The sequence below is a fragment of the Lentibacillus populi genome (genome assembly GCA_014642895.1).
Lineage (GTDB): Bacteria > Bacillota > Bacilli > Bacillales > Amphibacillaceae > Lentibacillus_C > Lentibacillus_C populi.
Window position 1 is genome coordinate 1 of record BMJD01000013.1, and the last position, 86,867, is coordinate 86,867.

At 39.5% G+C, this 86,867-nt stretch carries 89 protein-coding genes, 1 tRNA gene, 8 pseudogenes and 2 riboswitches; of the genes and pseudogenes, 34 read left to right on the forward strand and 64 right to left on the reverse strand.

Annotated features, from left to right (window positions below; genetic code table 11):
* The first annotated feature begins 189 nt into the window (after nt 1-189).
* Nucleotides 190-2,148, forward strand: a complete 1,959-nt coding sequence (gene ltaS / locus IEX12_RS09810; protein ID WP_088051218.1) for a lipoteichoic acid synthase — start codon at nt 190-192, stop codon at nt 2,146-2,148.
* 95 nt (nt 2,149-2,243) lie between these two features.
* Here ltaS and IEX12_RS09815 read toward each other — a convergent pair whose 3' ends face one another.
* From IEX12_RS09815 to IEX12_RS09825, 3 genes are all read right to left on the reverse strand, one after another.
* Nucleotides 2,244-2,420, reverse strand: a complete 177-nt coding sequence (locus IEX12_RS09815; RefSeq protein WP_155554271.1) for a hypothetical protein — start codon at nt 2,418-2,420, stop codon at nt 2,244-2,246.
* An 18-nt stretch (nt 2,421-2,438) separates the two neighbouring features.
* Nucleotides 2,439-4,391, reverse strand: a complete 1,953-nt coding sequence (locus IEX12_RS09820) for an aconitate hydratase (protein WP_188725068.1) — start codon at nt 4,389-4,391, stop codon at nt 2,439-2,441.
* Between the two features lie 269 nt (nt 4,392-4,660).
* A complete protein-coding gene (locus tag IEX12_RS09825; protein WP_088051220.1) occupies nt 4,661-5,530 on the reverse strand; it encodes a YitT family protein in 870 nt (289 codons plus the stop codon).
* A 246-nt stretch (nt 5,531-5,776) separates the two neighbouring features.
* Here IEX12_RS09825 and IEX12_RS09830 point away from each other — a divergent pair, with 246 nt between their 5' ends.
* The 4 genes from IEX12_RS09830 (at nt 5,777) to IEX12_RS09845 (ending at nt 9,072) form a co-directional block, all read left to right on the forward strand.
* Complete coding sequence (locus IEX12_RS09830; protein ID WP_088051221.1) at nt 5,777-5,950, forward strand: YfhD family protein; 174 nt, start codon at nt 5,777-5,779, stop codon at nt 5,948-5,950.
* Nucleotides 5,951-6,011: 61 nt separating this feature from the next.
* Nucleotides 6,012-6,257 (forward strand): DNA alkylation repair protein, encoded by a 246-nt coding sequence (locus IEX12_RS09835; RefSeq protein WP_188725069.1) that lies wholly within the window; start codon nt 6,012-6,014, stop codon nt 6,255-6,257.
* A 167-nt stretch (nt 6,258-6,424) separates the two neighbouring features.
* A complete protein-coding gene (locus IEX12_RS09840; protein ID WP_088051223.1) occupies nt 6,425-6,871 on the forward strand; it encodes a YueI family protein in 447 nt (148 codons plus the stop codon).
* 206 nt (nt 6,872-7,077) lie between these two features.
* Entirely contained in the window at nt 7,078-9,072 is a 1,995-nt protein-coding gene (locus IEX12_RS09845) for an acetoacetate--CoA ligase (RefSeq protein WP_188725070.1), read from the forward strand.
* A 163-nt stretch (nt 9,073-9,235) separates the two neighbouring features.
* Here IEX12_RS09845 and IEX12_RS09850 read toward each other — a convergent pair whose 3' ends face one another.
* A complete protein-coding gene (locus IEX12_RS09850) occupies nt 9,236-10,141 on the reverse strand; it encodes a LysR family transcriptional regulator (protein WP_102416012.1) in 906 nt (301 codons plus the stop codon).
* Between the two features lie 125 nt (nt 10,142-10,266).
* Here IEX12_RS09850 and IEX12_RS09855 point away from each other — a divergent pair, with 125 nt between their 5' ends.
* Nucleotides 10,267-11,301 (forward strand): YeiH family protein, encoded by a 1,035-nt coding sequence (locus tag IEX12_RS09855; protein WP_188725071.1) that lies wholly within the window; start codon nt 10,267-10,269, stop codon nt 11,299-11,301.
* A gap of 30 nt (nt 11,302-11,331) precedes the next feature.
* On the forward strand, nt 11,332-11,754 hold the full coding sequence (locus IEX12_RS09860; RefSeq protein ID WP_088051227.1) for a universal stress protein: 423 nt from the start codon (nt 11,332-11,334) through the stop codon (nt 11,752-11,754).
* Nucleotides 11,755-11,869: 115 nt separating this feature from the next.
* Here IEX12_RS09860 and panF read toward each other — a convergent pair whose 3' ends face one another.
* The 9 genes from panF to IEX12_RS09905 all read right to left on the reverse strand — a co-directional run bounded on the left by panF (nt 11,870) and on the right by IEX12_RS09905 (nt 21,462).
* A complete protein-coding gene (panF, locus tag IEX12_RS09865; RefSeq protein WP_102416014.1) occupies nt 11,870-13,342 on the reverse strand; it encodes a sodium/pantothenate symporter in 1,473 nt (490 codons plus the stop codon).
* On the reverse strand, nt 13,339-13,623 hold the full coding sequence (locus IEX12_RS09870; protein WP_088051229.1) for a YhdT family protein: 285 nt from the start codon (nt 13,621-13,623) through the stop codon (nt 13,339-13,341). The genes panF and IEX12_RS09870 overlap by 4 nt, the downstream gene beginning before the upstream one ends.
* Nucleotides 13,624-13,711: 88 nt before the next feature.
* Entirely contained in the window at nt 13,712-14,023 is a 312-nt protein-coding gene (locus IEX12_RS09875; RefSeq protein WP_102416015.1) for an MGMT family protein, read from the reverse strand.
* Nucleotides 14,024-14,394: 371 nt separating this feature from the next.
* A complete protein-coding gene (locus IEX12_RS09880) occupies nt 14,395-15,879 on the reverse strand; it encodes an aldehyde dehydrogenase family protein (protein WP_088051231.1) in 1,485 nt (494 codons plus the stop codon).
* 33 nt (nt 15,880-15,912) lie between these two features.
* Nucleotides 15,913-16,806 carry a 4-hydroxy-tetrahydrodipicolinate synthase gene (gene dapA / locus IEX12_RS09885; protein ID WP_188725072.1) on the reverse strand — a complete coding sequence of 298 codons (894 nt, stop codon included), beginning with the start codon at nt 16,804-16,806 and terminating at the stop codon, nt 15,913-15,915.
* Nucleotides 16,807-16,830: 24 nt separating this feature from the next.
* Nucleotides 16,831-18,249: a Na+/H+ antiporter NhaC gene (nhaC, locus tag IEX12_RS09890; protein WP_088051233.1), complete on the reverse strand. Its 1,419-nt coding sequence runs from the start codon at nt 18,247-18,249 to the stop codon at nt 16,831-16,833.
* Between the two features lie 71 nt (nt 18,250-18,320).
* On the reverse strand, nt 18,321-19,241 hold the full coding sequence (locus IEX12_RS09895) for a proline racemase family protein (RefSeq protein WP_088051234.1): 921 nt from the start codon (nt 19,239-19,241) through the stop codon (nt 18,321-18,323).
* 16 nt (nt 19,242-19,257) lie between these two features.
* Nucleotides 19,258-20,280 (reverse strand): proline racemase family protein, encoded by a 1,023-nt coding sequence (locus IEX12_RS09900; protein ID WP_088051235.1) that lies wholly within the window; start codon nt 20,278-20,280, stop codon nt 19,258-19,260.
* Nucleotides 20,281-21,462 carry an NAD(P)/FAD-dependent oxidoreductase gene (locus tag IEX12_RS09905; RefSeq protein ID WP_088051236.1) on the reverse strand — a complete coding sequence of 394 codons (1,182 nt, stop codon included), beginning with the start codon at nt 21,460-21,462 and terminating at the stop codon, nt 20,281-20,283.
* Nucleotides 21,463-21,690: 228 nt separating this feature from the next.
* Here IEX12_RS09905 and IEX12_RS09910 point away from each other — a divergent pair, with 228 nt between their 5' ends.
* From IEX12_RS09910 to IEX12_RS23810, 5 genes are all read left to right on the forward strand, one after another.
* Nucleotides 21,691-23,343: a sigma-54 interaction domain-containing protein gene (locus IEX12_RS09910; RefSeq protein WP_088053440.1), complete on the forward strand. Its 1,653-nt coding sequence runs from the start codon at nt 21,691-21,693 to the stop codon at nt 23,341-23,343.
* Between the two features lie 58 nt (nt 23,344-23,401).
* The gene (locus tag IEX12_RS09915; protein WP_088051237.1) at nt 23,402-23,671 is read left to right on the forward strand and encodes a (2Fe-2S)-binding protein; all 270 of its coding nucleotides are present in this window, start codon (nt 23,402-23,404) and stop codon (nt 23,669-23,671) included.
* Complete coding sequence (locus IEX12_RS09920; protein WP_088051238.1) at nt 23,668-24,006, forward strand: (2Fe-2S)-binding protein; 339 nt, start codon at nt 23,668-23,670, stop codon at nt 24,004-24,006. Before IEX12_RS09915 ends, IEX12_RS09920 begins: the two co-directional genes overlap by 4 nt.
* Nucleotides 23,999-25,234 (forward strand): NAD(P)/FAD-dependent oxidoreductase, encoded by a 1,236-nt coding sequence (locus IEX12_RS09925; RefSeq protein ID WP_088051239.1) that lies wholly within the window; start codon nt 23,999-24,001, stop codon nt 25,232-25,234. The genes IEX12_RS09920 and IEX12_RS09925 overlap by 8 nt, the downstream gene beginning before the upstream one ends.
* Before the next feature lie 270 nt (nt 25,235-25,504).
* Nucleotides 25,505-25,876, forward strand: a complete 372-nt coding sequence (locus IEX12_RS23810) for a DUF3899 domain-containing protein (RefSeq protein ID WP_159457789.1) — start codon at nt 25,505-25,507, stop codon at nt 25,874-25,876.
* An 88-nt stretch (nt 25,877-25,964) separates the two neighbouring features.
* On the opposite strand, the gene IEX12_RS09935 is transcribed toward IEX12_RS23810, so the two are convergent.
* The 5 genes and pseudogenes from IEX12_RS09935 to IEX12_RS23375 form a co-directional block, all read right to left on the reverse strand.
* Nucleotides 25,965-27,023, reverse strand: coding sequence for a M24 family metallopeptidase (locus tag IEX12_RS09935; protein ID WP_088051241.1), 1,059 nt, complete (start codon nt 27,021-27,023; stop codon nt 25,965-25,967).
* A gap of 45 nt (nt 27,024-27,068) precedes the next feature.
* Nucleotides 27,069-27,377, reverse strand: coding sequence for an oligopeptide/dipeptide ABC transporter ATP-binding protein (locus IEX12_RS23815; protein WP_088051242.1), 309 nt, complete (start codon nt 27,375-27,377; stop codon nt 27,069-27,071).
* Nucleotides 27,378-27,407: 30 nt separating this feature from the next.
* Nucleotides 27,408-28,484 (reverse strand): RNA-guided endonuclease TnpB family protein, encoded by a 1,077-nt coding sequence (locus tag IEX12_RS09945; RefSeq protein ID WP_088051243.1) that lies wholly within the window; start codon nt 28,482-28,484, stop codon nt 27,408-27,410.
* Between the two features lie 4 nt (nt 28,485-28,488).
* Nucleotides 28,489-28,851: pseudogene (tnpA, locus tag IEX12_RS09950) on the reverse strand (IS200/IS605 family transposase).
* 147 nt (nt 28,852-28,998) lie between these two features.
* The gene (locus IEX12_RS23375) at nt 28,999-29,136 is read right to left on the reverse strand and encodes an ABC transporter ATP-binding protein (protein WP_371871295.1); all 138 of its coding nucleotides are present in this window, start codon (nt 29,134-29,136) and stop codon (nt 28,999-29,001) included.
* A 702-nt stretch (nt 29,137-29,838) separates the two neighbouring features.
* On the opposite strand from IEX12_RS23375, the gene IEX12_RS09955 reads away from it, so the two are divergent.
* The 4 genes and pseudogenes from IEX12_RS09955 to IEX12_RS09970 all read left to right on the forward strand — a co-directional run bounded on the left by IEX12_RS09955 (nt 29,839) and on the right by IEX12_RS09970 (nt 35,395).
* Nucleotides 29,839-31,878 (forward strand): hydantoinase/oxoprolinase family protein, encoded by a 2,040-nt coding sequence (locus IEX12_RS09955; protein WP_188725073.1) that lies wholly within the window; start codon nt 29,839-29,841, stop codon nt 31,876-31,878.
* Nucleotides 31,875-33,590, forward strand: coding sequence for a hydantoinase B/oxoprolinase family protein (locus IEX12_RS09960; protein ID WP_188725074.1), 1,716 nt, complete (start codon nt 31,875-31,877; stop codon nt 33,588-33,590). Before IEX12_RS09955 ends, IEX12_RS09960 begins: the two co-directional genes overlap by 4 nt.
* Nucleotides 33,591-33,681: 91 nt before the next feature.
* Nucleotides 33,682-33,726, forward strand: a pseudogene (locus IEX12_RS23380) (hypothetical protein); the annotation flags it as partial.
* A gap of 352 nt (nt 33,727-34,078) precedes the next feature.
* Nucleotides 34,079-35,395, forward strand: a complete 1,317-nt coding sequence (locus IEX12_RS09970) for a purine-cytosine permease family protein (protein WP_088051246.1) — start codon at nt 34,079-34,081, stop codon at nt 35,393-35,395.
* A gap of 144 nt (nt 35,396-35,539) precedes the next feature.
* Here the strand turns inward: IEX12_RS09970 and IEX12_RS09975 are convergent.
* Nucleotides 35,540-36,161, reverse strand: a pseudogene (locus IEX12_RS09975) (proline racemase family protein); the annotation flags it as partial.
* Nucleotides 36,162-36,304: 143 nt separating this feature from the next.
* On the opposite strand from IEX12_RS09975, the gene IEX12_RS09980 reads away from it, so the two are divergent.
* Complete coding sequence (locus tag IEX12_RS09980) at nt 36,305-37,411, forward strand: M24 family metallopeptidase (protein ID WP_188725075.1); 1,107 nt, start codon at nt 36,305-36,307, stop codon at nt 37,409-37,411.
* Nucleotides 37,412-37,544: 133 nt separating this feature from the next.
* Here the strand turns inward: IEX12_RS09980 and IEX12_RS09985 are convergent, their stop codons facing one another.
* From IEX12_RS09985 to IEX12_RS10010, 6 genes are all read right to left on the reverse strand, one after another.
* Nucleotides 37,545-38,888 carry a purine-cytosine permease family protein gene (locus IEX12_RS09985; protein ID WP_088051248.1) on the reverse strand — a complete coding sequence of 448 codons (1,344 nt, stop codon included), beginning with the start codon at nt 38,886-38,888 and terminating at the stop codon, nt 37,545-37,547.
* Nucleotides 38,889-39,051: 163 nt separating this feature from the next.
* Nucleotides 39,052-39,369, reverse strand: a complete 318-nt coding sequence (locus IEX12_RS09990; RefSeq protein ID WP_088051249.1) for a cupin domain-containing protein — start codon at nt 39,367-39,369, stop codon at nt 39,052-39,054.
* A gap of 24 nt (nt 39,370-39,393) precedes the next feature.
* Complete coding sequence (locus IEX12_RS09995; RefSeq protein WP_371871296.1) at nt 39,394-41,127, reverse strand: hydantoinase B/oxoprolinase family protein; 1,734 nt, start codon at nt 41,125-41,127, stop codon at nt 39,394-39,396.
* Nucleotides 41,128-43,173, reverse strand: a complete 2,046-nt coding sequence (locus IEX12_RS10000; protein ID WP_088051250.1) for a hydantoinase/oxoprolinase family protein — start codon at nt 43,171-43,173, stop codon at nt 41,128-41,130.
* 42 nt (nt 43,174-43,215) lie between these two features.
* A complete protein-coding gene (locus tag IEX12_RS10005) occupies nt 43,216-43,758 on the reverse strand; it encodes a helix-turn-helix domain-containing protein (protein ID WP_088051251.1) in 543 nt (180 codons plus the stop codon).
* A gap of 434 nt (nt 43,759-44,192) precedes the next feature.
* Entirely contained in the window at nt 44,193-45,479 is a 1,287-nt protein-coding gene (locus IEX12_RS10010) for a S8 family peptidase (protein WP_088051252.1), read from the reverse strand.
* Nucleotides 45,480-45,759: 280 nt separating this feature from the next.
* Here IEX12_RS10010 and IEX12_RS10015 point away from each other — a divergent pair.
* Nucleotides 45,760-45,832: transfer RNA gene (locus IEX12_RS10015), tRNA-Ala, on the forward strand.
* A gap of 538 nt (nt 45,833-46,370) precedes the next feature.
* Here IEX12_RS10015 and IEX12_RS10020 read toward each other — a convergent pair.
* The 15 genes from IEX12_RS10020 to IEX12_RS10090 form a co-directional block, all read right to left on the reverse strand.
* Nucleotides 46,371-46,553 (reverse strand): hypothetical protein, encoded by a 183-nt coding sequence (locus tag IEX12_RS10020; RefSeq protein ID WP_188725076.1) that lies wholly within the window; start codon nt 46,551-46,553, stop codon nt 46,371-46,373.
* Complete coding sequence (locus tag IEX12_RS10025; RefSeq protein WP_188725077.1) at nt 46,550-46,714, reverse strand: hypothetical protein; 165 nt, start codon at nt 46,712-46,714, stop codon at nt 46,550-46,552. Before IEX12_RS10025 ends, IEX12_RS10020 begins: the two co-directional genes overlap by 4 nt.
* Nucleotides 46,711-46,920 (reverse strand): hypothetical protein, encoded by a 210-nt coding sequence (locus IEX12_RS10030; RefSeq protein ID WP_188725078.1) that lies wholly within the window; start codon nt 46,918-46,920, stop codon nt 46,711-46,713. The genes IEX12_RS10025 and IEX12_RS10030 overlap by 4 nt, the downstream gene beginning before the upstream one ends.
* Before the next feature lie 101 nt (nt 46,921-47,021).
* Entirely contained in the window at nt 47,022-47,195 is a 174-nt protein-coding gene (locus IEX12_RS10035) for a hypothetical protein (protein WP_188725079.1), read from the reverse strand.
* 38 nt (nt 47,196-47,233) lie between these two features.
* Nucleotides 47,234-47,833: a hypothetical protein gene (locus IEX12_RS10040; protein WP_188725080.1), complete on the reverse strand. Its 600-nt coding sequence runs from the start codon at nt 47,831-47,833 to the stop codon at nt 47,234-47,236.
* A gap of 5 nt (nt 47,834-47,838) precedes the next feature.
* Entirely contained in the window at nt 47,839-47,982 is a 144-nt protein-coding gene (locus IEX12_RS10045) for a hypothetical protein (RefSeq protein ID WP_188725081.1), read from the reverse strand.
* Nucleotides 47,975-48,244, reverse strand: coding sequence for a hypothetical protein (locus tag IEX12_RS10050; protein WP_188725082.1), 270 nt, complete (start codon nt 48,242-48,244; stop codon nt 47,975-47,977). The genes IEX12_RS10045 and IEX12_RS10050 overlap by 8 nt, the downstream gene beginning before the upstream one ends.
* 2 nt (nt 48,245-48,246) lie before the next feature.
* Nucleotides 48,247-48,426: a hypothetical protein gene (locus IEX12_RS10055; protein ID WP_188725083.1), complete on the reverse strand. Its 180-nt coding sequence runs from the start codon at nt 48,424-48,426 to the stop codon at nt 48,247-48,249.
* A 286-nt stretch (nt 48,427-48,712) separates the two neighbouring features.
* Complete coding sequence (locus tag IEX12_RS10060; RefSeq protein ID WP_188725084.1) at nt 48,713-49,984, reverse strand: virulence-associated E family protein; 1,272 nt, start codon at nt 49,982-49,984, stop codon at nt 48,713-48,715.
* Between the two features lie 4 nt (nt 49,985-49,988).
* The gene (locus tag IEX12_RS10065) at nt 49,989-50,885 is read right to left on the reverse strand and encodes a bifunctional DNA primase/polymerase (protein WP_188725085.1); all 897 of its coding nucleotides are present in this window, start codon (nt 50,883-50,885) and stop codon (nt 49,989-49,991) included.
* 21 nt (nt 50,886-50,906) lie between these two features.
* The gene (locus IEX12_RS10070; RefSeq protein WP_371871297.1) at nt 50,907-51,131 is read right to left on the reverse strand and encodes a helix-turn-helix domain-containing protein; all 225 of its coding nucleotides are present in this window, start codon (nt 51,129-51,131) and stop codon (nt 50,907-50,909) included.
* A gap of 3 nt (nt 51,132-51,134) precedes the next feature.
* Nucleotides 51,135-51,506, reverse strand: coding sequence for a helix-turn-helix domain-containing protein (locus tag IEX12_RS10075; protein WP_188725086.1), 372 nt, complete (start codon nt 51,504-51,506; stop codon nt 51,135-51,137).
* Nucleotides 51,507-51,510: 4 nt separating this feature from the next.
* Nucleotides 51,511-51,744, reverse strand: coding sequence for a hypothetical protein (locus IEX12_RS10080; protein WP_188725087.1), 234 nt, complete (start codon nt 51,742-51,744; stop codon nt 51,511-51,513).
* Between the two features lie 98 nt (nt 51,745-51,842).
* Nucleotides 51,843-52,040 (reverse strand): hypothetical protein, encoded by a 198-nt coding sequence (locus tag IEX12_RS10085; protein ID WP_188725088.1) that lies wholly within the window; start codon nt 52,038-52,040, stop codon nt 51,843-51,845.
* Nucleotides 52,040-52,291 carry a helix-turn-helix transcriptional regulator gene (locus IEX12_RS10090; protein ID WP_188725089.1) on the reverse strand — a complete coding sequence of 84 codons (252 nt, stop codon included), beginning with the start codon at nt 52,289-52,291 and terminating at the stop codon, nt 52,040-52,042. Before IEX12_RS10090 ends, IEX12_RS10085 begins: the two co-directional genes overlap by 1 nt.
* A 125-nt stretch (nt 52,292-52,416) precedes the next feature.
* On the opposite strand from IEX12_RS10090, the gene IEX12_RS10095 reads away from it, so the two are divergent.
* Both IEX12_RS10095 and IEX12_RS10100 read left to right on the forward strand, forming a co-directional pair.
* Entirely contained in the window at nt 52,417-52,833 is a 417-nt protein-coding gene (locus tag IEX12_RS10095) for a helix-turn-helix domain-containing protein (RefSeq protein WP_188725090.1), read from the forward strand.
* 2 nt (nt 52,834-52,835) lie between these two features.
* Nucleotides 52,836-53,999, forward strand: coding sequence for a tyrosine-type recombinase/integrase (locus IEX12_RS10100; protein WP_188725091.1), 1,164 nt, complete (start codon nt 52,836-52,838; stop codon nt 53,997-53,999).
* A 383-nt stretch (nt 54,000-54,382) separates the two neighbouring features.
* Here IEX12_RS10100 and IEX12_RS10105 read toward each other — a convergent pair whose 3' ends face one another.
* The 12 genes and pseudogenes from IEX12_RS10105 to IEX12_RS10155 form a co-directional block, all read right to left on the reverse strand.
* Entirely contained in the window at nt 54,383-55,177 is a 795-nt protein-coding gene (locus tag IEX12_RS10105; RefSeq protein WP_088051253.1) for a hypothetical protein, read from the reverse strand.
* Nucleotides 55,178-55,181: 4 nt separating this feature from the next.
* A complete protein-coding gene (locus IEX12_RS10110; RefSeq protein ID WP_088051254.1) occupies nt 55,182-56,540 on the reverse strand; it encodes a sensor histidine kinase in 1,359 nt (452 codons plus the stop codon).
* Nucleotides 56,537-57,211: a response regulator transcription factor gene (locus IEX12_RS10115; RefSeq protein ID WP_088051255.1), complete on the reverse strand. Its 675-nt coding sequence runs from the start codon at nt 57,209-57,211 to the stop codon at nt 56,537-56,539. Before IEX12_RS10115 ends, IEX12_RS10110 begins: the two co-directional genes overlap by 4 nt.
* A gap of 15 nt (nt 57,212-57,226) precedes the next feature.
* Nucleotides 57,227-58,672, reverse strand: a complete 1,446-nt coding sequence (locus IEX12_RS10120; protein WP_188725092.1) for an SLC13 family permease — start codon at nt 58,670-58,672, stop codon at nt 57,227-57,229.
* Nucleotides 58,647-59,846 (reverse strand): glycerate kinase family protein, encoded by a 1,200-nt coding sequence (locus tag IEX12_RS10125; RefSeq protein WP_088051257.1) that lies wholly within the window; start codon nt 59,844-59,846, stop codon nt 58,647-58,649. Before IEX12_RS10125 ends, IEX12_RS10120 begins: the two co-directional genes overlap by 26 nt.
* Nucleotides 59,847-60,086: 240 nt before the next feature.
* The gene (locus IEX12_RS10130) at nt 60,087-60,464 is read right to left on the reverse strand and encodes a phosphotransferase (RefSeq protein ID WP_371871298.1); all 378 of its coding nucleotides are present in this window, start codon (nt 60,462-60,464) and stop codon (nt 60,087-60,089) included.
* Nucleotides 60,450-60,721 (reverse strand): annotated as a pseudogene (locus tag IEX12_RS23385) (transposase); the annotation flags it as partial. The gene IEX12_RS10130 and the pseudogene IEX12_RS23385, both read right to left, overlap by 15 nt.
* Nucleotides 60,722-61,243: 522 nt before the next feature.
* Complete coding sequence (locus tag IEX12_RS10135) at nt 61,244-61,630, reverse strand: DoxX family protein (protein ID WP_088053442.1); 387 nt, start codon at nt 61,628-61,630, stop codon at nt 61,244-61,246.
* Nucleotides 61,631-61,659: 29 nt separating this feature from the next.
* On the reverse strand, nt 61,660-62,085 hold the full coding sequence (locus IEX12_RS10140) for a MarR family winged helix-turn-helix transcriptional regulator (protein ID WP_088051259.1): 426 nt from the start codon (nt 62,083-62,085) through the stop codon (nt 61,660-61,662).
* A 157-nt stretch (nt 62,086-62,242) separates the two neighbouring features.
* Nucleotides 62,243-63,160 (reverse strand): phosphotransferase family protein, encoded by a 918-nt coding sequence (locus IEX12_RS10145; protein ID WP_188725093.1) that lies wholly within the window; start codon nt 63,158-63,160, stop codon nt 62,243-62,245.
* Between the two features lie 23 nt (nt 63,161-63,183).
* A complete protein-coding gene (locus IEX12_RS10150; protein WP_088051261.1) occupies nt 63,184-63,567 on the reverse strand; it encodes an HAAS domain-containing protein in 384 nt (127 codons plus the stop codon).
* Nucleotides 63,564-63,950, reverse strand: a complete 387-nt coding sequence (locus tag IEX12_RS10155) for a PadR family transcriptional regulator (RefSeq protein ID WP_088051262.1) — start codon at nt 63,948-63,950, stop codon at nt 63,564-63,566. Before IEX12_RS10155 ends, IEX12_RS10150 begins: the two co-directional genes overlap by 4 nt.
* Nucleotides 63,951-64,192: 242 nt before the next feature.
* On the opposite strand from IEX12_RS10155, the gene IEX12_RS10160 reads away from it, so the two are divergent.
* A complete protein-coding gene (locus IEX12_RS10160) occupies nt 64,193-65,545 on the forward strand; it encodes an MFS transporter (RefSeq protein WP_088051263.1) in 1,353 nt (450 codons plus the stop codon).
* 316 nt (nt 65,546-65,861) lie between these two features.
* On the opposite strand, the gene IEX12_RS10165 is transcribed toward IEX12_RS10160, so the two are convergent.
* Nucleotides 65,862-67,346, reverse strand: coding sequence for a DHA2 family efflux MFS transporter permease subunit (locus IEX12_RS10165; RefSeq protein WP_088051264.1), 1,485 nt, complete (start codon nt 67,344-67,346; stop codon nt 65,862-65,864).
* A 30-nt stretch (nt 67,347-67,376) separates the two neighbouring features.
* Nucleotides 67,377-67,817, reverse strand: a complete 441-nt coding sequence (locus IEX12_RS10170) for a MarR family winged helix-turn-helix transcriptional regulator (RefSeq protein WP_088051265.1) — start codon at nt 67,815-67,817, stop codon at nt 67,377-67,379.
* Nucleotides 67,818-68,120: 303 nt separating this feature from the next.
* On the opposite strand from IEX12_RS10170, the gene IEX12_RS10175 reads away from it, so the two are divergent.
* The 6 genes from IEX12_RS10175 (at nt 68,121) to thiE (ending at nt 73,440) form a co-directional block, all read left to right on the forward strand.
* On the forward strand, nt 68,121-69,608 hold the full coding sequence (locus IEX12_RS10175; protein WP_102416035.1) for a peptide MFS transporter: 1,488 nt from the start codon (nt 68,121-68,123) through the stop codon (nt 69,606-69,608).
* Nucleotides 69,609-69,690: 82 nt separating this feature from the next.
* Nucleotides 69,691-69,806: riboswitch (TPP riboswitch) on the forward strand.
* An 84-nt stretch (nt 69,807-69,890) separates the two neighbouring features.
* On the forward strand, nt 69,891-70,379 hold the full coding sequence (gene thiW / locus IEX12_RS10180; RefSeq protein ID WP_102416036.1) for an energy coupling factor transporter S component ThiW: 489 nt from the start codon (nt 69,891-69,893) through the stop codon (nt 70,377-70,379).
* A gap of 5 nt (nt 70,380-70,384) precedes the next feature.
* A riboswitch (TPP riboswitch) is annotated at nt 70,385-70,489 on the forward strand.
* A gap of 65 nt (nt 70,490-70,554) precedes the next feature.
* On the forward strand, nt 70,555-71,244 hold the full coding sequence (tenA, locus tag IEX12_RS10185; RefSeq protein WP_102416037.1) for a thiaminase II: 690 nt from the start codon (nt 70,555-70,557) through the stop codon (nt 71,242-71,244).
* Entirely contained in the window at nt 71,241-72,047 is an 807-nt protein-coding gene (gene thiD, locus IEX12_RS10190) for a bifunctional hydroxymethylpyrimidine kinase/phosphomethylpyrimidine kinase (protein WP_102416038.1), read from the forward strand. Before tenA ends, thiD begins: the two co-directional genes overlap by 4 nt.
* Nucleotides 72,044-72,817 (forward strand): hydroxyethylthiazole kinase, encoded by a 774-nt coding sequence (gene thiM, locus IEX12_RS10195; protein WP_088051270.1) that lies wholly within the window; start codon nt 72,044-72,046, stop codon nt 72,815-72,817. Before thiD ends, thiM begins: the two co-directional genes overlap by 4 nt.
* Complete coding sequence (thiE, locus tag IEX12_RS10200; RefSeq protein WP_088051271.1) at nt 72,814-73,440, forward strand: thiamine phosphate synthase; 627 nt, start codon at nt 72,814-72,816, stop codon at nt 73,438-73,440. Before thiM ends, thiE begins: the two co-directional genes overlap by 4 nt.
* A 135-nt stretch (nt 73,441-73,575) precedes the next feature.
* On the opposite strand, the gene IEX12_RS10205 is transcribed toward thiE, so the two are convergent.
* Both IEX12_RS10205 and IEX12_RS10210 read right to left on the reverse strand, forming a co-directional pair.
* Nucleotides 73,576-74,313: a MerR family transcriptional regulator gene (locus tag IEX12_RS10205; RefSeq protein ID WP_088051272.1), complete on the reverse strand. Its 738-nt coding sequence runs from the start codon at nt 74,311-74,313 to the stop codon at nt 73,576-73,578.
* A 119-nt stretch (nt 74,314-74,432) separates the two neighbouring features.
* Nucleotides 74,433-74,783: pseudogene (locus IEX12_RS10210) on the reverse strand (type I restriction-modification enzyme R subunit C-terminal domain-containing protein); the annotation flags it as partial.
* 3 nt (nt 74,784-74,786) lie between these two features.
* Between IEX12_RS10210 and IEX12_RS23390 the strand changes: the two are divergent.
* A pseudogene (locus IEX12_RS23390) lies at nt 74,787-74,909 on the forward strand (dihydropteridine reductase); the annotation flags it as partial.
* A pseudogene (locus IEX12_RS23395) lies at nt 74,903-75,070 on the forward strand (SAM-dependent methyltransferase); the annotation flags it as partial. The pseudogenes IEX12_RS23390 and IEX12_RS23395, both read left to right, overlap by 7 nt.
* Before the next feature lie 548 nt (nt 75,071-75,618).
* Here the strand turns inward: IEX12_RS23395 and IEX12_RS10215 are convergent.
* On the reverse strand, nt 75,619-75,903 hold the full coding sequence (locus tag IEX12_RS10215; protein WP_188725100.1) for a hypothetical protein: 285 nt from the start codon (nt 75,901-75,903) through the stop codon (nt 75,619-75,621).
* A gap of 225 nt (nt 75,904-76,128) precedes the next feature.
* Here IEX12_RS10215 and IEX12_RS10220 point away from each other — a divergent pair, with 225 nt between their 5' ends.
* On the forward strand, nt 76,129-76,524 hold the full coding sequence (locus tag IEX12_RS10220; RefSeq protein WP_088051275.1) for a GyrI-like domain-containing protein: 396 nt from the start codon (nt 76,129-76,131) through the stop codon (nt 76,522-76,524).
* A gap of 766 nt (nt 76,525-77,290) precedes the next feature.
* On the opposite strand, the gene IEX12_RS23820 is transcribed toward IEX12_RS10220, so the two are convergent.
* From IEX12_RS23820 to IEX12_RS23690, 3 genes are all read right to left on the reverse strand, one after another.
* Nucleotides 77,291-77,377 carry a putative holin-like toxin gene (locus IEX12_RS23820; RefSeq protein ID WP_371871299.1) on the reverse strand — a complete coding sequence of 29 codons (87 nt, stop codon included), beginning with the start codon at nt 77,375-77,377 and terminating at the stop codon, nt 77,291-77,293.
* A gap of 275 nt (nt 77,378-77,652) precedes the next feature.
* Nucleotides 77,653-79,125 carry an MDR family MFS transporter gene (locus IEX12_RS10225; RefSeq protein ID WP_102416041.1) on the reverse strand — a complete coding sequence of 491 codons (1,473 nt, stop codon included), beginning with the start codon at nt 79,123-79,125 and terminating at the stop codon, nt 77,653-77,655.
* Between the two features lie 358 nt (nt 79,126-79,483).
* Nucleotides 79,484-79,834, reverse strand: coding sequence for a hypothetical protein (locus IEX12_RS23690; protein WP_188725094.1), 351 nt, complete (start codon nt 79,832-79,834; stop codon nt 79,484-79,486).
* 358 nt (nt 79,835-80,192) lie between these two features.
* On the opposite strand from IEX12_RS23690, the gene IEX12_RS10235 reads away from it, so the two are divergent.
* Nucleotides 80,193-80,384 carry a hypothetical protein gene (locus IEX12_RS10235; protein WP_088051278.1) on the forward strand — a complete coding sequence of 64 codons (192 nt, stop codon included), beginning with the start codon at nt 80,193-80,195 and terminating at the stop codon, nt 80,382-80,384.
* Between the two features lie 119 nt (nt 80,385-80,503).
* On the opposite strand, the gene IEX12_RS10240 is transcribed toward IEX12_RS10235, so the two are convergent.
* On the reverse strand, nt 80,504-81,325 hold the full coding sequence (locus IEX12_RS10240) for a squalene/phytoene synthase family protein (RefSeq protein ID WP_088051279.1): 822 nt from the start codon (nt 81,323-81,325) through the stop codon (nt 80,504-80,506).
* Between the two features lie 179 nt (nt 81,326-81,504).
* On the opposite strand from IEX12_RS10240, the gene IEX12_RS10245 reads away from it, so the two are divergent.
* The 3 genes from IEX12_RS10245 to IEX12_RS10255 all read left to right on the forward strand — a co-directional run bounded on the left by IEX12_RS10245 (nt 81,505) and on the right by IEX12_RS10255 (nt 84,678).
* On the forward strand, nt 81,505-82,275 hold the full coding sequence (locus IEX12_RS10245; protein ID WP_286171071.1) for a polyphosphate polymerase domain-containing protein: 771 nt from the start codon (nt 81,505-81,507) through the stop codon (nt 82,273-82,275).
* 1 nt (nt 82,276) lies between these two features.
* Complete coding sequence (locus IEX12_RS10250) at nt 82,277-82,957, forward strand: DUF4956 domain-containing protein (protein WP_155555625.1); 681 nt, start codon at nt 82,277-82,279, stop codon at nt 82,955-82,957.
* A 545-nt stretch (nt 82,958-83,502) separates the two neighbouring features.
* On the forward strand, nt 83,503-84,678 hold the full coding sequence (locus tag IEX12_RS10255) for an AI-2E family transporter (RefSeq protein WP_088051283.1): 1,176 nt from the start codon (nt 83,503-83,505) through the stop codon (nt 84,676-84,678).
* Nucleotides 84,679-84,716: 38 nt separating this feature from the next.
* On the opposite strand, the gene IEX12_RS10260 is transcribed toward IEX12_RS10255, so the two are convergent.
* The 3 genes and pseudogenes from IEX12_RS10260 to IEX12_RS10270 all read right to left on the reverse strand — a co-directional run.
* A complete protein-coding gene (locus IEX12_RS10260) occupies nt 84,717-85,946 on the reverse strand; it encodes an alpha/beta hydrolase (RefSeq protein WP_286171072.1) in 1,230 nt (409 codons plus the stop codon).
* A gap of 144 nt (nt 85,947-86,090) precedes the next feature.
* Nucleotides 86,091-86,540 carry an RNA-guided endonuclease InsQ/TnpB family protein gene (locus IEX12_RS10265; RefSeq protein ID WP_286171073.1) on the reverse strand — a complete coding sequence of 150 codons (450 nt, stop codon included), beginning with the start codon at nt 86,538-86,540 and terminating at the stop codon, nt 86,091-86,093.
* 15 nt (nt 86,541-86,555) lie between these two features.
* Nucleotides 86,556-86,867: pseudogene (locus IEX12_RS10270) on the reverse strand (RNA-guided endonuclease TnpB family protein); the annotation flags it as partial.

The following is an 86,867-nucleotide window of genomic DNA, read 5'->3' on the forward strand; positions in this document are numbered from 1 at the left end:
AAATTTGCTTCCTTCAATAAAAACGAAAAAAAACCTTCTAAAGGACTCTTAAGGTGAAATAATTCCGTTTTATGCGGCGAAAAAAGGTAAACTTAAATTGTATAGCCCTTGCATTTATTTATATTTTGGTTTAGAATACGATGATTGAGGTTACTATTATAAAAACCAAAATAGTTGAGGTGAAAAACAATGAAGAATATACCTTCATCCAAAATGGGGTTCTTTTTTGTTGCAGTTGTTTTACTCTGGATAAAAACGTATATGATATATGTATTTGAATTTAATTTGGATATCGATAATGGTCTACAACAATTTCTATTATTTATTAACCCGTTAAGCGCAATATTGGTTTTTCTGGGTATTGCCTTATTTGCTAAAGGAAGAAAAGCAGGATCATGGATTATCATTATTGATTTTCTGATGAGCTTTCTTGTGTACGCCAATGTTGTATACTATCGTTTCAACAATGATTATATAACATTGCCAACACTGACACAAACTAGTAATTTTGGCAGCCTTGGCGGAAGTATTGCTAGTTTAGCAGAGTGGTATGATGTCTTTTATTTTGCAGATATTGTTATCCTGATTGTTTTATTTATGTGGAGTAAAGCCAACTGGTCTGTTAGCCGTTTACAGGTCAGAAAGCCATTAATCATCATGGCTGTAGGTGTTATTGCCTTTACGGTAAACCTGGGATTGGCTGAGATTGATCGTCCGCAATTGCTGAAAAGGACATTTGATCGTAACTACATTGTGAAATATTTGGGATCGTATAATTTTGCGCTGTACGATGCGTTACAGAGCATCCATTCATCATCCCAACGTGTATTGGCAGATAGCAGTGACGTTACAGAGGTAGAAAATTATACGAAAAATAAATATGCGGAACCAAATTCCAAATTATTCGGTGTTGCCAAAGAAAAAAATATTATTAAGATCCATTTGGAATCTTTCCAGTCATTTTTAATCGACTATAAATTACACGGGGAAGAAGTAACACCGTTCTTAAACTCGCTGGTTCACGACCAAAGTAAAAATTTTACGTATTTCGATAATTTCTTTCACCAAACAGAACAAGGAAAAACGGCAGATGCTGAATTAATCCTTGATAACTCGATATACGGGTTGCCACAGGGTGCAGCGTTTGTAACAAAAGGCAAGAACACGTATCAGGCATTGCCGGCAATTCTGGATCAGCAGCAAGGTTACACGTCAGCAGTTTTACACGGTGATAAAAGATCATTCTGGAATCGTGATGAAATTTATAAGCAATTTGGTATTGACAAATTTTTCGATTCTAGTTACTACGACATGAGTGAAGACCAAGTAATTAATTACGGTTTGAAGGACAAACCTTTCTTTAAAGAGTCCATTCCACTGCTTGAGTCAATGGAACAACCTTTTTATTCGCATTTAATTACACTGACGAATCATCATCCGTATTTAATTGATGAAGAAGATGCAACCATTGAGCCTGCTGAAACGGGTGATCCTTCTGTCGATCGCTATTTCCAGACAGCTCGATATTTGGACGAATCATTAGAGCAATTCTTTAATGACTTAAAAGAGGCCGGATTATATGATGACTCCGTTATTATGATTTACGGTGACCATTATGGTATTTCGGAAAATCATAATAATGCAATGGAACAGCTTTTGGGTGAGGAGATTACTCCATTCAAAAATGCTCAACTTCAGCGTGTACCATTTATGATTAAAATACCTGGAGTTGAAGGACAGGGTATTAACCATGAATATTCCGGAGAAATTGATGTAATGCCGACATTACTTCACCTGATGGGAATTGACGCGCAGAATTATATCCAATTTGGAACAGACATGTTCTCTAAAGACCACAAAGACTTTGTAATATTCCGTAATGGAGACTTTGTTACACCAAAATATACAAGTTTAGGTGGAACCTATTATGACAATAGTACTGGTGAAGAAATAGAAGAAACGGAACAAATGAAGGAACTGAAAGAAACGGTGCGCCACGAGCTGGAACTTTCCGATAAACTCCTTTTTGGTGATTTATTACGTTTCTATACGCCAACCGATGATTGGAAACCGGTGGATGCTTCGGACTATATGTATGGAAAAGATGCAACCGAAACAGAAGATCCTCAAAATGTAAATGAAGAATAAACTTAAAAAGAAGTAATCGATAGTATCTCTGTTGATTACTTCTTTTATTGTGCTTAAAAACGCAGGAAATAGCTATACCCACTTATCCGTGCGTATTAATCCAGAAGCCGGTTATTCTCGTCTACTGACATGACCCTTGCCTCTCTGGATTCACCCTCCTGAGGAAGTACTCCGCTACCATTACAAACACTGCAGTTGTATTGCCATCCTTCATCATCTGCAAGCATACCTGTACCTTCACAAGCTCTGCATGTCTTTTCTCGATCAATCATTTTTGAGTTCCCTCCCTTCTATGCTAATTGCTGGCGGTCTTTTACCCAATTAATGATCCCGCCTTTCAGCATGATTTCAACCTGACGTTCCGATAAAGCATGTTTTACACCTATTTGCTGGTTTTTTCCTTTTACATTAATGGTAAACTCATTACCCTGTTTTATTTTATTTTTTAGTCCGGAAATTTCCAGAACATCTCCCTGATTTAGGGTGTCATAATCTTCCTCATTTGCGAAAGTCAGCGGCAGTACACCAAAGTTAACAAGGTTTTGCCAATGAATGCGGGCAAAGTCTTTGACTAAAGCGACACGTAGGCCAATATACCTTGGTGCTAATGCGGCATGTTCCCTGCTTGATCCCTGCCCATAATTGAAACCGCCCACGATGGCATGACCACCTTTTTCAACAGTTTCCTTGCCACGTTTGTAATATGTGTCATCAATAATCTCAAACGTAAATTTACTGATTTCCGGAAGATTACTCCGATACGGTAAAACACGTGCACCACCGGCAAGTATTTCATCAGTTGATATATTATTGCCCATTTTTAAAAGAATAGGTAATTCCAGATGATCAGGAAGGGCATCCATTTGCGGTATAGATGCAATATTCGGCCCTTTTTGTAATTCGACCTTTTTTGCTTCCTCAAATGGCAATGGCTCATCCAATAGATTTACATCTATAGTTGGTTTATTTGGATCTTTGACTTTTGGATAAGCAAAATCAAGTGTCCTTGGATCCGTAATTTTCCCTGTTAATGCAGATGCTGCGGCCGTTTCTGGACTACAAAGAAATACACTGTCCTCAGTGGTTCCCGATCGACCTGGAAAATTACGTGGCGTTGTACGTAAGCTATTTCGCCCTGTAGCTGGTGCCTGACCCATTCCGATACATCCATTACAACCAGCTTGATGCAAGCGAGCACCGGATTGCAGCAGACTGGCAATATGACTTTCTTTCACTAAATCGGTCAGCATTTGTCTTGATGTCGGATTAATGTCAAAGGAAATTCCATCCGCGATATGCCTGCCATTTACCATTTCTGCCGCAACTGCAAAGTCACGGAACCCCGGATTTGCCGATGATCCTATATAGGATTGATATATCGGGGTTCCTGCAATTTCGGAAACAGGGACAACATTTCCGGGACTTGATGGTTTGGCAATCAGCGGTTCAATTTCCGATAAGTCAATCTCCTCATGAATATCATACGTTGCTCCCTTATCTGCCACTAATTCCATCCAGTCATTTTCCCGATCCTGGTCTTTTAAAAATCGTTTAATTTCTCTATCAGACGGAAAAACAGTTCCTGTGGCTCCAAGTTCAGCTCCCATGTTGGCAATAACATGGCGGTCCATAGCATTTAATGTTTCCACCCCGGGTCCGTAATACTCAATTACCCGTCCGACGCCTCCCTTCACATCATGGCGACGAAGCATTTCCAAAATCACATCTTTTGCGCTTACCCAATCAGGCAATTTTCCTGTAAGCTTTACACCCCACACTTTTGGCATTTTCACATAAAATGGCTCCCCGGCAATTGCTAATGCAACATCAATCCCACCTGCACCCATTGCAAGCATTCCCATACACCCATTCGCACATGTGTGACTATCTGAACCAAGCAGCGTCTTCCCTGGCTTGGCCAATCGCTGCATGTGAACCGGATGACTCACACCATTTCCCGGACGGCTGAAATGGATGCCAAAACGTCTCGTCGCACTTTGTAAAAATAGATGATCGTCCGGGTTCTTGCTGTCTACCTGAATAAGATTATGATCGACATATTGGGCTGACGCTTCCGTTTTAGCCCGATCAAGTTCCATCGCCTCCAGTTCAAGCATTACAAGCGTCCCAGTGGCATCCTGTGTTAATGTTTGATCAATTTTAAGACCTATCTCTGCTCCGGGTATCATTTCCCCTGAAACGAGGTGATCCTTTATTAATTTTTGCGTAATATTTAATGGCATTACGTGACCTCCTATAAAGAATAATCATCCGTTCTATTAGTTTATAATTTATAAAAAAATATATACATAATGGTGGTGATTTTGAATATGTTATTGAGATAGATGAAAGTACTGTTGAATGATGTATGTGCTATCAGGATGTTGTTTGCGAGCTTGGGTTGATACCGAACCCCCGAGTCGATGTTCCCGCCCTCCGGTTGAAACTGATGTGTCAATGTTCGGTTTAAAAAAATAAGGTAGCAACGGCTGCAACCGTTGTTACCTCACAATCAAAGTTTTTGACCATAGTATTTGTCCAGGGAAAAGCCGCGGCCGAGAATTTCTGAAGCATTGATAAAAACGACGAAAGCGGTAGGCTCTTCCTGCTGTAGAATACGTTTTAAATGAACGGCCTCTGTTTGTTCGGCTACACAGAGAATCATCGTTTTACTGTTATTTGAATACCCGCCAACTGACCGAATTTTTGTTAATCCCCGATCAATCTCGTTGCGGATAATCGATTGGATCTTTTCTTCATTCTCCGTAATAATTAAAATTAGTTTGTTTGACGATGTTTGCAATTGCACCATGTCAATTACCTTACTTGTTACATAAATACACATTAGCGCGAATAATGTCAGCTCTAAATTAAAAACAATAATGGACGATATAACAACGAATCCATCAACGATAAGCTGCGAATATCCGCTTGATAATCCGGTAAACTTCTTCACAATTTGAGCGATTGCAGCAGTCCCACCTGTTGAACCGTTGCCTTTATAAACAATCCCAAGCCCAATACCAAGTACAATTCCGCCATAGATCGTGGCAAGCAATGGATTTGTAATGGTATACGGAAAGTCGGAACTTAGATAAATGATAAAAGGAACCCAAAATGTTCCAACAAGTGTTTTTCCGCTAAAATCTTTCCCGAGTGCAAGCCAGCCAATAATAAAAATTGGAATATTGATTAAAAACTGGGTATATGCGGGACTCAGATCATACAATTCGTATAAAATGGTGCTTACCCCGGAAATACCGCCTGCAGCAAGCTTTGCCGGTAATAAAAATATGTTATAAGCTAGTGCGACAAGTGTTGCACCAAGAATAACTTTTATATAATCATATAGCTGTTGTTTCGTACCTTGCTGTTTATTCATTATGCCCTAATCCTCTCCAGTATCAGTAAAACTTGGCATTAACCTCAGCCTATTAGCGAATGACAAAGTTTTTTCTTATACTTTAATCCTGTAAAACCGTCTCCAAAACCCCGAAAAGTCCATCCTAATTGTAAAATTGTTGGGGATGCCTGTCAATTTTAGTAAACCCGAAATATCCACATGAATTGAAATAAACGTGCACATACTATACCTGTAAGTTCTATTGATTATAAGGTGGTGGATAATGTGGGACGAGATGAGCACAACAAATCAAGAGGTAGAAACTACCTTGCACAAACACCAAAGAACCTCAAATCAGATGGAATTGATGTAGAATTTGCTGAAGAATTAGCCGACCAAGATGATAAAGAAGCCCAAACAAGAAGTAAAGCAGCAGACAAACGGGTTAAAAGAAGCTAAGGAACCGGGGGGTGCCTGTCACTCCCCGAATTTTGTCAACAATTATGTGGAGGTGTTTTTGATGGGACATGCTTATCGGTGCCCGAACTGCAAGACAAATCGTTTGCGGTTTAATTTAATTGAGCAGGTTGCTACACCGGTAAAATTAGATGCGCAAACCGGTGATGTGATAAATGATTATGCAACTGAGGAACCAGAAGTTTTTCATATTACATACAGTGGTCCGGCGTTCAGGATTCAATGCGGTGTTTGCGGGTTAATCGAAGACGAAAACACGTTTATCAAATTTGCTCAGTATGCTAAATAAAGTAAAACTTCATTCAGCAGGAAATTATAACCCGTTAATGCGTAACAAATTAACACAGATTTATTTATAAGCAACGGCAATTTTTTATATTACGAAAGATTATTTGCCTGGACATTCGCTAATTGTGTACAATATAGTAAAGGACAATAGGACTAGGATGATAAAAAATGAAAAAGGTAGAGGATTACCTTAACGAAGGGATATATGGTGTCCGCAAACCGAAACAGGCTGAACGATTAAAGTACTTAGGGACACTGCGGGAGCGTATTGTGGTGGCACTCTCAAAGGGTCAGGTGATGGCAGATAAAGGATTGAATGGCCTGGAGGATGCCATGCAAAAGCACCCTGATAGCAAACTTTTACTAAACGGTCATATCCCGTCCCGTTTTTTTGAAGAGGAAAGGAAATTAGCTAAAATTTACAATATACCTTATACAAGTATAACGAACGAAGATTATGATTCCGAAATCGGGGCGGTCTTAACCTACGATTTTGCCATAGATAAGGAAACTATTTTTGTCGATGACGATGACGATAGTGTGACGGAAAGAAAGCAGGATGAACCAAAATCCCTTTTAGATAAAATCAGGCACTGGTTTTTTCCACCAGTTTGAGTAGTAATAGCTGGAAGCCATTCAAAACCATCATCACTGTCTACCGTCCAGCATAAAGAAATTTGCTCTTAATTAAAATTGCTACCGGCTTTCCCCTATAGAAAAAGAGATATGTGCATGAGGATCGACAATGCAACCTCTTTACACATGGAAAGCGGTTTCTTATAATAGTAGTAGTCATTATTCAGGAGCATAGGGGGAGTTGGATGGCTACAATTAAAGAGGGAACATTACTTTGGCAGCCCGATGAGAACCGAAAACTAGAAGCAAATATTTATCAATACATGACATGGTTAGAACAGCATAAACACGTGAATTTCACAGATTACCATTCGTTATGGAAGTGGTCTGTAGAGGAGCTGGAATTATTCTGGGAATCGATCTGGGAGTATTTTGATATCCAAGCGGATCAACCATACAAAGCGGTCTTATCGTCACATGATATGCCTGGTGCAAAATGGTTTCCAGGAGCGACAGTTAATTACACCGAACATATTTTCAGAAATCGTGACGAGCAAAAACCAGCTATTATCCATTCCTCAGAGATAAGGAAAACCTCTGAAATCACGTGGAAACTGCTCTATAAAGAAACGGCAGCACTACAGCAAACATTGAAAAACCTTGGTGTCCATAAAGGGGATCGCGTCGTTGCATATGTTTCCAATATCTATGAATCTGTTGTTGCATTTCTGGCAACTGCAAGCCTTGGCGCCATCTGGTCGAGTGCTTCACCTGAATTTGGTACGCAAAGTGTAATTGATCGTTTCAAGCAGATCGAACCGAAAGTAATGGTGACTGTCGATGGCTATCGTTTTGGTGGAAAAAGCTTTGATCGTTTGGCAACTGTTGAAAATATTCAAGCCGAGCTTCCAACGCTGGAGGCAACGATTGTCATACCTTATTTGCAGAAAAATCCGGATTGCACTCGATTGAAAAATACGACGATGTGGGACGAGGCAGCGCGTACGAATGTGCAAGCGGAACTTGCCTATGAGCATGTCGGATTCAATGACCCGCTTTGGGTATTATTTTCTTCTGGTACTACCGGTAAACCAAAACCAATTGTACAAAGTCAAGGTGGTATTTTACTCGAACACTTAAAGGCATTAACCTTCCATGCTGATCTTGATGAGAATAGTCGTTTCTTTTGGTTTACAACAACAGGCTGGATGATGTGGAATTTTCTTGTCGGCGGCCTCTTAACAGGCAGCACAATCATTTTATACGACGGTAGTCCCGGTTATCCGGATAAGAATATGCTTTGGAAATATGCTGAACGAACCAAAATGACTGTCTTCGGTACAAGTGCAAGCTTTATCACCGGATGTATGAAAGATGAAATCACCCCAGGTAAAGACTTTGATTTAAGCCATTTGCAAAACATTAGTTCAACCGGATCACCACTACCGCCAGAGGGATTCCAGTGGTGTTATGACAATGTTAAAGAGGATTTGTGGATTGCTTCAGCAAGCGGTGGAACCGATGTATGTACAGCATTTATTCTTGGTGTACCGATTTTGCCGGTTTATGCCGGGGAACTGCAATGCCGCGGACTTGGTGCAAAAATTGAAAGCTTTAATGATATGGCCGAAGCGCAAATAGATGAAGTTGGTGAGCTCATATTAACCGAACCATTTCCGTCTATGCCAATATATTTTTGGAATGATCACGATGGCAGCCGTTTACGCGATAGCTATTTTGACGAATTCCCTGGAACATGGCGACATGGAGACTATCTGAAGGTTACAAACCGGCATACATGTGTTATCTATGGACGCTCTGATGCAACGATCAACCGTGGAGGGGTACGGATTGGTACAAGTGAAATCTATCGAGCTGTCGATCAGGTGAAGGAAGTCGCTGATAGTTTAATAGTTGATATTCCGGATAAGAACGGTGATTCATTTGTTCCATTATTTGTTGTAATGAAGGATGACTACGAACTGACAGATGACATGAAACAATCAATCAGGAAACAAATTAAAGAACAATGTTCACCTAGACATGTCCCGACAGCTATGTACAAGGTTTCAGATATTCCTAAAACATTGAATGGGAAAAAGCTCGAAATTCCGATTAAGAAGATACTGATGGGGAAAACGGTTGACAAGGTAGTAAACAAAGGCTCGTTGGCTAATCCAAAGTCACTGGATTATTTTGTGAAATTTGCTGATGAGCGACTTGAAACGAAAATGAAATAGCTCAAACAAAAGCGGCACTTTAACACTTAAACTGGACGTGGCTCATTTGTAACGAACTAAATAGCCTAACTAATACTTTTCTTACCTGTTAAAAATAATGTGCTAAATTATGTCATTGTCATAAGCAAAGGGATGTCCTTTGCTTATGAACAATGCTTATTTTTTATCTTTTACCATTATGAAACGTGGTCAGCATCTTATTATTGCGCAATGAACCAAGAAAGACCTCTAAAGCTTTCGTTTGAAACGGGGATTTCGTTACAATTGAAAACTTTCTTGAAAACGGCAGTCCTTTGATGTTGATTATGTTTAGATCCCCATTCCGCAATTCTTTTTGGATTGCCCACCGTGATAATAAGCTAATCCCCAGTCCAGCCTCAACCGCCTCTTTAATCGGCTGCGTGCTGCCATAATTCATTAATTTAGCGGGAGAAAGTTTAAAGCGATGAAACACTTTTTCTGTTGCTTCCCTTGTACCAGATCCTTTTTCCCGGACGATCCACGTCACCTTTTCTAAATCCAGGATTTCAACACCTCTCTTTTTTGCCAAGATATGATTAGGAGAAGCAACAACAACCATGTAGTCCTCAGCAAATTCCTCTACCCTTAACTGCTGATCTTTAAAATGACCCTCGACGATTCCGACATCCAATTGATGGGTGGCCACTAAATCGGCGATTTCTGATGTATTGCCAATCGTAACAGTAGGATGAATATCCGGATATGTTTCCAGCAAATTAGCAATAATACGTGGCAACAGATATTCCCCAAACGTGTAGCTGGCGCCAATCGACAATGGCCCTTTTGCTTTATTCACCAAATCATCAACAAGATGCTGCATGTTGGTATACAAGCCAAGAATTTCCTTTGCATGGTGATAAACAATTTCGCCCGCTTTGTTTAGACGAACATATTTATTCGTTCGTTCAAGCAAACGTGTCCCAATATTCTCCTCAAATGTACGGATATATTGACTTACGGATGGCTGTGTCATATGAAGTTCTTCCGCTGCCCGGGAAAAGTTTTTCTTTTCTGCTACTGTTACAAATACTTGTAAATGTTGATCCATTTTTCATCACCACCAAATTTATATTTATAAATTCCATTATACGATTTTACTTATCATAACTATTATAATGATTTATTTTCCTTATGGAAATAAATATCCTATGCTAGTAACTAGGAGGTGCTCAAATGGCGTTACAAAATTCAATTCAAGCCCCAAAACAGGAAAGTCCGTCTGTACTCGTCAAATGGTTTGGCGGTGTTGCATTTACTTTTTTCATTGCATTATTAGGTTATCTTTTAGCATTGGTCCCTGGATTTGACCATGTCGGACAATTGGCATGTGCAATTATTATTGCCGTCGTTTTCCAGCAAATTTTTGGATATCCGGAAGTAATTCGTTCAGGTATTGCTTTTTCATCCAAGCGATTACTTCGGGCAGCCATCATTTTATATGGACTTAAGCTAAATATTGATACAGTACTACATGATGGATTGGGACTACTTGTTCGTGATGCAGGGGTTATTATTTTTGCCATCTTTGCAACGATCTGGATAGCAAAAGTATTGAAAGCTGATAAAATGATTTCCCTATTATTGGGTATTGGAACCGGAGTTTGTGGGGCAGCCGCGATCGCAGCTGTAGCACCGATTGTTAAATCAAGGGATGAGGATACCGCAATCGGTGTCGGCATTATTGCCCTCATGGGAACGATCTTTGCGATTGGCTACACCATTCTACGGCCATTTTTACCATTGGATGCAATCGATTATGGTATCTGGTCGGGTTCCAGTTTACATGAAGTTGCCCATGTAGCACTTGCAGCTGAACCTGCTGGTGAACAGGCAACAGCAATTGCTTTACTTGCAAAATTGGGCCGTGTATTTTTACTCGTACCACTCTGCTTTATCTTTATTTATATCATGAAGCGGAAAAACAAAGACTCTGAACAACCCGATGCCAAAATTGAATTTCCATGGTTTTTGGTGGGCTTCATTATTTTAAGTGTTCTAGGAAGCTATGTGTTTGGCCATTCGATTCCAGTATCAGATGGCGTCATGAATGCTGTTTTCAATATCACCACATGGTTACTAACTGCCGCCATGGTCGGACTTGGTCTAAATGTTAGCCTTCGTGATTTACGGACAAAGGCATTGAAGCCACTGATCGCAATGACAATTACATCGGTTTGTCTTACGGTTATCGTTTATTTTATTGTATAGGATGAAATTTTCAGAAAAGGGGATTGCCAAATGAAAACATTTCTATTTGCTACAGATGGCTCAGCATATTCCGAGCATGCCGCACAGCTGACTGCTGAATATTTAGAAGCTTGGCCGGAAGCAAAACTCATTGTGTTATACGTAACAGCAAAAGAAAATTACGCTTATGACCTTGTTCCCGAATCTGTAGACAATTATGAGGAACAACTAACAAAGCAAATTAAGGAGGATGTAAAAAATCGTTTATTCAGTAATTGGAAGGATCGTGTTCAATTCATTCATCAGACAGGGCACCCAAGTATAACGATTTGTAACGTTGCAAAAGAAAAGCATGCTAATTTAATTATCGTTGGCAGTCACGGACGCGGCTTAGTCGACAGAGCATTATTGGGGAGTGTTGCACACGGTGTACTTCATCGGACACATATTCCAGTCCTTGTCGTTCGAAAATAAAGCCGTTATGATTTTTCGCACGACTTGGGATTGCGCGGCCGTCTCACTTTACCGCATGCCTAACGCTCAGATTGTGCATAAAGCTGCCTTGCCACGGTGCAGGCGTCTCTAGATTTCACGGCCGCGTCCCTTTTATATGAATCCCTTTCCCCTTATTCTCTCCCAGGCATCGTTTTTGCGTTACCAAGCTAACACCTACATACGCAACAAATGACAGAATAACTGGCAGTACTACCGAATGAAGTCCGAACGGTTTTGGATAAAATTGATCAGACAGGACATATAATACTATGCCAACAACCATCGAAGCGAGCACCCCATATTTGTTTCCCTTTTTCCAATATAATCCCATAATAACCGGCCAAATAAATGCTGCTTCCAGTCCGCCAAAAGCAAACAGGTTTAACCAAATAATCAAATCAGGCGGGTCTAAAGCCATGATAAACACGAGGACGCCCAATAGTCCCGTAACCCCCATACTCAGGCGTTTAACTTTTGTATGGGATGCTTTTGGCTGTATATAATTCAAATACAAATCTTTTACAACTGCTGAGCTGACCAAGAGCAGCAAAGAATCTACTGTTGACATGATTGCCGCCATCGGAGCCGCTAAGACGATACCGGCAAGCCAATTTGGCAGTACTTCAAGCGCGATAAGCGGCATTACTTTATCGCCAACTTCGATACCGGGTAAAATTGGCCGTGCAAACACACCAATCAGATGCATGTTCAGCATGATAAATCCAACCACAATAGTGCCAATAATTAATGCCCGGTGCATCGACCTCGCGTTTTTGTATGACATTGCTCGAACAGCAATCTGCGGAAGGGCAACTACACCAACACCAACGAGAATCCAAAACGACGACACATATGCTGGTGTTAATGTACCATCTGCTCCGAATGGTGTAATTAAATTTGGATTCTCCGTACTTAAATCCGTTATTATATTGGAAATACCGCCTCCAGCAATAATCGTGGCAATCAGCAAAATAAGCGTCCCAACAAACATAATAATGCCTTGTACCGCATCCGTTAATGCGACAGCCCGAAAGCCACCAATCGTCACGTAAATTAATACAGATAATGCAAAAATAAACAATGCACCCGTATACGGTATACCTAACAATGATTCAATTAATCTCGCCCCGCCGATCCACTGGGCCGCCATTGCGGAGAATAAAAAGATAATAATGCTAAATGCTGATAATAATACAACCCACTTCGACCGGTACCGTTCCTTTAAAAAGTCAACCATTGTCACTGCATGATATTTCCGGGTCACAATCGCAAATTTTTTACCGAGTACCATTAGCACAAAATAGCCAGTTGCAACCTGGGTCATTGCTAATAATACCCAGCCAAGTCCCTCGGTATAGGCAGTACCTGGCCCACCGATAAAACTGCTGGCACTGCCATATGTAGCTGTCATCGTCATTGCTAAAACAAAACCGCCAAGATTGCGATTGCCCAAAAAATATTCCTGAATAAATGAATTCGATGTTCTCACCGCTTTACTGGCCCACAAGCCAACAACAAAAATAACTATTAATAACCCGATTAATGGAACTACTGCTTGCCAATTCATTCGCTTTCCTTCTCCTCATCAAACGGTATGTCCACAAACCATTTTTTAACGGCAATCGTTACCAATATGACCATGACAATAAATCCAAGGACACAGCTATAAAAAAACCATGCCGGCAAGCCCATAACATAGGAATAGTCGGATGGATCCTTTCCTCCTAGTCCATAGGCAAACACGAACCACCAAATAAAGTTGAAAATAACTAGACCAACACCAATAAGTGCTTCTCGATTGGCAATTTTATAGCGGTAATCTTTATCCTGTTTCTCAATATCTTTCATTTCTGCTGTTCTCCTTTAAAAACTATCAAGTCCTACTACCAATTACTATAACGGAAAAAATATCGCGTTTCAAATATTCAAAATATAATTAACACGGTCCCATTTGCTGGTACTTTTGTAAATCAATTGTACCATCACTGTTGAAGGACACTCCTTCACTTTCTAATGAAAGCTTTTGGATAGCCCCTAGTTCTTCATTTTTAATACTTATTTCTCCTTGTGCATTAATGACACGGTGCCAAGGAAGATGGTATTTCCTGCTCATGGAATGAAGAATTCGTGATACCTGTCTCGCTCCTCTGGGGCTTCCGGCAAGTTTAGCAATTTGACCATACGTCATGACTTTACCCTCCGGAATATGTTGAATGATTTCGATTACGTTAGCCGTAAAGCGCTCCATATGTAATCCTCCATACCAATTGGAATATGTTATATTTTATCACAGTAAATACTGCTATGGATAAATTACATACTAATATACTGCTAGCTAAGTTTCACCAACTTTTTTGGTTGAAAATAAAAGGGAAGTTCAAGATCGTCACATCCTCTCATTTAACCTAGTTTAAAACAATGTAATCTTCCCCCATTATTTCATTAAAACCGACCTTTAACACATTATCCGGAAAATCCCCATTATAAATTCCACCGTTTCTTCACGATCCGCTTCACGCCCATCGGACTAAAAATAAGTCAAACCTATTCTTTTCTTAAATCAAGCCTTTATACCAAAGGGGAACCGGCTCCTTCACCGATTCCCCTTTTCAAACCTGCTTATTGTAAATTAACCCACACCATTTTTATTTCCGTGTAATTATCCAAAGCATAATTACCCATTTCGCGCCCGATACCTGATTGCTTATAGCCACCAAACGCAGCAGCAGGATTTTCCTGGTTGTAGTCGTTGATCCAGACGGTTCCTGCTTTCAAGCGATGGGCAACTTGGTGACCAGTCTTGATATTTTCCGTCCAGACCCCGGCAGCCAAGCCATAAATGCTGTCATTTGCTCGTCGCACAACCTCTTCCGTTGTATCGAATGGATGGACCGTTACAACCGGGCCAAAAATTTCTTCTCTGGCAATGGTCATATCATCGTTGACATCAGCAAAAACGGTTGGTTTAACAAAATATCCTTTATCAAACACTTTTTCGCCACCAGCGACAAGCCGCGCTCCTTCTTCCTTCCCAATTTTAATGTAGTTAAGAACACGGTCAAACTGTTCCTTAGATACGAGTGGTCCCATGTCTGTTTCCGAATCTAATCCATTACCAAGCTTCACTGCTTCTGCCCGCTTTGCTAATTCTTCTACAACGTAGTCATAATGTTTCCGGTGAACGTATACCCGTGATCCAGCACTACAGTTTTGCCCGTGGTTATACATAATCCCCTCAAACGCACCCTCAATCGCTTTTTCCACATCAGCATCCTCCAAAATAATATTCGGAGACTTTCCACCGAGCTCAAGGGTAACGTGTTTAACCGAGTCAGCGGCCTTACGCATAATTGATTTACCAACAGCGGTGGATCCAGTGAATGCCAGTTTGTCGATGTCTTCGTGGTCAACAATTGCTGCACCAGCGGTTTCCCCAAAACCAGGTACGAGATTAACAACGCCATCCGGGAAGCCTGCTTCTTTAAACAGCTTTGCCGCATAAAGCAGGGAAAGTGGTGTTTGCTCGGCTGGCTTTAAGACGACCGTACAGCCGGTAGCAAGTGCCGCACCCAATTTCCAGGAGGCCATCGATAATGGAAAGTTCCAAGGTATGATCTGGCCGACTACACCTACTGGCTCATGCCGGGTATAATTTAAATAGTCCGGAGAAATTGGTACGGTCTGTCCAAGAACCTTTGTTGCCCAGCCTGCATAATAGCGAAAATGCTCAGCTGTTCCATCAATATCATCTTCCAGAGCTACCGCAAACGGTTTTCCGTTATCCAATGCCTCTAATTGAGCAAGCTCTTCTCTGTTTTGTTCAATTAAATCAGCGAACTTGTAGATAAGATGTGCACGCTCGGCTGCAGTAAGCTTCGGCCATTCGCCTTCTTCAAATGCCGTTCGTGCTGCTTTTACCGCTTTATCAACGTCCGCTTTATCTGCCTCGCTTACTTGAGCAAGGACTTCTTCGGTTGCCGGATTAAACACTTCAAATTTCTTCCCACTAATTGCCGGAACAAATTCACCGTTGATATAAAGCTCCTTATCTCCTTCTAAAAATTCTTTTACCTTTGGCTTTAACTCAGCTTGTGACGTAATCATTATAATTCCTCCCTTAACAAAGTTAAAAAGTGTTTATTTTTCAGTAACAAGCAAACTGTCCAAAATTTCCTTCAGTTGAGCGTCTTCTTCATCGGTCAATGGAAGTCTTGGCTTACGTGACGGACCACCTGCTAACCCTTGCAAATCCATGGCCCGTTTAACGATTTGTACATATTTTCCTGATCCCTCAATATAGTTGCAAAGTGGAAGCAGTTTGTCATACAATTCCCATGCCCGGCCAATGTTTCCTTCTTGAACACAATTAAATAGATCAGTAGCTAGTCGTGGTGCGATATTTCCCGCGACAGAAATCCACCCAGTTGCCCCTACTAAAAACGACTCAAGTGCCAGATCATCCGATCCACAGAATGTTTTGATAAAACCATTTCCTTGTCTTGTGATGTCACGAACTTTGCGAATTTCCCCGCTCGATTCTTTAATATGCGTGATATTATCAACATCGCGACCAACCTTTAAGATCGTTTCCGTGTCAATATAGACGCCCGATGTGAACGGATTGTTGTAAATCATGATTGGTAGACTGACAGATTCTGCAACTGTTTTAAAATGCTCATAAATTTCATGATTTTTTGGATGGGCATAATAGGAATTAATCAGCAATGCTGCATCAGCACCAGCGGCCTCGGCGTGCTTCGTGTATTCTACCGCATCTTTTGTTGTTTCAGCAGCAGTACCGACGATCAGTGGAATGCGTTCGTTAACTTGTTCAACTGCCGCCTCAGCTGCCTTAAATTTTTCTTCCTTCGTTAAACTAACAAATTCTCCAGTACTTCCGTTAACAACAATGCCTGCGACACCTTCGTTAATGAAGTGTTCAATATTTTGCTTTAATCCACCATAATTCACTTCTCCATCCTGATGCATTGGTGTGATAAGAACTGGAAATGCTCCTTCTAGTTTTTTCATTTTGAAATTCCTCCCTGATTGATTTTATGCGTTTACCGCTTTTTCATCCTTATTGTTTTCTTCTTGATTTGTATACCAAATAAATTTATTGGTAAATCCATAAATAAGCGATATGACAATAACTAAAAAGTTAAACCATAAAAATGGCAAATACGTTATCGTTGATACACCGAGCGTTGCCGCCATAAAGACACCTCCATCTGACCATGGAACCATTGGTGTGGTTACAGTGCCACCTGCCTCGGTATTTCGTGAAAGCACTCGTCGATCAATGTTTAAACGATCATAGTTTTCTTCGGTAATTTTACTTGCTGTTATGATAGACACATAGGCTGCTCCACCGAAGAAGTTACCAAAGAATCCGGAAAGCAGGGTTGTTAATGTCGTTTTTCCCGCGTTGTCTGCCCATGCTAGCATAGTATTGCATATCACCCGCAGGATCCCGATTTTCTCCATCAATCCGCCTACCCCAAGGGCAAATAGAATGAGTACGATTACACCAAGCATGAATTCAATTCCGCCGCGATTTAATAGATTGTCAATAAAATCAACGCCAGATTCGATGTTGTTGCCAGAGTATAAGCTATTAATAGCATCTAACAATGCAACATCCTGAAAAAGATACGCCCATACAGAACCTAACAGCGCACCTAACAGGATGACCGGTATGGATGGTTTTTTAAGTGCCAGCATCAAGATGACAACAGCAGCAGGAATTAACATGTACCATGCAATGTTAAAATACTCGCTTAACGATGTCATCGTTGATTGTGCCTGACTTAGATCCCCATTACTGCCGTGGAAAAAAAATCCGGTGCCAAGGAATAATAAAGCTGTAATGATAAATGCTGGTGTACTGACAAACAACATCGATTTAATGTGCTCAATCAAGTTAACTTTTGACAATGATGCCGTCATGACCGTTGTATCGGACAATGGCGAAAGTTTATCCCCCACATAACACCCGGAAATAACTGCACCGGCGACAAGTGCGATTGGAAAACCAAAGCTTACACCAATCCCCATCATAGCAATACCGGCAGTACCAGCTGATCCAAACGATGTGCCAGTCGCTAATGAGGTTATCGCACAAATAATAAAAGCCGCCATCAAAAATATACTTGGATCAATGATCGATAGCCCGTAATAAATGATACTAGGTACGACACCACCTGCTATCCATGTACCAATTAGTGCACCTACTGAAATCAGTACCAATACAGCCTCAAGTCCGTCGTAAATTCCTTTCAAAATTCCGTCCTGCATCTCTGAATAGGTGTACCCGATTCGGAGCCCTACTAGCATGATCATAAACCAGGTCGTTAAAAGTGCCAGTTGAATCGGTATTCCCAGCTGTACGACAAACAAAAACATAATGACTATGAAGGCTATCAGTACAAATAGCACCTCTCCAAACGTCGGCAATCGCTTTTCTGCGCTCATTATCCACTCTCCCTATTTAATCGTTTTCATAGTAAGCGCTTCTCTTGATGTTAACAAACCCCCCTTTTGGATTATTTCAACAAAAATCCATGTTCTAATGGATCTTCCTGGTCGTAAATAAATTGATGCACTCCCGTGATAAACGCCTGTGTCTCAATGGAAAATTGACAACTTGCTCCTTCAATTAATCTAGCCGTCAACGTACTGTCAAAAATACTTTGATTGGTCAGCTGTGTTAACGTATCAGACTGATCCAGCAAAGCTGCGAATATACTAAATGTGCTGTCCATCCCTGGAGATCGCAATATGCTTCCATCTCTTTCGAAAGTAACGGATCGAACGTTACTTCCATGAGAATCAGCGGAATCAATCATGATGATGCCGGCAAATGAAACACCATTTTTACCCAGTGATTCTGTAGTTTGTTTTCCCCACTTTTGAATCGGGGCTAAATATTCCATTTCGATCCCCAGTATCGATTCTGGTTTTTCGTAAATCAAGTAGTTACGGGCATGATCTACTTCTACCAAACTATATTCCTCCGTTGTTTCGATAATCCGGCAGGCATCACTCTCCACCAGGACCGTTTGTACCTCTTGATTCTCGAAACTAGCATAAACAGACTGGACACCACCTGCTGTTTCGATCTGATAAACGTTATTGTCATGTTTTGCCAGATTACCTGTTTCCAATAATGCAGTAACGGTAGCCACTAATCCGCCATACATAAATTGCACGTCACGCTCGTGATGAACAAAAACACACGCAAAATCTGCCTTGTTAGATGGTAAGACGATACATCCATTCATACCACGATGCCCACGCGGTTCATTTAGCAGCAATGCTTTTTCACGCGCATATTTTTCCTCAATTAATGCCTGATTCAATTCTATACTTTGTTCGTTTAGCATAATCGGCGAATGAACAATAATACGGATGGCCTCACCCGCAACATGGGTATCAATTGTGGTAAACATTTTATTAACGTTCACGTGAACACCTCCCTCTTTAATGGCCTTCCATCGGCGGGATTAACAAAAAGCCTTCTTTTAATGGATCGTTTTCATTATAAAAGAACCGATGCATTCCCATCACCCAGGCTGAACCGGTAACTTCCGGAATAACGGCTTTATGATCTTTGATCGCTGTCACGTCCAAAATCTGTGCTTTAAACAGCGTACCAACGATGCTTTCGTAAACAAACCGCTCATTCTTGCCGATCTCATGTTTTTCGTACATTGTCGCAAGTTTGGCCGATGTTCCCGTGCCACATGGGGACCGATCAATTCCACCGGGAGGGACCACAACTGTGTTTTTTAAATCTGCTTCTGGATGAACGGCGTTCGTATAAAACTCAATATGTGTTAGACCGTTGATAAACGGATGTTCGGGATGAACTACTTGTTCTCCCCAATTAATGGCATTGCGGATAGTAATCGCCTTGTCAATGATGGTTGACGCATTGTCCGTCGTTAAATCAAGTCCCAGCTTGCGTGCGTCAATAATCCCGTAAAAGTTGCCACCATAGGCAATATCACATTCAATATGCCCAACATCCACTACATCAATTTCAATCGATTTCAATAAAAATGATGGCACATTGGCGAACGTTACTTCTTTTGCTTTTCCGTACTCCACCAAAATTTTTACTTTGACCAAACCAGCCGGTGTATCCAGATTAAGATGTGTATATGGTTCGGTTATCTCAATCAATCCCGCTTCCACTAGTGCCGTGCAAAATCCAATCGTATCATGACCGCACATGGGCAAGTAGCCACCTGTCTCAATATAAATGACACCAACATCCGCTTCAGGATGACACGGGTCGACCATGAGTGCTCCTGACATGACGTCATGGCCTCTTGGTTCGTTCATCAAAAACTTACGGATCCAGTCATAATGCTCCTTCATATATAGCATTTTTTCTGACATGGTCTCGCCTTGTAACTTAGGCAATCCGCTTAGCACTGTCCTTGTCGGATTTCCACCTGTATGAGTATCGATTGTAGTAAACAAACGTTGAAACTTCATTTAATTCATCACCTTCTCTTCAAAGCGGTCATAGCGCAGTGGCTCGATGGGAATTGACGTTTCGCTTCCAGAGATCATTTCTTGCATTACTTTTCCAGTTATCGCTGCCAAACTAATGCCATCACCTTCATGACCAGCAGCAATATAAAATCCAGGAACTTCATCTACATGCGAGATGATTGGCAGATGATCTTCGGTCCATGGCCGGAGACCAGCATACGTCCGGATCACCGTCATATCAGCCATCTTTGGATAGAATCGAACTGCCCGTTTCGCAATATATTTGGTAACATCGTGGTTCACTTTTATATCGAACCCGTTGAACTCCCTACTGCTGCCGATTAAAAAATTTTGACTTTCCGTTGGTTCGAACACCAAGGCAACCCCGTATTTTTCGGTTATCGGATCCACCACCCGTTCCCCACCAAACTTGGAAATGAGGTAGCCAAACTCCATTACTTTGCGAAGTCCGACAGGTTGCTGTCTTGAAGCAACAATTAATTGTCCTTTTCGCGGTTTAATGGGAACGTCAACGTCCAGCATTTGTCCGATGAATGGTGCCCATACACCACATGCATTGATCACTTTGTTAGCGGTAAACGTTACTTTATCGGTTTCAATTACGAACTGTCCTGATGCATCCTTGGTTACATTTTTAACTTCCGTATGCGTATGTATTTTTGCTCCACTTTTTTCAGCGCTGTAAAACATGGAGTACGTAAGCATGTATGGATTAACTGTCGAATCTGTTTTACACTCCAACCCACCGTAAAGATCATCAGCGAAAAATTTCGATTCATTTCGTAAATCTTCCCGATCCAGCATCTTAAAGTCGAGTCCTGCCTCCTGCTGTTGGGTTACCCACTTTTGAGCTGCTTCTAGTTCATTGTCATTTTCACAGACAAGAATACTGCCGGGGTTGCGGTATTCAAAGGAGATTTCAAGTTCTTTATCCAGTTCATGGACTAATTGCTGGCTTTTTAGAGACATTTGACTATCAAAGCCTGGATCCTTGTCAATCGCCAGAATATTACCATCACATCGGGAAGACGTTCCACTAGCCAATTCCTTTTTTTCGAGTACCGTAATATCCAGCCCTGCTTTTGAACAGTAATAGGCAATTGCTGCTCCCATAATGCCGCCACCGATGATGATGACATTCCTATGTATCGTGTTGTTCATAAAATCCCCCCTCTCTAAAAACAATCCATCATTAGTTATGCAAGTTATATGCCAACCTCCAAAATAAGAATATATTCAAAATAGTGTTGATTTCGATGATTATCTGTGTAAAAATGTTTATAAAGTGTAAATAATTCTATACACGGGGGTATACATATTATGGTTGCAAAATTTCTAGATTTCGAAAGTTTTATCAATCCCAACTACCTTCTATTAGATAAAGAAAATATGACTGAAGAAGAACTGGCATCCATTGTAAAAACGGAATATCCCAAAAAAGTGTTTCATATAAAAGATGGCGAAATTCGCTTTATCAAGCTGACAGAGCAGCAAGAACCGTTACGCTATCTGCTTTGTGACGTTATTGCAACTGACGAGGAAATTGAAGATGTTATCGAAAAACTAAAGCAGCATGAATACCTGATCGCTACGGACCATGATGGAGTGATTGTTGGCTATGTCACTTCCTATGAGCTAAACAAAAAGCTGCTCGCGGCATACCAGCATGTACAGGCATATATATCGACTATTCTCGACACAATCGACGAATCGTGTACTGTTATCGACAATGATAAACGGGTACTTGCATGGACCAAGGGCGCGGAACAAATTTTCTCTGTCAAACAGGATGAAATCATCGGCAAGCCAATCACCGACTTTTTTAAACCTGACCGATTGGAAATCTTAAATGCTCTAAACGACGGAACATCAGTACATCATAGCCAACATCATGCACGTGAAAATCAGGTCGTCTTGATTAACTCAAACCCAGTTTATTTTGACGAAAAAATTATTGGTGCCGTTGTATCGGAAACCGACATCACCAGCCAAATCAAGTTAAATAAAGAGCTATACGATGCCTCCGAACGACTGTTTCATTTAGAAAAAGAAGTAAACAAATTAACCTCCACCGACGATCCGTTCATCCATATCAGAGGAAACAGTCCTGCACTAAAACAAGCCATCAACAAAATAAAAAAGGCCGCAACAACGGATACCAATATATTGATCTATGGCGAGAGTGGTGTCGGAAAGGAATTGTTCGCAAAAGCAGTTCATACGATCCGCGAAGGAAAAAATGCTCCGTTTATCGCGATCAATTGCGGTGCCATTCCCTCTTCCCTATTCGAGAGTGAAATTTTCGGATATGAAAAAGGAGCTTTTTCCGGGGCAGATCAGAAAGGGAAAAAGGGGAAAGTCGAGCTTGCCAAGGGTGGCACATTGTTTTTAGATGAAATCGGCGAAATGCCATTGGAAATGCAAGTAAAAATTCTCCGTTTGCTTCAGGAAAAGGTGTTTTATCCAGTCGGTGGAACAAGGGAAATAGAGGTAGATTTCCGCGTGGTAGCAGCAACAAATCGCAATCTAAACGAACTTGTCAAAGAGGGGAAGTTCAGAGAGGACCTTTACTATCGGTTAAACGTTGTAGGTATAGAAATCCCGCCACTCCGAAAGCGACCGGAAGATATTATTGAATTAACCCATTATTTCCTGCACGATATTTCTATAAAATATAACCGTCCGATTCATGGAATATCACAGTCCGTTATGCAGGCACTCCTGCAACACAAATGGCCAGGCAATATTAGGGAGCTGAAAAATGTTGTGGAACGTCTCGTCGTTTTTTCCGAAGATGGCGAAATGAAACTGGAAGATCTACCTTTTGAAAAAGACCTACCAAACGCTCACAATGGAAATCTTCCATTATTTATTGAACATGATAATCGATCATTGCAAGAACGGCTGCAAGAGTTAGAAAAAGATATTATCCTGAAAGAATTAAAAAAAGTGGATGGCAACAAATTATTATGCGCCAAAAATCTTCGGGTTACCCGGGCAACACTTTACAATCGATTGAATAAATTGGGCTTAAAAGTTTGATGTTGGCATTATTCTTGCATGGAACTAACGTACAGACGCAAAAGTAGGGGTGATCCAATTGACAGAAAAAGACATGATTGTTTGCCGATGCGAAGAAATCACATACCAAGACCTAGTTGAAACCGCTGCTAACTATAATTGCTCCGCACGGGAATTGAAGCTTCGTACGAGAGCGGGCATGGGATATTGCGGTGGCAGAACATGCCGCTGTATGGTAGACAAGATTGCAGCAACACTTGAAAGCCAAAAACAAACACAAATAACGTTAAAATATCAACCACCAGTACGTCCGATCAGCTTCGGTAATCTAGGGGGACAAGAAAAATGAGTCAACGAATCCTTGAACATCCTGTACTTGGCAAAATAGAAGAGAAAAATTCCGTAACGTTTACCTTTAATAATGAAACATATCAAGGCTTAGAAAATGAATCAATCGCCGCTGCCCTCTTAGCGAACGGGATCCGTACACTACGACATCATGAAGAAAGTGGTGCTCCCCGCGGAATATATTGTAATATTGGACATTGTTTTGAATGCAGAGTAACCGTAAATGGGCAGCAAGGTGTTCGGGCATGCTTGACACCGCTAAAAGAAGGGATGGTTGTAGAAAGTGGCGGACAACTGCCGACGACTGTACGAGATTGGAGGAACAACCATGCATGACGTAATCATAATCGGAGCGGGACCCGCGGGTTTATCAGCGGCTATTACATGTGCTAAAAATGGATTATCTGTATTTGTAATGGATGAGTACTTGAAGCCCGGTGGAAGACTTTTAGGGCAGCTTTACGAACAACCCGATGGATCATGGTGGAACGGTGTAAACGAGTCTAGTAGATTATACGATCAAGCGCTAGACTTAGGCGTTCACGTTCAATTGCACACTCCTGTAAATAATATTGAAAAAACGGATACAGAATGGGTCATTTATACTGAAGGGGAAACGTATTATACAAAACACCTGTTGCTGGCAACGGGGGCCGCTGAATCCCCTGTCCCTGTACCAGGCTGGACATTGCCAGGCGTTATGTCTGTAGGTGCAGCTCAAGTCATGACTAACGTTCACCGGGTCAAGCCAGGTGAACGCGGTGTTATTATCGGTGTTAACGCCCTCTCGTCCGCGATCGCTATGGAATTAAAACTTGCAGGTATTGACGTCGCTTGCATGACATTACCGAAGCTAAGCCAAGTAACGGACCATGCTGCACAACCCAAAACAGTGCTCGATTCCTTGCTCCATGTATCCCATATGGCGCCATCACAGTTCGTCCGGCTTGGAAGTAAACTAATGAAGAATGATTTCATGAAAAAATTAGGTGTTACATTTTACCCGAAAAATGGTGTAAAAATGTGGGATATTCCAATCCAGCTCAGAAAAGCTGTCGTTGAAATATACGGCGACGGGCAAGTTGAAGGCATAACATTGGCAAACGTAGACACAAACGGTGAGGTAGTTCCTGGAAGTGAAAAAAAAGTACCGTGTGATTTTGTATGCATCGCTGGGGGACTTTACCCATTAACCGAATTGGCTGCGGTCGCAGGATGTCCATTTTACCTTATCGATGAATTGGGTGGTTATGTCCCGTTGCATAACGAACGGATGGAAACATCACTTGACGGCTTATACGTTGCCGGCAATATTACCGGCATTGAGGGTGCAAAAGTCGCTATCGCCCAAGGGGAAACGGCAGGACTTACGATAGCACAGAATTCTGGTGTTGATGGTTTAGATAGAGAAATTGAGGAATCCATTCAGGCAATTGAACAAACGCGAAATAATGCCTATATTCAGTTTCATCCTCATGTGAAGAAAGGGAAACGATTGCTTCAGGAGCAGTGGGAGGAATATGTGGCTTTATCTGATAAGAATGTACCGAATCAATACGTTTAAAGATGATGTTCAAAAAGTCCGGTGAAAATGACACTTCGGCATAGGGGATCTTCGACTAAGTGCCGACACGTCCTGTGTCGAACGTCGAAGTCACCACATCCTGTGGAAGCTCGTTGGCTTGTTTCTCCGCTGCTCATGTATCTAATTGCATACATTCCGCTGCTCGAAACTACGCCGCCTCGAACTTCTCGGTCCTTTTCATCCTCCTTTTTGAACACACTATTAAAGCCAGTCAAATATAAAAAGATTTTTCTTAATAGGATGATTAATATGTCGATCATAAAAAATAAGAATTTGTTTTACCTTGTTGTTTCAATTCTTATAAGTTTTATTTTGTTTCTTTTATTTACAACAAACTATAGTTTTGTTAACTACCTAAATATCTTATTTTATCAGTTTTTAATCTATTTATCGTTCTGTTTGTCCCTATTCATTATCAAAAATCGTTTCTTTGACGGAATAACATATGGTTTAAGAAGATTTCGACGGTTAATAACTAGAAGTGATGATTCCTTTATTCCCACTAATGAATCAACGGTACCTTCTGAAAAGGTAAGCCAATTGTTTTATCAGTTAGTTATGTTTCAAACGATTGCGCTTTTTATTACAGTCGTTATTTTACATTTAATTTACTTTTTATAAGATGGCACAAAATATAAATCTATCTATGCATAAGCGGTCCCGGCATATACATATAATTAGCCAGACCCGCTTATGTTTTAATTACAGTCTATAAAATAATTAATTCTTTAGGCGCATTGGTTAATACCTCGTATCCATCATCTGTTACTAGAACATCATCCTCAATTCGAACCCCTCCAATCCCAGGTAAATAAATACCCGGCTCCACTGTCATTACCATATTAGTCTTTAACACATCTGTTGACTTGCTAGAAAAGTAGGGATTTTCATGAATTTCAAGTCCAAACGAATGACCAGTACCATGTCCAAATTCATCACCATAGCCCTTATCGGTAATGAAGGCGCGAACCTTATCATCAACAACCTTACAGGATTGTCCTGATTTTATCTCACTAATCCCTAAATGAAGTGCATCTAAAACAATCGTATAAATCTCTTTTAATTCAGGTTTTGGCTCACCCACTGCAATGGTTCTAGTCATATCAGAGCAATAACCCTCATACAATGCGCCAAAATCAAGTGTTAACATATCTCCTTTTTCTACTTTTTTGTTACTAGCAACACCATGTGGTAGTGCTGAACGATACCCCGATGCAATTATCAAGTCAAAGGAAGAGGCGGTTGCACCATTTTTTCTCACTTGATATTCAAGTTCATGATTAATTTCCATTTCGGTAACCCCTGGTCGAATAAAATCAAGAATATGTTTAAATGCCTTATCAGATATACTTGCAGCCGTTTTAATTTTTTCAATTTCATCCTTCGATTTTATTTCCCTTAAATTCTCTATTACACCGGATACTGGGACACATTCTATTTTTAATAACCCAATTAATTCGTTATATTGCTTTAGGTTTAAGTTTTCTTGTTCAATTCCAAGTCTTGTTATTCCCATATCTTCTGCTTGTTTGGCTGCTTCCTGAAACATTGCCCTATTTTCAATAATTTCATAACCCTTAACCTGATCGGATGCCTGCTCCATGTAGCGAAAATCAGTAATAAATTTTGCATCCTTAAATGAAATGATTGCAAGTCCGGTTGTCCCTGTAAATTCGGTTATATAGCGCCGATTATAGCTATCCGTTACTAATAAACCGTCAATGTTGTATTCCCCAAATTGTTTTCTTAATGCACTTAACTTATTCATGATAGAACCTCCAATGTATTATCGTGTTTTGAAAATCACAATCTATTAATCATTATATAAATGGCATGATACCCAATGACCATTATGAACTTCCTTCCAGTTCGGTTTTTCCTCACTACAGATAGCCATAGCTGCAGGACAACGCGTTCTAAATGGGCAACCACTTGGTGGAGAAATTGGGCTGGGTACATCTCCCTTTAGAATAATGCGCTCCCGACCCTTCTCAATATTTGGATCCGTTGACACTCCCACCCGTAAACGGGCAAGCTGGCTAACCCCAGTGGGATTCTTGAATAACTTAGCGTTCGCAGTCCATTTCTGTTTTGAACAGCTTTCAAGATGAGGGTGTGCCATCACCCCTCATAGGGCAGAACATATAGTTCCCTATGCTGATTGACTGTTACCATCAACCACAGGTGCAGAACGAATATTCATAGCACCGACTAGATCACGATGTTTCTCGAATCCGCATTTACACTTGTATTTTCGGTCTTGTACCTTATTCTTTTCAGAACACTTTGGACATATTTGGCTAGTGTATGCAGGATTCACATATTCAACTCTAATACCAGCCAGATTCGCTTTGTATTCCATAAATTGAGCTAGGCGGTAGAATGACCATGTGTGCAAATTCTCTTCGTTTTTACGACTTGTGCGTGTCGTCTGCCTAATATTCGCAAGTTTTTCCAAACGAATGACAGAAATCTTATTCTCTTTAGCAAAATTTATGATTGCACGACTAACCTTATGGTCTTGTTCTTTCATCCAGCGTTGCTCTTTATCTTTTGAACTGCGAATAGCATCCAGCTTTTTCTTTTTGCCTAATGTTTTGCGTTCAGAACGAAATTTACGCCTCTTGTATTTGTTTTGTCTGCCATTACCAAAAAAACGTACCTTTTCATCATCTGTTACAGCAACAGCAGGTACTTTTAAGCCTAAGTCCACTCCCATGACCTTTAATCCTGTTCCTTGAGTAGTAGGGACAGTGACAGAAATTTGAGCAATCCATTTGTTCGATTTCTTTGTGATACGAAGAGTACCTAATTTGTGTTTAAGCAAATCAATACTACGGTTGTCTTTATCAACCAATAAAGCACGAATAGGCGTCTTCTTTACTTTACCATTAACCACGATAGGCATTGAAATATGCGTAAGGTCAAAAGAATAATTTTGATTGTTCCAAATACACATAGGCTTTTTGAGGACTGGAACAACTTCATACTTGCTTTTCTTGACTTTCTTAAATACACTTTTTGCATCCTTTATTGCTTGATTTTTAACTGCGCTTGGTAGAGGAACATCCATATGCTTACTTGATTTCTTGGTGCTTTTCTTTTCTTTCACCATATCAGAAACAAGGTCATTAATGGTTGAAATATATGTTTTGCTCATTTCTGATAAAATGGAAGCCTGTTCTTTTGTAGGGATCAATTTGATTTTTACTGTGATCGTTTGCGACATCATTTCACCCCTTTGTTTTCTGTTGTTCAACATAACGCTTAATAGTTGCACTCGATACATTTCCTGCGGTAGATACAAAACAGGAACATGTCCAAAGACTTGGCAAATGTTGAAGATGAGGAAATTCATCTCTTAGTTTTTTAGAAGTCACTCCCTTGATTTTTGCCATGATAGCAGCAGGACTAAGCGTTGGCAGTGCGTTAAGGTACATGTGTGTATGGTCTTTGTCACACTCTAAAACAACAATGGCAATTTCCGATTACTCCCATATTTCTTGTGCGAACTGTTTAAAGCGTTTTTCTACACCTGCATGAAAATGATAGTTGATTAATGATACGGTTTTGTTTGTTCTTCTGTATTCGTTCATATATTTATTGTATCAGTTTTATCTATATACTAGCACAGATATACAACTAAAAAGAGTAGAATTTTCGGATACTTGAAGCACCAGAAATCTTTTGGTTTTTAGTGGCACTCCGTATCCGACCACTCCCATCCCGCCCCAAAGGAGATGCTATCGCACCCTAGTGGGCTTTCCCGTTCGGAAAATCTGTAATGGGATTGCGGATAGCAGAGCCTTCGTATAGGAGTGTAATGGATCTGTATATAAATTATTGGCAGGGGCTACTTCTACCATATTGCCCAAATACATAACGCCGATACGAGCATTTAGGGACGTTCAAAAAATTAACTAGTTAATTTATGGCAAAGGATACAGATACTAAAATACAGAACTTTTTACAAAATTCAAAGATGTATTGCATGAAGCCGCCAATAAATTAAAAGGTTCAGATAAACGAATGGCCATGGCATTGACGGCTGAAGCCATTGGAAAAGGTGCCCAATCATTCTTTGACCATAAATTTCACGTTAGTCGAGATACTATAAGAAAAGGGAGTCATAAGCTACGAACGGGAATCCCTTGCTAAGACGCTTTTCACGCCAACCATCGACATAAAAGAAACTTTTTCTAAAGAAATATACACCCTATTAAATATTTTCTAATACTTTTGACACTAGTGTATCTAATAGGTTTACAGTTTTCTTTATACCCTGCCTATAATTATATTATCATCTCTTCATCCCTTGATGAAACCGCTTCAATTTACAATACCCTTATAATATAAAATGAAATAATTATGGGATAAATCAGTATGTTGTGGTCATTTTGGCATAGAAATTGCATTTTAAACATCTGGAAAAGTAAGTTTTTAATTTGTGTTGTATATATAACAAGCTCCTCAGTTTCTTTTAAAGGACTACAAGATTATATATCTTAGGAGGTGATTGTTCAAAAATAATAGATGGATTCGAGTATTTTTAGCACATTCATTTTTTATAGGAGGAAATTAATATGACAAGATATCGATTAGCAGCTGATATTGGAGGTACGTTTACCGATGTAGTACTATTTGATAAACAAACCGGCCAATATAATGCTGAAAAGGTACCTACAACAGTTAAAAATTTATCTGATGGTGTTTTAAGTGGTATTAATAGAATGGTACAAGATTTTAATGAAGTTGATTTCTTTGTACACGGAACTACAGTTGGCTTAAATGCTTTCTTAGAAAGAAAAGGTGCCAATATGGCTCTTATAGTTACATCTGGATTTAGAGACCTGTATGAGATCGGACGAGCCAACCGTTCGGAAATCTATAATATCCAATATCGGCAACCCGATCCACTTATTAAACGACGCCATGTATATGAAGTAGAAGAACGGATTTTAGTAGATGGCAAGATTGACATGCCACTAAATTACGAAAGCCTTCAAAATGTAATTAATGAAATTGCTGAAAAAGATTATGACTCAGTATCTGTCTGTTTATTACATTCGTATAAAAATCCTGAACATGAAAGATTGATTAAGCAAAAAATCAAAGAACAACTTCCTGAAATGTCCGTTTCTTTGTCACATGAAGTGGTACGGGAATGGCGCGAATATGAGCGGACCAGCACAACAGTTATCAATGCGTATATTGCACCTATCGTTGAAAATTATTTATCAAAATTCGAATCCGAAATTGACAATCGAGGGTTGGATAGAGATTTATATATTATGCAATCAAATGGAGGCGTAATGACTTCAGAAATTGCGAAGAACAAACCAATTCAAACACTTTTATCTGGGCCAGTAGGCGGGACAATGGGCAGTCTAACATTGGGCCAACAAACTGCCAACGAAAACTTGATTTGTGTTGATATGGGGGGAACTAGCTTTGATGTAAGTATGGTAATTAATGGTGACCCGGACGTAACTTCTGAAGCAAATATTGAAAAGTTTCCTATATTATCTCCGATGGTTAACATGCATACCATTGGTGCTGGAGGGGGCTCAATAGCATGGATTGAAGGCGGTGGTTTACGTGTTGGACCACATAGCGCCGGTGCTACCCCTGGACCTGCGTGTTATGGAAACGGTGGAACAGAAGCAACTGTTACAGACGCTAACCTAATACTTGGTCGAATTGATGCTGATGGCTTCCTAGGCGGTAAAATGAAACTTGATTGGAATGCTGCATATGAAGCAATTGAAAAAATAGCTATAAAGCTTGATTTGAGCGTTGTTGAGACTGCTGAAGGTATTTGTGATATTGCTAATGCAAAAATGGCAGATGCGATTAGAACATTAACTGTTACAAAAGGAATTGACCCTCGTGACTTTTCCTTGGTTGCATTTGGGAGAGCAGGACCAATGCACTCAATGTTAATTGCAGATCATTTAGATATTAATAGAATTTTAATTCCAACTGTTGCTGGCACATTTTCTGCTTGGGGAATGCTTCAAACGGATATTCGTCATGATGACGTACGTAACTATGTATCTTTTTTAGAAAATAGTGATTTTAGTAAAATAGAAGATCTCTATAATGATATGGAACGAGAAGCAGAAATCGTTCTTAATCAACAGAATATTGGTAAGGAAGATATTCAATTCACACGATTAGTTGATTTACGCTATGTAGGGCAGGAGTACACGGTAACTGTTCCTCTAGTAGATGGCAAAATTGAAAGTAATTCCATTAATCGTTTGACAGAACTTTTCAATAATACCCATCAGAATATATATGGTCATAGTAATCCTGAAGGGGCTGTAGAGGTTGTTAACTTACGTATTGTAGGTTTAGGAAAATTAGAGAACGAAGAGAATATTCAAAGTAGTGATAAGGTATTAGGAAGTCCTGAACCAATTCGCAGAAAAGCAGTTGTATGGAATAATAAAGAAATAGAAACCCCAGTTTATTCAACAAATGATCTAGCCTTCGGACATATAGTAAGTGGACCAACAATCATCGAATCTTCCACATCGACTATTGTTGTTCCAGAATATTATACAGTTAATGTAGACAGATTCGGAAATCTCGAGGTAATAAGGAGGAATGAAAAATGAGTGAAACAAAAACACCTATTTTTTTAGAAAATCCAGTTACTACAGAAATTATTCGTAATGCATTAATTTCTGCAGCAGAAGAAATGAACGAAAGTCTAGCACGAAGCTCCTTCTCACCAATAATTTATGAAATGAAGGATTGTAGTGTTGGAATTTATAATGAAAATGCTGAATTACTTGGGCAATCATCCGGTCTACCAATGTTTTTGGGAAATTTGGACGTATGTATTAGGGAAACCACAAATTTCATAGGCGGAAATGATAACTATAAACCCGGAGATATTTATATCATGAATGACTCTTATTTAGCTGGGTCACATTTAAATGATATAACAATAATTTCTCCAATATTTTATGATGATTATTTAGTAGGTTTTTCGGCAACACGCGCTCACTGGCTGGACATTGGCGCAAAAGATCCTGGCTATCCAATGGATGCAATAGAAATTTACCAGGAAGGAGTTAGAATTCCTCCAACTAAAATTTATGATGCTGGTGAACCCCGTAAGGACATTATTCAGCTTATTACTATAAATAGTAGATTGAGTAATGATGCTTTAGGAGATATGAATGCTCAAATAGCTGCATGCCGGACTGGCGAAAAAAGAGTTTACGACATTATTAGAAAACATAGTCTTGATACTTTTAGACGCTCAATTAAGGATATTTTTAAGCAATCCGAAATTATGGATAAAGAGCAGATTTCAAGTATACCTGATGGTGTATATGAAGAAGAAGGTTACTTAGATAATGACGGCGTAACCGATGACCCCGTGCTAGTCAAGGTAAAAGTAACTATAGCCGGTGACCGTTTAACAATTGATCTAACCGGGTCTAGTGAACAAAGACAAGGTATGACAAACTGCGGACTTGCACAAACTGTTTCAGCTTGTCGTGTGGCATTTAAACATCTAATAGGACCTGACTCTCCAGTTACTGGAGGTAATTTTAAAACGATGGATATTATCGTTCCCAAAAGAACGATATTCAGTGCAGAAGAGCCAGCTGCCTGTGGGTGGTATTTTACTTCTCTTGGATTATTAATAGATTTAATTGTAAAGGCTTTATCACCAGTACTTAAGGAACAAAGTGCAGCAGCCCATTATGGGGATTCTATGGTAATTACCGTTGCTGGACATGATAAAAAGTCAAACTCGACATTTCTATACGTTGAACCAACGGCCGGTGGATGGGGAGCATTTTCCGCCAACGATGGCCAATCTGGTTTAATTAATAACTCAAATGGTGATTTTAAAAACTTACCTGTTGAAGTCCTTGAGGGTAAATATCCTCTTAAAATTAACTCTTATTTGTTAAGAGAAAATTCTGGAGGTGCTGGAAAAACTCGAGGTGGGCTAGGTGTTACAAGAGAATACGAACTTAGAACCAATGCTAACTTATCAATGTGGTTCGAACGATCGAAAACCCCAGGTTGGGGATTATTTGGTGGACAATCTGGAAAACCACCAATAGTAACGGTTAAGACATCTAATGGAGAAGAAGACATATTGAAAGTAAATGCAAAACCACTTTCTAAAGGGGATTGCGTTATTGTTAAAACTGGCGGAGGTGGCGGTTTCGGAAATCCACTTGAACGCCCTCTCGAAAATGTTTTAGAAGATATAATTGATGGTTACATCGATGCCGACACAGCGTCTAAAGAGTATGGTGTAACCTACGATTCAAGCACAGTGCAAGTGCATAGAAACTAAAAAACTTTTTACCGGAACGAAATAAAGTGCGACATATAAAAATACGCTTTAGGGGGGAGAAGAATTCACTGCAACCCTACTTGAAGATCAAGCACCTAAAACTTGTGAAGTGGTTTGGAACGCTTTCCCTTTATGAAAGTATTGTCACACAATCAAGGTGGTCCGGAAGAGAAGTAAACCTAGCTTACACTCTGATGATCATCCTATTGGTGAAAATCAAACCATTTATACAAGTATAGTTCAAGTTTGCTATTGGCGCGATTGGAACTGAGAAGTGTCTAACCCCCCTTCTCAGGCCATCGCCATTTACTATGGTGACGAATTGGCTAGAAGACATAGGGGAAATGAGCCAGTGAATGTGCCCAGATTGATTATAAACAGATCCAACCCCTTAAAAATGTGGGGAAACGTATTTGGACAGAAGGTATAGAGAGAATCTATTTTGAACGCAAATAAAATATTTTGAAATATTAGGAGGTTTTGGATATATGGTTATGGATAAAAATACAGATTCACCCCTTTCTGCTGTCCCAGCCTCAGAACGGCAACATTGGATTGTCCCCGCTAGTATTTTTGGTGGTTTGGAATTTGCTGTTCCAGTCATTATGGTTGGAGCAACATTAGCAGGTAGCTTTAGTATATCAAACGTATTTTGGATATTAGTAGTTGGCTTAGTCATAATACAATGGATTGGAAATGCTTTGCAAGGCTACCTAGGAGCTAAAACAGGACGCCCATCATCTGTTATTGCAAGATCTGCCTTTGGTTCAATTCAAGCTCGATTTATTGTTGGATTGGCCCTTGTTGTTTTGAATGTTGGTTGGTTCGGAATAAATACATCCGTAGCAGGAAATGCATTATCGGCAATGTTTGGAATTGATTACACTGAAAATTGGATTATGTGGGCAATAATAACTCTAATTGCTGGATTGTTATTTGCACTTCCAGCTGTATTAGGATACAACTCAATGAAGTGGACAGATTATGTTGCAGTACCCGCTGGAATTCTTCTTATTTCAGGTGGTGTATATTATGCTTTAAGAGGAGAAGGCTGGGATAAAATACTTTCGTGGAACCCAGATCCATCTATAACTTTTTTCGGAGCAATTAGCTTAGTTTTAGGTGCTAATGTCGCACAGTGGTTAATCGCTTCTGATTACACTCGCTACTCAAAACCAACACTTAAAGATCAAACTCTAATTCCTTTAGGTATTGTTGCAATTGGAATGCTCTTTTTCTTAACTGGCGCAGTTATGTCCGTTGGGGTAGGTAATCCCGATATAGTGGCTGTTATGCAAGATCTTGGTTTTCCTTTTTGGGGGTTTTTGATTTTATGGATTGCCCTTTGGACAAGTCAACTTGTTGCAAGCTATTCAATTGGTTTGGCAGCATCAAATATGTTGAATGTTGACACAAGTAAGGGCAGAGCAATTCTAACAGTAGTCGGATCTGTATTAGGTGTAGTTTTATCGATAGCTGGTATTTTAAATTACTTCATGGATTTTCTTATTATCATGGCTGTAATTTATCCATCAATTGCAGCGGTAATGTTTGCTGACTTTTTCTTTATTCGAAAGCAGGAATGGGTAGATAACCAAGGTTGGAATTGGATTGCAACAATTGCGATATTAGCAGGTTCATCTGTCGGATATCTAACTGAGTATGTTGTTAAAATTGGAATTCCAGCTCTACAATCTTTGGTTATTTCTGGTATAGTTTATTTACTTGTTATGAAAATTAAATCTCAAGTCAAACCAGATCACTTCACAAATTCAGGTTACTCAAAACAGGATCTTGTTAGCTAGCTACATTTTCACTAAATAAGTAGCGAATTAATAGTCTAAATAGTCAACATGTTAAGTCGTTAGTTCAAACATAAAAGCCATATCTATCAAGTAGTAAAAATAAAAATCACTATGCTCTAATAAAATTTGAGCATAGTGATTTCCAAAAGTTTCCCCTTTGATTAATTCTCCCCGCGCATATAACGTTGCTACCCTTGCACTTGCCCCTGTACCACATGGCGAACGGTCAATTTGTCGATCGGCAAATATTGTTACATTTTTCAAATCCGCTTTTTCTACTGATGGTTCATCCGAAAAAATGACCCCATATATATCTTTAAATCATTTTGCAGTGAGTGCTTTACGTCCAGATTTTCTTCAATATAATATTTAATTTTCATACCCCAGTCCTGTAACTCTGGCAAACTTTCATTATTCACGTGTAAATTTATTTTGACACTGTCAAGAATTGCTCCTTCAAGGGCAATGTCTGCTGTAGACGAATGATCAGCAATTTTCACCGGAAATTCTTTTTTGTAAACAAACGATCGACTTTTTCAAACCAAACTGACCTTCAGGCATAAGCGTTTACTTCTCCTGCCGGACTATCAATGACAAATTTTCGCTCACCTTGTACTTCATATTTGCCAGTTTCCACAATATGATCTAAATGTTTAATGCAATCCGCTCTTCGCTCCGGTTGCGTGGCCCTCTTAATTTCCGGAAAACCACCCGTTATGATTCTTAGTGGTTCTCCTGCCACGTGTAAATCTCCGTTGACAGCAATCGATTGAAATGCATAAATCCACCTCCCTATTTTTTATATTATCTTATTGTAACTCTTATGCTACATTAGATTTTTTTGACCGCCATTTCTGGTACAAATCTTGCATGAAATGATAAGGTAGAATAAGAAATGGAGGTTATACGATGACTATCGACTACAAAAGTAGATTAAAAACACTGCAAGAGCGTTTAGAAGAAAAAAATATAGAGGTGGCGATGATTACTGCGCCGGCAAATGTATTCTATTATACTGGTTTTAATTCCGATCCTCATGAACGGTTTATGTCGTTAGTTCTGGATAACCGAACGCAAAAATTCACCCTTTTCGTTCCAGCGTTGGATAAGGAAATGGCTGAACAGGCGTCGATCGTGAAAAACATTGTCCCGATTTCCGATGAAGAAGATCCATATACCAAACTCAAACATGAGCTAGGCGATGAAATAAACCGTTTCGGGGTGGAAATGAAATCGGTAAGCATGTTCCAGCATCGACATTTGTCGTCGGCGTTTCCTCAAGCAGTTTATGAAGACATCCAGTCATTTATCAACGAACAACGACTCAAAAAGTCAAGAGACGAACTGATATATGTACAAAAAGCTGTAGATATTATTGAAGAAGTACTTGCCGAGGGAATTAAAAAGGTGAAGCCAGGTATGACAGAATTGGAATTTACAGCCGAATTGGAATATCTCATGACAAAACATGGTGCAGAAGGTCCATCGTTTTCAACAATTGTGTTATCCGGCGAAAAAGCTGCATTACCACACGGAACGCCGGGTGATCGCGTTTTCCAAAGCGGTGACTTCTTATTAATTGATATGGGTGTCTCGATAAAAGAAGGTTACTGTTCTGATATTACGAGAACTTTTATTATTGGCGAAGCAACGGACAAGCAGAAAGAAATCTATGACATTGTCTTGGAATCCAATCAAGCTGGAATAAATTCCGTACAAGGGGGAGTACCGCTTAAAACATTTGATATCACAGCTAGAAACGTTATTCATGAAAAAGGGTACGGTGATTATTTTAACAACCGTGTTGGGCATGGACTTGGTGTCGAAGTTCATGAAGAACCATCTGTCCATGAAAACAATGAACAGATTGCTGAAGCTGGATTGTTGTTTACGATCGAACCAGGGATTTACATACCTAATTATGGTGGGGTACGGATCGAGGATGAAGTCTATATTAACGAAAATGGTGAAGCGGAAGTGCTGACTTCATTTCCTAAGGAGCTGCAAATTTTATAAGACTTACAAAACGTTCAATCAAAAAAGGAGACTCGATCTGAACCTTGTACCTGCAGAGCGAATCTCCTTATCCAAAAATCACCCGTGCAATGACTTTCACGCGGATGGCTTGATTTAATATTCAACTAAAAATCTACTTCGCTTCCACTCCCAAATCTACCGGCAAATCGCCTGACATACCTTCCGTAAAATGATCCGGTGCTACTTTCGCTTTTATTTTCATAGCAACATAATACACGATACCAGAAGCAATCAAGGATTGAACAGCTGGCAGTCCAAACGTCGTGACATATTGCGTAACATATCCTAATACCGTACCAACGACTAAACCAATCGTCGCCATCCAATTCCAGCCACCGTTATCCTTCCAAGTACGTTTTCGAATGAGGAAGAAATCTACCATCATGACACCGGCAATTGCTGGATAAACTAGTGCTGTTAAGTATAAGAAGTCCATAAAGTAGTCAAGGATCCCTGCCAACGCCACGACAATCGCGATGATCGTCCCACCGAAAGTAAGGAGTGCTCGTCCTTTATTCGAATTGACATTGAGCATATTGGCAAGGGCTAAACCCATACTGTAATTGTTTACGAGTTGACTGGTCCATGTCGCAAACCATAAAATCAAAAATCCCCAAACCGGGAAGCCTAAGTTCATCATGACATTTACGATATCGGCGTCACCAACACCAACCGACATGACAGCACCAACGATGAACAACGGAAAACCGACTAGGACAATACCTGTTGGAATTAAGATATTATCTTTAATTGTGGGCTTTGCATAGCGGGTGTAGTCAGAAGCAATAACCCATTGTGACACGTTAGCACCAATAATTAGACTAATTGCCGCCAAAATTCCCATAGTTGGTTCGGGATCCCAGTTAGTAATGGTTTCCCATCCAGTATTTTTTAACGCATAATAAATACCACCAGCGATTAATAATAGACCTGCCGGAACTGCAATATAATCGGTCCATTTCATCGAACTATAACCGATGATTGACGGGATCGCAAAAAGTAATCCTGCTATTACGGTAATTAATGCCCATAGTCCCCATTGGGTAGTATAATCGACACCGAACATGGCAGATATAGCATTGCCGGCAACCGATGTCTGTACCGCCCACCAACCAAGCGAGACAACGAAAATCGTTAAACCAACAATAAATCGCGCCTGTGCTGACCCGAAACTAGTGCGCGCAATAACAGATGAAGAACGGCCTGTTTTCGCACCAATATACCCTTGGAGGGCGTTTCCACTCCATTGGATCACGAACAGCGCAATAATGAGGAAAAGGAGAATCTCACTTAAACCAAAGCTTCCGGCAAGTGTTGCTCCTACCATTAATACGGGAATGGTAAACTCTAGCCCACCAAAAATCATTGCTGGAGTCAACCAGTGTTGGCGCTGGTCGATTGGAACAGCCTGAAGTGCTTCATCTTTTTCCATGCTTTTGACATTTTTCTCGTTCATCTATTTACACCTTCCTTTATCATGTAAGATTGCTTTTTCATCCTTGGTGAGTATTGTTAAGAGGAGCAAATGAGTCCTAATTTTCCACAGAGGTAAAAGATTCAGAAATATTTCAGGAAAATAGTAGTAGAAAAGCCACAACTCTTCTACCACTTAATTTCCATTATTTTTCCTTTACAAGTGCCCAGACAATTTGACATGGTTCATCACCTGCATTAACAGCCCAATGCTCTTCACCGGCAGGGATAAGCGTAGCATTAGATGCCCAAGCTTTATAGGGTTTGCCGCCACTCTCCCCTTCAACTCTTCCTTTCACTATAACGGAGTATTCGTTTTCTTCGTGTTTCGATAGACCTTCCTTTGGTACACGTTCACCCGGCGGAATAGTAACCGTACCAAACTGAACGTCTACATGTTTGTTCTTTTCCCGAAACAACGTTAACAATCCATTTTCATCAAAACCTTGTTCCTTAATTTCCATGTCATATCCCCCTGCACGTTTACTTTATTTTCTAGTGTCTAACTCGTGATATTCGAATGTTTCTGGATCAACGGCAACACCAAATAATGTCTTTGCTTCGTCTACCGTGTAATATTCATTTTTGACGTCTTTTGCAACCTGGTCTGCTGGACGTTTAAGTGGATCGCCATATCCGCCACCTGTTGCAGTCATCAATTTTAGGACATCATCTTTATGTAGTTGGTAACGCGGGTAAACACCATAAGGACCATCAACTTCTCCATCTGCTTTTTCGATATAAAATTCATTGACAGATCCTTCAAGTCCACCACCAGTTCCCCATAGGCGATATTGGTTACGGCCATAGGTGATCGTCGCCTCTTGACCATCTGTCATCGCGCGATACGACCTAATGACACCCTTACCACCGATATATTCACCAGCACCTGTACCATCAATCCGCAAACTATATTCATCAAGCATGACACCATATCGAGTTTCTGCTACCTCTACTGGAACATTGTACGTTTCGCCGTCTAAGACACAGAATTGTCCACTTGCTCCGTCCTGGCCATCGGCTCCGCCCCAGCCACCGACAGAAGGCTCAACGATTAGGAATGGTTCGTTCGTATCTTGATGTGATCCGGATAGGGTAACCGAACAAACAGATAACAAGTGAGCTGCTGCAAGTCTATGTGGAATATGTGGCGCTAACGCTTTCCAGATTAAATCCGTGCACCCGAGCATCGTTTCAAAATAGTTCGATGTTGGTGCAGGTCGTTCCGCCGACATGATTGATCGATCATCAACAATGATTTTCAGTGGTCTAAATACACCATCATTTACATTTTGGTCCGGGTTCGTGATTGCCAAGAATATCGTTCGCACGGCAGACGCAAGGCCGGTAAACGAACAATTGACCGGGCCAGGAACTTGTTGGCTACTGCCCCTGAAGTCACAAACAAATTCGTCATCGGTAATCGTTACTTCTACTTTGATCGGGAACGGGCCATTGCCGATTCCGTCGGTTTCCACGAACCCGTTAGCTGAAAATGTGCCCTTTGGCAACTTTTTCAGTTCCTGCCTAGAAATTGTTTCACCATGATTCAATTGATTATCGATAGCTGTAAGAATGACGTCTTTTCCGTACTTATCACAAATTTCCTTAACGCGTCGTTCCCCTGTTTTAAGCGCTGCAACCTGTGCCCACATATCACCAAGCGACAAGTCAGGGAAACGGACATTTGCCTGGATAATTTCAACGAGTCCTTCGTTCAACTTCCCACCGTCAAAGAGTTTGACGGAAGGGAACTGCAATCCCTCCTGGAAAATATCCCGTGAATCATTCGTAAATGAACCTGGGTCCTTTCCACCTACCTCGGTCCAGTGCGCTTTATTGGCGGAGAAGGCGATCAGTTCACCGTCGTAAAATATCGGCATAACTAAACCAACGTCCGACAAGTGCGATCCCCCGCCACCGTATGGATCATTGATAACAATAATATCGCCAGGTTTGAGCTTGTCGTTTTCACCGTACTTGTTTAATGTTTGTTTAACCATATAGGAAAGCATTCCGATAAATCCTGTTACACCATTACCTTGCGTTAATAATTGACCCTTTGCATCGGTTAGTCCACTTGCATAGTCCAATACTTCATAAATAATCGGACTCATTGATGTTTTTGCTAGTGCAATAAACATCTCATCGCCAGCGGCAAGTAACGAGTCTTTGACAATTTCCAGTGTAAATGGATCAATTTTTGTTTCATTCATCAACATTTATCTCGCCCCCGTTTCGATGATTAAGTTTCCATAATCATCCACTTTTAATGATTGTCCTTCGTAAATAACGGTAACCGCTGCTTTTTCCTCGATAATTGCCGGCCCTTGAATTTCTTCGTTAACAGGTAACAGCTCGCGTTGATAGACATCTGTTGCTACCCAGCCATTTGGATTTTCAAAATAAACGTCTCTTGTTTCGATTTTTGCATCGTCTAGTGTTGTGTTTCGCTCGATTTTCTGAACGATGGGCTTTTGTACTTTTCCAAACGCGGTAACGTGCAAGTTAACGATTTCGGTTCCCGTATCGTCAAGTCTAAATGTATAGTTTTGTTCATGCAGCTGATGGAATTTTTCAACAATGTTTTGCAATTGTTCATCTGTCCACTCACCCGCCGGAACAGGTACTTTCACCGTATGTTCTTGACCAAGGTAACGCATATCGGCAAAACGATTGAATACAACGTCTTCTTGCTTGATACCTTCATTGTCAAATTGCTGGTATGCTTCACTTTCAATCTCGTTCCATTGCGTCGTCATTTCATTTAGGTCTAAATTCTCCAATCGCTTGATATATGTTTTGATATAATCATGTCGCAAATCACTCATCAGCATCCCCCATGCCGAAAATACAGGTGAAGCGATTGGGATGACAACTTTTCCGACACCTAGTTCCTTCGCAAGTGCTGGAGCGTGCATCGAACCACCGCCACCGAACGCTACTAACGTGAAGTCTTGCGGATTATGTCCTTTACGGATGGATATTAATTTTAACGCATTCAACATGTTCGAGTTAGCGATGCGAATAATACCGAGTGCTGCTTCTTCAGCCGTCATGTTAAAGTGATTAGCGATTTTTCCTTGGATAGTATCTCGAACCAAATCTAGATCGACATCGTAGTCGAAGTTCTTGGCTGATAGGCGACCTGTTAGTAGATTCGCATCAGTTGTCGTTGGCTCAGTTCCCCCTTGTCCATACGATACCGGACCAGGGACAGCTCCAGCTGACTGTGGTCCTACTTTTAGTGAACCAGCATCGTCCAGCCATGCAATCGATCCACCGCCATTACCAATTTCGACAATATCAACGACTGGTGCTTTAATTGGATACCCTGCATTACGGTCAGTTCGTTCAATATAATAGTCTGTGGAAACCTTGACCTCGCCTTTTTCAATTAACGAGCATTTGGCCGTAGTACCACCGATATCAAATGCGATGATATTTTCTTCGCCGATCAATTCTCCAAGTACAGCAGCACCATAAATTCCCGCAACTGGACCTGATTCAACCATGTTAATCGGAACTTTCTTAGCTTCTTCAAATGTTGTAGTACCACCATTTGATTGCATAATATAGTTTTGGCTGCTTGTATTAAAATCGGTCAACTTCGTGTGTAATTTGTTTACATATGTAGCCGCTGCTGGCTGTACATACGCGTTCAACGCTACTGTATTTGTTCGTTCGTATTCACGCCATTCTTTTGTTACATCATGAGATGCAGAAACGGCAACCTCTGGCCATAGTTCCTTGATCAGCTTTACCGTCTCCTTTTCATGTTCCGGATTTACGTACGAATGCAAGTAAGCAACAGCAATTGCTTCGACATTTTCATTCTTAAAATATTCGACGATCTCTTTTACTTGTTCTGTATTTAACGGTGATAGTACTTCACCTTTATAATTAAGTCGTTCATCTACTTCTTTTCGTAAATAACGCTCAATAAATGGTTCCGGCTTTTGGTAGCGAATATTAAACAAATCTGGACGGTTACCACGCGCAATTTCTAGTACATCACGAAAACCTTTTGTTGTAATCAATCCTGTTTTGGCACCTTTTCGTTCGGTAAGTGCGTTGATAATCACGGTTGTACCATGAATAAACGTCGAGATTGATTCTTTGTTAATTTCACTCTTGTCCAATACATCCATAACGCCTTGCTCAAAATTCGGCGGGGTCGTATGGCTCTTGGCAACTTCAACTTGCCCACTATCATCAACATATACCAAATCTGTAAATGTTCCTCCAATATCTGTTGCAACTCTCATCTTTATTCCACCCTTCCCTAGGTATTTAAATCAAACAAATTTCTAGAATATAACTGGTGTCAACACGCTTATTAAAACAGATTCTTCATTAGTAGGATTTTTCCACTCGTGCACTTTTTCAGAAGGAAAATGAATCGAATCACCTACATTTAAAACGTATTCTTTCTCTTCAATCTTGAAAATTACAATCCCTTTCAATACATAATAAAACTCTTCACCTGGATGGCTATACTTTTCCGTAAATTGTTTATTTGGTGGAATGGTTACCATCATTGGCTCTATTTTTCGTTCGGGAAACTTTCCGGCTAGCCTTACATGCGTTACATCCGAACCTTCTAATTTAAATCGTTTTTGTTCCTCTTTATGTAATGCATAATTATGATTTTCTATCTCCTCAAAAAAATAGGTAATATTCATATTAAATGCATCCGATATTTTTTTTAAAGAAGTGATAGCTAACGATGATGATCCTCGCTCTATTTGTGATAGAAAACTAACGGAAAGTCCTGTTTGCTCGCTAAGATCTTTTAAAGTCATTTCATTTTCTAATCTCAAATTCTTGATTTTCCTATGAATATTTTCCATTTCTTCTACTATCCTTTTTTCATATGTTTTTTACAGTGAAACCGGAATATTTCCGCCACCACTTTATTTTTTATTATATTACCATAAATTTTATATAATTAAAAGAAAAATATATCTAGTTTTAAATTTCAAAAGCAACTAAATTGCAACTAAATAAACCAATTATTTAAAACTCTAAATCAAGATTGCAACGATTTCACATAATACGGTAAGTCAACAATTGATAATTAGATCGAGGCTAGAATTTCTGGATAAATGTCAGCTGTCTTCGATAAATAACCCACAGAAATAGAAAAGCTGAAGCAGGTACATGAGGCTGAGAAGGAAGAACTCATTAATGAAATTGGATAGCTTACTGTGGACATGAACTGGCTCAGTATTGGATAATTACACCAAGCCAACAACTAACATGTTGGCTTGGTGTAATTCAATTATTATTCACTTATTAAATTAGCCGCATTCAAATAGCCATTTCCTTGCACATTAGGGGGTTGTCCTATATCTTCACATGCATTAACCAGCTTTTCCTTCACTTGATCAGGGCTCAGATTCGATTCCTTTTGGAGAAGCTGGGCAACTACACCAGCACATATTGGTGTTGCCATTGAAGTTCCTGATAAGGAAAAATAGTCGTTCTCCACAACCTCCCCTGAATTTGTCTTATCAAGAAAGGATCCGGGTGAGCGTAAAGAAATAATATTGACGCCTGGTGTTAGAAGATCGGGTTTCACTAGACCATCAATGGTTGGACCGCGACTGGAAAAGTCAGCCACCACATCATCAGATCGATCGACTGTATCATTATCATTGGCAGCACCTACCGTTATTACTTTAGGACTTATTCCAGGACTTGCAATTGTTTGGGCGGATGGTCCTTCATTACCAGCAGCAACACAAACAACTAACCCGCTATTCCATGCTTCCTCAACAGCTCTTACGACAGGATCATCTTCAGCCGGCTGTTGTGCCTCAGATCCGAGGGATAGCGACAGAACGTTGATATTGTATTGTGACTGATTTTCGATACACCAGTCAATACCGGCTATTACTGTTGAAAGGGAACCAGACCCCATTTTATTCAAAACTTTCACCCCAACCAAGTTTGCTTCAGGTGCTGGTCCCTGATACTTCCCTTCAGATGAAGATCCATCACCAGCTGCATCCCCTGCACAGTGGGTGCCATGTCCATTATCATCATAAGGAGCAGTTTTGTTCTTAACAAAGTCTTTAAACGCAACAATACGTCCTTCTAAATCCGCGTGTGGATGGATCCCTGTGTCGATGACCGCAATAGTGACATCTTTTCCTGTTAATCCAGATTGCTTTAATTGATCAGAGTTTATCGATGGCGCTGCAACATCAAGCAGTGTTGTCATTTTTCTATCAAAGTGGATCTTCTTGATATGATGACAATTTTCAAGCAATCTTCCTATTTTACCAATCGATAATTTAGTGGAGCAACCACACATTGAATGAAACTGGTGCCGTAAACGGCGCGTCGTACGCTTCACATCATTTAAACCAAGCTCATAGGATTCTGCATTAAATTCTATGACCACTGGTATTTTTTTCGTCCTTTTTCTTAAAAACTCTAAAGGGCGATGCAAAAAACATGGTACGGAACGAAAAGGATGATAAAACTTTACCAGTTCCCGGCGCATGTTATGATCGAGTTTATGCCCCATACGTCGAGCCAATTGAACAACAGAAAAACCTGACATGAAAAATCATTCCTCCCTTGGAAATTTACCTTGACAAGATATGGTACGAACATTTCAAAGGGAGCGAATAATGAATTGGTTCAAGTTATAGTAAAAAAGGCAAAAAACCAGAGACTTAGTAGACTATTTGTTTATATCCTGCAAAATAGCTCGGTTTTATAATGAAAATCTGCCTGCTCGTAGATTCATTATCCCTTGTGCTTTAATACTAATGTGCAAAATCATTTATGGATTTCTAACTTGAAAAAGGATATAATAGGGCATATAATATGAAGTGTCTGGGGCATTAGCTCAGCTGGGAGAGTGCTTGCATGGCATGCAAGAGGTCGCGGGTTCGAGCCCCGCATGCTCCATCATCTATAAACGTTTGTCCTGCAATGGATTGAGCGTTTTTTACTTTTCTAAAATAATTATAAAATGACCTGTTTTGTTGTCCAATTGTTGACCATTTCAAAAATAAGAATGAATGTTCTTATCTAACTTCAGGAAAAAGTCGCCCTCACAATCCGTATAAGTATGTGAATTGTAATTTCTGACACGTATCGGAATATCGGGTGGCAAGCGGGCTTTGCTCGCGCGCGTGCGCGTAATGCAACGACTTCACGTGAACTCGAAAGTTTAAAACGTCAATTGAAGGCTTTGCTCGCGCGCGTGCGCGTAATGCAACTTTTTGTTGTCCAAGTTGGAAAGTATACTTGTCAAATATGCCCTCGCGTGTGTGCGCGTAATGTAACTGTTTTTTTGTGACCCAGCTTTTGGCTATAGCCAAAAATATGCCCTCGCGCGTGTGCGCGTAATGTAACGCTAAATTTGTGTACGTACCCAATTTCTCGTTACTCATATTCGTAATTGTATTTTAGAAGCCGTTAGCAACAAAAAAAGATAGACCCTCTAGTCTATCCATAAATCAATAATCTTTATCACTTTAGCACTTTTGTATTTTGGTTTCTTCAATTCTTTGTCGCAATCCTCCACACTTTCAAACTCACGACCTTTACCAATGATAAAGATATAAGTTTGATCGTTTATATGCATCCTTTCCTCAATTCGGTTTAACCTGGATTCTATATTCATTCCATAATTACCGCCATTATGTCCTCAATATCCAATTCGTTTCTATCTTTTGGATTTGGTTCTTTAATCCACTTGGAACCATCATCATTATAAGAAATGACTTTAATACCTATCATATCGGCTATTTTTAAAGCTTTTTCGTATGCTTCTTTTTCGCTCATCTTTTATCCTCCATTTCTAGTTCAATGCGTTTCATGCGTTCTTCTAAGTCACCATCTTTAATAGCTGTCAATGCAATATTGGAAAGATACGCTATTGCCCTAGCTTTGTCTATTGGATCCAGTCCATCATCACGCCTTAGTATATTGATTTGCTCCTGCATTAATGCTTTAATATGCTGTGGTTTATTGATCCTTTTGTCTCTCACTATATAGACCCCCCCTCCCTTAAAAACATTGACATATAGCACATTTGCAGGATTTTAGCATTACATAATCAATACCAAAACCCTGCATTTATATGCTGTTTTTAAGCTGTTTTTCGGCCGTTTTCCCATAGTTTGATAAGCAAGTCCGGGATTGCCTTTCTATTGCCGTCAACGTTCGCTTGTGCGATTTCTTCCATTATTCTCATGCCCCTTTTGTAGGAAGCACTTTTCAAATATGTTTTTTCCAGCTTTTTCAATCGTGAATCTAGGCTCATGACATCATCCCTTTACATTATTATAATAAAAATTATATTTACAAATAATGATCCATCAAGGCCGCTTTAAACGGTGATTCTTCGGCTGTCTTTTCTACCTCGAATAGTTTTATTTGTTCTCGTAACAGTTCCATTTCTTTGTTATAGGATTTCTGTAATTCGTTAAAATTTAGTTCTTTATAATTTTTTTCTAACATATCTGCCCCAGATACATTCAATTTCTTTAATGCCCTTATATACGCTGGTGCATAAGGTAAATTAGCATTGACGATTTTTTCTGCTTCACTATATAAGTGTTCAGGATTCTCTTTGTTTCTAGCTATTAAATCTTCCGACATATCCCTGTTACGCATTTCTTTTAATAATTCTTTTGCCGCTTGCTTATCGTCCATTCCTTTATACTCTGCATTGTGAAAACCTTGCAGCAATTTACTTTCCGTTTGATCGATCAATTCCGCTATTTTTGTACCATAATCAAAGGAAACTGCCTCCAATTCCTTTTTAATCTCATTCCTTTTTTGTAATTTATATTCCGGTGCATACATATCATCATTTTCAATCTTTTCAAGTTGTGCCTTTAATCCTTCTAGTTTAGAAATACGTTCTTTTCTTAGCTTTTCAATTTGTGCAATACTCATTATTATTATTCTCCTTTTTTTAATTGTTTTATATATTCAGGTGCATACAACGAAACGATTTCCACAATGGCCATATCTTCACTAATATTTCTTAACTTGGCAACCTCTTTCACATCATCTTCCATGCTGTCAATTTTTACTTTATTCATTTTCTTGCTTCCTCTTTAGTTGCATTTCTTTAAATATTTCATCCCTTGAATGTCCTTCGTGATCCAATTTATCAACCCTGTTAAAGAAAGTGTCGGCAACGTGCTTATGCTGTTCATCCAGCTTGGAATTACCAACCAACTTAACCATGTACAAGAACCGAATTTCTTCAGTATCTTTTTTCAATACATAAACTTTGTTATCGTTTGGCTTTTTGTCCATTGCAAAAAGGTAATTATTCTTTTCAATTTCAACTACATCCATTATTACACCCCGTTTTCATATTTTTTCACTTCTCTTTGTTTCTGCTTCATGCTTCTCATGATGTACTTACCACGCTTCAATGATTCCTTATAGATAACTGGATGTTCCCTAAGCATAGATTGTATTTCATCATGAGTGAGAAATGCGGTACACTTCGACAACTTCACTTCGATATATTTCAATGGCTCGCCTCCTTTAATTGATTATCACCATTTTATAGTGAGGGATTCCTGCGCTTTGTAACACCCTTTGTAACACCCTTAACCATTGCTATAACAACATTTCTGGCTATTTTGTTACATTGTTACATAAAAAACCTATTAAACTTTTTAAAAACAATATATTTATTTTTTATTTTTCTTTTATAAAACTTTGTAACTTTGTAACAGAAATTACTATAAATGTTGGTGTGATAGGCTTTTTAAGGTGTTACATTCTGTTACAAAGTGTGTTACATGTTACAAACTTTTATTTTCTAATAAATCCACGTTGTAGACCGTATTTCCCATATCGCTGTGGGTTCTTAGTGGCTTCCCATCCTTCAAAACTTCTCAAAATATCGTTTATATCTGATATGTTATGTCGCTTAGGTTGCTTGTCGTATTGTAAGCACTCATACCATATTTCCCGGGCACATATCGCGATTTTATTATTTTTATTTAGGTATTCCTCAATAATCCCGGCCATCCCATCGTCTGCGGTATGTTCGTTTTGAAGTTCCTCTGCATGTCGGGAAACAGATTCATCCGTTATATGAAGCGGCTCACCTTTCAAATATAATTGGTAGGCTTCACCCCACATTTGATTAATATAAGTGTCTGTGAGTTCTTCAAATGGGTTTTTAGTCCGTTTATCCTTATTGACTGGTAAAGCCCAAAAACGCCTATTTCCTGTCTTATCTTTCAGAAACTCAAAGTTATTGGTACTTCCAAAAAATACACATTGCCTTGGAAAACGTGCTATATTCTTTCCATATTTCGGGCGGTATGTGTCCACCCTTGCACTTATGAAGCCTTTCACTTCTTCGACTTCGGATGCCTTTAAAGCGGATAATTCGGCTAATTCGATAATCCAACTATTTCTCAATTTCATTAATGCATCATCACCCTTGAAAGAGTTAATGCTCTCATTGAACCATTCACCACCTAACCGGGAAAGAACATGACTTTTTCCTGTTCCTTGTCTGCCCAAAAGGATTAAAGCATTATCAAACTTGATGCCCGGCTCAAATATTCGGGCGACCGCGGCAACTAATATTTTCTTTGTTACTGTTCGGGTATAATTGTTATCTTCAGCCCCTAAGAAGTCTATGAAAATTGAATCCATTCGGCTTACACCATCCCATGAAATACCTTTAATATATTCTCTAATTGGATGGTATGAATTTTTATAAAATATCTCTTGCATGCAATCGCTAACCCCGGATTGATTCTCTATTGCATAATTTATGGCAATGTAGTTTCTTAGCAATGCTTCGTCTGTATCAGTCCACAATGGGTTATCATCGTTCTTTTTTCTCCATGGGGGATGATGAAATACTTCTTTATAGCCGGAAAACTCATTCATTCTACCAATGTCTTTTAATGCATCATCATTATCAAATACTAGTTTGATATTTTTTATTGACCGTTTAACATTCCCATTTTGGTTTAACTCAAGTTTTCTTTTCCAGGCTTTATCAAATTTTATTACATTGTCTTGTTCAGTCAAGGCTTGTCCCGATTCATGATCCAGTTCCATTCATTCACCCCCTGCGCTTGGCAGCTTCTTTTTTCAGCATGTTATTAAAAGCGGTTGTCACTGTATCTGCTTCAAGTGGTGGTTCATTACGTTCATTCCATAACATCACCAATTCATAAGCAATTCTATAATCAATTTTTTTCCCTAGCAGATAGCCAATAAGAGACATCATGCTGTTATTTCTTCCACCATTAGTTACACCCTTCAAAATGTCTAAATACTCCTCTGATGGCTTTGTTTTAAACTTTATGCGGTACTCTGTTTGAAGTAACTTCAGCAACCAATCCGGCATATATGCAATAGGTGTAATTACTGGCTTGGATGACAATTCCCATTCGTAATTATTTCCATTCGGATGTGTACTTGTTGGAAGCACTACATATTTTCCGTTACCTTGGATGTCAATTCCTTCATATCCTTGCAGCTTACTTTTGGAAATGCGTTCATCATATTTGAAATAGAAATGATTCCCTCCCCCACCAGTCAGACATTCGACTGTGTGAGGAAGTTCTTCGTTTTCATCTATCAATCTTTCAAGTGAAATATTCCCACCATTTCTAGGATCAATATCCATAACCACAAGATTGTTAATCTTTCCAGTAGGAAGCCCTATCCCTCCATCGGGATGTTCTTCCCACCATTTTTTAATCTGATCTATGTTATCAGTAGCATCTTTGAATCCATGCTCTGTTATTGGTATTTTGCTTTTATAATGGATAGGGAACACCTTCCAGTGAAGCATTTGACTATATGCAATTGCAGCATTTAAAACAGGATTTTTTGTTATTGGCAAGAATCGCCCCCCCCCCCCAATCTTTAGAAATCGTGTATATTCACTGCGATTTCTGCTATAATGAAAATAAGAATGTTTTTCTAAGCCTGTCGTCTTACGGTCTGCCAACCTGGACGACTTTTCTTATTTTTAGTACTCATCGGCCGTCATACTTTCCTCAATCTGTTTTTCAATCCAACTATCAATGGCGGCCTTTTTGAGCAAAATTCTTGACCCGATTCGGAAACAAGGAATTGCTTTTTCACGAACCATCATATAAATTTTGTCAGGACTTACCCCTAAGTACTCGGCCACTTCATGTACTGTCAATGTACTTCTTTTGATTGGTTCAAACTGCGGTTTAATCATTTCCATTATTTACAAACCCCATTTCAAATTATGGTCAGAATAGAAAGCCTTAAGATCTTTCCTCAATTCAATGTAATCAAATAACAAGTTGTAACTAGCTATTAAATGTTTAGCTTGGCTTACTGGTAAACCCTTTTCCAATCTTCCAATTCTTGAAGCACTAGTTCCCAATTTTTCAGCAACATAGTTTAACGACATGTTATGTTTCAAACGTCTTGCCCTTAGCTCCATACCTTCCTCATTCCATTTGAGATAATTCTCTTTCAAAAACTGTTCCCTACGTGCTTCGCGCTCAACTTTTGATATAATTTCCTGCGCTTCGGGATCTCCATTTCCTGCATTGATAACGACATCCCTTAAAGCTGATTGTAAATTTTCCATTTGGTTACCCCTCCCTATCTGCTACTAACTGGATTATTCCAAAAATTGTATTGCCAACCTTACAAATACAGACCAAACCCGGATTGCCCTTATGCTGATAAAAATTCAGATCCACATCATCAATTAGGAAATTTTCCTTTAAGTATTCGAGATAGCTAGCAAGTTGGTCAAAGTCTTTTGCACCCAGCCGCAATAATGCATCATATAAAGCAACTGGATTCAATTGCAATTTATCCATTTAATACACCTCCTAAGCGTTAATTAATGCCCAATAGATGAATAACTGTGAAACAATAAACATGCCGCATAAAATACGGTCTATTGCTTTACTACTCATTAGAACCCTCCTTCATAATCGGATAACACTACATCTAAACGTGTTATTGCTTCGCCATAATAAAATTTTTCCAATTCATTAATTGCCTTCACGAATGCGCCTATCTCATCCTGAATATCTTCTTTTGGCACAATGCCCCGACAAAGGTCGATTTTAGATTCCATACGGTCTTTAAGATCGAAAATAGCTTGTTTCATTAGTTTACCTCCTCACTCTTTCGGTTGTTATTTTCAACCACTTTGATTAAAAAAATTTCTTCAATCTTTTTATCCAATCCCCTTGCAATCTTACTAGCAATTGTTGGGGATGGTTTACGCTTCCCAGATAAAATCTGCGACACATAAGCATGAGAAACGCCTACATTCTTAGAAAAACCTCTTAAACTTGATCCGGTTTCTGCAATCAGCAAACGTGTTTTTACCTCATCTTTTAAAGTCAGATTAACCATGCTTGCACCTCGCCTTCATTGTATTTAAATTGATTGTATCATAGTTGGTTAAAAAAAACAACCATTGTTTGAAAAAAATAAACGATTGTTGTATGATATAAAAAAGAGTGAAAGAAGGTGTATAGATGAAGTTTGGGGATTATATAAAAAAAGCCAGAGAACAAAAAGGATTATCACTCAGAGAAGCTGCTAATCGATCAGGTATTTCGCATCCTTATTTATCCCAGTTGGAAAACGGAAAAACTAAAAATCCAAATCCTTCTAGAAAAACAGTAATTAAGTTAACTGATGGGTTAGGTATCTCAAGAGTAGAAGCATTACGTATAGCAGGGTATTTAAGCGATAAAGATTATGAAGCAATATCAAAACTGAAAAAAGAGCAAAATCTTGAAGTGAAAGTATCTGATAAAAAAACATACCTATTAGACAAACTATTGAAAGGTAAATACCCAATACAATATGAAGGTGAATGGATAACAGATATTGATAAAAAGGAAATAGTCAAGTTTATAGAAACATTTATCATAAAAGGGGATGAATAACCATGGCTGGAAGTGTTCAAGATAGGGGAAATGGTTCGTATTTATTGACGTACCATATTGGATATGATGCAAAAGGGAAGCGGATCCGGAAAACTCGTACCGTTAAAGCTAAAAATCCTAGTGAAGCAAAAAAGAAACTGGCTGCATTCGTTACAGAAGTTGAAACAGGGGAATATATTGCACCATCACATAGCAAGTTCGGGGATTATGTGGAAGTATGGAAAAAGCAAGCATTAAAGAGGTTGGCACCTAAAACCATTGAAATGTACACCTATTTATTAAATGGACGTATTTTGCCTGCTTTATCTCATTTCAAACTGGAGGACATTTCACACGTTCATATTAATGATTATCTTGAAACATTAGAAGAAGATGATCTGGCTACCTCCACTATACAGAAGCATTATAATTTATTAAATGGTGTTTTTAAATTGGCTGTTAAGAATGAAGTTATAAAGAAAAATCCTATGGAAAAAGTGGAAAAGCCTACTGTTACCTATAAACAAGGTGAAGTATATAACTCGGATGAATTAAGGCAATTGTACTATCTTCTTAAAAATGAAGAAAACAGGCAGCAAGTATTAATTGTAAAGACTGCGCTTAAAACAGGTATGCGAAAAGGTGAAATACTTGCCTTACAATGGGATGATGTGGACTTTAATACAAACACTATCCATGTTCGCCATTCATTAAGCTACACAAAGGAAAACGGCTATCAATTGAAAGAACCTAAGACAAAGGGATCCATTCGTAAAGTAGCACCACCTAAAAAACTAATGGCTGAATTGAAGAAACATATCTATAAAAAGAAAACAGATCGGATGGAAGCAATGGAATTGTGGGAAGGTGGCAAATACCATTTTGTATTTTCCTCTGATCTCGGGAAGCCGCTTCATCAAAACGTACCCTCTCGATGGTGGAATAGGTTCTTAAAACGTATCAATAAGGAATTTAAAAAGAATGAAAAGCCAGTGCTTAAAAAGATCCGTTTCCATGATTTACGCCACACTGCGGCAACAGATCTAATAAATAAGGGTGCTAACATTCATTCCATATCAAAACGCTTAGGACACGCTAATATTAAAACCACAATGAATATATACGGTCATTACCTGGAAGAAGCGGATCAGAAAATTGCGGATATGCTCGATGAAGATTATATCTAAACATCATTGTAAAATGGTGTTTTTTCTTTGCTATTATAAGAACGTCTGTTTTATTATTTGTTGACCAACCGTTGACCAATTTGGACAACAAACGCTTAATTTAATCCGACACAACAAAACGAATCCTTCATAAATGCTGATATGACAACATTCTTCACAATTGCTAATAATTGAGAAAAGCAACTGTTCATCCATGGCATGCAAGAGGTCGCGGGTTCGAGCCCCGCATGCTCCATCCATTTTTCATTAAAGTATCCATTTTTATAAGCGGTAGAAGATACTTTTCTCATATCAATCATCTTTATCTTTTTTACCTTATCTGAAAATTATGATACTATAGCATACAAGGGGTACAGCCAAAGCAGCTCTCTTGTTTGCTAATATTAATCCTCATGGGCCTCATCGTTGTCGTCGTCATCCGTATCGTCATCTTCTGTATCGTCATCTATATCATCATCGTCATCCGTTTCCAGCTCTTTCGTGAACCGTGATACCGAGGTTACTTTTTTTGTTGCTTCTTGGATATAAACATGTACATCTTCTGATTTGTTCTCGATCGTTACCTTGTATACCACTCCATTTTTTGAATTCATTTTCGTTATATCGGAAACATTACCATTACCATCCATTTTCTTTAAAGCAATCGCTTTGATTTGCTTCTCAGTGGTTGTTGTATCTTTATTAGCTGGATTTGATTGTAAATCATCTTTATTCTTTTTTAATTCGATCGTTGATACGAGCTCCCGTTTTTTTAAGTCAAATGTAATACGATATTTTTTCTGCCCCTTTTTGACAAGTGCTTCTGCATGCGCTTTTTTCTTTTTGGATGGGTTTATTTCCAGAACCTTTCCATTAAATTCCTGTTCAATTTTACCTTTCGCCTCTTCTTGGGTTAAAATAGATTGCTTTTTTTTGATCCGCTTTACATTACTTACTTTTTCTTCCTCACCACTAACAGTGAGGCGATAAATTCCTTTTTCATTTTCAATTGTAATAATGTAGTGGTTCTTGTTTTTATCCATTTCTGTTTTTATAATTTCTCCACTGTAAAGGTCCAGAGCAAGCTCCTCCGCTTCCTGTTGTGAAACAGCAGCTGATTTGTCTTTCAATAAGACTTGATATAGTATAAAAAACATACCAAGAAAAATTACACTAAGCAGAAACAGCTTTATTTTCATCTAGCTACACCTCCGATTTTGGCAGCACTACTGTAAAGGTAGAACCAAGCCCTTCCACACTTTTCAGCGTTATGTATCCGCCATGCTGTTCACTGATTCTTTTCGCAATCGATAGACCTAAACCTGTTCCACCCGTTTTCCGACTTCTGTCCTTATCTACCCGGTACATGCGGTCAAAAATATAAGGCTGTGCCTCTAAAGGTATACCAGGTCCTTTATCTTCCACATGAATTTTAAGACTGTCACCTTCTTCTTCTAATCTTACCTTAATAGGCTCAGAGCTGTACTTGTTTGCATTATCCAATAGTACGATTAGTAATTGAATAAAACTTTGTTCATGTACCTCTGCATATAAAACTTCCAGCCTTGTTACGAACTCAACATTGTTCTGATATACTGGCTCAAGCTTTGATATAGTATCCTTGATTACAGAAATGATATCTATATTTTCCTTTTTATAATCAGCCAGTTTTTCTGCTGACGCCAGTTCTAGTAACTGTTCGGTTAAATATTTCATCCGAATGGATTCGGATGAAATGGATTTGATAGCTTCTTCTACCACCTCAGGGCGTGTCGATCCCCATCTTTTTAACAAATTAACATACCCTGCGATCACTGTTAAAGGTGTCTTTAATTCATGTGAGGCGTCTGATACAAATTGTTCCTGCTTCAAATAGCTTGCTTCCAATTTCTTAATCATCGAATTAAACGTCATCCCGAGTTGATTTATCTCATCTCTTTTACTTTTTGTTATAGCAATTTGTTTATATGACTCTTTCTCCTCGATTGTCTTCATAGTCTGAATAAACCGCTGAACCGGACGTGAGATTACACCTCCAAGTACCCAGCCGGCTATGCAAAGCACACTGATAACTAGTACAGACGTAAAAATCAGAATCCCTTTCAATTTATTGATAGTGGAAAAAAGCTCATCTCCATTCTCGATAATCTGTAAACTAAGGATGTCGCCACTTTCATCAATGACCGGCATGGATACAGTTACAAACTTTGAGTCCTTGTAAGTCAAAATGTCTTCGTATTGATCATTTCTGTATGTTCTCTTAATATTAAAGTAGTTGTTATCCGTTGTTGTCTGAGTAATAGGTCTATTTTCCTGATCGACGAGGCTGATCATGCCATCACTAATAAGATAAGCATGTACGACCTGCTCAATTGTACTTTGTTTGTTTATGTGAAGCTCCTTGATGTCCTTGATGATATTGCTAGAGGTATTGACCAGACGGTTTTGCGCCGATTCAATACTCGATCTTTTAAACATCAGGTATATCGATGTATTCGCAATCAGAAGCATGATAATTAACAATACGGTTATCGACAGTTGTATACGGGTTCGCAAACTCATTCTTTCATCATATAGCCGACTCCCCGCACGGTCTGAATCAGCGAATCTCCATTTAAATTCTGCAGTTTTTTTCGTAAATACCGAATGTATACATCGATAAGATTGGTATCACCAAAATAATCATATCCCCAAACCTGATTTAAAATTTGCTCTCGCTCCAATGCTCTATTCTTGTTCTCTGCCAAATATAATAACAGTTCATACTCACGGCGGGTTAATTCAACAAGTTCATTATTCGCGTAAACTTCTCTTGGGCCTGTATGGATCGATAGGTGTTGGATGGAAAGGACATCTGATTCCTTAACCGAACGAAAACGCAAATTTGAGCGAATTCTAGCAAGCAATTCCTCAATCTCAAAAGGTTTGGTCATATAATCATTAGCACCTAAATCTAACCCATTTACCTTATCATAAACCGAATCCCTGGCCGTAAGCATAATGACGATTATTGTATCATCGGTAGATCGTATACGCCTTAACACTTCCATACCATTTAGTTCCGGAATCATTACATCAAGAACGATTAAATCAATCTTTTCCTGTTCCAAAATGTCCAGCCCTTCACGGCCACTATGTGCGATACTCGTTTTGTAACCTTCGTGCTCAAGTTCAAGCTGGATAATACGTGCTATGTTTTTATCGTCTTCTATAATCAAAATACGACTATCCATTTTTACACCCCATTCTTATATAGACAATCCCGTCCATTGCCAATAAGTAAAGTAAAACACAAGTAATACCACAATATAAAGGGTCATTAGTACGAAACTGATCTTTAGCAAATCCGATGCCTGATATGAAATTTCACCTTCTTCGTAAAAGATAAGTAAGGCCTTGGAGCTAACTGGAAATGTTACACAATAATTCATCCCTAGCAAACTGATAAACACAACAGCAACAGGATCTGCACTAATCATCTGTCCAAATAATAACAATGCAGGAATGAAAACAATGGCTCTAGTTGTGTGTGAAGTAATATATAAATGGCTTGTAACGGTTACGATTAAAATTATTAACACGATTACCCATTCAGAAGTGTTCGCAAACAAATGTAATACATTGATCATTTCGTTTTCAATCCATCCCGCCACACCAGAATCAACCAATATTCTGCCCAGTGCTGCAGCTGCAGCAACAAATAAAATTAAATTCCAGGATACAGCGTTAACTCCCTGCTTCCAACTAATCACACCATATTTAGGTAACATAAACAGAACAGCACCAACCATCGTAAGAAACGCTATATCATATTGATGGACGGATTCCATCATCCAGCCGATAATCAAAACAATCATGAATAGCATGGTCTTTTTTTCCTTTTTGGACATTGGCTGTTTTTCTTTCTGTAAAGGGACGAGGGGCGATGTGTCCATTGATCTATCTTTTGGCCACAACATCCATTTAATAATAGACATTGTCAGCAAGGAAATAACGATTGCAAACGGAGCCCCCCATATAATCCATTGGACAAACGATATTGATTCGCCCGTAGCCGATTCCAAAAAGCCAACTCCGATTAAATGGGAACCTGCCGCAATTAAACTTGCCGAGGTACTCATCAAAATAATAATTGGTACAAGGACAGCTAGTACGTCTCTTTCCTTTTTCGAAAAATAGGTACCCAACTGCTTTACAATAGGCATCGATAACGCCGCCCTCCCCGAGGTCGACGGAATAAAGAATGCTGATATACACAATACGTACGTAAGCGATCTGATTATAAAATTTTTATCTTTTGCCCGGTTCATGATGGATTGACAGTAGCGGTCAGCGAGACCGGACTCCTTAACCGCTTCGCCAATAATAAAGGCACCTATCATCAGCCATATTACTTCTTCACCAAATGAATGATACAAAAGATCTGGCTTCCCTGCTTTCATGAATACGATAAACAAGATAAGCGAAACAGCAACATAGCCCGCTGGAATTTTTGTACCGACCCACAATGTCATCGCTGAAAGGAACGCGAAAAGAGAAACGGCTGCATCGTAATCCAGATTATCAAGCATTACAATAAATGCAGTAAAAACTACATGAATAGCTGTAATGACTAATAATCTAGCAGAAAGTTTATGAATCAAGTTAACAACTCTATTCTTCTTTACTTTATACCTGTCCAACCTTTTTTCCATAAGCAAAAACCCTTTCTTTTCTATCAGCCATTTTCAGACCAATCGTAACCTGTCGTAAAATACTCTCTACACTGTCCCCGATCCACTTAGAGGCTTTGAACATCGCCTGCTCTAATGTAACCGGCTTCTGAATGATACTTGAAAAAGCATCGATACCTGTTTTATAGTTGAGTTCAGCACCTTTTCCAACCGTACCCGCTATTGCAATTACAGGGATGCTGTATTTTTTTGCAATTCTTGCCACTTCACATGGGATTTTTCCATTAGGTGTCTGAGCATCAAGACTGCCTTCAGCAGTGATAACTAGATCTGCGGATGCTATTTTCTCCTCGATTTGAATGAAATGCATAATTAAATCAAACCGTGGGAATAATTTAGCGTTTGCAAATGCGAGTAACCCCGTTCCTAATCCCCCCGAAGCCCCACTTCCCGGAATATAACGAACATTTATCGACATGGCATCTTCAATTAACGCCGCATAATGTTCCAATGCGTCTGATAACTTCTCCACTTCTTCCGGGGCAGCCCCTTTCTGTGGACCAAATACCCTGGCCACCCCCTTATCACCACATAATACATTTGTCCAATTACAAGCAACTTCAATAGAAATATTCTGCAATCTCTTATCCAGGCATGTTGTATCGATCGAAGCCACTTTTAGCAGATCCTCACCGCCTCTGACTTTTATAATCCGTTGGTTATCATTCAAAAACCGAACTCCAAGCGCTTGTGCCATACCTGCTCCGCCATCCGATGTCCCGGAATCACCACAACCAATCAGTATCTTATCGACCTCCATATCCAACGCAGCCATTATTAATTCTCCGACACCGTATGTTGATGTTTTTAATGGATTCCGTTGGTCACTTGGCACCATCTTTAACCCCGCAACCGCAGCCATTTCGATTACCGCAATACGTTTGTTCCCTTCCGTAAAAATACCGTAGTAACTCAAGACCTTATCACCAACCGGACCAATAACTTCTTTATGAATTAATTCTCCTTTTTTAACCTTCATAATTGCTTTAACAAATCCCTCACCACCATCAACCATCGGGATCACATCCGTTTTCAGAAATGGATCAAAACGCATTGCTCCATTTTTCATTGCATTGGCTACTTCTTCTGCATCCAAACATTCCTTAAAACCTGATGAGACCATTACCACTTTCATTTCATTTTCCTCCCTGTAATGTGTTGTTACGTAGAATGATACGGGTGAGTAATTAAGGAAAACTGAATAGCACATTAAGGTTTGATTAAAAAAGCATAAATTAGGGTTTATCAACTGAAATTGTTTACATTTTAAAAGAAGAAACCAAGCCAATCATTCATGATTGGCTTGGTTCTTAAATCATAATATTAAATTCGTAATCCAAATGAACCTTGGAAGGGATGACTTAGAGCAAGCTTCTTATGTAAGTATCCAGTCGCTCTCCTCTATCATTTTATCGGTTAATCCCGTCGCGCCTAATCCCTCCCAACCCGGATTTACTTTAGTAGGACCAAAAAAGATATCCATTACAGATACCAGATCCCAATACACATCATATGTAAAAGCGCTACCTTGATCCTGCTGATATTCCACTAAAAATCTATCCGTAGTTATAACGTCATACAACAATGCCAGGTTCACCCTGCAATGTCCAACACCAATCCCCGCCGGACCGCGGCAAGCATTTACCCTATCGACAATACCACTGACTTTTCCTTTGTGGTATAAAACATTCGTGGGGTGATAATCCCTGTGAATAAAGCAGGTTTTAGCGGAAGGTTGCGGTCCTTTTACAATTTGATCCGCGGCGTCATCTTCCAAATACCCTGCCAGTATTTGATAAATCTTTTGACGTAACAGATCTTTATTTGAGTATTCAAAGTAAGTTCTTGGGGTCATCAATGCTTAAATTGCGGGCGATTGTTTCAGAGAAGCCGATCTTCATAGAATTCCCTAAAGATGAATTCACCGGTATCAGAGGAAAGCTCACCTCCACCATTTGGCAATTTGATGTTTTTATTGAAATTCAGTCTAATTTGCGGTAAAGTGACCATTATAAGAATCCTTTCTGTTTGTTATTTTTCGCTAATTTAACTTTAACAGAAACGGATTCTTTTTTCATTTATTTGATGCATTTTTAAAATGGCTAAACTACTATACAGATAAGGGTTTATAGGCTGTTAGCATAGTTATTATGAATAATTCAGGTAAAGACATGTTACAGTTCTACTTTTTTAAAAACGATTCTATCCACAAATTTCATAGGTTTAAAATAAAGCTTGATCAAAAATACCTTTTAAACCTACATGTTTCTACAAATAGAAAGAAACCTTTTTAAAACTGAATTGATTCAAATAGTTCCCTTTCAAGCAGATTTCATTTTTTTTATAAAAAGGCTTGATCATTCACTACTTGTATTGTTCCGCAATCGAGTCCGTCTGTAAAACCTTATTTTTAATATGTGGTTCCTGAATCTTTGTTATAGCCCGTTACTTTAAAGGAATTAAGGAGTGATCTTCTCATCCGCGGGCAACCATAAAAATTATTCACCCGTGAAAAACGGAACTGATTTAGTATCAAAAAAACAACACATAACTTCCTGGACCTGTAAATGCGAGTCCGATTGCAATAGCGATAAGATGAAGATTATATTCGTAACCGCCTTTTTGTAGATACCCATTTTTACCATGCACTTTAATGATGGCAACCAGCATAGTTATCACCACTAATGCAGCCCCAAGTCTAATCCCTATACCGGTTGCAATTAAAAGTCCAGCGATGATTTCTGCCAACGCTACAAAAATTGCGTTCAACATGGGTGGCTTCACATTCATGGATGCTAGCACTTCAGCAAATTTCTTTAAGCCTGTACCCTTAAACCAACCGAACATCTTTTGTAAACCATGTGCAGCAAAGGTTAATCCCATCACTAGACGAATAACCAAAACCCCAAGACTCATCATGCTGCCCATACCTTAACTACTCCTCTCGTTTAAGCTTCCGAAACGTTATAAATAACTTTTGTGATTAATTTTTTAAGTTCGCTAATCTCTTCTTTAGTCATCCCGGCAGTAATAGTTTCACGCATTTTTTGTTGAACTGGCAAGACTAAATGAGCAAGTCGTTTGCCTTCATCCGTTAAATGAACCCTAAAGGTACGTTTATCAGCGGGATTTTCGACCTTTTTGATGTATCCTTTTCCCTCCAAGCTAGTGATCATACGTGCGATACTAGCTTTATCCTTTTTAAGTTGTAATACGAGTTCATTGGATGAAATTCCATCTTTGTTCCAAAGCATCATCATAATTAAATTCTGCTCCGGAGCAAGATTGAAAGGCTTTAAACGTTTTCTTACATAATTTGCAATGGTTAAATCAGCATTATGAATCAAAACACCAATATGATCATCCGAATTCAAAGGGCATCACCTCCTGGAAACTTGTTGACTAAACAACGTTGACATATCAATAATATAACAATTCATCTATACCTTTGTCAATCATCCACTTTTCCTGATTTGATTTGCTGTTTTTGACGATTATTGTTGGATTACTTTAGTAACCATTTGTCAGGACCTACTCTAACAAACTCAAAACATACCTATCCAATTGCTCTTCCATCATCCTATCTGTTAACCCTGTAATACCAAACGCTTCCCATCCCGGATAAACTTGTGGCGGGCCGAAAAGGATATCGATCAACGAAACCAAATCCCAATAGACATCATATATAAAGGCGTAACCTTGATGCTGCTGATATGCCGTTAAAAATCTATCTGCCGTTTCCACATCATATAGCATTGCCAGGTTCAATCTGCAATGTCCAACATCAATCCCTGCCGGCCCATGGCAAGCATTTACCCAATCAACAATACCACTGACTTTTCCTTTGTGGTATAAAACATTCGTGGGGTGATAATCCCTGTGAATAAAGCAAGTTTTAACGGAAGGTCGCAGTCCTTTTACAATTTCAATTGCCTGTTCCCATGCTTCCGGAACACTGGTCCAAGATGGTGTTTCCAGCGATGGGATATCATTGTAGGTAAAATACTTCCAATTAAAATCATCGGCACATACAGCATGAATTTTTCCAAGAGCCGCTGCTAAACCTTTCAGCCAATTATTCTGATCGTCAGGTTTTAATTCAACACTTCCTTCTAGCATTGTCATCAGAACAGCCGGTACTCCGCAATCTTCACCCTTTTCATCAAATGCGATTATCTCAGGTGTTGCGATATCTGCCTTTGCTGCAAAACTTAGACTTGCAGCTTCATGTAAAGCCAGATCGGGTTCTTCCAACAGCCATTCTTTATTATCAAATAAGCGTAACACGACAAGTTTCATACACTGATTGGTCTGAAGGAAGATTCGAAACAGTGTAGAGGACGTACTACCTTTTAGTTGATGGACATGAACTACTTCAGCATGATGATCTACCGCTTTTACTACCCAATTTAGTATATATTCCGGTAAGCTGCTATTTTTTTTACCCATGTCATTTCACCACCAAATAGAATTTATGCTTTGTTAGCCTTCTTAAACGATATCCAAACATACCCTCCTGCTCCGATAACAATCGCTAACCAATCCACCCATAGTTTTGTGGTCTCCTGTAAAGTAGTAAAGCCCAGTAAAACACCTGGCAAATACATAATAATTGGCAAAATAATCGCCACCCACGTTTTGCTCCAAACGGATATGCCAATCAACGTTAAAATCGCAAGGCTTGCTACTAATGTTGTACTAAATGTGCTAAATTGAATAGTCAGCGTATGATAATACCGATCCAAAAAGATTAATCCGATAAATAAACTGATTGGCATTAACCCTAAAATATAAAGGATTGCAAACTCCTTCAATTTTGACAATTGATTTGCCGCAATGTATTTAAAAGCTATCATACTAAAGCCATGATAAGCAATCCGATAGCCGGATAACCGATTAACTCTAAAATCGAATAGGCAAGTTCCCCTTCAATAACATCATTAACATTTGCCTGCAGGAAATCCCACCGTTTGATAAAAGCGGTCAATTCTTCTTCTCCCTTTTCGGTCAATGAATAATACTTTCGTTTCGGCCCAGCAGTTGACTTTTTTAACGTTGACGTGATCAGTTTTTCTTTTTGCATCCGCAGCAACAATGGGTAGATAGTTCCTTCACTAAAAGAGTCGAAACCATAATCCTCCAATTTTTGTGCTAATTCATATCCATATACTTCTTTTTCCTTGATAATGGCCAACAAACAACCATCCAATATCCCTTTTAACATCTGGGTTGTCGACATCCAAAAAATCACCTCTTTTTAATGCCTCGTTATGCAAGCTATATGTATAGTATAAAGTATAAATTCATTTACCTTGTATTGCAAGATATATCCTAAATAATAATCAAATCACAGCTTGGTCTGGATTGCCTATCCACTTTCAACACTTACATTATCGTTAAACGTTTGAGCAAAATATTTTCGACTTCCTCTACTTTGGCATATGATAAAGGTTGTTCGGAATGATAAAATAGGTGATTGATATGAAAGAAACATTACAAAAACCTTGGCTGCTTGTTTTGACAATTGGCCTTGGTACATTGCTTAATCCATTAAATTCATCAATGATATCTGTAGCATTAACCCGACTGCAGCACGAATTTTCTTTAACATTTGCTGATGCATCATGGCTGATTTCAATATTTTACCTTGCAAGCGCAGCCGCACAGCCTGTTATGGGGAAATTAAGTGATATGTTTGGCCCTAAACGATTATTTTTGACCGGATTAATCCTGGTAGCAGGTGCAGCGATATTGGCACCATTTTCACCGAATTACCCGTTTCTGCTTGGGTGCCGTGCACTTATGGCGATTGGCAGCTCCACTTTATTTCCTAGCGGGATGAGCATGGTCCGGACAAATATTACAGAAGGGCAAGGAAAAGCATTAGCGGCCTTGTCTATTTTCGCATCCACTTCTGCTGCATTTGGACCTTCCATTGGTGGCTTTTTAATTGCCTCATGGGATTGGCAATCGATTTTTATTATTAATTTTCCTTTTATTGTGCTCTCTTTTGTAATGGCAATCTTTATTTTACCAGCGAAAGGGCAAGGAAAAATCGAATTAAATCGCATTGACTTTAGCGGAATTGCCCTTTTTATCGTGGCAATGATCGGTTTAATATTATTCCTACTTTCCCTGGAAAACCAGGTTCATTGGTCGGCATTAATGGTCTTTTTATTGGCTGCAATCGGCTTTTACTTTTGTGAAAAAAATAAACGGGAACCTTTCATTGATCTCGTATCGTTAAAAAGAAATCCGAATGTAACCTTTGTTTATTTACAGTTCACCAGTATTAACCTGATTTATTATTGCTATTTCTTTGGATTTCCAACTTTTTTGCAACAGGTCCGTCATTACAGTGAGGAACATACCGGTTTAATCATGCTTGCCTTGGCAGGTTTTAGTGTAATTGTTGCACCGGTTGCAGGCCGGATGATTGACCGGTATGGTTCGAAATTACCGCTTGTTATCGGGGCTTTTCTGCTTTTGACAGGTACAGCACTGCTGCTCACATTCCAGCAAGACTCAACACTTTTATGGTTTATTGCCATAATGGCGGTGCTTGGCATGAGCAACGGATTCAATAACATATCGATGCAAACAGCCCTTTATGAACAAGTTAAACCGGAAGAAACCGGCTCAGCATCAGGCCTTTTCCAAACAAGCCGCTATCTAGGGTCGATTCTTTCATCCTGTTTGCTTGGCCTGGCATTTAACAGCCATTTGGATATAGAACATCTTCATATCATTGCGGGTGTGAGTCTTGTCTTCTGTATCCTGGTGATTGTGCTTGCACTGAGATTACCCGGACAAAAGCTTTTGCGCAGCCGCTGATGATCAGAATGATGATCTTCCCTGATCAGGTTGGCTGCTTTTGATCGGGTTTCCCTCTCGGTCGATCGGGTTTTTCTCCCTTTTCGATCAGGTAGTCGATTAGCGGCTTTCCGCTTTCGATCGGCGAATTTCCGACTTTGATCAGCGGCTTTCAGACTTCGATCGGCGAATTTCTGCTTTCGATCAGCGAATTTCCACCTTCGATCGGTGACTTCAACTACTCTTCACGTGATCGACACCTTCCCGCCTTCACTCGGATAAAATCCCAACAAAAAGCCAGGCTAACGGGGTCACCCCCAGACAGCCTGGCTTTGTATTAACCTCTTTCTGCAGCGAAATCCGGTTCTTCTTCCTGTGTTGTCCTTCCCCGTTTAATAAAAAAGGAAAGAATCAACGCCAGGACAGCAAATACAGTGGAAACCATAAATGCATCATTAATCCCCTGTACTTGCGCCATGTTGGCAGCATGCAGCATTTCTTGTTTATTTGTGGGATCAAACCCGTTGGAAACAATAATGTCCTTTACACTATCTTTTGCCTGGGTGGTCATGACCGTTACCAAAAATGCTGTTCCAATAGCACCCGCTACCGCCCTGACTGTATTGACCATTGCAGTTCCATGCGGATGAAGCCGTTGTGGCAGCTGGTTGAGTCCGGCCGTCATGATCGGCATCATAATCATGGACATCCCAAACATGCGAATCGTGTAAATGATGATTAAATACATATAGCTGGTTGAATCTGTTAAGTCTGTAAACAAATAAGTCGTTACAACCGTGATCGCCAACCCGAAAATCGCCAAAGGACGTGCACCGATTTTATCAAATATTTTTCCCGTAATTGGTGACATAATCCCCATCACGATTGCCCCAGGCATCAGCATTAAGCCTGAATTCATCGGGGTAATATCCAGGATGTTCTGCAAATAAATCGGAATAAGCAGCATTGGGGCAAACATTGCTACCGTTAGCATAATGTTAATAACAGTCGTCAATGAGAATATCCCGCTTTTAAACACCCTGAAGTCCAGCATCGGTGTGTCGACGCGCAATTCCCGCCAAACGAACAACAAAAGCCCAACAAAGCCAACAATCAGTCCTGTAATAACCTCAGCACTTCCCCAACCTTTCGTCCCTGCAATACTAAAGCCATATAAAATACCGCCAAAACCGAGTGTTGATAAAACAATAGCCAAAATGTCAATATCCGGAAACGTTTGCTTTGTAACATTCTTCAAGAAAATCACTGCCAGAATAATCGTTAACACAGCTATCGGGAAAATAATGTAAAATAATACTCTCCACGAATAGTTTTGTACAACAAACCCTGATAATGTTGGTCCTACAGCAGGGGCGAAAATTATCGCAATACCAATTATACCCATGGCACCACCGCGTTTTTCAACAGGGAAAAGCGCCAAAACGACTGTAGTCAGAAGCGGCATGATAATCCCGGCACCTATTGCCTGGATAACCCTTCCCGTCATTAAAATCGTAAATCCCGGTGCGACTCCACAGATTAACGTACCGACTGCAAACAGGCTTATCGCGGTAATAAACAATTGCCTTGTTGAAAATTTCTCCATTAAAAAAGCAGTTATCGGGATGAGTACACCGTTAACTAGCATAAAACCGGTTGTTATCCATTGAGCTGTACTTTCACCTATTTCCAAATCTTCCATAATAGAAGGCAGGGCAACATTCATCAACGTTTGATTCAGGAGCGACACAAAGGCTCCTAAAATAATAACAGCCAAAATTGGCCCCTTTTTCACATTCGTTACAGTTGTTGAATCTGTCATTCTTTCATTTCATCTCCTATTTCTACAAGTTCACTCTTTCATGTCGTTATTCTCAAAATTGGCTAAAAGTTTAGTAGCCGTGGTCTTGAACATCGCCAATTCCTCTTTGGAAATACCCGCAAAAAGCCTTTCCATAAATGCTTTTCGGGTAACATACAAATTTCTTAATATTTCTTGCCCGTTTTCCGTTATCGTTAAATAGACAACCCTGCGATCCTGATCAGTCCGGTTTCTTTCAATGTATCCTCCATCAACAAGTTTATCGGTAATACCTGTCAATCCACCTGTTGTAATAGAAAGAACCCTGGCCAATTCTGATGCGCGCTGCTGTCCATCACGATGTAATTTGTAAAGCACGAGTACTTCAGATCGTGAAAATCCCAATTTTGTATGTTTCTTCCACTGACCAGGCAATTTTCTTATGATCTTTCTAAAGATATCTTCCAGCTCAAGGAAATCTTCTTCAATCATGCGACTCCACCCCTTGCAACGGGTTAGTTAATTGATAAGTATCTTACTACTAAACATTTTCATAACAGAAACAAATTATACGCGCATACCATATACCTGTCAATACCTTTTTGGGCATTCATCTAAAAATAAAATGAACCTTCATTCAGTAGGGTTTCCCTTCCTCCCCTACTGAATGAAGGTTCACCTTACGAAAATGTATTACTGACTATTCAACTTATTTTCTCCATTTAAACTAATAAATAACTTTTCAAATTTATAAATGCATAGTATAATGATCATGTCATACAAGGAGGCTACAACATGTCATCAAATAATCAAAATATTCAAGACATTCCGCAGAAGGGTTTCTTTGGACATCCAAAGGGATTATCTACGCTATTCTTCACGGAATTTTGGGAACGTTTTTCTTACTATGGGATGCGTGCCATTCTATTATTTTATATGTACTACGAACTGTCAAAAGGCGGTCTCGGGATTGATCAGGGAACTGCCGCTTCGATTATGGCGGTTTACGGATCACTTGTATACATGTCTGGGATTATTGGCGGCTGGATTGCTGACCGGTTATTAGGAAGCGCTCGGACAACCTTTTATGGCGGCGTTTTAATCATGTTCGGTCATATTGTTCTTTCCTTTCCTGGAAGTTTAACAGGATTGTTCGTTTCGATGGGCTTGATTGTTATTGGTACAGGCTTATTGAAACCGAATGTATCCAATATTGTCGGTGATTTATACAGCAAGGAAGACTACCGTCGTGATTCTGGTTTCAGTATTTTTTATATGGGGATTAACTTAGGTGGATTACTTGCTCCATTAATTGTCGGAACCGTCGGACAGGAATATAACTTCCATCTTGGATTTAGCTTGGCGGCCATTGGAATGTTTATCGGTCTCGTCGTTTTCATTTTTACCAAGGGCAAATATTTGGGACCAGCTGGTTCAAACGTTCCAAATCCACTTACGGCAGCAGAACGTAAAAAGGTATTCAGCCGCTTTGGCATTGGTGCTATTATCGTAATTATATTGGGGGCTATCACAATTCCGACCGGGATCTTAACAATAAATGGATTTACCATGATTGTTAGTATTCTTGGAATTATCATTCCTGCTGTTTATTTTATCGTGATGTACCGGAGTCCACGAACAACCGAAGTGGAACGCTCACGTCTCTTGGCTTATATACCAATGTTTGTGGCAGCCATGATGTTCTGGGCGATTCAGGAACAAGGCTCGATTATTTTAGCGCGATATGCAGATCAGCGGACATTGCTGGACTTCGCCGGTATTGAAATTCAATCATCCTGGTTCCAGTCATTGAATCCACTATTTATCGTTTTACTGGCACCTGTATTTGCATGGCTTTGGGTTAAACTGGGAAACAAACAACCATCAACACCGAAAAAATTCTCAGTTGGCTTATTTTTTGCAGGGCTTTCCTTTATTGTTATGATTATCCCTGCGATTGTTAACGGCACGGATACACTCGTTAATCCATTATGGCTCGTGCTTAGCTTCTTCCTGGTCGTTTTAGGTGAACTATGTTTATCACCTGTCGGATTATCCGCAACAACAAAGCTTGCACCTGCTGCCTTTTCAGCACAAACGATGGGTCTATGGTTCCTGTCTAATGCATCGGCACAAGCAATTAATGCGCAAGTCGTAAAATTATATTCGTTTGATACAGAAATTTTGTATTTTGGGGTAATCGGTGGCATTTCTATTTTACTTGGTTTACTTCTATTTTTGTCATCGAAAAAAATTCATCAATTCATGCGAGGTATTGATTAAACAACAATATTTTTTAAAATTAGTAGGTGACAGACTGAGATTCTTTTGTTATGATTACGATAACAAGCAAGTTTCATAGTAATTCCACTACTAGGGGTGCTCAGAAACCGTGAGCTGAGAGGGAAGCCGGATTAGCTTTCCGACTCTTATGGACCTGATCTGGTTAATACCAGCGGAGGGAAGTAGTCTGTGATCATCACACGTAAACTTTTCCCATTAAAAAGCTAGGTCCTTTATCCATGGATCTAGCTTTTTCATATTATAACGGAAAGGAGGAAATAAATGAATCGGACACGTTTATTAACGACGATGGCTGTTTTTGTAGCCATAGGAACGATTGGGGCACAAATCCTATGGTTTCCTGCAGGTATTGCAAAAGCCTACCCTGTACAACATGCGGTCAACGTCATGGCAGCAGTGATGCTTGGTCCAGCTCCTGCCGTTATAATTGCCTTTATGATTGGGCTACTCCGTAATTTGCTTGGGTTTGGCACAATCCTTGCATTTCCCGGCGGAATGATTGGCGCTTTTTTGGCAGGATATCTGTACAAAAGCTTTGGCAAAAAAATATATGCTGCACTTGGCGAATTCATTGGAACCGGAGTTTTAGGCTCTTTATTCGCTGTACCGTTGGCTAACCTTTTAATGGGAAATTCAGTTGGAGCATTATTTTTCTTCCCATCATTTCTTGCCAGCAGTGGAGCAGGAGCATTAATCGGTTGGCTAATAGTGATACGATTGAAACAACGTAGTTTATTACAAAATATTTAATATATCGGAACTGCTAGGGGCGCCTATATGGCTGAGAAAAGAAAATGATTCTTAGTCCCTTGGAACCTGATCTGGTTAATACCAGCGGAGGGAAGTAGTCGAGGATGTAAATACCTTTCTATGATTCTTCCTTTCTAGCCTCTAGTAGCTTCCTAAAATCCAGGGAGGCATAATAATGACTTTTTCTCAAGATCTCAGGGACGAAAACAGTGATATTTTTCAAGCAATATTTACCCATCCGTTTGTACAGGGAATCGGTAAAGGAAATGTCCCAAAAGAAGCATTGGAACATTACATTAAAGCAGACTTTGAATACCTTAATGCATTTATACAAATCTACGGAATGGCAATTTCCAAATCCAATGATCGGAGGGATATGGCCTTTTTTAACGACCAAATTCAATTTGTTTTGCACAGTGAAGTCCATCCACACCACAACTTTTGCGAATCAATCGGGGTTAACTATGATGAACTTCAAGGATATGCCTTGCCACCTACTGCTGATCATTACGTTAAACATATGATGTATCATGCACAGACGGGTACGCTGGCAGAAATAATTTGTGCTCTGCTTCCTTGCCCTTGGACTTATTTGGAAATCGGGAAGGAATTGATGAAAACCTACAAACCAGCAGATGATCATCCCTTTTATAAGTGGATTCGTTTCTATGCGGACGAAAGTGTGGAAAAAATTACGACGACAATGCGTAATCGTTTGGATGAACTAGCCACGGAAGCCTCTATAATGGAACAAAAACGTATGAAAGAAGCTTTCCGCAAAAGCTGTCAACTGGAATGGTCTTTTTGGGAAATGGCTTACACCCGTGAAGAATGGCCTGATGCAAAGCTGGTGGGAAGCCGATGAACCAAATACCATGCGCCTTAACCATTGCTGGGACGGATCCAAGTGGCGGTGCTGGCATCCAGGCTGATTTAAAAACGTTTCAGGAATTTACGTGTTATGGAATGTCTATCATTACATCGGTTGTAGCTCAGAACACAACCGGTGTCCAAGACGTTCATCATATCCCGATTAACATGATAGAAAAACAGCTGGATTCTGTTATTTCTGATATACCCTTTCAAGCGTATAAGACAGGGATGATAGCCAATATTGACATGATGGAAGTCATCGTTCAAAAAATCACACCCTTAAACGTGCCATATATCATGGATCCGGTAATGGTCGCGACAAGCGGTGATTCGTTAATTGCTGAAGAAGCCAGAAACTTTTTACGTGAACAGCTTCTGCCGCTCGCTGCACTGGTTACCCCGAATGTTCCGGAAGCAGAATACATCACAGGGGAATCTATTAAGACCGTGAATGATTTACAGCAGGCTGCCGAACAAATCGTAGTTAAGCATGGTGCTGGTGCAGCCCTTGTTAAAGGTGGTCATCTTGATGGTGAGGCAATTGACATTTTATATGACGGAAACAAGATGCACCGTTTTTCCTCAGAACGAATTGATACAAACAACACACACGGAACAGGCTGTACCTATTCCGCATCCATAACAGCTTTATTAAGCAAAGGAATACCATTGCCTGCAGCAGTAAAACAGGCAAAAGACTATGTAACCGCCGCAATCCGTCATTCCTTTTCCATCGGCAAAGGCAATGGTCCAACAAATCACTGGGCAACACGGCCCGAGGAGGTAAAGCAATGAACAGAAACGTCATTCGGGAAGTCAGGGAAAAGAGCCCACTGATCCACCATTTAACAAACCAGGTTGTTATGAACTTTACCGCTAACGGTTTATTATCCTTTGGCGGTATTCCAGCGATGGCAAATGCTGTAGAAGAAGCATATGACATGGCGATGAATGCAAATGGGTTACTTATTAACATTGGCACCATTACACCGTTGGAAGTAAAGGCTATGATTGCCGCTGGTAAGGCTGCTAATGAAAAAGGAATACCGGTAGTACTTGATCCAGTCGGTGTCGCGTCAACACCATTTCGGGATACTGCTGTAAAACAGGTTCTTCATGAAGTCAAACCAGCTGTCATCAAAGGTAATGCTGGGGAGATGGCTTATCTTGCCGGAATTCCCTGGGAAACGAAAGGCCCGGACTCTGTTGGTGAAGGGAATAGTGCAGAGGTTGCCGAAAAAGTTGCCGCTATCTATGATACAGCAGCGGTTGTAACGGGTAAAGTGGATATGTTTTGTATCGGTAACGATTTGGGCGAAAACACGACTGGACACCCATTTCTCACTAAAATTACGGGGGCTGGATGTTTACTTGGCTCTATTCTGGCAGCGTGCCTGACAACAGACCAGCCGTTGAAACAACAAATAAACACGGCATTGTCATTTTACGGGGCAGCGGCAGAATATGCTGCCTGCTTACCTGATGTAAGCGGGCCTGGAACCTTTTTACCTTGTTTCATTGATGCCTTATCATTAGATGTCGGTAAGTTGGAGGTGCATGAATGAATACCAGGTTTTCAAGCGGGCAGTTAAGAAAATACTTTATCATGGGCAGTCAAAATTGCCATCACGATCCTTTGCAACTCCTTGAGTCAGCTCTCTCTGCCGGAATTACCTCCTTTCAATTTCGTGAAAAAGGAGAAGGATCTTTAACCGGAAATGATAAACTTGTTTTAGGTCGAAAAATGCGAGCGATTTGTGCCCGTTATGGCGTCCCATTTATTGTAAATGATGATATAGAACTAGTTGAACCACTTAAGGCTGACGGAATTCACGTTGGGCAAAATGATGTACCGATTAACGAACTGCGTCAGCTTTTTCCCGATAAAGTAATTGGGCTTTCTGTTTCGAATAAAAATGAGCTTGCAAACAGCCCAATCCAACTGACCGACTATCTTGGTGCAGGCCCGGTTTTCAACACAACAACAAAATCCGATGCGAAACAAGCTGTCGGGATTGAATGGATTAAAGCAATAAGAAACGAATACCCTGATCTCCCCATTGTCGGAATTGGCGGCATCACGATTAATAATGCGGCATCTGTACTAGAGGCCGGTGCCAATGGTGTTGCTGTTATTTCAGCTATTACGAAAGCAAAGGATATAACGGAAGCAGTTCAGTATTTATAATTATGGACAAGAACTGTTTTCGTCGTACTCTTCAAAACTAATATCGCTGGGAATAGTAAAATAGGTGGCATGGTGAAAAAACTTTCGCCTGCCACCTACTTCGTTTCGTATACGATTATCGTAGTGAATAAAGGTTTATTTATTTCGATCAGCATAAACCGCCATCGAATCACGCATGAATACAGCTAAACCTTCGCCAAACTGATCGATATTTTTTGTAAAGCGTTCATCGTCAACATACATTTGTCCAAGCCCTTTAAATGCATCCAGGGAATAATTCCCCATCTTATTGAGGAAGTCATACCATTCCTTCATTCCAGCTTGAGCGGCATCCGATTCTGGTGACGTGTGGCGAATTTCAGCAAGTTTCCGGTAAATGGCATTAAATTCGTCTTCAAAAGCCTTTTTCTCCTCTTTAGACATCTTGTTCATTTTAGCATTTGACTCATCCACGGCTTTATCCCCCCAGCGATCTCGTGCTTCCTGTTCGTATGGGTTATGGCTAAAATCAAAGCCCTCGAACCTCTCTTTTTCTGACATGTTAAGCTCTCCTTTCGTGTGTTGAATCGTTTTATCAATTGTCGCGATCATTTTGTCTAGGCGGTTCCGTTTTTCAAGCAGCATGTTGCGGTGCATCTGCAAAGCCTCAGTCCGGTCAAATGATGGACTATTGATAATTTCCTTTATTTGTTTCAAAGGGAAGCCTAGCTCTCTAAAAAATAATATTTGCTGTAATGTTTCCAGGTTATCACTGGAATAAAGGCGATAACCGGATTCCGTTGTGTTTTTCGGGGTTAACAGCCCAATTTCATCATAATGATGCAGTGTACGCACACTAATACCAACTAGATCCGCAACTTCTTTCACTTTCATTACGGCAACCTCCCTTCATTGATTACTATAAAGTATTACGTAACGTGAGAGTAAACACCTTAAGAGAAAATTATTTTTGAGTTGTATATTGCACGTCAAAAAGGCTTAGAAAACAGCTTCTAATCCCCTGGTAATTCTGAATTCTGATTTATCGTATTGATCACAGCAATAATACCTTTTGCATCGTCAATGTTATTATGGAACAGTTCTGACACGCTGCCAAGTGAACGAAATGGATCTTGCTGCAGCACCTTCTTCTCCAAATAACCGTTCTTGACAACATAGTCGATAATCAGTTGCACGAACTTAATTTGATTGGTATTTAAGCGTTCAGAAGATAAAAATTCGGAAAATGCCTGATTGGCAGCGATTTTATCCACCCCGACAATTTGCCTGACCAGCCTCGTGATTGGTGTTTCTCCAAATTCCTTTTCGTAATCCTCTCTTGTACCAAGCTCTTTCCAAAGGATACAAGAGAAGGCAAAAATGTTTACCTGCTGTCATCAGGTGTCGGCCTGGCAACTTTCAGACCGCTTGTACTTGATTATTTCGAGCGTGCTGACAACGTTAATCAAATTCATTCCCTAAACATCGAACCATTTCTACTTTAATAAATACTTTGATTGAACATAGGTTTACTTTGGATAAAATTATTGAACAACAGTCAAATTTGACAGGGATAAAGCAAATGCCAAAATTAATAAACGAAAAGCGTAGATCATCTTTTATTATCATTAAGTCCTTAAAGGCAAAATAGCACTAATTACTATTTTACCCCATTAAAATTAACAATCTATACCGCAATCAGGCGCACTTCCTGAATAGAAAGACGCCCTATTTTATTGAGTAAATATAGTTGATTGACGACCAAAGGGAAATTAAATTATGGTATAATTTGTTATTGAAAATACATATATTGAAGGAATTAAACGCATCACTTAACATCAATTAGCTAGAACTTGATAAAAAGGATGTCAGTATTGAAAATATTTTCCTTGGCTAGGTGGACTCTTCCGGTCAGTTAATGGTTGATTTGTATGATGATAAAATTAATGTGCCACAACCATTAAAAAAGCCGCCGCTTCTTGCCAGCATGAAAAAATGTCAGACTGACTTGGAATTATTTGCTCTCGCCACCTAAAACAATCAGGTCAAAAAAATGTATGAACGAAACAGCCAGCGTCTGATAGATGCAATAGTCATGATAGATTTGAAATAACAGTTGGGGCTTCATCTGCATTATACTGGGCCTAGCCTAGTGATTTCTATTTACAAAAAGCACCTTTTAAACGGCGCTAACGATACCTATTGGTGTCCTGGTTTTAATATATCACCTAGATCATCATTATCATTGTTTTCCTGGTTATTTTTATCTTGACCGTTTTGGTCTTGATTGTATTGAATATCCTTATTTTCCGCCGGGTCTTCATTAATATCTGAGCCATTATCGTTGTGATCTTGTTGCTCGGAAGGCTTTTCAGTCGGATCTGGTTCCTGTTCATCATCTAAATTTGGAGCTCCACACCCTAACAATAACCCGGAGGAAAGTATTACAGTAGAAGCACCTATTGTTAATTTCTTTAATTTCACCATATTCACCTCACTATCATTATTATTTCTTTTATTATTTACAACTTCTTTTCACCTATTCAAGGGGAATAGTTAATTGGGGGGTATTTTTATTAGGAAAAAATTTGTCATGTAAACATTTATTGCGTAAAGTAGTGATTATACTGGAAAGTCACCGTATTCAGCAATCGGGCGTTTAATTGAAAAATGCTATTAAATTAATGAACAAATTGAAAGGTGGAAATTATGGATTTAACTATCATAAACACTATTAGGACAAATAATTTCAATGATGAACAGGTAATGCAAAAGATTATGGATATGTGGAAAGGTGCATCAGCTAAATTATCCCAACATGAAGGCAATATATACGGTTTGTATTATGAATATGAGTCTGATTATAAAAGCGATTATACATTGAGTGTTGCTATAGAAGGGGAAAGTGAATCATCAATAACAATTCCAGAAAATACAAAATATGAGGTATTTAAAGTTGACACAGATTCAGAGCAAGGTATTTTAGATACTTGGAATGAAATTTGGAATAAGGAAAAAGAGGGACAATTGGATAGGGCTTATACTTATGATTTTGAAAAGTACTATCCAAATGGGAATATAGTTATTTATATTGCTGTTAACTGAGATTAGTTTATTCCAGAAAAGGAGTACGTTTGTTAAACCTCAACGGTAGAAAATGATCAAACTTTATAATAAAAATTGCACAGTATTTCACAAAAAAAGGACCCGTTTTGATCAATCTTTTTTTCAAAACGGGTTCTTTTCATCTACCGTAAAATGTGGGTTTGCATGTTGTTTTTGATCAAACTTTATTCAAATCTACACCTGTTGATCAGATTATGGAAAAAATAGAGCTCCGAAAGCATGATATGGTTGCCGATTTGGGTAATGTATTGTTATTCTTTTTTCAACATTCCAATACTGTTTCTGGCATTTAAATGATGTAGGTTTTGGCAGTATGATTATTAACCTTATTGAATCATTACTCAACGCAAATTTGTATAGATGCTTATATTTATACATAATTGTTAAACATTACTTATTGTAGTAACGAAGCAGGATAGTTGTAGTAGGAAAGAAGGGAAATAAGGTTATTAAATAGAATATCAATATAACAAAAAGGGTTATCACAGCGTTGTATAAATTTTTAAAATTAGGGTATTAATCTGTGTTAAATCGACACAACTATCAAGAAAACCAAACAATCACAATTATTTTGTTTGCAAACCGATTTTTCGTGTTATAATAAACATAGAGACAAGAAAAAGGCATAAACTAATAAAGACCGAAGATACGGCAATATCTCCGGTCAGCAATGAATCGCTCCCCATTCAAGAGGGGTCAGCGCATGTAAGGAATGGACCCCACTGGCTGCTAATCCTAGGGAGGTCTATTTTTTATGGTCAATAGTCGCCAAAACAAGTGTTGCAAATGCGATCATTAAAACCAATGTCTCAAAAACAGACAAGGGCAACACCCCCTTCCGTCATAGCGTATCGTGTGACACTACAACCGACGAGAATGCGCCGACCTCCCTTGAGGAAAACACGATTATTGCATGTTTCCATTATATCACTTATCTAAGTTTATAGAAGTATTTTAGTTTTCTCATAATAATTTGTCGCACATAATTAAAGTCACGAATGTTCTCGACTAATTCATAAATAAACAACGGTTACGAAAAGGACAAACATACCACACAAAGATGAAGCCACTGCTGATCTGAGCAGTGGCTTCTCGTATTTTTTTCTATTACTGTCCGTCCTGAGAAAGGTCAGATGGTTCCTTTGGTACAGCACGATAAACAAACAATGCCATGATAAATGCAACGACCGAGATGCCGAATGCAATAAAATAGACAAGTTCCACACCGGAAACAAGCGATTCAGCTATCGTTTTAGGGTCAGTCGGGTTAGCTGCGTTTCCCAAGTACGCTTTCTGTCTAGCGCTCATGATACTGATAAACACGGATACACCAACCGCACCGGCAACAGGCTGCAGAGTTGTCATAACAGCTGTTCCATGTGGATATAGATGCTTAGGCAACTGATTTAAGCCATTTGTTTCTGCTGGCATCATAATCGCTGATACAGATAGCATTAATAATATATAACCAACAATAACCATCCAAAATGGTGTATCAATTCCCAATCTGCTCATCATAAACATGGTCACACATAACACGAATGTAGCTGGTATCATCATTACTTTAGGCCCAAATTTATCAAACAGTGAACCCATAATCGGTGACATAAGTCCATTTAATATACTTCCTGGCAGCAACACTAATCCCGCTGTCGCTGCTGTTAAAGCTAACGGACCTTGCATATACATCGGTAAAATAATCTCGGAAGCAAACATCGCCATGATAATGATTAAAAACATGATAACAGCATGTGTGTACATCGGAAATTTGAATACTTTTAGATCCATTACAGGCTCGTCAAGTCTCAATTGCCGTAATGCAAACAACAGGATGCCAATCACACCTATGATAATCGGGATATACGCATTCGGGTTTAAAAAACCAGATTCATCCTCACCTGCTGAACTGAACCCATACACAAGACAGCCAAACCCAATTGTTGAAAAAACAAGTGATAAAACATCTATTTTTGGTTTGGTAACCTCTGATACGTTCATTAAATATTTATAAGCAAAGGCAATGGAAAATAAGGCAAACGGGATAACCGTTATAAATAAAAAGCGCCAGCCTAAATGTTCGACAATAATGCCGGATAGCGTTGGCCCAATAGCCGGTGCAAACATAATGACCAGACCGACAATACCCATTATCTTACCCCGTCTGTGTGGCGGGTATATTAATAAAAACACATTAAAAATAATCGGCATTAACAACCCGGTGCCAACAGCCTGTATTAGGCGTCCAGCAAGCAAAATTGAAAAAGTCGGAGCAATAGCACATATCGTTGTACCAATTGTAAAAACGGCCATTGTACTCAAAAACAATTGCCTCGTTGTAAACCATTGTAACAGTAAAGCGGAAGCGGGGATAACAATCCCCATTACCAGCATAAACCCGGTCGCCATCCATTGCACTGTAGTGACCGAAACATTGAATTGCTTCATTAATGTTGTTAGCGCAATGTTCAATAGTGTTTCATTCAGGATAGCAAAAAAAGCGCCAATGATTAACGAAACCATAATCGGCATTACTTTTGCGTTTGGATCCTCAGCTAAATATTCATATTTCTTTGTTGTCATTAAACCAGCCCCTTTATCAATTCAATCAATGAAAAACACAAGCTCCGGTTCTCAGCTTGTGTTGGCAGTATTCGGATATCATCATTTTGGATTCGTTGGACAAAAACTTAAAAGAGCACATACCGATTGTACCAATACCAAAAAAGGAAGATACGTACCTCCCCCAGATCTTCTTTAAAGTTTTCCAAAAAGGCAGCCCAAATTCCGAATACTCCGCACATGGCGAGAGTCCCTTATGCTATTTAATTAGCCAAGCAAAGCAGTAAATCGGAATGTTGCGAATACCATGTTGGAAAACCTCCGTTCAAAAAATGTAGAACAATCTTAACACGTGGCAACCATTTTATCAAGTGTTTTCTTAATGTACTTGAACAAGAAAAACCCAGCCTTTTTCTTTTAAAATTTTTCCTGTTTTCATAAGTGCCCAGACCAATCTAGACGAATATCCATATAGTGAAGAGAAGGACTTTTCAAGGGAGGAAATGATTTTTATGAATTTTAATCCATACCAGCAGCCATTTACTGAAGGTGATGAAAGACAACAATTTAATTTTCCAGGGTTTTTTGGAGAAGGTGGGCAACAGGGTTTTCCCGGTGGCAACCAGTTTGGTTTTCCTGAATTCCCCGGGTTTCCTGGAGGTGGACAGTCTGGAGGCCCTGGTATGGGGCAACCCCAGTCCCCTGGTGGACCAGCAGCTAGTGCACCCACCTCGCCTCCACCATCCTTTACACCCGAACAGCCACAATTCCAAACCTTCGCAGTAGATCCGGGTGCAATTCGCGGCTGTCTTTACCGTTTCACTTATATATGGTTAGACTGGGATTCTTTTTGGTTTTTCCCTGTATTTGTAGGCAGAAATTCAGTTGCAGGATTCAGATGGCGTCGAAACAGGTGGGTATATTTCGGAGTAGACTTAGACAGAGTACAGTCGTTTCAATGCTATTAGATGTGAACTAGCTTAGGCTAAATTTCAGGGTTGTATTGCAAGAAGCATAAATCTGGAAATAACGTTGGGCAAACACAATCCCTCCTTCGTTCATAACGTATAACAAAGGAGGGATTTGTGATGTATCAACTAGCGTTACTCTATCTGGCCTGTGTTTTGGCAGGGTATGGACTAGCCAATATTCCGACCTCTGCACTGATAACCCCCGAAATAGCCAATTTTTTCGCAGCAGTTGGCGGAATTGCTATGGTTGTATTTGCTTTAGCTGTATTATACCTCGGGGTCAAAGCATTGTTCCAGAAAAAGTTTTAGACAGATATGGAGGCTGTTCACATCGCCTCCATTTTGTTTGATAAATTTAGTGAACTTAACCCAAACTTGCTGACCGAATAACGTCATTGTTACGATTTACAAATAGTCAGCGACCGGCCTTATTCACTCTTTATTGTTTCAACAATATTTTCTACCTCAGCGCGTGAGATTTTCTCTCTGCCATCTTTTAATGCCTTTACGGTTCTTTTTGCCAGTGCAAGCGGTATCCGGCAAAACAACAAGATATTCCGGTTTGCAATATCCGTCATATATTCATCAGCCAGAGCCAGGTTTTTTTCGGTATACTCAAATAAGTCAGCCCTTGTCCAGTCATCCGGAACAAAACGGACTCCACGCTCCCCATCCTCGTCCTGATTCCGTAAGATATTAACGGCTTGTAACCCACGCCCATAACCAATCGCTAACTCCCGGTCTGTTGTTGTACCGTCATACCATTGCCAAATGTCGGAAAGCATCACACCAACGAGTCCTGCTACGTAATACGTATAGTCGTCTAAATCTGCTTTGTTTTTAATACGCCAGCCTTTCTCAGCCCAATTCGCCATTCCTTCCGCCATTACGCTTGTTGATTCCTTTATTTTATCAACTATTTCAACTGGACAAACGGAAATCCAGTCACCAAGCCGTAACGTTACCTCAGGCAATTGAGTTTTATAAGGCGACACTAACTGAAGAAATGCACCATTATCGAAATTATTCCCCTGTAAAAGACGGCTTGTCGATCTTAACAAATGTTGTTTTGCAGCAGAATCCAACGCATCATGATCCTCTATTTCATCAACCGCCCGCATACATAAATACGCTGATGCAACCGTTTTCTTCAGCTTTGGTTTTAACAGACTAATTGGTATATAAAATGTTCGGCTTGTCAGCTTTAACATCTGCATTGCTTCTTTTTGTAATCTAGTAACCGTACTCAAGAATTTCGCCCTCCTATAGAAACTAATTATAACAAAAAACAGAAAAGATTGACATGATTAGCAATACAACAATCGCACTTTATTATCGCACCTTAGCAGTCTAGCAAAATTTCTCATGAAACTTTAATCTGATTCACATGTCTGTCTCATCCTAATCATGCAAGATGTAATGGAAGGGGATGAAGAAATTGGCAATTGAAGTTTTTAGGAGGAAAGAGCAAAAATATTTGATCACAGCAGAACAGTACTTCCTCTTGGTGGAACAAATCCTGCCGTATATGCGGCCGGACAGGTATGGAGATAATGGCAGATATACGGTTACCAGTCTGTATTTTGACAGTAACGACCACAAAATTTACTTTGAAACGAAAAACAAATTAAAATTCCGGCAAAAATTAAGATTGCGTATCTATGATGATACCGACTTAAATGGAACAGCTTTTTTTGAGGTAAAACAAAAACACAAGAAAGTTGTTAACAAACGCAGAATGCTTCTGCCATTAAAGGAAGCCTATCGTTATTTGTATGAGAATCAAGAGAACGGTTTGAACAGCTATGAAACATCCAATCCACAGGTATTTCGGGAAATTGACTACTTTCTCCATCTATATGAATTAAGACCGGAAATGGTTGTCAGTTATGATCGACATGCACTTCACTGTATTGAAGATCCTGATTTACGGATAACCTTTGACCTAAATTTGCGCTGCCGGAATGAGGATCTGTTTGTAGAGCATGGTTCAGGTGGTGCGAATTTTATTGACCCGAATCTGGTCGTATTGGAAGTAAAAGTGAATGATAGTGTGCCATTGTGGTTAACCCGAATTTTGCAGACGCTCCACTGCGAGCAGAAAAGTGCATCTAAATATTGCACAAGTATGGAATTACTGAATGGTGAAAAATTGCCTAATGGAATTGAAAAAGAACTTGTATTTGCAGGAGGTAGATAAAATGAATTTTCTAGATCAACTTTTTTCATCACAAGCAAGCTACCAATCTAATATTTATATGATTTTAATTGCGCTGATTGTTGCAACAGTACTCAGTCTAGTCATTACAAAAGTTTATATGATTACGTTTACCGGTGAGCGATATTCACAGGCGTTCGTCCATACCATCATTATGCTAAGTGTTATCGTTTCCGTGGTCATGAATGTTGTAAGTGATAACGCTGGGGTTGCCTTTGGTTTATTTGCCATCTTTTCCTTGATTCGTTTCAGAAGCGCAGTAACAAATGTGAAAGACATCGCCTATATCTTTTTTGGCCTGTGTGTTGGCATGACAAGCGGCCTCTTTCAATTTGATTTAGCGATAATACTGACTTTGTTTGCTAGTTTCGTATTTTACTTGCTTTATAAATTTGAATATGGGAAAGGGAAAGATACGCAAATTTTAAAAATCACCGTACCAGAAAATTTGAACCACGAAAATCTGCTGAATGATATTTTTGCTGAATATACCGTCAGTCATACACTTCGGCAGGTTGAAACAACCAATCTTGGTACAATGATCCTGTACACGTACGCTATTCGGAGTAAGAATACGACAAAAGACAAAGAATTATTGGATCGGATCCGCGAGAAGAATGCCAATTTGAAAGTTTCGATAACCTATATGGAGAATGAATATTGACCGGAATACGCTGTATGATGAAGAAGGTACTTGCTACTAAACAAAAAGACAAGATTCTACTTCCTGTCTTTTTGTTTATTTTCCTTTTCTGGGGTCTAGTTGATCCTCAAATAAGGGGTCCTTGGATCGGCAGGATATAATTTTCTGACATGATCTTTTCTACAAATTTGTAATTGCTGTGGAAGAGGAATGTTGCGATAAATTCAAGCCCTTTATCAGAAGCGTTGTAATATCATAATAATCTCTGCTTATCACCTGAAAGTCGAATCCAATTTTATGTAGTATTTGGCCTGTGGATTTGTCGGTAACCGTTTTGGGATAAAAATATTGAGTATTGATTGTTATATCATTGGATACTACCTTTTGTTTAACTAATACCACCTACCTGCCATTCTTCCTTACATTATGTCCTTAACAAAACCACTGAAACCTTTACAACTTTACATTCGTAAAGATGTTCAGCTATGCTGTTGACACCATACAGCTTGTTATGGAAATTTAGTCCTATATCAGCTATAATACGTATAATAAGGAAGGGGAACTACATGAAAACAATGAGTCGGTTTATGAAATTTATTGGCGGCCGTGATTTATTCTATGGGTTAATCCTATTAATATTGATCGGTATTACCATAGCTATTTATAACAAGATAGCGTTTATCTTTTATCCTTTTATTGTTATTTTTTCGACGATTATACCACCAATTATCTTGGCTTTTGTCGCATTTTATTTATTGAATCCGATTGTGAACCTTCTTGAACGGCTGCATATTAAACGTATTTGGGGTATTATCATCATCATTTTGGGGATTAGCGGGCTATTGACAGGTGTTATCCTGCTTTCCGCTCCAGCCATTGAAGCACAGGTAAAGGATTTAATAAAAAGTTTCCCAGGTTACCTGCAGCAAATGGGAGAAGGAATCAGATCATGGATGCAGCACTCGTTTTTAGGCCCCTATTATGATGAAGGATATAAGTGGCTGACAGAGAATTTGAATGATCTGCCAAATAAAATTGGTAATTACTTGGGCGGGGCAGTTGAAGGAATCCGGAATGTGGCTAGTACAGTAACGAATGTAGCGATTGCCATTTTTACCTTTCCGTTCGTATTATTTTTCCTGCTTAAGGATGGCAAAAAATTTAAATCGTATAGTCTGAAATTACTGCCTCCAAAATTCAGAGATGATGCAAATCAAATCATTAAAAATATGGATGTTCAAGTAGGTTCGTATATTCAGGGACAAATCATTGTTGCTTCCTGTATTGGTGTTCTGTTGTACGTCGGGTATTTAATCATTGGCCTGGATTATGCTATTACACTTGCCATTATTGCAGCTATAACAAGTGTTGTACCATACCTTGGACCGATTATTGCCATTTCTCCTGCCATCATTATCGCATTAGTCAGTTCCCCATTAATGTTGTTAAAACTGGCAATTGTCTGGGCAGTTGTTCAATTTTTGGAAGGACATTTTATTTCGCCAAATATTATGGGCAGGACAATGAAAATTCACCCGCTTACGATTATCTTTGTTTTGCTTTGTGCGGGAAACTTATTTGGCATTGTTGGTGTTATTCTCGGTATTCCGGGTTACGCCATATTAAAAGTAATTGTTTCGTATTTATTTGACAAATTTAAACAGCGTTATAACCGATATTACGGTGAAGATGACGGTGCATATCAAACGATTGATCAAGCTGACGGTTTAGAAGACAAATAACTTACGGCTGTATCCAAAAACGGATACAGCCGTAGATTTTATCGGGAAATTCGATTTGTAGTATCAAGAAATTTGATTATTCCTTGTACCAGCCCATCAGCAAGTGGAAGGGTTGGATCAGAATAAGTCGCTATATTTCCATCTTTATCGGCAGGCGCCTTCTTTAATATATGATTCATTTTATCAATCAAGAGCAATTTGGCATCTGGTCCAGCCTCAGCTAACATTTCCGCGTCGCGAACTGATACTTGCAAATCATTTTCACCATTAATGATTAGTGCAGGGATAGTAAGCTGTTTTATTTCCTCTGCCGGATTATAGTCCATCCATGAGATCAAAAATGGCTGGACACTTGGCCTGAATACACTCATTAGCTGGTCACTAATGTTATCCACTGTTTTTCCTTGGCTCAGCTGCACTAAAATCTGCTCGCTTTCTTTATAAAGACTTTCAGGAAGTGTCTTTAATTGTTCACTTAACACCTGATCAATGGATCGTCCCGCACCAGCAATGGATATGAACGCATCAGCCGCTGAATCCTGAGCTGCTATTATTCCTACTAGAGAACCTTGGCTATGACCTATCACGATAATGTCTGTAAAACGTTCATCCTTTTGCAGTTCAGCAATCCACTGATTGGCATCCGTAACAAATTGATCAAACCGCATTTCTTCTTCAGAAATAACTGCCTCCAAGTTTTTACCAGCACCACGCTTATCATAGCGTAAACTTGCAATACCTTTTTCCGCCAATCCTTCTGGAAGCATTTTTAAACTATTATTTTTGCCAGGAATACCGGGGGAGTTTCCGTTGCGATCCGTTGGCCCTGATCCGGGAATGATCAGTGCAACCGGGAATTTCTCCCCTGTTTCCGGGGTAACAATGGAGCTGTATAATTTTCCGGTATTTGTTTCGATTTCCATAAAGTCCTCGTCTTCCGTTTTTTCCTGCTGTACAGTGTCGACCCAATTTTTGACATGAAATGGCATGCTTTGGCCATTTTGTGTAAAGGTGCCTTCTATCTTATCGGATTTCACAGTTCCGGTGAAATTCACTTTTTGACCTGGTAAAGGCATTTCAAATGAAACTTGGTTGTCTGCCAACTTGATTGTTGATAAAGAAAAGTCTTCCACACTTTGAACTGGAATACTGATACTTCCTTCTGTTGAACCACTATCATCCGTAAAAGTTAACTTAATCTTAAGCGGTTGACCTGGGACTTCAATTTCCCCATTCCATGTACCTGGTGAATGACCCCACCTTATCATCCTTTCGGAATGCTTGAAGGTGGGGCTTCCTGTTTCACAGACCATTGCATCTTAGGGGATTCCTAAGACGTCTTACATTGTCTCCACAGGCTTTGTTTAGACTGTTCGGACACAACCTTGCCCTACAGTTTTTCGTGTTCTCATTTAGTCGATGGCCATCATCTGATCCAGCTGTTCCATTCCTTTACGCAATATATTAAGACTTGCATTGTGGTCACGATCCAGGATTGTTCCACATCCTTTACAAATATGCGTACGAATAGAAAGAGATTTCTTTACTCGTGTTCCGCATGTAGAACAATCCTGTGACGTGAATGCTGGATCGACTTTTAGCAAGATACTTCCATTTCGTTCACATTTATAGGAGAGCATGTTTCGAAACATGCCCCACCCTGCATCGGAAATGGATTTTGACAAACGTTTATTTTTTACCATATGACGGATTTCGAGATCCTCTACGGCAATGATCGAATAGTCTTTCGCCAAATGGTAGCTTAATTTATGTAAAAAATCTCTTCGCTGATTCGCTACCTTTTCATGAAGGGAACGGACTTTAATCATTTGTTTCACATAATTTGCCGATCCGCGTTTCATTTTAGAAAGTTTTACCTAGGCTCTTTTTCGTTTCTTTTCTGTTTTACGAATAAATATAGGGTTTTCATAGCTTTTTCCATCGGACAGAACTGCGTATTTATTTATCCCTACATCAATGCCAACTGCAAGATCACGATTGATTGGTGCTGGATATGCTTGTCCTTCGACACTGAAAATAGCATACCAGCGACTGCCTTGTCGCTTGATGAGGAGTTGTTTGATTGTGCCTCCCATTGGTCGATGTAAGTGAATAGGAATTTGCCCGAGCTTGGATAGTTGTAACTTGCCGTTTTCTGTAAAAGATGCTGCATAGCGATGATGTGTATT

Coding starts and splice junctions, on each gene's coding strand:
- IEX12_RS10125 (WP_088051257.1), bottom strand. CDS start 59,846: ATGAAAGTGGTAATGGTCTCATCAGGTTTTAAGGAATGTTTGGATGCA.
- thiD (WP_102416038.1), top strand. CDS start 71,241: ATGAACCAAATACCATGCGCCTTAACCATTGCTGGGACGGATCCAAGT.
- IEX12_RS10060 (WP_188725084.1), bottom strand. CDS start 49,984: ATGGAACTGGATCATGAATCGGGACAAGCCTTGACTGAACAAGACAAT.
- IEX12_RS10250 (WP_155555625.1), top strand. CDS start 82,277: ATGAATTTTCTAGATCAACTTTTTTCATCACAAGCAAGCTACCAATCT.
- IEX12_RS09960 (WP_188725074.1), top strand. CDS start 31,875: ATGAGTGAAACAAAAACACCTATTTTTTTAGAAAATCCAGTTACTACA.
- thiM (WP_088051270.1), top strand. CDS start 72,044: ATGAACAGAAACGTCATTCGGGAAGTCAGGGAAAAGAGCCCACTGATC.
- IEX12_RS10150 (WP_088051261.1), bottom strand. CDS start 63,567: ATGATAGCTTTTAAATACATTGCGGCAAATCAATTGTCAAAATTGAAG.
- IEX12_RS10175 (WP_102416035.1), top strand. CDS start 68,121: ATGTCATCAAATAATCAAAATATTCAAGACATTCCGCAGAAGGGTTTC.
- IEX12_RS09825 (WP_088051220.1), bottom strand. CDS start 5,530: ATGAATAAACAGCAAGGTACGAAACAACAGCTATATGATTATATAAAA.
- IEX12_RS09880 (WP_088051231.1), bottom strand. CDS start 15,879: ATGATTACGTCACAAGCTGAGTTAAAGCCAAAGGTAAAAGAATTTTTA.
- IEX12_RS10220 (WP_088051275.1), top strand. CDS start 76,129: ATGGATTTAACTATCATAAACACTATTAGGACAAATAATTTCAATGAT.
- IEX12_RS10050 (WP_188725082.1), bottom strand. CDS start 48,244: ATGGATGTAGTTGAAATTGAAAAGAATAATTACCTTTTTGCAATGGAC.
- IEX12_RS23810 (WP_159457789.1), top strand. CDS start 25,505: ATGTCGATCATAAAAAATAAGAATTTGTTTTACCTTGTTGTTTCAATT.
- IEX12_RS09815 (WP_155554271.1), bottom strand. CDS start 2,420: ATGATTGATCGAGAAAAGACATGCAGAGCTTGTGAAGGTACAGGTATG.
- IEX12_RS10110 (WP_088051254.1), bottom strand. CDS start 56,540: ATGAGTTTGCGAACCCGTATACAACTGTCGATAACCGTATTGTTAATT.
- IEX12_RS10095 (WP_188725090.1), top strand. CDS start 52,417: ATGAAGTTTGGGGATTATATAAAAAAAGCCAGAGAACAAAAAGGATTA.
- IEX12_RS10005 (WP_088051251.1), bottom strand. CDS start 43,758: ATGGAAAATATTCATAGGAAAATCAAGAATTTGAGATTAGAAAATGAA.
- IEX12_RS10255 (WP_088051283.1), top strand. CDS start 83,503: ATGAAAACAATGAGTCGGTTTATGAAATTTATTGGCGGCCGTGATTTA.
- IEX12_RS10245 (WP_286171071.1), top strand. CDS start 81,505: ATGAAGAAATTGGCAATTGAAGTTTTTAGGAGGAAAGAGCAAAAATAT.
- IEX12_RS10085 (WP_188725088.1), bottom strand. CDS start 52,040: ATGAAACAAGCTATTTTCGATCTTAAAGACCGTATGGAATCTAAAATC.
- IEX12_RS09850 (WP_102416012.1), bottom strand. CDS start 10,141: ATGGATCAACATTTACAAGTATTTGTAACAGTAGCAGAAAAGAAAAAC.
- IEX12_RS10160 (WP_088051263.1), top strand. CDS start 64,193: ATGAAAGAAACATTACAAAAACCTTGGCTGCTTGTTTTGACAATTGGC.
- IEX12_RS10075 (WP_188725086.1), bottom strand. CDS start 51,506: ATGGAAAATTTACAATCAGCTTTAAGGGATGTCGTTATCAATGCAGGA.
- IEX12_RS10135 (WP_088053442.1), bottom strand. CDS start 61,630: ATGATGAGTCTTGGGGTTTTGGTTATTCGTCTAGTGATGGGATTAACC.
- IEX12_RS10090 (WP_188725089.1), bottom strand. CDS start 52,291: ATGGTTAATCTGACTTTAAAAGATGAGGTAAAAACACGTTTGCTGATT.
- IEX12_RS10025 (WP_188725077.1), bottom strand. CDS start 46,714: ATGAGCGAAAAAGAAGCATACGAAAAAGCTTTAAAAATAGCCGATATG.
- IEX12_RS09995 (WP_371871296.1), bottom strand. CDS start 41,127: ATGTTGATGAATGAAACAAAAATTGATCCATTTACACTGGAAATTGTC.
- IEX12_RS10070 (WP_371871297.1), bottom strand. CDS start 51,131: ATGGAAATGATTAAACCGCAGTTTGAACCAATCAAAAGAAGTACATTG.
- IEX12_RS09990 (WP_088051249.1), bottom strand. CDS start 39,369: ATGGAAATTAAGGAACAAGGTTTTGATGAAAATGGATTGTTAACGTTG.
- IEX12_RS10115 (WP_088051255.1), bottom strand. CDS start 57,211: ATGGATAGTCGTATTTTGATTATAGAAGACGATAAAAACATAGCACGT.
- IEX12_RS09980 (WP_188725075.1), top strand. CDS start 36,305: ATGACTATCGACTACAAAAGTAGATTAAAAACACTGCAAGAGCGTTTA.
- IEX12_RS10000 (WP_088051250.1), bottom strand. CDS start 43,173: ATGAGAGTTGCAACAGATATTGGAGGAACATTTACAGATTTGGTATAT.
- IEX12_RS09910 (WP_088053440.1), top strand. CDS start 21,691: ATGACTGAAGAAGAACTGGCATCCATTGTAAAAACGGAATATCCCAAA.
- IEX12_RS09970 (WP_088051246.1), top strand. CDS start 34,079: ATGGTTATGGATAAAAATACAGATTCACCCCTTTCTGCTGTCCCAGCC.
- IEX12_RS09840 (WP_088051223.1), top strand. CDS start 6,425: ATGAAAAAGGTAGAGGATTACCTTAACGAAGGGATATATGGTGTCCGC.
- IEX12_RS09985 (WP_088051248.1), bottom strand. CDS start 38,888: ATGAACGAGAAAAATGTCAAAAGCATGGAAAAAGATGAAGCACTTCAG.
- IEX12_RS10145 (WP_188725093.1), bottom strand. CDS start 63,160: ATGGGTAAAAAAAATAGCAGCTTACCGGAATATATACTAAATTGGGTA.
- IEX12_RS09920 (WP_088051238.1), top strand. CDS start 23,668: ATGAGTCAACGAATCCTTGAACATCCTGTACTTGGCAAAATAGAAGAG.
- IEX12_RS09820 (WP_188725068.1), bottom strand. CDS start 4,391: ATGCCATTAAATATTACGCAAAAATTAATAAAGGATCACCTCGTTTCA.
- IEX12_RS10020 (WP_188725076.1), bottom strand. CDS start 46,553: ATGAATATAGAATCCAGGTTAAACCGAATTGAGGAAAGGATGCATATA.
- IEX12_RS09945 (WP_088051243.1), bottom strand. CDS start 28,484: ATGTCGCAAACGATCACAGTAAAAATCAAATTGATCCCTACAAAAGAA.
- IEX12_RS10170 (WP_088051265.1), bottom strand. CDS start 67,817: ATGATTGAAGAAGATTTCCTTGAGCTGGAAGATATCTTTAGAAAGATC.
- IEX12_RS09875 (WP_102416015.1), bottom strand. CDS start 14,023: ATGGAGCGCTTTACGGCTAACGTAATCGAAATCATTCAACATATTCCG.
- IEX12_RS09835 (WP_188725069.1), top strand. CDS start 6,012: ATGGGACATGCTTATCGGTGCCCGAACTGCAAGACAAATCGTTTGCGG.
- IEX12_RS09860 (WP_088051227.1), top strand. CDS start 11,332: ATGAAAACATTTCTATTTGCTACAGATGGCTCAGCATATTCCGAGCAT.
- panF (WP_102416014.1), bottom strand. CDS start 13,342: ATGAATTGGCAAGCAGTAGTTCCATTAATCGGGTTATTAATAGTTATT.
- ltaS (WP_088051218.1), top strand. CDS start 190: ATGAAGAATATACCTTCATCCAAAATGGGGTTCTTTTTTGTTGCAGTT.
- IEX12_RS10105 (WP_088051253.1), bottom strand. CDS start 55,177: ATGAAAATAAAGCTGTTTCTGCTTAGTGTAATTTTTCTTGGTATGTTT.
- dapA (WP_188725072.1), bottom strand. CDS start 16,806: ATGAAAAAACTAGAAGGAGCATTTCCAGTTCTTATCACACCAATGCAT.
- IEX12_RS09900 (WP_088051235.1), bottom strand. CDS start 20,280: ATGAAGTTTCAACGTTTGTTTACTACAATCGATACTCATACAGGTGGA.
- IEX12_RS10080 (WP_188725087.1), bottom strand. CDS start 51,744: ATGGATAAATTGCAATTGAATCCAGTTGCTTTATATGATGCATTATTG.
- IEX12_RS10100 (WP_188725091.1), top strand. CDS start 52,836: ATGGCTGGAAGTGTTCAAGATAGGGGAAATGGTTCGTATTTATTGACG.
- thiW (WP_102416036.1), top strand. CDS start 69,891: ATGAATCGGACACGTTTATTAACGACGATGGCTGTTTTTGTAGCCATA.
- IEX12_RS10035 (WP_188725079.1), bottom strand. CDS start 47,195: ATGAGCCTAGATTCACGATTGAAAAAGCTGGAAAAAACATATTTGAAA.
- thiE (WP_088051271.1), top strand. CDS start 72,814: ATGAATACCAGGTTTTCAAGCGGGCAGTTAAGAAAATACTTTATCATG.
- IEX12_RS10205 (WP_088051272.1), bottom strand. CDS start 74,313: ATGAAAGTGAAAGAAGTTGCGGATCTAGTTGGTATTAGTGTGCGTACA.
- IEX12_RS10045 (WP_188725081.1), bottom strand. CDS start 47,982: ATGAATAAAGTAAAAATTGACAGCATGGAAGATGATGTGAAAGAGGTT.
- IEX12_RS09870 (WP_088051229.1), bottom strand. CDS start 13,623: ATGAAAGATATTGAGAAACAGGATAAAGATTACCGCTATAAAATTGCC.
- IEX12_RS09935 (WP_088051241.1), bottom strand. CDS start 27,023: ATGAATAAGTTAAGTGCATTAAGAAAACAATTTGGGGAATACAACATT.
- IEX12_RS10040 (WP_188725080.1), bottom strand. CDS start 47,833: ATGAGTATTGCACAAATTGAAAAGCTAAGAAAAGAACGTATTTCTAAA.
- IEX12_RS09905 (WP_088051236.1), bottom strand. CDS start 21,462: ATGAACAACACGATACATAGGAATGTCATCATCATCGGTGGCGGCATT.
- IEX12_RS23815 (WP_088051242.1), bottom strand. CDS start 27,377: ATGGCACACCCTCATCTTGAAAGCTGTTCAAAACAGAAATGGACTGCG.
- IEX12_RS09845 (WP_188725070.1), top strand. CDS start 7,078: ATGGCTACAATTAAAGAGGGAACATTACTTTGGCAGCCCGATGAGAAC.
- nhaC (WP_088051233.1), bottom strand. CDS start 18,249: ATGAGCGCAGAAAAGCGATTGCCGACGTTTGGAGAGGTGCTATTTGTA.
- IEX12_RS10010 (WP_088051252.1), bottom strand. CDS start 45,479: ATGTCAGGTTTTTCTGTTGTTCAATTGGCTCGACGTATGGGGCATAAA.
- tenA (WP_102416037.1), top strand. CDS start 70,555: ATGACTTTTTCTCAAGATCTCAGGGACGAAAACAGTGATATTTTTCAA.
- IEX12_RS23375 (WP_371871295.1), bottom strand. CDS start 29,136: ATGTATTTGGGCAATATGGTAGAAGTAGCCCCTGCCAATAATTTATAT.
- IEX12_RS09955 (WP_188725073.1), top strand. CDS start 29,839: ATGACAAGATATCGATTAGCAGCTGATATTGGAGGTACGTTTACCGAT.
- IEX12_RS10155 (WP_088051262.1), bottom strand. CDS start 63,950: ATGTCGACAACCCAGATGTTAAAAGGGATATTGGATGGTTGTTTGTTG.
- IEX12_RS10225 (WP_102416041.1), bottom strand. CDS start 79,125: ATGACAACAAAGAAATATGAATATTTAGCTGAGGATCCAAACGCAAAA.
- IEX12_RS09855 (WP_188725071.1), top strand. CDS start 10,267: ATGGCGTTACAAAATTCAATTCAAGCCCCAAAACAGGAAAGTCCGTCT.
- IEX12_RS10265 (WP_286171073.1), bottom strand. CDS start 86,540: ATGAAACGCGGATCGGCAAATTATGTGAAACAAATGATTAAAGTCCGT.
- IEX12_RS10165 (WP_088051264.1), bottom strand. CDS start 67,346: ATGACAGATTCAACAACTGTAACGAATGTGAAAAAGGGGCCAATTTTG.
- IEX12_RS10120 (WP_188725092.1), bottom strand. CDS start 58,672: ATGGAAAAAAGGTTGGACAGGTATAAAGTAAAGAAGAATAGAGTTGTT.
- IEX12_RS09925 (WP_088051239.1), top strand. CDS start 23,999: ATGCATGACGTAATCATAATCGGAGCGGGACCCGCGGGTTTATCAGCG.
- IEX12_RS10235 (WP_088051278.1), top strand. CDS start 80,193: ATGTATCAACTAGCGTTACTCTATCTGGCCTGTGTTTTGGCAGGGTAT.
- IEX12_RS10260 (WP_286171072.1), bottom strand. CDS start 85,946: ATGATAAGGTGGGGTCATTCACCAGGTACATGGAATGGGGAAATTGAA.